The sequence below is a fragment of the Stenotrophomonas sp. YJH_SMC_82 genome (assembly GCF_059368875.1).
Genome location: NZ_JCAFSE010000005.1, coordinates 279053 through 392756, shown reverse-complemented (window position 1 = coordinate 392756; position 113704 = coordinate 279053). Strand labels below are relative to the sequence as shown.

The 113704-nt window shown below is 67.5% G+C and carries 98 protein-coding genes (2 of these 98 cut by a window edge); 60 read left to right on the top strand and 38 right to left on the bottom strand.

The annotated features are described in order from the left end of the window. Positions 1-200 carry the start of a GTP cyclohydrolase I FolE gene (folE, locus tag AC5P53_RS19290; RefSeq protein WP_004141296.1) on the bottom strand. 412 nt of this gene lie to the left of the window's left edge, so 200 of the gene's 612 nt are visible here — the first part of the coding sequence; its start codon is at positions 198-200; its stop codon lies off the left edge, out of view. Positions 201-799: 599 nt separating this feature from the next. Between folE and AC5P53_RS19285 the strand changes: the two genes are divergently transcribed. The 6 genes from AC5P53_RS19285 to AC5P53_RS19260 all read left to right on the top strand — a co-directional run bounded on the left by AC5P53_RS19285 (position 800) and on the right by AC5P53_RS19260 (position 6480). After that, positions 800-1255 carry a MarR family winged helix-turn-helix transcriptional regulator gene (locus tag AC5P53_RS19285; protein WP_012481667.1) on the top strand — a complete coding sequence of 152 codons (456 nt, stop codon included), beginning with the start codon at positions 800-802 and terminating at the stop codon, positions 1253-1255. A gap of 108 nt (positions 1256-1363) precedes the next feature. Further along, a complete protein-coding gene (locus AC5P53_RS19280) occupies positions 1364-1573 on the top strand; it encodes a DUF1656 domain-containing protein (protein WP_010487502.1) in 210 nt (69 codons plus the stop codon). Next, on the top strand, positions 1570-2487 hold the full coding sequence (locus AC5P53_RS19275) for an efflux RND transporter periplasmic adaptor subunit (protein ID WP_495227491.1): 918 nt from the start codon (positions 1570-1572) through the stop codon (positions 2485-2487). The genes AC5P53_RS19280 and AC5P53_RS19275 overlap by 4 nt, the downstream gene beginning before the upstream one ends. Then, positions 2484-3944 (top strand): efflux transporter outer membrane subunit, encoded by a 1461-nt coding sequence (locus AC5P53_RS19270; RefSeq protein WP_495227490.1) that lies wholly within the window; start codon positions 2484-2486, stop codon positions 3942-3944. Before AC5P53_RS19275 ends, AC5P53_RS19270 begins: the two co-directional genes overlap by 4 nt. A 3-nt stretch (positions 3945-3947) precedes the next feature. Beyond that, positions 3948-5987 carry an FUSC family protein gene (locus AC5P53_RS19265; protein ID WP_495227489.1) on the top strand — a complete coding sequence of 680 codons (2040 nt, stop codon included), beginning with the start codon at positions 3948-3950 and terminating at the stop codon, positions 5985-5987. A gap of 94 nt (positions 5988-6081) precedes the next feature. Continuing rightward, on the top strand, positions 6082-6480 hold the full coding sequence (locus AC5P53_RS19260; protein ID WP_049405551.1) for a hypothetical protein: 399 nt from the start codon (positions 6082-6084) through the stop codon (positions 6478-6480). Between the two features lie 220 nt (positions 6481-6700). On the opposite strand, the gene recD is transcribed toward AC5P53_RS19260, so the two are convergent. From recD to recC, 3 genes are read right to left on the bottom strand one after another with little or no spacing between them, the layout of a single operon-like run. Next, entirely contained in the window at positions 6701-8581 is a 1881-nt protein-coding gene (gene recD / locus AC5P53_RS19255) for an exodeoxyribonuclease V subunit alpha (protein ID WP_495227488.1), read from the bottom strand. After that, the gene (recB, locus tag AC5P53_RS19250) at positions 8578-12255 is read right to left on the bottom strand and encodes an exodeoxyribonuclease V subunit beta (RefSeq protein ID WP_495227487.1); all 3678 of its coding nucleotides are present in this window, start codon (positions 12253-12255) and stop codon (positions 8578-8580) included. Before recB ends, recD begins: the two co-directional genes overlap by 4 nt. Then, positions 12252-15596 carry an exodeoxyribonuclease V subunit gamma gene (recC, locus tag AC5P53_RS19245; protein ID WP_495227486.1) on the bottom strand — a complete coding sequence of 1115 codons (3345 nt, stop codon included), beginning with the start codon at positions 15594-15596 and terminating at the stop codon, positions 12252-12254. The genes recB and recC overlap by 4 nt, the downstream gene beginning before the upstream one ends. 189 nt (positions 15597-15785) lie before the next feature. Between recC and AC5P53_RS19240 the strand changes: the two genes are divergently transcribed. The 6 genes from AC5P53_RS19240 to AC5P53_RS19215 are packed head-to-tail and all read left to right on the top strand — an operon-like array spanning position 15786 to position 19885. After that, positions 15786-16574, top strand: a complete 789-nt coding sequence (locus AC5P53_RS19240) for an ABC transporter ATP-binding protein (protein WP_014648934.1) — start codon at positions 15786-15788, stop codon at positions 16572-16574. Further along, positions 16574-17323: an MlaE family lipid ABC transporter permease subunit gene (locus AC5P53_RS19235; RefSeq protein ID WP_005414955.1), complete on the top strand. Its 750-nt coding sequence runs from the start codon at positions 16574-16576 to the stop codon at positions 17321-17323. Before AC5P53_RS19240 ends, AC5P53_RS19235 begins: the two co-directional genes overlap by 1 nt. A gap of 59 nt (positions 17324-17382) precedes the next feature. After that, on the top strand, positions 17383-17907 hold the full coding sequence (mlaD, locus tag AC5P53_RS19230) for an outer membrane lipid asymmetry maintenance protein MlaD (RefSeq protein ID WP_014039020.1): 525 nt from the start codon (positions 17383-17385) through the stop codon (positions 17905-17907). Then, on the top strand, positions 17904-18572 hold the full coding sequence (locus tag AC5P53_RS19225) for an MlaC/ttg2D family ABC transporter substrate-binding protein (RefSeq protein ID WP_014648935.1): 669 nt from the start codon (positions 17904-17906) through the stop codon (positions 18570-18572). Before mlaD ends, AC5P53_RS19225 begins: the two co-directional genes overlap by 4 nt. Continuing rightward, positions 18562-18873 carry an STAS domain-containing protein gene (locus AC5P53_RS19220; RefSeq protein WP_049442550.1) on the top strand — a complete coding sequence of 104 codons (312 nt, stop codon included), beginning with the start codon at positions 18562-18564 and terminating at the stop codon, positions 18871-18873. Before AC5P53_RS19225 ends, AC5P53_RS19220 begins: the two co-directional genes overlap by 11 nt. A gap of 1 nt (position 18874) precedes the next feature. Continuing rightward, positions 18875-19885, top strand: a complete 1011-nt coding sequence (locus AC5P53_RS19215) for an MlaA family lipoprotein (RefSeq protein ID WP_049442549.1) — start codon at positions 18875-18877, stop codon at positions 19883-19885. Between the two features lie 84 nt (positions 19886-19969). Here AC5P53_RS19215 and AC5P53_RS19210 read toward each other — a convergent pair whose 3' ends face one another. The 3 genes from AC5P53_RS19210 to AC5P53_RS19200 all read right to left on the bottom strand — a co-directional run bounded on the left by AC5P53_RS19210 (position 19970) and on the right by AC5P53_RS19200 (position 22661). Next, positions 19970-20515, bottom strand: a complete 546-nt coding sequence (locus AC5P53_RS19210) for a glutathione peroxidase (RefSeq protein ID WP_014648938.1) — start codon at positions 20513-20515, stop codon at positions 19970-19972. A 126-nt stretch (positions 20516-20641) separates the two neighbouring features. Next, complete coding sequence (locus tag AC5P53_RS19205) at positions 20642-21031, bottom strand: hypothetical protein (RefSeq protein ID WP_423179725.1); 390 nt, start codon at positions 21029-21031, stop codon at positions 20642-20644. Positions 21032-21092: 61 nt separating this feature from the next. After that, on the bottom strand, positions 21093-22661 hold the full coding sequence (locus AC5P53_RS19200) for a DNA recombination protein RmuC (RefSeq protein WP_069118218.1): 1569 nt from the start codon (positions 22659-22661) through the stop codon (positions 21093-21095). Between the two features lie 55 nt (positions 22662-22716). On the opposite strand from AC5P53_RS19200, the gene AC5P53_RS19195 reads away from it, so the two are divergent. Continuing rightward, positions 22717-23322 (top strand): glutathione S-transferase family protein, encoded by a 606-nt coding sequence (locus tag AC5P53_RS19195; protein ID WP_111205872.1) that lies wholly within the window; start codon positions 22717-22719, stop codon positions 23320-23322. A 67-nt stretch (positions 23323-23389) separates the two neighbouring features. Here the strand turns inward: AC5P53_RS19195 and AC5P53_RS19190 are convergent, their stop codons facing one another. Next, positions 23390-24397: a zinc-binding alcohol dehydrogenase family protein gene (locus tag AC5P53_RS19190; protein WP_014648942.1), complete on the bottom strand. Its 1008-nt coding sequence runs from the start codon at positions 24395-24397 to the stop codon at positions 23390-23392. Positions 24398-24488: 91 nt separating this feature from the next. Here AC5P53_RS19190 and AC5P53_RS19185 point away from each other — a divergent pair, with 91 nt between their 5' ends. The 3 genes from AC5P53_RS19185 to AC5P53_RS19175 are packed head-to-tail and all read left to right on the top strand — an operon-like array spanning position 24489 to position 26539. After that, a complete protein-coding gene (locus AC5P53_RS19185) occupies positions 24489-25460 on the top strand; it encodes a LysR family transcriptional regulator (RefSeq protein WP_288496427.1) in 972 nt (323 codons plus the stop codon). Between the two features lie 15 nt (positions 25461-25475). Continuing rightward, on the top strand, positions 25476-26105 hold the full coding sequence (gene leuE, locus AC5P53_RS19180) for a leucine efflux protein LeuE (protein WP_005411716.1): 630 nt from the start codon (positions 25476-25478) through the stop codon (positions 26103-26105). After that, positions 26102-26539, top strand: coding sequence for a hypothetical protein (locus AC5P53_RS19175; RefSeq protein WP_288496428.1), 438 nt, complete (start codon positions 26102-26104; stop codon positions 26537-26539). The genes leuE and AC5P53_RS19175 overlap by 4 nt, the downstream gene beginning before the upstream one ends. Before the next feature lie 23 nt (positions 26540-26562). Here the strand turns inward: AC5P53_RS19175 and AC5P53_RS19170 are convergent, their stop codons facing one another. Then, positions 26563-27465: a LysR family transcriptional regulator gene (locus AC5P53_RS19170; protein ID WP_032958441.1), complete on the bottom strand. Its 903-nt coding sequence runs from the start codon at positions 27463-27465 to the stop codon at positions 26563-26565. 121 nt (positions 27466-27586) lie between these two features. Between AC5P53_RS19170 and AC5P53_RS19165 the strand changes: the two genes are divergently transcribed. Together AC5P53_RS19165 and AC5P53_RS19160 are read left to right on the top strand one after the other, a co-directional pair. After that, positions 27587-28582, top strand: a complete 996-nt coding sequence (locus tag AC5P53_RS19165; RefSeq protein ID WP_126411549.1) for an aldo/keto reductase — start codon at positions 27587-27589, stop codon at positions 28580-28582. A 175-nt stretch (positions 28583-28757) separates the two neighbouring features. Continuing rightward, entirely contained in the window at positions 28758-30185 is a 1428-nt protein-coding gene (locus AC5P53_RS19160) for an amino acid permease (protein WP_495227485.1), read from the top strand. Between the two features lie 82 nt (positions 30186-30267). Here the strand turns inward: AC5P53_RS19160 and AC5P53_RS19155 are convergent, their stop codons facing one another. Further along, the gene (locus tag AC5P53_RS19155; protein ID WP_197556953.1) at positions 30268-31509 is read right to left on the bottom strand and encodes a dipeptidase; all 1242 of its coding nucleotides are present in this window, start codon (positions 31507-31509) and stop codon (positions 30268-30270) included. A gap of 135 nt (positions 31510-31644) precedes the next feature. Then, entirely contained in the window at positions 31645-32814 is a 1170-nt protein-coding gene (locus AC5P53_RS19150) for a class I SAM-dependent rRNA methyltransferase (RefSeq protein WP_014648949.1), read from the bottom strand. 386 nt (positions 32815-33200) lie between these two features. Between AC5P53_RS19150 and AC5P53_RS19145 the strand changes: the two genes are divergently transcribed. Both AC5P53_RS19145 and AC5P53_RS19140 read left to right on the top strand, forming a co-directional pair. After that, a complete protein-coding gene (locus AC5P53_RS19145; RefSeq protein ID WP_014648950.1) occupies positions 33201-34163 on the top strand; it encodes a TerC family protein in 963 nt (320 codons plus the stop codon). A 106-nt stretch (positions 34164-34269) separates the two neighbouring features. Next, positions 34270-35040 (top strand): rhomboid family intramembrane serine protease, encoded by a 771-nt coding sequence (locus AC5P53_RS19140; protein ID WP_032958447.1) that lies wholly within the window; start codon positions 34270-34272, stop codon positions 35038-35040. 153 nt (positions 35041-35193) lie between these two features. Here AC5P53_RS19140 and AC5P53_RS19135 read toward each other — a convergent pair whose 3' ends face one another. From AC5P53_RS19135 to rpmH, 6 genes are all read right to left on the bottom strand, one after another. Continuing rightward, entirely contained in the window at positions 35194-36300 is a 1107-nt protein-coding gene (locus AC5P53_RS19135; RefSeq protein ID WP_197605461.1) for a glycerophosphodiester phosphodiesterase, read from the bottom strand. Between the two features lie 137 nt (positions 36301-36437). Then, positions 36438-37787 carry a tRNA uridine-5-carboxymethylaminomethyl(34) synthesis GTPase MnmE gene (gene mnmE, locus AC5P53_RS19130; protein ID WP_169411746.1) on the bottom strand — a complete coding sequence of 450 codons (1350 nt, stop codon included), beginning with the start codon at positions 37785-37787 and terminating at the stop codon, positions 36438-36440. A 3-nt stretch (positions 37788-37790) separates the two neighbouring features. Next, the gene (locus AC5P53_RS19125) at positions 37791-40463 is read right to left on the bottom strand and encodes a polysaccharide deacetylase family protein (RefSeq protein ID WP_495227484.1); all 2673 of its coding nucleotides are present in this window, start codon (positions 40461-40463) and stop codon (positions 37791-37793) included. Positions 40464-40578: 115 nt separating this feature from the next. After that, positions 40579-42294, bottom strand: coding sequence for a membrane protein insertase YidC (gene yidC, locus AC5P53_RS19120; RefSeq protein ID WP_014648955.1), 1716 nt, complete (start codon positions 42292-42294; stop codon positions 40579-40581). Continuing rightward, positions 42294-42788, bottom strand: coding sequence for a ribonuclease P protein component (gene rnpA / locus AC5P53_RS19115; protein WP_080053031.1), 495 nt, complete (start codon positions 42786-42788; stop codon positions 42294-42296). Before rnpA ends, yidC begins: the two co-directional genes overlap by 1 nt. Positions 42789-42793: 5 nt before the next feature. Further along, a complete protein-coding gene (rpmH, locus tag AC5P53_RS19110) occupies positions 42794-42934 on the bottom strand; it encodes a 50S ribosomal protein L34 (RefSeq protein ID WP_005411729.1) in 141 nt (46 codons plus the stop codon). 255 nt (positions 42935-43189) lie between these two features. On the opposite strand from rpmH, the gene dnaA reads away from it, so the two are divergent. From dnaA to AC5P53_RS19035, 15 genes are all read left to right on the top strand, one after another. Further along, positions 43190-44521, top strand: a complete 1332-nt coding sequence (dnaA, locus tag AC5P53_RS19105) for a chromosomal replication initiator protein DnaA (RefSeq protein ID WP_014645405.1) — start codon at positions 43190-43192, stop codon at positions 44519-44521. Between the two features lie 275 nt (positions 44522-44796). Further along, complete coding sequence (gene dnaN, locus AC5P53_RS19100) at positions 44797-45897, top strand: DNA polymerase III subunit beta (protein WP_005411731.1); 1101 nt, start codon at positions 44797-44799, stop codon at positions 45895-45897. A gap of 991 nt (positions 45898-46888) precedes the next feature. Continuing rightward, positions 46889-47983 carry a DNA replication/repair protein RecF gene (gene recF / locus AC5P53_RS19095; protein WP_014645406.1) on the top strand — a complete coding sequence of 365 codons (1095 nt, stop codon included), beginning with the start codon at positions 46889-46891 and terminating at the stop codon, positions 47981-47983. Positions 47984-48095: 112 nt separating this feature from the next. Further along, positions 48096-50555: a DNA topoisomerase (ATP-hydrolyzing) subunit B gene (gene gyrB / locus AC5P53_RS19090; protein WP_014645407.1), complete on the top strand. Its 2460-nt coding sequence runs from the start codon at positions 48096-48098 to the stop codon at positions 50553-50555. Positions 50556-50622: 67 nt separating this feature from the next. Beyond that, on the top strand, positions 50623-51471 hold the full coding sequence (locus AC5P53_RS19085; RefSeq protein ID WP_049442536.1) for a CPBP family intramembrane glutamic endopeptidase: 849 nt from the start codon (positions 50623-50625) through the stop codon (positions 51469-51471). Between the two features lie 71 nt (positions 51472-51542). Next, positions 51543-52349: a M48 family metallopeptidase gene (locus AC5P53_RS19080; RefSeq protein ID WP_241887644.1), complete on the top strand. Its 807-nt coding sequence runs from the start codon at positions 51543-51545 to the stop codon at positions 52347-52349. A gap of 132 nt (positions 52350-52481) precedes the next feature. Next, a complete protein-coding gene (locus AC5P53_RS19075; RefSeq protein ID WP_014035419.1) occupies positions 52482-53675 on the top strand; it encodes a tetratricopeptide repeat protein in 1194 nt (397 codons plus the stop codon). Between the two features lie 143 nt (positions 53676-53818). Further along, positions 53819-54493: an energy transducer TonB gene (locus AC5P53_RS19070; protein ID WP_197605463.1), complete on the top strand. Its 675-nt coding sequence runs from the start codon at positions 53819-53821 to the stop codon at positions 54491-54493. A 94-nt stretch (positions 54494-54587) separates the two neighbouring features. Continuing rightward, positions 54588-55349 carry a TonB-system energizer ExbB gene (gene exbB / locus AC5P53_RS19065; protein WP_005411738.1) on the top strand — a complete coding sequence of 254 codons (762 nt, stop codon included), beginning with the start codon at positions 54588-54590 and terminating at the stop codon, positions 55347-55349. A 61-nt stretch (positions 55350-55410) separates the two neighbouring features. Beyond that, positions 55411-55836, top strand: a complete 426-nt coding sequence (locus AC5P53_RS19060; RefSeq protein WP_005421196.1) for an ExbD/TolR family protein — start codon at positions 55411-55413, stop codon at positions 55834-55836. Positions 55837-55839: 3 nt separating this feature from the next. Beyond that, the gene (locus AC5P53_RS19055; RefSeq protein ID WP_005411740.1) at positions 55840-56253 is read left to right on the top strand and encodes an ExbD/TolR family protein; all 414 of its coding nucleotides are present in this window, start codon (positions 55840-55842) and stop codon (positions 56251-56253) included. Between the two features lie 173 nt (positions 56254-56426). Then, positions 56427-57887, top strand: a complete 1461-nt coding sequence (cls, locus tag AC5P53_RS19050) for a cardiolipin synthase (protein ID WP_032957944.1) — start codon at positions 56427-56429, stop codon at positions 57885-57887. Positions 57888-57927: 40 nt separating this feature from the next. Beyond that, positions 57928-58197: a hypothetical protein gene (locus AC5P53_RS19045; RefSeq protein WP_014645412.1), complete on the top strand. Its 270-nt coding sequence runs from the start codon at positions 57928-57930 to the stop codon at positions 58195-58197. 9 nt (positions 58198-58206) lie between these two features. Continuing rightward, positions 58207-58950, top strand: coding sequence for a pyridoxine 5'-phosphate synthase (locus AC5P53_RS19040; RefSeq protein WP_014645413.1), 744 nt, complete (start codon positions 58207-58209; stop codon positions 58948-58950). A 142-nt stretch (positions 58951-59092) separates the two neighbouring features. Continuing rightward, a complete protein-coding gene (locus AC5P53_RS19035; RefSeq protein ID WP_241887643.1) occupies positions 59093-60184 on the top strand; it encodes a PA0069 family radical SAM protein in 1092 nt (363 codons plus the stop codon). A gap of 56 nt (positions 60185-60240) precedes the next feature. Here AC5P53_RS19035 and AC5P53_RS19030 read toward each other — a convergent pair whose 3' ends face one another. The 3 genes from AC5P53_RS19030 to AC5P53_RS19020 all read right to left on the bottom strand — a co-directional run bounded on the left by AC5P53_RS19030 (position 60241) and on the right by AC5P53_RS19020 (position 63535). Further along, positions 60241-60948 carry a 2OG-Fe(II) oxygenase gene (locus AC5P53_RS19030; RefSeq protein ID WP_032957940.1) on the bottom strand — a complete coding sequence of 236 codons (708 nt, stop codon included), beginning with the start codon at positions 60946-60948 and terminating at the stop codon, positions 60241-60243. A gap of 108 nt (positions 60949-61056) precedes the next feature. Further along, positions 61057-62073, bottom strand: coding sequence for a class 1 fructose-bisphosphatase (locus AC5P53_RS19025; protein ID WP_197621040.1), 1017 nt, complete (start codon positions 62071-62073; stop codon positions 61057-61059). Between the two features lie 259 nt (positions 62074-62332). Beyond that, positions 62333-63535 carry an amino acid aminotransferase gene (locus tag AC5P53_RS19020; protein ID WP_014645417.1) on the bottom strand — a complete coding sequence of 401 codons (1203 nt, stop codon included), beginning with the start codon at positions 63533-63535 and terminating at the stop codon, positions 62333-62335. Positions 63536-63706: 171 nt separating this feature from the next. On the opposite strand from AC5P53_RS19020, the gene AC5P53_RS19015 reads away from it, so the two are divergent. Continuing rightward, on the top strand, positions 63707-65800 hold the full coding sequence (locus tag AC5P53_RS19015) for a TonB-dependent receptor domain-containing protein (RefSeq protein ID WP_241887642.1): 2094 nt from the start codon (positions 63707-63709) through the stop codon (positions 65798-65800). A 79-nt stretch (positions 65801-65879) separates the two neighbouring features. Here the strand turns inward: AC5P53_RS19015 and AC5P53_RS19010 are convergent, their stop codons facing one another. After that, positions 65880-66224: a hypothetical protein gene (locus AC5P53_RS19010; RefSeq protein WP_014645419.1), complete on the bottom strand. Its 345-nt coding sequence runs from the start codon at positions 66222-66224 to the stop codon at positions 65880-65882. Between the two features lie 146 nt (positions 66225-66370). Here AC5P53_RS19010 and AC5P53_RS19005 point away from each other — a divergent pair, with 146 nt between their 5' ends. The 3 genes from AC5P53_RS19005 (at position 66371) to ligD (ending at position 70350) form a co-directional block, all read left to right on the top strand. After that, the gene (locus AC5P53_RS19005) at positions 66371-66769 is read left to right on the top strand and encodes a hypothetical protein (protein WP_014035432.1); all 399 of its coding nucleotides are present in this window, start codon (positions 66371-66373) and stop codon (positions 66767-66769) included. 164 nt (positions 66770-66933) lie between these two features. Beyond that, positions 66934-67854, top strand: coding sequence for a non-homologous end joining protein Ku (gene ku / locus AC5P53_RS19000; RefSeq protein WP_049408879.1), 921 nt, complete (start codon positions 66934-66936; stop codon positions 67852-67854). Positions 67855-67857: 3 nt separating this feature from the next. Continuing rightward, the gene (ligD, locus tag AC5P53_RS18995) at positions 67858-70350 is read left to right on the top strand and encodes a DNA ligase D (RefSeq protein ID WP_241887641.1); all 2493 of its coding nucleotides are present in this window, start codon (positions 67858-67860) and stop codon (positions 70348-70350) included. Positions 70351-70425: 75 nt separating this feature from the next. Here the strand turns inward: ligD and AC5P53_RS18990 are convergent, their stop codons facing one another. The 4 genes from AC5P53_RS18990 to AC5P53_RS18975 all read right to left on the bottom strand — a co-directional run bounded on the left by AC5P53_RS18990 (position 70426) and on the right by AC5P53_RS18975 (position 73456). Then, complete coding sequence (locus AC5P53_RS18990; RefSeq protein ID WP_075075938.1) at positions 70426-70818, bottom strand: hypothetical protein; 393 nt, start codon at positions 70816-70818, stop codon at positions 70426-70428. A gap of 166 nt (positions 70819-70984) precedes the next feature. Further along, positions 70985-72013: an alcohol dehydrogenase AdhP gene (gene adhP / locus AC5P53_RS18985; protein WP_241887640.1), complete on the bottom strand. Its 1029-nt coding sequence runs from the start codon at positions 72011-72013 to the stop codon at positions 70985-70987. Between the two features lie 96 nt (positions 72014-72109). Further along, positions 72110-72748, bottom strand: a complete 639-nt coding sequence (gene eda / locus AC5P53_RS18980) for a bifunctional 4-hydroxy-2-oxoglutarate aldolase/2-dehydro-3-deoxy-phosphogluconate aldolase (protein ID WP_014645424.1) — start codon at positions 72746-72748, stop codon at positions 72110-72112. 117 nt (positions 72749-72865) lie between these two features. Further along, on the bottom strand, positions 72866-73456 hold the full coding sequence (locus AC5P53_RS18975; protein ID WP_014645425.1) for a cysteine dioxygenase family protein: 591 nt from the start codon (positions 73454-73456) through the stop codon (positions 72866-72868). A gap of 240 nt (positions 73457-73696) precedes the next feature. Here AC5P53_RS18975 and AC5P53_RS18970 point away from each other — a divergent pair, with 240 nt between their 5' ends. Continuing rightward, positions 73697-74752 carry a LacI family DNA-binding transcriptional regulator gene (locus tag AC5P53_RS18970; RefSeq protein WP_041862907.1) on the top strand — a complete coding sequence of 352 codons (1056 nt, stop codon included), beginning with the start codon at positions 73697-73699 and terminating at the stop codon, positions 74750-74752. 106 nt (positions 74753-74858) lie between these two features. On the opposite strand, the gene phhA is transcribed toward AC5P53_RS18970, so the two are convergent. Then, a complete protein-coding gene (phhA, locus tag AC5P53_RS18965) occupies positions 74859-75752 on the bottom strand; it encodes a phenylalanine 4-monooxygenase (protein WP_014645427.1) in 894 nt (297 codons plus the stop codon). Between the two features lie 124 nt (positions 75753-75876). Between phhA and AC5P53_RS18960 the strand changes: the two genes are divergently transcribed. Next, entirely contained in the window at positions 75877-76362 is a 486-nt protein-coding gene (locus AC5P53_RS18960; protein ID WP_014645428.1) for an Lrp/AsnC family transcriptional regulator, read from the top strand. Between the two features lie 39 nt (positions 76363-76401). On the opposite strand, the gene AC5P53_RS18955 is transcribed toward AC5P53_RS18960, so the two are convergent. Both AC5P53_RS18955 and AC5P53_RS18950 read right to left on the bottom strand, forming a co-directional pair. Continuing rightward, the gene (locus tag AC5P53_RS18955) at positions 76402-77394 is read right to left on the bottom strand and encodes a patatin-like phospholipase family protein (protein WP_032958418.1); all 993 of its coding nucleotides are present in this window, start codon (positions 77392-77394) and stop codon (positions 76402-76404) included. Positions 77395-77598: 204 nt separating this feature from the next. Then, positions 77599-78618 (bottom strand): TIGR00266 family protein, encoded by a 1020-nt coding sequence (locus AC5P53_RS18950; protein WP_069118202.1) that lies wholly within the window; start codon positions 78616-78618, stop codon positions 77599-77601. A gap of 157 nt (positions 78619-78775) precedes the next feature. On the opposite strand from AC5P53_RS18950, the gene AC5P53_RS18945 reads away from it, so the two are divergent. Further along, positions 78776-81046 carry a TonB-dependent receptor gene (locus AC5P53_RS18945; RefSeq protein WP_075075932.1) on the top strand — a complete coding sequence of 757 codons (2271 nt, stop codon included), beginning with the start codon at positions 78776-78778 and terminating at the stop codon, positions 81044-81046. Between the two features lie 171 nt (positions 81047-81217). Here the strand turns inward: AC5P53_RS18945 and AC5P53_RS18940 are convergent, their stop codons facing one another. Then, positions 81218-82057: an acid phosphatase gene (locus AC5P53_RS18940; RefSeq protein WP_495227483.1), complete on the bottom strand. Its 840-nt coding sequence runs from the start codon at positions 82055-82057 to the stop codon at positions 81218-81220. A 258-nt stretch (positions 82058-82315) separates the two neighbouring features. Between AC5P53_RS18940 and AC5P53_RS18935 the strand changes: the two genes are divergently transcribed. Next, on the top strand, positions 82316-83194 hold the full coding sequence (locus tag AC5P53_RS18935; RefSeq protein ID WP_241887639.1) for a lipase family protein: 879 nt from the start codon (positions 82316-82318) through the stop codon (positions 83192-83194). 11 nt (positions 83195-83205) lie between these two features. Continuing rightward, entirely contained in the window at positions 83206-84408 is a 1203-nt protein-coding gene (locus tag AC5P53_RS18930) for a DUF4785 family protein (protein ID WP_241887638.1), read from the top strand. Between the two features lie 130 nt (positions 84409-84538). On the opposite strand, the gene AC5P53_RS18925 is transcribed toward AC5P53_RS18930, so the two are convergent. Continuing rightward, a complete protein-coding gene (locus tag AC5P53_RS18925; RefSeq protein ID WP_032962356.1) occupies positions 84539-85360 on the bottom strand; it encodes an ABC transporter ATP-binding protein in 822 nt (273 codons plus the stop codon). Positions 85361-85511: 151 nt separating this feature from the next. Here AC5P53_RS18925 and AC5P53_RS18920 point away from each other — a divergent pair, with 151 nt between their 5' ends. The 5 genes from AC5P53_RS18920 (at position 85512) to AC5P53_RS18900 (ending at position 90659) form a co-directional block, all read left to right on the top strand. Beyond that, positions 85512-86714, top strand: coding sequence for a DesA family fatty acid desaturase (locus tag AC5P53_RS18920; RefSeq protein ID WP_014645436.1), 1203 nt, complete (start codon positions 85512-85514; stop codon positions 86712-86714). Next, positions 86711-87043 carry an EF-hand domain-containing protein gene (locus AC5P53_RS18915; RefSeq protein WP_014645437.1) on the top strand — a complete coding sequence of 111 codons (333 nt, stop codon included), beginning with the start codon at positions 86711-86713 and terminating at the stop codon, positions 87041-87043. Before AC5P53_RS18920 ends, AC5P53_RS18915 begins: the two co-directional genes overlap by 4 nt. 198 nt (positions 87044-87241) lie before the next feature. Continuing rightward, positions 87242-88060, top strand: a complete 819-nt coding sequence (locus AC5P53_RS18910; protein ID WP_197605488.1) for a hypothetical protein — start codon at positions 87242-87244, stop codon at positions 88058-88060. 76 nt (positions 88061-88136) lie between these two features. After that, complete coding sequence (gene mutM, locus AC5P53_RS18905) at positions 88137-88949, top strand: bifunctional DNA-formamidopyrimidine glycosylase/DNA-(apurinic or apyrimidinic site) lyase (RefSeq protein ID WP_014645439.1); 813 nt, start codon at positions 88137-88139, stop codon at positions 88947-88949. A 105-nt stretch (positions 88950-89054) separates the two neighbouring features. After that, positions 89055-90659, top strand: a complete 1605-nt coding sequence (locus AC5P53_RS18900; RefSeq protein WP_014645440.1) for an OpgD/OpgG family glucan biosynthesis protein — start codon at positions 89055-89057, stop codon at positions 90657-90659. Between the two features lie 537 nt (positions 90660-91196). Here AC5P53_RS18900 and AC5P53_RS18895 read toward each other — a convergent pair. Genes AC5P53_RS18895 through AC5P53_RS18885 form a run of 3 tightly spaced genes read right to left on the bottom strand, consistent with a single transcriptional unit; the run spans position 91197 to position 93264 of the window. Continuing rightward, positions 91197-91817, bottom strand: a complete 621-nt coding sequence (locus AC5P53_RS18895; RefSeq protein WP_008264720.1) for a thymidine kinase — start codon at positions 91815-91817, stop codon at positions 91197-91199. Between the two features lie 9 nt (positions 91818-91826). After that, positions 91827-92555: an SEL1-like repeat protein gene (locus AC5P53_RS18890; protein ID WP_032962363.1), complete on the bottom strand. Its 729-nt coding sequence runs from the start codon at positions 92553-92555 to the stop codon at positions 91827-91829. 37 nt (positions 92556-92592) lie between these two features. After that, positions 92593-93264 (bottom strand): SEL1-like repeat protein, encoded by a 672-nt coding sequence (locus tag AC5P53_RS18885; RefSeq protein ID WP_014645443.1) that lies wholly within the window; start codon positions 93262-93264, stop codon positions 92593-92595. 99 nt (positions 93265-93363) lie between these two features. Between AC5P53_RS18885 and AC5P53_RS18880 the strand changes: the two genes are divergently transcribed. Both AC5P53_RS18880 and AC5P53_RS18875 read left to right on the top strand, forming a co-directional pair. After that, positions 93364-95340, top strand: coding sequence for a UvrD-helicase domain-containing protein (locus tag AC5P53_RS18880; protein ID WP_241887671.1), 1977 nt, complete (start codon positions 93364-93366; stop codon positions 95338-95340). Between the two features lie 84 nt (positions 95341-95424). Next, positions 95425-95949 carry a GNAT family N-acetyltransferase gene (locus AC5P53_RS18875; RefSeq protein WP_032962369.1) on the top strand — a complete coding sequence of 175 codons (525 nt, stop codon included), beginning with the start codon at positions 95425-95427 and terminating at the stop codon, positions 95947-95949. Positions 95950-96080: 131 nt separating this feature from the next. Here AC5P53_RS18875 and AC5P53_RS18870 read toward each other — a convergent pair whose 3' ends face one another. Continuing rightward, entirely contained in the window at positions 96081-96731 is a 651-nt protein-coding gene (locus AC5P53_RS18870; RefSeq protein ID WP_014645449.1) for a YceH family protein, read from the bottom strand. Positions 96732-96832: 101 nt separating this feature from the next. On the opposite strand from AC5P53_RS18870, the gene AC5P53_RS18865 reads away from it, so the two are divergent. The 5 genes from AC5P53_RS18865 to plsB all read left to right on the top strand — a co-directional run bounded on the left by AC5P53_RS18865 (position 96833) and on the right by plsB (position 103424). Further along, positions 96833-97756: a 5'-nucleotidase, lipoprotein e(P4) family gene (locus tag AC5P53_RS18865; protein WP_495227482.1), complete on the top strand. Its 924-nt coding sequence runs from the start codon at positions 96833-96835 to the stop codon at positions 97754-97756. Continuing rightward, positions 97753-98478 (top strand): orotidine-5'-phosphate decarboxylase, encoded by a 726-nt coding sequence (gene pyrF, locus AC5P53_RS18860; RefSeq protein ID WP_495227481.1) that lies wholly within the window; start codon positions 97753-97755, stop codon positions 98476-98478. Before AC5P53_RS18865 ends, pyrF begins: the two co-directional genes overlap by 4 nt. Before the next feature lie 218 nt (positions 98479-98696). Continuing rightward, positions 98697-99518 carry a S1 family peptidase gene (locus AC5P53_RS18855; RefSeq protein WP_032962376.1) on the top strand — a complete coding sequence of 274 codons (822 nt, stop codon included), beginning with the start codon at positions 98697-98699 and terminating at the stop codon, positions 99516-99518. 316 nt (positions 99519-99834) lie between these two features. Beyond that, a complete protein-coding gene (locus AC5P53_RS18850; RefSeq protein ID WP_014645453.1) occupies positions 99835-100788 on the top strand; it encodes a hypothetical protein in 954 nt (317 codons plus the stop codon). Then, on the top strand, positions 100788-103424 hold the full coding sequence (gene plsB, locus AC5P53_RS18845; protein WP_032962379.1) for a glycerol-3-phosphate 1-O-acyltransferase PlsB: 2637 nt from the start codon (positions 100788-100790) through the stop codon (positions 103422-103424). The genes AC5P53_RS18850 and plsB overlap by 1 nt, the downstream gene beginning before the upstream one ends. A gap of 100 nt (positions 103425-103524) precedes the next feature. Here the strand turns inward: plsB and AC5P53_RS18840 are convergent, their stop codons facing one another. Continuing rightward, positions 103525-103728: a YdcH family protein gene (locus AC5P53_RS18840; RefSeq protein ID WP_032962381.1), complete on the bottom strand. Its 204-nt coding sequence runs from the start codon at positions 103726-103728 to the stop codon at positions 103525-103527. Positions 103729-103819: 91 nt separating this feature from the next. Here AC5P53_RS18840 and ttcA point away from each other — a divergent pair, with 91 nt between their 5' ends. The 3 genes from ttcA to AC5P53_RS18825 are packed head-to-tail and all read left to right on the top strand — an operon-like array spanning position 103820 to position 106521. Next, complete coding sequence (gene ttcA / locus AC5P53_RS18835) at positions 103820-104740, top strand: tRNA 2-thiocytidine(32) synthetase TtcA (RefSeq protein WP_032962383.1); 921 nt, start codon at positions 103820-103822, stop codon at positions 104738-104740. A gap of 36 nt (positions 104741-104776) precedes the next feature. Beyond that, positions 104777-105682 carry a recombination-associated protein RdgC gene (locus AC5P53_RS18830; protein WP_005411825.1) on the top strand — a complete coding sequence of 302 codons (906 nt, stop codon included), beginning with the start codon at positions 104777-104779 and terminating at the stop codon, positions 105680-105682. A 59-nt stretch (positions 105683-105741) separates the two neighbouring features. After that, positions 105742-106521, top strand: a complete 780-nt coding sequence (locus AC5P53_RS18825; RefSeq protein ID WP_241887669.1) for a YgjP family zinc-dependent metalloprotease — start codon at positions 105742-105744, stop codon at positions 106519-106521. Between the two features lie 325 nt (positions 106522-106846). Here the strand turns inward: AC5P53_RS18825 and AC5P53_RS18820 are convergent, their stop codons facing one another. Further along, positions 106847-107713: a methylglyoxal synthase gene (locus AC5P53_RS18820; RefSeq protein WP_014035467.1), complete on the bottom strand. Its 867-nt coding sequence runs from the start codon at positions 107711-107713 to the stop codon at positions 106847-106849. 166 nt (positions 107714-107879) lie between these two features. Between AC5P53_RS18820 and AC5P53_RS18815 the strand changes: the two genes are divergently transcribed. After that, positions 107880-110288, top strand: coding sequence for an ATP-binding protein (locus AC5P53_RS18815; RefSeq protein ID WP_049442527.1), 2409 nt, complete (start codon positions 107880-107882; stop codon positions 110286-110288). Here AC5P53_RS18815 and AC5P53_RS18810 read toward each other — a convergent pair. After that, a complete protein-coding gene (locus tag AC5P53_RS18810; RefSeq protein ID WP_041862916.1) occupies positions 110274-111719 on the bottom strand; it encodes an FAD-dependent oxidoreductase in 1446 nt (481 codons plus the stop codon). The two genes, AC5P53_RS18815 and AC5P53_RS18810, sit on opposite strands and share 15 nt — an antisense overlap. Positions 111720-111780: 61 nt before the next feature. Next, a protein-coding gene (gltB, locus tag AC5P53_RS18805; RefSeq protein WP_049442525.1) for a glutamate synthase large subunit crosses the window boundary here: on the bottom strand, positions 111781-113704 show its 3' end. Its footprint extends 2531 nt past the window's final position; the window shows 1924 of its 4455 coding nt (coding positions 2532-4455); its start codon lies off the right edge, out of view; the stop codon is at positions 111781-111783.

Here is a 113704-nt window from a genome sequence, read left to right as displayed (position 1 = left end):
CGCTCCATGTAGGCGCGCGGGTCGTCGCGGTAACCGCTGAACCAGTCGCCATAGGCTTCGGCGACACGGCGGGGGGTATCCAGCAGGCCTTCGCGGGACGGGTCCTCACCGGCCCAGCGCAGCAGGGTGCGCACGGCATCCTCGGCCTGGTCCTGGGTCACGTCGCCCTGCGGGGCGGCCTTTTCGTTGTTCTTGCTCATTGCGTACAGCGTCCCGAACGGGGGGCGAGCATCGTACCCGACCGGGGGGTGGGTCGTCCTGTTGGGACGGTTCATCGGGGGGTTCTTCCGGCGCCTCGTTGCTGCTGAGCGAGAGGGGGAAGGGGCAGGCCGGGCAGGACACGCCGCAAGTACGTCCCTGTAGGCTCGGCCACGGCATCCATGCCGTGGACGGTCCTGCCCGGCCTGCCCCTCCCCCTCTCCGACGGTTTCCTGCGGGCGCGGCCGGACCGCCCGAAAGCGGGGGCAAAAGCGGGGGTTCATGGCTTCGGAAGCACCGCGGGCCGCTGCTGCGGTGGGTGCGGGCCGTTGGTCCGCACTGCTCCTACCTTTAAAGAGCCAACCCACCGCGCTCGCGGGGTGATGGGAGGGCAGCGGGGGCGGGGCGGGGCAGGACCGTCCGCGGCATGGATGCCGCGGCCGAGCCTACAGGGACGTACTTGCGGCGTGTCCTGCACCGTCCGGCCCCCGCTGCCCCACCCGACACCAAGCGGGCGCAACGCTTTCCTCAGTATTCCTACCCACCCATTCAGCAATACCTATTGATAGGAATGAAATTAGTAGTATCCTATCTATCTCTTATGGACCGACCCCTCGACGAGCGCACCGTGCTGCAGATGCAGCTCAGCTCCGGCCTGCTGTACGCAGGGCGGCAGTGGCAGCGCCTGGCCGACAGCCGGCTCGGCAGCTACGGCATCTCCACCGCCTGCACCATGCCCCTGCTGATGATCGGCCGCTCCGGCGGTGGCATCCGCCAGGTGGCGCTGGCCCAGCAGCTGGGCATGGAAGGTCCTTCCCTGGTGCGCCTGCTGGACAAGCTGTGCGCCAGCGACCTGGTCCGCCGCGAGAGCGACGCCAGCGACCGCCGCGCCAACCTGCTGTGGCTGACCGACGCGGGCCATGCGCTGGTCAGCGAGCTGGAAGACCAGTTGATCGGCCTGCGCCAGGACGTGTTCGGCGAGCTTTCCATGGATGAACTGCACGCCGTGCTGAAGGCATGGCGCCTGCTGGCCGAGGCCGCCGACCGCATCACGTAAGACCGCTGCCCCCGAATACCGCCGCTGCCGTGCACACGCCAGCGGCTTTTACCCGTTGCTGTTGTTTCGTTGTTCCTCCCCTCCCCCACCTCGCCCCCGCCCCTACCGATGCCCGGTGAATTCAGTCTCCACGGAGTGTTCGTCCCGACCCTGCTCGGGCTGATGTTGTTGGCCTACCTGGTCAACAGCGGCCTGCACGCGCTGCTGCAGCGTGCCGGCGCCTATCGCCACGTATGGCACCCGGCGCTGTTCAACCTGGCCCTGTACGGGATCGTGCTTGGCCTGCTGTTCCACCTCCTGCGTTGGATGCAATCGTGAACAAGATCGTGAAGAAGACCCTGCCGGTGCTGCTCACCACCGCAGCCGTGATCATCGCCCTGCTGGTGCTGCGCCAGCTGTGGGTCTATTACATGGATGAGCCGTGGACCCGCGATGCCCATGTCGGCGCCGACGTGGTGCAGGTGGCGCCGGACGTGTCCGGGCTGGTGGAAACGGTGCAGGTGGCCGACAACCAGGCGGTGAAGAAGGGTGACCTGCTGTTCGTGGTCGACCGCGCCCGCTACCGCATCGCGCTGGAGCAGGCCCGCGCCAACCTGGCCGAGCGCCAGGCATCGGTGGCGCAGCTGCGCCGCGAGATCGGCCGTGACCGCAGCCTGCAGGACCTGGTCGCCGCCGAGGACGCCGAAGTGCGCCGCGCCAAGCTGCAGGCCGCACAGGCTGCGCTGGCCACCGCACAGGCGGCGGTCGACCTGGCCGAGCTCAACCTGGGCCGCACCGAAGTGCGCGCACCGGCCGATGGCCGGGTCAACGACCGCACCCTGCGCGTGGGCGACTACGTGGTAGCCGGCAAGCCGGTGCTGGCGCTGCTGGATACCGGCTCGTTCCGCATCGATGGCTACTTCGAGGAAACCCGCCTGCGCGGCGTGGCCCCGGGGCAGCGCGTGGACATCCGCCTGATGGGCGAGTCGGCCCCGCTGCGTGGCCATGTGGAGAGCATCGCCGCCGGCATCGAAGACCGCTACCGCAGCAACGGCAGCACCCTGCTGCCGAACGTGACCCCGGCCTTCGACTGGGTGCGGCTGGCACAACGCATTCCGGTGCGCATCGCCATCGACGAAGTACCCAAGGGCGTGGAACTGATCGCCGGCCGTACCGCCACGGCGACCGTGGACACCGGCCGCCATCCGCACAACGACAAGGCCGGCACTGCGCCGACACAGGCGGGCCTGTGAACGCCGCCCTGCCCCGTCTCGGCCTGATCGTTGCGCTGGCCAGCCTGGCGGCCTGCAAGACCGTCGGCCCGGATTACGCCCTGCCGGAAGGCTCGGCCTTCAAGCGCCCGCAGGCCAATGCGGCCTTCATCGATACGCAGAACCCGCAGGTGGCCGCCAACCAGGCGCTGCCCGACCGCTGGTGGTCGCTGTACAACGACCCGGTGCTGGACGGCCTGATCACGCAGGCGCTGCGTGACAACGTCGAGCTGAAGGCCGCCGATGCACATCTGCGCCGTGCCGCGGCGGTGTACGAGCAGGCGCTGGACGCCGGTGGCTTCGAGTACGAGGCCGAGGCCGGGGTCAGCCGCGCGCAGCTGTCGGCCGAATCGTTCCTGCAGGAGCACGAGCTGCCGGTGATCAACCTGGCCGATGGCAAGTTCGCGGTCAGCTACCAGTTCGACCTGTTCGGCAAGCTCAAGCGCGGCGCCGAGGCAGCGCGTGCCGACGAGCAGTCCGTTGCTGCCGCGCGCGACCTGGCCCAGGTCAGCGTGGTCGCGCAGGTGGCCGACAGCTATCTGGAAATCTGCCACGCCAACCACGAGCTGCACGTGGCCGAACATTCGCTGCAGCTGCAGCAACGCAGCCGTAAGGTCACCGAGCGCCTGATCGCGGCTGGCCGTGGCACGCCGCCGGAACTGGCCCGCGCCAATGCCCAGGTCGCGCTGCTGGAAGCCGCGCTGCCGCCGCTGCGCGCGCAGCGTTCGGCGGCCGCCTATTCGCTGGCCGCCCTGCTCGGGCAGACCCCGGGCCAGCTGCCGGCCGGCGTGATCGACTGCGCGCACGCGCCCAGCCTGGCGCAGCCGCTGCCGGTCGGTGATGGGCGTGCGCTGCTGCAGCGCCGTCCGGACGTGCGCCAGGCCGAACGCAAGCTGGCCTCGGCCACCGCGCGGATCGGCGTGGCCACCGCCGAGCTGTACCCGGACATCCGCCTGGGTGCCTCGGTGGGTGCCGCCGGCCTGCTGGAAGACTTCGGCACGCCGATGACCCAGCAGTGGTCGATCGGCCCGCTGATCTCGTGGACGCTGCCGTCCTCCGGCACGCACGCACGCATCCACGCCGCCGAGGCGGGCGCCGATGCCGCGCTGGCCGAGTTCGACCACACCGTGCTGCAGGCGCTGCGCGAGACCCAGACCGCGCTGGACCGCTATGCGCAGGACCTGCGCCGGCTGCAGTCGCTGCGCACTGCGCAGGAACAGGCCGCATTGGCCGCCGAGCAGAACCGCCGGCTGTACCAGGGCGGCCGCACGCCGTACCTGTCCAGCCTGGATGCCGACCGCAGCCTGGCCACCAGCGATGCCACCCTGGCGGCCGCCGAAGCGCAGGTCTCGCGCGACCAGATCCACCTGTTCCTGGTGCTGGGCGGTGGCTGGCAGGCAAGCGCCACCGCGCCCAACGCCTCGACCGCAGCGAAGTAAACCATGAACGCGCTGACCGACCGCCAGGCCTGGCTGTTCTCGATCAAGACCTACCTGGCCGCAGTGGCCGCGCTGTACATCGCCATGGCCGGCAACCTGTCGCGCCCGTACTGGGCGATGGGCACGGTGTACATCGTCAGCCAGCCGCTGCTGGGCCCGACCCGGGCCAAGGGCGTGTACCGCATCGTCGGCACCTTGGTGGCCGGCCTGGCCACCCTGCTGGTGCTGCCGGCGCTGGTGGAGACGCCGCTGGTGCTGAGCGCGGCCATGTCGATCTGGCTGGCCGGCTGCCTGTTCATGGCCCTGCTCAACCGCGGCCCGCGCGGCTACGCGTTCCTGCTGGCCGGCTACACCACCGCCTTCATCGGTTTCCCTGCGGTGACTTCGCCGGAGACCATCTTCGACACGGTGGTGGCACGCAGCGAGGAGATCATCCTCGGCACGGTCGTGGCGGTGCTGGCCGCTTCGCTGCTGTTCCCGGCCTCGGTACGCCCAATGCTGCGCGCGCGCATCGGCAACTGGATGGAGGACGCCGCGCAGTGGTGCCGGCAGATCCTTGAACGTGGACGCGCGCACGCGCCGCGCAACCGGCTGGCCGCCGACCTGGTGCAGTTCGAGGCACTGATCGAATTCCTGCGCCGCGATGATCCGCGCCATGCCGGGTCTGCGGTGTCGATGGAGCGCCTGCGTGAGCGCATGCTGCTGCTGTTGCCAGTGCTGTCCTCGATTGCCGATCGCCTGAGTGCGCTGCGCAGCGACGGCCAAGCCCTGCCCGAAGGGCTGCCGGCGCTGGTCGATGACATCCACGATTGGCTGGATGGCCCGACCAACGCCAGTGAATACGCCCGCCTGCGCGCGCGCATCAGCGCGCTGAAGCCGCAGGTGGACCGCGACCTGCAGCATCTGCAGCTGACCAGCCTGCTGCTGCGCCTGGAGGAACTGGTGGACCTGTGGCAGGACTGCCGCACCCTGCAGCACGCCATCGACCACGGCACCGCGCCGCTGGACCGCGCGCATTACCGCATCCGTACCGAACGCGTGGCCGCCGACAAGCACGTCGACTACGGCATGGCGCTGTTCTCCGCGCTCAGTGCCGGCGTGGCACTGATGAGCTACTGCGTGCTGTGGATCGCGCTGGGTTGGGAGGGCGGTGGCAACGGCGCGATGATGGCCGCGGTGACCGCGGCGTTCTTCGCCGCGCAGGACGACCCGGCACCGAGCATGGTGTCGTTCCTGGTGTGGGCCATGGTCGCCTCGGTGGTGGCAGGCGTGTACCTGTTCGGCGTGTTCCCGGCCGTGCACGACTTCGGCTTGCTGGCGCTGGTGCTGGCGGTAGCGTTCCTGCCGCTGGGGCTGATGCTGCACCACCCCAAGAGCGCGCTGTTCGCACTGCCGCTGACGGTGAACCTGGCCGCGCTGCTGAGCCTGCAGAACACCTACAGCGCCAACATCCAGACCTTCCTCAACTCGTCGATCGCGATGTTCATCGGCATTGGCTTTGCGGTGGTGATGACCCGCCTGTTCCGTTCGGTGGGTGCCGAGTGGACCGCGCGCCGGCTGGTGCGGCAGGGCTGGACTACGCTGGCCGAGGCCGCCGAAGGGCGCGGCCAGCAGGACCGCCAGCGCTTCGCCGCGCGCATGCTGGACCTGCTGGGCCTGCTCGCGCCGCGCCTGGCGGCAACCCCGGAGGGCAGCGACATCGCCTCGGTGGACATGCTCAACGAAGCGCGCATCGGCCTGAACATCCTGCAGCTGCGCCGCGCGCGGCTGGAACTGCCCGAGCGCAGCCGCGAAGCGGTCGAGCACATTCTTGAGGAGATCGCCGCGCACTACCGGCGGCAGATTGCCGCACGCAAGCCGATGGTGGCGGCCGACGCATTGCGCGAGCGGCTGGATACCTCGCTGGGACGGGTCGGCAGCGTAGCCGCCTGCAAGGCACGCGACGAGGCGCTGATGGGCCTGATCGGCCTGCGCTTCGCGCTGTTCCCGGAGGCGAAGGCGCTGGCGCCGGGCCTGGCCATGAGTGCAGCCGAACAGCCGTAGCGCGATACCCTGTGCAGCCACAGACCTCGTTGCCGGGGTCGGATCCTTCGCCGCGAGCGAAGGCTCTGACCCCTGCTCTGCACAGGAAGCTCCAATGAGTTACGACATGATGGTGTTCGAGGCCAGCGCCGCGCCACGCGAGGCGGCAGCCTTCATCGCCTGGTTCGAAAAGCAGACGCAGTGGAACGAGCGCCACGAGTACGACGACCCGGCAGTCAGCAGCGCGGCGCTGCAGGCGTGGTTCGCGGAGATGGCGCAGGACTTCCCGCCGTTGAACGGCCCATTGAGCAACGACGATGACGACCGCGCCGAGGTGACCGAGTACAGCATCGGCCAGCAGGTGATCTACGGTGCGTTTGCCTATTCGGTGGCCGAGCGTGCGCATGGCCGCGTGCAGGACTTGGCCGAAAAGCACGGCGTGGGCTTCTTCGACGTGAGTGCCGATGAAGCGGCGATCGTGTTCCCGGATGGGCTGGTGTTGATCGCGGAATAGGTGCGGCGGCAGGGCTGCGCCCTGCACCTGCCGAATCAACGGCAACGTCAAATGCGCGCTATCCGTGGGTTGGCGGGGCGGGTCCACGCCATGCGTGGATGAACGTCGGAATGATCGAAGTACGCTTTTGTAGAGTCGAGCCATGCTCGACTGCTTTTGCCTGGCGATCAGGTGAAGGGGTCAGAGCCCGTTCCCGGTGGGAACGGGATCCGACCCCGATTCAGAACAAGGTGCCCTGTACTGTGGGCTGTTCGATGCGCGCGGGTTGTTCGGCCACCGCTTCCGCACCCAGCCGCCAGGCCAGGCCACCCAACCGGCTGGCGTGGCGTTTCAATGCGGCCTGCAGCACCTCTGCGCTGCCCGCCACATGCAGCACCTGGCGGGCGCGGGTCAGGCCGGTGTAGACCAGTTCGCGCGACAGCACACGGCTGTCCTGGCGTGGCAGCTGCAACCACACTTCATCGAACTCCGAGCCCTGTGCCTTGTGCACGGTCATCGCAAAGGCGCTTTCGTGCGCGGGCAGTGCGGCCGGGTGGAAGGCGCGCGGCTGCTCGACGGTGTCGCCGGGGAACCAGGCCACCATCGCGCCACTGCCATCGCGCAGGCAGATGCCGATATCGCCGTTGAACAGGCGGTGCCGGTAGCTGTTCTCGGTGACCAGCAGCAGGCGGCCCTGGAAGTAGCCCGGGGTGTTGCCGGCCAGCAGCTGTTCGATGCGGCTGTTGAGCCCGCGCACACCCTGCGGGCCTTCGCGCAGCGCGGTCAGCACGCGCAGGCGCCCGGCCTGCTGCAGGGCAAGCGCTGGATCGGCCGCGTCGGCCAGTGCACGCCAGTGGCCCAGCAGGTGCTCGCGCTGGCCGCGCAGCGGGTCTGCCTCGCCTTCATGGAAATGCACGCCTGCCAGTTCACCGCCGCGCAGCAGCTGCAAAGCGGCGACGGCGTCACCCTCGCGCACGGCATCTGCCAACGGGGCCAGCACCAGTGCATCGCTCTGCCGGTACCCTCGTTGCAGCTGCACGCGGCGGCCGGCGAAGGCGCGCGGCGTGGCCTGCGGCTGCAACGTGGCCGGTGCCAACAGACCCTGCAGTGCCTGCGCATCATCGGCGCGGGTGCCGATGCCATCACCGCTGGCGCGCAGGATCGCGCTGAGCACATCACCTGCTTCGACCGAGGGCAACTGATCGGGGTCGCCAAGCAGGATCAGGCGGGTGCCGCTGGCGATCGCGTCGACCAGCTTGGCCATCATCGGCAGATCGATCATCGAGGCTTCGTCGACCACCACCACGTCCACCGGCAGCGGATTGTCGGCGTGGTGGCGGAAGCGCGGCGAATCCGGGATCACGCCGAGCAGGCGATGCAGGGTGGTGCCGGAACTGGGCAGTGCCGCGCACAGCGCCGGGTCCACGCCGTGCTCCTGCAGGCGCTGCACGGCCAGCCGCAGGCTCTCGGCCATGCGTTCGGCGGCGCGCCCGGTGGGCGCGGCCAGCGCCACCTCGGGCAGCGGCTGGCCAGCGTGCCGGGCCTGTGCGGCCAGCAGCAGCAACAGCCGCGCGATGGTGGTGGTCTTGCCGGTGCCGGGACCGCCGGTGACCAGCGCCAGCGGATGGCGCAGGGTCACGCCGGCGGCGCGTGCCTGGTGATCCTCGCTGCCCAGTGCCTGCGGGAACAGCTGCGCGAACAACGGTGCCAGCGCGGCCATGTCCGGTGCCGGCAGCGGATGCCGGCCGATGCGCTGCAGCCCGGCCGCCAACTGCCGCTCGTACTCGCGATAGCGGCGCAGGTAGAGCAGGCCGTTCTCCAGCACCAGCGGCGCATCCTCGGCGATGGCATCGGCCTGCTCCGGCGTCGCTACCCAGGGCGATGCGCGCAGCTGCGCCAGCCAGTCCTGCGCGGCAGGCCACTCGGGCACGCCGTCCAGCAACCGCTGCGGCTGTGCCGGATCAAACCCGGCGTGGCCCTGCGACACCGCCAGCGAGGCGAGCGCGGCCGCCAGCGCCACACTGTCCGGCGTGTCGTCGCGCAACCGCTGCAGGCTGGTCGCCAACGCGTGATCGAGGGTGCGCAGCAGGCCCTTCTGGTGCAGTTCCTTCAGCAGGCTCATGCGCTGGCCCCACGGGCACGTGCGGCCAGTTCGGCCTGGGCCTGTTCGCCACCTGCGAACAGCGCGTCGAGTGCATCCACCAGCGCGAACGGGAAGCGGTCCACATGCACGCCGTTGCCGGCTGCATCCAGGCCGCGGCAGAACAGGTAGCGGATGCCCCCCATGTCGCGCTCGTAATCGTAGGCCGCGCCCAGACGGAAGCGCAGCCAGCGATGCAGGGCCACGGTATAGATCAGCGCCTGCAGGTCGTACTCGCTGTGGCGCATGGCAATGGCCAGCAGGTCCGGACTGTAGCCGGGCAGCCGGTTGGATTTGTAGTCGAGCACGTACCAGCGCCCGTCGCGCACGTAGGTCAGGTCGATCATGCCGGTCATCAGCCCTTCCAGGCGGCGGCGCTGGCCGAAGCCGCGACGCGCACTGGAAACCCCATGTGCATGCAGCAGCTGCAACAGCGCCGGTACCGTGGTCGGTTCGATGGCGAAATGGAAGTCGATTTCCGCGCGCCGCTCGCCTTCGCCCAGGCTGTGCAGCGCACCGCCCTCGGGCAGTGGCACGGTGAGCGTGTGGCCGACCAACGGCACCAGCACCGCCACGCCATCGTCCAGGTCGACGTCGGCATAGCCTTCATCGTGCAGCGCCTTGCGCAGCACCTCGGCCTGGCCCTCGGGCGCTTCCAGGCCCGGCTGCCAGCCCCCCCACGCAGCGAAGTCGACGTTCTCCATCGCCTCGTGCAGCACGTTGCCGAAGCGGCTGCCCATGAAGCGCGGGTCGACCGGCGGGCTGTCTTCGACGGCGGCGGGTTCCGGCAGCGCGGGCTCCAGCGGCAGTTCCGGGCCCGCGGGTTCGTCGGCGGCGGGCGCCGGCAGCTCGGTGGCGGCGGCTTCAATATCACTGCCAGCGCCCGCGTCGGCATGCGCCAGCTGGGTGAAGCTGTATACCCACCAGTCGTGCGGCACGCGCCGGGTCAGTGCACGCACTGCCGGAAGATCCCCTTCCACTTCGGCCGCCAGCTGCGGCAGCGCGGCCACTGTCTCACTGTCATCGATGTGCACGTCGGCGTGCGCGCGCAGCGCCTGCAGGTCGCCCAGCAGCGGCGCCAGGCGCGTCTTGCCAAGCCCGGCCAGATCACCCACGGCGATCCACAGCGCATGCTCGGCGCGGGTCAGTCCCACATACAGCAGGCGCGCATCCTCGGCCCGCTGCTCACGCTCGCGCTGTGTGCTGGCCGCTTCCCAGGCCTCGTCCCTGTCCAGCTTCCAGTGCAGCTGGCGCTGGCCATCGACGTGCACGGTGCAGTGCGAGGCGGTGTTCGGTGCGCCGCCGTCGATGCCGACGAAGGGCAGGAACACCAGCGGATACTCCAGGCCCTTGCTCTTGTGCAGGGTGATGATCTGCACGCGGCGCGCATCCGATTCCAGGCGCAGCAACTGCTGCTCGTCATCCTGGTCGGCGCTGGCCATCTGCCCCTGCAGCCAGTCCAGCAGGCCATGCATGCCCAGCGCCTGCGCCGAGGCTTCCTGCAGCAGTTCGCCCAGCTGCAGGTAGTTGGTCAGACGGCGCTCGCCGTCGATCAGCGCCAGCAGGCGTTCGCCGTGCGCGGCACAGACATCGGCGATCACCGCGAACGGACCACCGCGCTGCCAGCGCTCGCGCCAGTGCAGCAGCTGCGCCTGGAACCCGCGCTGCAGGTCGCCCTCGCGCTCCATCGCCGCGATCGCACTGGCCCGCTGGCCCAGCAACACCGTGGCCAGCGCTGCACGCAGGCGGCCTTCGTCTGCCGGTTGCAGCAGCGCCAGCAGCAGCGCGCGCAGATCACGAGCCTCACTGGTGGCGAACAGGCTCTGCTTGCCCGCCGCCACTGCGGGTATGCCAACCGCAGCCAGCGCGCGCTGCACCAGCGTGGCCTCGCGATGCGAGCGCACCAGCACCGCGATATCACCAGGCTGCACCGGGCGCCCACGCAACACCGCTTTGCCCGCACGCGCCTCGACCAGGGCCTGGTGGATCGCAGCCACGCAGGCCTGGGTCGCTGCCTCACGCGAGGCATCGGCACTCATCGCCTTGTCACCCCCGCTGCGCAGCACGCGCAGGGTGAGTGCCTTGGCGGCGTGGCCGTCGTGCAGATAGTCCTCATCGGTGCGCACGCCACCGGGACGCACCGGCTCGAACTGGATGTCACGCTCGAGGAAGGCGTCCTCACCCCCGTTGTCGTACAGCGCCTGCAACGCGCGCAGCACTGACGGTCGCGAGCGGAAGTTCTGGTCCAGCACCGGCGCCTGCTGCGCCACCTGCTTGGCTTTCAGGTAGGTGTGGATGTCGCCGCCGCGGAACCCGTAGATCGCCTGCTTGGGATCGCCGATCAGGAACAGCGCCGGTGCCAGGCCGAGTTCGCGCACCTCCGGCGAATTGCCGAACACGGTGTGGAAGATGTTCCACTGGCGATCATCGGTGTCCTGGAACTCATCGACCAGCGCGATGCGGTACTGCGCGCGCAGCTGCCTTACCAGCGGCAGCCGCTGCGGGCCTTCCAGGGCCAGTGCCACGCCATCGATCAGATCGTCATAGGTCTGCACCCGGCGCGTGCGCTTCAGCGCCTGCAGGCGCTGCATGGCTTCGGCGCGAAGCGCGTGCAGGAAATTCAACGCGGTACCACGCAGCCAGGCATCGCGTTCGGCCAGCAGCGCGACATAGCGCGCCAATGGCACCTGCACTGGCGACGACGGCGTGCGGTCGGGGAACTTCTTGTTGGTCTTGTCGGCCAGCACCTCCGGCAGCAGTGCCGGCAGGCGCTCGCTGGCCAGCAGCTCGCGCGGGTCGCCGCGCTCGGCCCAGGCCAGCAGCTGCCGGCCCAGCGAGTGCAGCCAACCCAGCTTGTAGGACACCCCGTTGATCCACTTGTTGTCGACGGCATCGCAGAGGTCGATGAAGAACTGCTCGCCATGCCCGCGCAGCGCCTGCTGCAGTTCGGTGGCGGCGGCCTGCAAAGCCGGCTGTGGATCGGCCAGCGCCACCGGCCGCGGCAACGGGTGCAGAGGCGGCGCAGCCAGCAACGCGCGCAGATCGGTGGCCAGCGCGTCCGGGTTGGACCACAGCCAGGTCAGCGGCTCCAGCGTGGCCGCGTCGTTGGCATGCACCCGCCACAGATCGGCCGCCAGTTCCTCCAACAGCTCACGGTCGCTGGCCAGTAGTTCCGGCGGATCGAAGGTATGGCCGCTCTCCAGCGCATGCTCGCGCAGCACGCGGGTGCAGAAGCCGTGGATGGTGAAGATCGACGCCAGGTCGATCTCATCGGCGGCCACCTGCAGGCGGCGCTTCAGTGCGGCGGCGCTCTCGGTGCCCCCCTGCAGATGGCGCTGCAGCACCTGGCGGGTCAGCCTCGTGTCCGGTGCTTCGCCCTCGGCCGGTTCCAGATCGACCAGGCGCGCGGCCAGCGACAGGCGCTCGCGGATGCGCTTGCGCAGTTCCTGGGTGGCGGCATCGGTGAAGGTCACCGCCAGGATCTGGCCGATGCGCAGGCCCTGCTCCACCACCAGGCGGGTGAACAGCGTGGCCAGGGTGAAGGTCTTGCCGGTACCGGCGCTGGCCTCGATCAGGCGGATACCATCCAGCGGCAGGGCCAGATAGGGATCGCCCGCCATGCGCTGGGAGTCCTCATCGACGATGGCGGTGCTCATGTGCTGCCCTCCTGGCGTGCATCGGCGCCAAGGGTGCGGCCTTCGCGCACCGCGCTGAAGACCACCTGGCTGTTGCGCAGCAGATCGGCATAGTCGGCGTCGGTGGCAAATGGATCGGCACCGCGCAGCAGCAGCTGCCAGGCGTCGCTGCTGGATTCACCCCAACTGCGGTCGCTGCCGTGCCACTGCTTCCAGCCTTCGCTGCGCTGCTTTTCGGCCGGCGCGTTGTACAGCACCCAGCCGGTGTAGGGGGCAAAGCGCAGCGGTTCACGCAGTCCGCGTTGGCGCAACTGCAGCAATGCGCGCAATGCCGCGCGTGCAGCAGGAGCGCTCAGTGCCGGCAGTACATGCGGGCCGGGACCGGCGTCGCCGCCATCATGGAACTGCACCAGCGGCAGGGCATCGCCGGCAGCGTTGGCCAGCAGCCAATCCAGGCCCTGGCGGATCACCGCAGTGCCATTGAGGGTGCCAGCGCGCAGGCGCACCAGCCCGTCGGGGTGTCGATCGGCCACACGGCCATGCAGGCGCACGCCATCGATCTCCACTTCATAGCGGCGGCTTTCCAGCGGCTCGCCCCGCATCCAGCCCAGCAATGCACTGGCATACGGGCGGGTCTTCAACTGCTCCACCTCGAACTGGCGCTCACCCAGGGGGCCCGACGGCAGCAGGCCACGCGCGCGCAGCCGCGGATACAACGGCTCGGTATCGCCACTGAGCGTGGCGCGTACCACCGCCGCCTGCACGCTGCGCTTTTCCGGCCCGCGCGAGGACAGCACCAGCGGTTCCAGGTCATCGACCTCCTCGACATCGTCGGCCAGGCGCAGGCCCAGCGACTGCGCCAGGAACTGCCCGGCCGGATCGCACAGGAAGCGGCGCAGGGTATCGAGTGCAACGTCGTCTTCCACCGCATCGTCGAGCGGCGGCAACGCGGCATCGAACCACGGCTGCAGGCCTCCGCGCGCGCCGGTGAGGCGACCGGCGGCCGGATGCCATTGGCGGCGATAGCTGAAGCGGCGTGGATCACCGTCACCGAACGCCGCCGGAGAGAACGGCTGCAGTGCGTGGCGCACGGTGAAGTCGCGGACCGCCGCAGGCGGATCGAGGTGATACGCAGCGGCGGCATCGATGAGTTCACTGACCAGCACCGACGGCTCACGCGCGCTGCCATCGCGCGGATCAGCACCGAGGTAGCTCAGGTAGAACACCTCCTGCGCGGCGGCGAACAGCTGCAGGAACAGGAAGCGGTCGTCTTCGCGGGTGGAGCGGTCGCCGGGCCGGCGGCGCGGCGTGTCCAGCTCGGCAGTGAGCTGGTTGAGACCGGCAGCCGGGTCACGGCGCGGGAAATCGCCATCATTGAGACCGAGCACGCAGATCACCCGGAACGGCAGCAGGCGCATCGGCACCATGCGGCCAAAGCTGATGCCACCGGTCAGCAGCGGCGCGCGCGTATCGGCCTCGCCCAGTGCTCCGGCGAAGTGCGCGCGCACGACCTCCGGCGGCACCCCGTCCGTGAAGCCGGCCTTGGCGGCATCATCGGCGAACTGGTTGAGCAGCTTGCGCAGGCGCTCCAGGGCACGCTGGCTGTTGGGCGAACTGGGCGCAGTCGGCAGCAGCGCGTCCAGCAGCGACAGCAGGCGTTGCCGCCACTGCGCCGGCGTCAGCAGTTCGCCGAGGCGGCGCTGGTAGACCGCCAACACGCGCAACAGGCGCAGCAGCCGGTCCAGGGCGTCCAATGCGCCGCCCTCCAGCTCGATCCACGGGGCAACACCGGCCAGGTCGGCCTCGCTGCCGGTGGCATGACCGAGCACCAGGCGATCCAGCGCGAACTGCCAGGTGTAGGCGTCGTCGGCCGGGGCCTGGTGCTGGTTGCGGTGCTTCGCATCCAGGCCCCAGCGTGCGCCAGCCTGCTGCAGCCAGCCATGCAGGCGATCAAAGTCCACCGCCTCCAGGCCGGCCGCTTCGGCCAGCGGCGCGCTGGCCAGCAGGTCCAGCACTTCGTTCAGGCCGAAACGCGAGACCGGCAGGCCCAGCAGGTGCACGAACACGTCGGCCAGTGGCTCGCCGGCGAGCGGACTGCTGTCGGCCAGCGCATAGGGAATGTGCTCGTCCTCGCCCCCACGGCCGCCGAACACGGCTTCCAGATACGGCACATAGGGGTCGATGTCCGGTGCAAGCACGGCGATCTCCCGCGCCTGCAGCGGCGGGTCGAAGCGCGGGTCCTGCAGCAGGCTGCGCAGCTGGTCGTGCAGCACCTGCAGTTCGCGCAGGCGGGTATGGCAGGCATGCACCTGCAGGCTGGGATCGTCGCTGCGCAGCCCGTCGCGCAGCTCGCCCGAGGGCAGCGCACGGCGGTGGAACAGATCGCGCTGCAGGCGATGCAGCAGGCTGTCGGACAGTCCACCTTCGGCCAGCGTCGGCCGGGTGTCGTCCTCCGGATCCGAATACGCGGCAATCTCGCCGGCCGGGTGCACCACCTCGTAACTGCCCAGCACCGCCATGAAATCGCGCCCGGCCGCGCCCCAGGCTTCCAGCAGGCGGTTCTCACCGGCCGCTTCACCGAAGGGATCGGGCGCGCCGCTGCGCAGGCGCTCGGCCAGCGTCTGCAGGTCACCCCAGTACGACTGCACCGGCGTGGGCATATAGAAGTGCAGCTCGCCCACCCGCGCCTGGGTGGCCATCACCCGCAGCACATCGGGCGAGATGTTGAGCGTCGCGAACGCGGACATGCGTGGTGGCAGGCCCTGCGGCAACGGCTGGCCGGCGCCCTCGAAGCGGTCCAGGTAAGCCTGGATGCGGCGCGCGCGGTAGTCGTGGCCAGCGGCGATGCTGCGCCAGAGGATGGCCTGCGGGTCGGCCGGGTCGGCGCCGGCCTCCCAGCGCAGCAGCCAGTCGCGGCGCCAGGCTTGGTACTTCTCGAACACCGACGCCAGTTCACCGGCCAACGCCCACGGCTTCAATGCATCGCTACCGGCAAGATAGGACTGCAGCGCGCGCATCGGTGGCTGCGCCAGCAACGCCGGGTCGCGCAGTGCCTGGTACACCTTCCAGTGCAGGGCGGCCGCGTCCAGGTCGTCGCGTTCGCCGGGCACATTGGCGTTGAGTGCACGGGCAACGAACTCGCCCGGGGTCAGGAACTCAAGATTGGCGGCCACGCCATATTCGGCAGCGAGTGTTGCTTGCAGCCAACGCCGCATCGCCACCTGCGGAATCAGCACCACCTCCGGCGCCAGCAGCGGCTGACCCGCAACCGGCGCACGCACGTTGCGCGCCAGCAGCGCGGCCAGCACGTCCAGGGAGTTGGAATGGTAGAGGCGGAAATCGCTGCCCGGGTCACTCATCATGCACAGTGTGCAGCACGGCAGGCAGTATTCAATGGCCGGCCCATCGCCGGTACGGATTGTTCCGGGCTGCCGGCCGATTATCCCGGCCTGGCAGGGATCTTGCCGTGCCACAATACTGGACCGTCCAGTCTGCTTATGTTCAGCCGACGGGCCCGATCCTTCGATGTCTAAAAAACGTTAATGGTGCCCATGTCGGCTTCCACCTCCAGTCTGGTGCAGTTATCCAACGTCCGCATCGACCGGAGCGGGCGCACGATCCTGCGCGACGTGTCGCTGCAGGTGCCCAAGGGCAGCATCACGGCCGTGCTGGGTCCGTCCGGCAGCGGCAAGTCGACCCTGCTGGCGGCACTGACCGGCGAACTGCGCCCGGTGGCTGGCGAGGTCACCCTGTTCGGCAAGCCGATTCCGCAGGACAGCGGCGCGCTGCTGGAAATGCGCAAGAGTGTGGGGGTACTGCTGCAGGGCAACGGCTTGCTGACCGACCTCACTGTGGCCGAAAACGTCGCGCTGCCGCTGCGCACGCATACCCGCCTGCCGACCGCCGTGCTGCGCCGCCTTGTGGAAATGAAGCTGCATGCGGTGGGCCTGCTGGCCGCTGCCGATGCCTGGCCGCGCGAGCTGTCCGGTGGCATGGCGCGCCGCGTCGCGCTGGCCCGCGCGCTGGCGCTGGACCCGCCGCTGATGATCTACGACGAGCCACTGACCGGGCTGGACCCGATCGCCTCTGGCGTGATCATGAGCCTGATCCAGCGCCTCAACCACAGCCTGGGCCTGACCAGCATCATCGTCAGCCACCACGTGCACGAGACCCTGCCGATCTGCGACCAGGTGATCGCCATCGCCAATGGCGGCATCGTGTTCCAGGGCACGCCCGAGGCGCTGCAGTCCAGCCAGGACCCGTTGCTGCGGCAGTTCCTGCACGGCCAGCCTGACGGCCCCATCCCGTTCGATGCCGCACCGCGCGCGAGGGTCGCCTGATGCCGTTCGTCCAAGCCACCCGCTCGCTCGGCCGCGCCGGCCTGTTCTCGCTGACCGTGCTGCGTGGTTCGCTGCCGACCCGTGATTTCCTGGCCGAACTGACCCGCGAGATCTACAAGATCGGCGCGCGCTCGCTGCCGATCATCGCCGTCGGTGGCGCCTTCGTCGGCCTGGTGCTGACGCTGCAGGGCTACCGCACGCTGACCACCTTCGGTGCGGCCGACGCGCTGTCGACCTTGCTCGGCCTGTCGCTGTACCGCGAACTGGCGCCGGTGCTGACCGCGCTGCTGTTCATCGGCCGCGCCGGCAGCTCGATCGCCGCCGAACTGGGCCTGATGCGCGCCACCGACCAGATCAAGGCACTGGAGCTGATGGCGATCGACCCGGTGGCCAAGGCCGTGGCGCCGCGCTTCTGGGCGGCGGTGCTGACCGTGCCCCTGCTGACCGGCATCTTCTGTTCGCTGGCGATCAGTGCCAGCTACTTCGAAGCGGTACACGTGCTGGGCCTGGACAATGGCGTGTTCTGGTCGGCGCTGCGCAACAGCGTCGATTTCTGGGATGACTTCGGCGTGGCGATGCTGAAGTCGGCGATCTTCGGCGGCACCGCCGCGCTGGTCGCCGCCTACGTTGGTTTCCACGCCGAGCCGACCATCGAGGGCACCTCGGTGGCGACCACCCGTGCGGTGGTCAACGCCTCGCTGCTGGTACTGATGTTCAACTTCGTGCTGTCGGCAATGTTGTTCACCTAACCCCTCCACCGGCGGTGCGCAGGCGCGCGCGGCCACCACGACTCGATCAGGTAATCCACATGGCCATCCGCGGTCCCAGACTCGAATTCTCCGTCGGCGCCTTCCTGCTGCTGGCCCTGGCCTCGCTGATGGTGCTGGCCGTGGCCTCGACCAACCAGCGCTGGAGCTGGGGCAGCCAGGGCTACGAGCTGAAGGCGCGCTTCTCCCAGGTCGGCCAGCTGCGCAAGCAGGCGCCGGTGAAGATCGGCGGCGTCACCGTCGGCCAGGTCGCCTCGATCGACCTGGATCCGGTGAAGTTCGAATCCATCGTCACCCTGCGCATGGACAGCAAGGTCAAGGACCTGCCGGCGGACACCTCGGCCGGCATCTTCACCAGTGGTTTGCTCGGCGAGAGCTATATCGGTCTGCAGCCGGGCGGTGACCCGGACGTGCTCAAGGCCGGTGACGAGATCGTCTTCACCCAGCCGGCGGTGGACCTGATCCAGCTGGTCGGCAAGTACATGTTCAGTGGCGGCGCCGGTGGTGGCGCAGGCCAGAAGCCCAACGATGGCGCGCAGGCGCCTGCAACGGAACCGCAACCATGAAGATGAAACTGATCCCGGCCCTGCTCGCCTCGGCGCTGCTGGCGGCTACTCCATTCCTCGCCCAGGCCCAGGCCACCGCTCCCGCCCCCGCCGCTGCCGCGGCGCAGGGCCAGGCCGGCAAGGTGGTGATCGATGCCAGCACGCGCATCCTCACCACCCTGCAGCAGCGCCGCAGCGAGTTCAGCAGCAACCCGGCCAGCCTGCGCAGCTACATCGACAGCGAACTGAACCGCACCTTCGATCGCGACTATGCCGCGCGCCTGGTGCTGGGCCCGCACGCCCGCGGCGCCTCGGATGCCGACATCAAGCTGTTCGCCGATGCCATGGCCGACAGCCTGATGCAGCGCTACGGTTCGACCCTGCTCAACATCCAGGGCAAGCCGAGCTTCCGCCTGAAGGGTGAAAGCCCGCTGCCGGGCAACCGTGGCGTGCGCGTGAGCACCGAACTGGTGCGCGCCGGCAACGAACCGACCCCGGTCGAATACTGGATGCGCAACGTGAACGGCCAGTGGAAGATCTTCGACGTCAACATCGAAGGCATCTCCTACGTGCAGACCTTCCGCAACCAGTTCGATACCCCGCTGCGCCAGAAGGGCATCAAGCAGGTGGCCAGCGAGCTGCACAGCGGCAGCATGCAGGCCGGGCCCGCGGGCAATGGCAAGTAACGCACTTGCGCTGCTGGAAGGCGACACCCTGCGCCTGCGCGGGGTGCTTGACCGTGCCGCGGTGATCGCACTGTGGCCGCAGCTGCAGGCCCTGCCGGCCAAGCTGGCGCGGCTGGAGCTGGGTGAGGTCGAGCGCGTGGACAGCGCCGGCCTGGCGCTGCTGGCCGAGCTGGCGGCCCGTGCACGCAAGGCGGGCCATGCGCTGGCCATTTCCGGCGCGCCCGCCGGCTTCAACGAGCTGAGCGCAGCCTACCGGCTGTCGCCCAACCTGGATTTCAACGCTACTTCTGCTGCGAGCTGACATGAACGTCGTACGCACTTTCCCCCTGATCCTCCTGGCCACCGCCCTGACCGCCTGTGCCGGCAAGCCCGCGCGCAGCGATGCACCGGTCGCCAGCACCGTGGTTGCGCCCGGCCCTGCTGCTCCGGCCGCAACGGCCGATACCGGCGGGGTCGACGCTGCTCCGGTCGCCTCCGTGGCCAACTCTGCCGCGCCCACCGCTTCAGCGCCGACGGCTGCGCCGCAGGGCGCAGAGGCCAGGCCACCGAAGGCCGCAGCGTCCACCGCCGCCGCCGGCGACGATGATTTCGACGCCCTCTATGGTGGTACCGGCAACACCGGCAACGCGGCGGCCTACGATCCGTGGGAACCGTTCAACCGCAAGGTGCACACCTTCAACAATGCGGTCGACCGCGGCGTGGCGCGCCCGCTGGCCACCGCCTATACCCATGTGGTGCCGCGCTTCGCGCGCACCGGCGTCAGCAACTTCTTCAGCAACCTGCGTGCGCCGGTGACCATCACCAACCAGTTGCTGCAGGGCCGTGGTGCCGATGCGTGGGACAGCCTCGGCCGCTTCCTGATGAACAGCACGCTGGGCATCGGTGGCCTGTTCGATCCAGCCAGCAAGGCGATGGTGCCGCGTCGCAATGAAGACTTCGGCCAGACCCTGGGTGCCTGGGGCTGGCGTCGTTCGCGCTACGTGGAACTGCCGTTCTTCGGCCCGCGTACCGTACGCGACGTGTTCGGCCTGGCCGGTGACATCCCGTTGTCGCCGATCCGGCGCGTCGAGGAAGACAAGATCCGCATCGGCCTGCAGGGCCTGCAGCTGGTCGACACCCGCGCACAGCTGCTGGCGATCGACGATCTGCGCGACACCGCAGTGGACGAATACGCCCTGGTCCGCGATGCCTGGATGCAGCGCCGCAACTACCAGATCGAGAACGATCTGCGCAGCAAGCGCGACCGCGGCCATGACGATGCCAATTCGCCGATCCCCGTCGATGCGATGCCGATGCCGCAGTGGACCCACTGAGGCCGCGCGACGGTGCATGAAAAACCCCGCCTCGGCGGGGTTTTTCTTTTCCGGTGGGTGCCAACCCTGGTTGGCACGCCGTGCTCAGGCCGCCAGCGCGGCCTCGATGGCCTCGCGCAGGCGCGCGTCATCGGCGGCCACGTCCGGGGCAAAGCGTGCGACGACCTTGCCATCACGGCCGACCAGGAACTTCTCGAAGTTCCACAGCACCGCCGGTGCCGGATGGATCGGGATCTCCTTGCTGGCCAGGCGCTCACGCAGCGGGCCTTCGCCGATCGACTGCGGCTGCGCGGCGGTCAGCTGCTGGTACAGCGGGTGGGTGTCCTCGCCAGCCACGCTGATCTTGGAGAACATCGGGAAACTGACATCGTAGGTGAGCTGGCAGAACTGCTGGATCTCGGCCTCGCTGCCCGGCTCCTGGCCAAGGAAGTTGTTGGCGGGGAAGCCCAGCACTTCCAGGCCCTGCGCGTGCTTTTCCGCATACAGCGCCTGCAGGCCTTCGTACTGCGGGGTCAGGCCGCACTTGGAGGCGACGTTGACCAGCAGCAGCACCTTGCCCTGGTAGTCGGCAAGCGAGGACGGCTGGCCGTCGATGGTGGTGAGGGGAATGTCCTGGATCGGGGTGCTCACGCGGGGGCTCCGGCTACGGCGGGGAATGGCCCACCAGCATAGCGCCGCGCGCGCTGTTGTAGAGCCGAGCCCATGCTCGGCTGATGGTATGGCAGCCGAGCGTGGGCTCGGCTCTACAGGCAGGATTCAGTCCACGCAGATCGTGCCCTGCGCCTTGCCATCATCGATGCGCTGGCGGCACCCGAAGTTCTGGCGCACATCACGCTGGCAGGTACCGGTGGCGGCACTGCCGGCGGCCACCTCGGCTCCGGCCAGGCACTGGCCCGTGCAGTCGCTCTTGCGGCTGCAGGCCTTGCCGGCGTCCGCATAGGGAATCACGCACTGCTCGCGCTGCAGGCGGCCGAGCCGCTGCAGCGTGCCGCCAGCGGCCTGGCAGTCGACGTCACGTGCTTCGCGGTAGGCCTCGCTGGCTTCCGGCGCAGGAGCGGCCGTAGCCGTGTCGGCGACCGGGGGCGTGCTGCTGCACGCAGCCAGCAACGCAGCCAGGACAAGAACGGCACAGGAGCGCAAGCACATGTCGATACCCGCCACGGACTCAGGGTGCCCAGCATAGCCAGGCGCAGGTGCACGGGACGTGTCAACCCGCATTGCCGTCCTCGTCGTCCTCCGGCGCGCCCAGCTGCTGCATCGGGTCCGGGGTCAGCTCCGGGGGCAGCGCGCGCTTGGCCTTGCTGCCCAGTTCGGCAAGCCGACGGGCGCGGCTGATGGCCGACTGCGGCGAATCGATCAGGCGATTGCGCGCATCGGCGTAGGCCTTGCCGGCATCGTCCAGCTTCTTGCCCATGGCGGTGAAGTCCTGCAGGAACCCGGTCAGGGCGTCCAGCACCAGACCGCCGGCCTCACTGATCTTCAGCGCCTGCTTCTGCACCTTGTCGCGCGTCCACAGGCGCTCGGCCACGCGCAGCAGCGCCATCAGGGTGTTGGGCGAGGCGAACACCACGCGGTTGTCGAAGGCGAACGCCTGCAGGCTGCCATCGGCGCCCAGTGCGGCTGACAAGGCACCCTCGATGGGAACGAAGGCGATGGTGATGTCCAGCGTCTCGCTGCCCAACGCCTTCGGATAATTCTTCTCGCCCAGGTCCTTAACGTGCTGGCGCAGCGCAACCGCGTGCCTGCGCAACGCGTCTTCCGACTGCTCCGGGGTAGTGGCATTCATGGCTTCCTGCCAGGCGATCAGGTTCACCTTGCTGTCGATCACCACGCTGCGTTCGTCGGGGAACTGCACCACCACGTCCGGTCGCAGGCGCGCACCTTCGTCATCCACGGCATGCTTCTGACGCTGGTAGTGCACGCCCTCTTCCAGCCCCGATCCGCGCAGTACGTTGTCGAGCATCAGCTCGCCCCAGTCGCCGCGGACCTTGGCATTGCCCTTCAGCGCATTCGTCAGCGCCGATGCCTGCGCCGCCATGTCCTGGTTGAGCGTCTTCAGTTCGCCCACCGCACCCAGCAGGCTGGCGCGTTGCCGCGCTTCCTCGCCATACAGCGTATCGACGCGGGTGCGGAAATCGCCCAGCTTGTCGGCGAACGGCTTGAGCAGCCCCTCGATGTCCGCGCGTGACTGCACTGTCGCCTGCCGCACGTTCTTCTCGAACTGCTGTCCGCGTTCGTCGAACACCTTGCCCGCCAGTTCGGCGAAGGCGCCCGACAGCTTTTCCTTGGCGGTATCAAGATAGCTGCGCAGTTCGGCACTGGCCCGTTCGGAGTGCTGCAGATTGGCCACCGCGCGGGCATGTTCACCGTGCAACTGCTGGTAGCGCTGCTGCACCTGCTGCAGCTCGCTGCTGGTCTCCGCAACGGCAGCGCGCGCCTGCGCCAGGGCCGCTTCACGTTCGGCCAGCTGTGCTTCGCGACTGGCCGACAGCGCTGCTTCGCGCTCCACCCGGGCGGTCAGCGTAGTTACGGCCTGTGCGTGCTGCTGGCTGCGGCTCCGTTCGTTCTCCAGTTCAGCGCTCAGCGCATCGAGGCGGCCGCGCAGCTGGCCGGCATCGACCAGGGCGAGGCGATGCTGTTCGCGTTCGCTGTCCAGCAGCCGCTGCAGTTCGTCGGAGGGTGCACCGCCAGCACTGCGACGCCACAGCAGCACCAGCGCGACCAGGGTCGCCAGCAGCAGGACCACTGCCAGGATCATGAGGACTTCGATATTCATGCGACCAGTTTAGCCCCGCTGCGCTAGGCTGGGTCGGTCTGCCCCGGAAGCCCCCATGCTCGCTCTGTACGGAAAACCCACCTCCATCAACGTGCGCAAGGTGCTCTGGCTGTGCGCCGGCCTCGACCTGCCACTTCACCACGAGCCAGCGCCGCCGGCGGACCTGCTGGCCACACTGAACCCGAACCGGCAGGTGCCGGTGCTGCGCGATGGCGGCTTCGTGCTGTGGGAATCCAACAGCATCTGCCGCTACCTGGCCGTACGCGCTGGCCGTGATGACCTGCTGCCCCGCGCGGCACAGGATCGTGCGCGGGTCGAACAATGGATGGACTGGCAGGCCAGCGACCTCAACAGTGCCTGGCGCCACGTGTTCATGGCGCGCGTGCGCCAGCATCCGGATTACCCGGATGACGCCCGCGCCGCAGCCAGCCTGGCGCAGTGGAACCGGCTGATGGCTGTCCTTGATGCACAGCTGGCCACTACCGACGGCTACGTGGCGGGCAACACCTTCACTCTGGCCGACATCGTGCTTGGGCTGTCGACCCAACGCTGGCGCAGCACGCCCGGCAACAAGCCCGTGCTGCCACACCTCGCGGCGTGGTTCGAGCGCCTGCGACAGCAGCCGGGTTTCACCACCCACGTCGACAACGGCGTGGCCTGAGGCAGGGGTCGGATCCCTTTCCCGGGGCAAAGGGATCTGACCCCAAGGGTGCGGGAACGATCCGGCCTTACCAGCCTTCCAGCACGATCTTGCCCTTGGCGCGGTGGCTCTCCAGCAGCGCGTGGGCGCGCCGCAGGTTGGCCGCGTCGATGCGCCCGAAGTGCTCGCCCAGCGTGGTCTGCAGCACGCCCGTGTCGATCAGCTCGGCCACACGGTTCAGCAGGTCGTGCTGGCGCTGCATGTCGGCGGTGCGGTACAGCGGCCGGGTGAACATCGACTCCCAGTGCAGTGACAACGCCTTGCGCTTGAGCGCCATCACGTCCACCTGGCCAGGATCATCGATCAGCCCCAGCTGGCCCTGCGGCGCCAGCAGTTCCACGATCTGCGCGTAGTACTGGTCGGAGTGGGTCAGGCTGGCCACATGCTGCACTTCGCTGATGCCGAGCCGCGCCAGTCCCTCGGCCAGCGGCAGGCGGTGGTCGATCACGTGGTGCGCGCCCATTGCGTATGCCCAGTCCTGGGTATCCGGACGCGAGGCGGTGCCGATCACGGTCAGCCTGGTCAGCTTCCGCGCCAGCTGCACCAGGATCGAACCGACACCACCGGCAGCACCGATCACCAGCAGGGTCTGGCCCTCGCCACCACCCTCGGGGATGCGCAGGCGGTCGAACAGCAGCTCCCAGGCGGTGATGGCAGTCAATGGCAGCGCCGCGGCGGCGGCATCATCGAGGCTGGCCGGCTTGCGCCCGACGCTGCGCTCGTCCACCAGCTGGTACTCGGCATTGCTGCCCGGGCGGTCGATGACGCCGGCGTAGTAGACCGCGTCGCCGGGCTGGAACAGGGTCACCTCGCTGCCCACCGCGTCGACGATGCCGACCGCGTCCCAGCCCAGTACGCGCGGGCCATCGGTGGCCACGCCGCGGCGGACCTTGGTGTCGACCGGGTTCACCGCCACCGCGCGTACCGCCACGCGCAGGTCGCGGGGGCCGGGCTGCGGCAGCTCCAGTTCGATGTCGATCAGGGCCCGGGCATCATCGATCGGCAGGCCGGCGTGGGTATAGGCAATGGCGCGCATGGCAGCGGTCCAGTGGGGAAGGAGGCGACAGGTTGCGCCGCGCGCGCTCCCTCGGAAAGGCGCAGAATCGGGCAGCACTTTCACTCTGGCGATGAAGATGATCCGCATCGACGATCTGCAGCTGTTCGTCCGCACTGCCGCGCTGGGCAGCTTCTCGCAGGCCGCCCGCGAGGCCGACCTGCTGCCCGGGCAGGTCGCTGCGGCGGTGGCACGGCTGGAGCGCGAGCTGGACCTGCGCCTGTTCGTGCGCACGACCCGCAGCCTGCGCCTGACCGGCGAGGGCGCGCTCTACCTGCCGTATGCGCAGGAGGTGCTGGCCACCCTGCGCGAAGGCCAGGCCCGCGTGCAGGGCGAGGACACCGAGCTGCACGGCATCCTGCAGCTGTCGGCGCCGTCGGACTTCGGCCGCAACCTGCTGTTGCCCTGGCTGAGCGCGTTCCGCGCCGCGCACCCGCGGCTGCGCCTGCACCTGCGCCTGTCCGACGAGGTCGCCGACGTGTTCCGCGAACCGGTCGACGTGGCCATCCGCATCGGCCACTTCGATGACGCCAACTACGTAGCCCTGCCCCTGCTGGAAGGCAACCGGCGCGTGCTGGCCGCCTCACCCGGCTACCTGCAGCGGCGTGGCCCGCCCACGCGCCTGGAGGATCTGCGCGAGCACGACTGCCTGCTCTATCAACTCAATGGCCGCGCCTACGATCGCTGGTCGTTCGAGGTGGACGGGCGCCGCAGCGTGGTTCCGGTACGCGGCCCGCTGGTCTGCGACGACGCCGACGTGGTGCGGCGCTGGGCCGTGGCCGGCGAAGGCATCACCTACAAGTCCTGGCTGGACCTGCGCGAGGATGTGCTGGCCGGGCGCCTGCAGGTGCTGCTGGACGGCGTTGGCAGCAGCATCCCGCTGCAGCTGGTGTGCCCGCATCGCAAGCAGTTCTCACCCGCCGTGCGGCAGCTGCACGCGCAGCTGCGCCAGCACCTGCAACCGCTGCTGTCCGGGATGCCGGTTGGCCCCACCGGCCCCCTGTCGCCCGCCGCAGCGCTGGCCGACAATGGCGGCCCCCCGTAACAGAAGAGCACCGCCATGCCGTGGATGGGCATCCAGGACCTGTGGACGTTTCTGGTCGCCGTGCTGGTGTTTCTCGCCCTGCCCGGTCCCGGTACCTTCACGCTGCTGACTGCCACCGGCCGTGGCGGCGTGCGCGGCGGCTACACCGCACTGGCCGGCCTGCTGGTCGGCGACCAGATCCTGATGTGGCTGGCGCTGGCCGGCGTGGCGGCGCTACTCAAGGCCAATCCTCTGGTATTCCACGCCGTGCAGTACCTCGGTGCGGCCTACCTGGTGTGGGTCGGCATCAGCCTGCTGCGCACGCCCAAGCACGAGGGCGGCGACGCCGGCCCGATCCGCATGCAACCCGGCCGCTACTTCCAGCAGGCGATCCTGGTCAGCCTGCTCAACCCGAAGGCGATCCTGTTCTACATGGCCTTCCTGCCGTTGTTCATCGATCCGAAGGCGCACCAGGGCATCGCCACCTTCGCCGCGCTGGCCGGCATCATCCTGGTGGTCAGCATCGCCTACTGCTCGATGCTGATCGGCGTGGGCAACCTGGCCCGCCGCCGGTTGATCCAGCACCCGCGGATCAGCGATGCGCTGCGCCGCGTGGCCGGCCTGTTCCTGGTGGGGTTCGGCATCCGCCTGGGGCTGAACGGATGAACGGGCGGCTGCCACTGCTCGGCATGACCCTGCTGCTGGCCGGTGCCGCCTCTGCCGGCACCGTGCAGGACCATCGCTGCCTGACGGGCGGTCGCAACGACAACATCCACCTGGAATGGCGCTGGCTGGAAGACGGCCGGGCCGACGTGCGTTACGCCGGCCAGCGCGAGCGCCTGCCCCTGCACCGGATCTCGATGGAGACCACGGTGCTGGCCGAGGATCGCCCGTACCAGTTCGACAGCGTGTGGGAAGAGCGCATCGACGGGCGCCTCAACGGCCGCTACCTGCTGAGCACGCAGGGCGCGCTGGTACTGGATCTGAGCTACGAACGCGCCCGTGATGGCCGTCGCACCACCTTCCACGATGACGGCGAGGCGTGGCAGGAGGATGGCTGCCATTGGCCGGGAGGCGTAGCGGCGCGCGTGGTCGATTGAAGCATGCCAACCAAGGTTGGCATCTACCGGTCGTGCATCTCCGCGCGCAGGTGGTCGATGAACACCCGCAGCTTGGGCGCCATCTGCTCACGCGCGGGGTAGTACAGGTGGAAGCCGGGGAATGGCGGCTGCCAGTCCTGCAGCACGCTCTGCAGTCGCCCAGCGTTGATGTCGTCGGCCATCAACGAGGCGAAGCCCTGGGCCATTCCCAGACCCGCCAGCACGGCACCATGGGCGACGCCGGCATCGTTGAACACCAGCCGCCCGCTCACTTGCACGTCCAGGTCGTGGCCGTCGCGGCTGAACTCCCAGGGCATCAGCCGGCCGTTGGCCAGCCGGTGCACGATGCAGGCGTGGCCCTGCAGGTCATGCGGGGTCTGCGGCACGCCATGGCGTTCGAAATAGGCCGGCGTGGCTACCACCACCTGCCGCTCGGGTGGCCCGACCGGCACCGCGATCATGCCCTGTGCGAGTGATTCGCCCAGGCGGATGCCGGCGTCGAAGCCCTCGGCCACCAGATCGGTCAGCGCGGGGTCGACGCACAGTTCCACCTGCACCTGCGGGTAACGCGCAAGGAAGTCGGGCAGCCGCGGCAGCACCATGCGATCGGCGACGATGCGCGGCAGGGTCACGCGCAGCCGCCCGGCAGGCACCGAGCGCGCGCTGTCCAGTTCGGCAAATGCCTGGTCGATCTGGTCCAGGCCGCCGCGCACGCGCTGCAGGAAACGCGCGCCGTGCTCGGTCAGGTTGACCCGCCGCGTGGTCCGCTGCAGCAGCCGCACGCCCATCCGCGCTTCCAGCGCGCGCACGCTCTGCGACAGCGCCGAGGTCGACACACCCAGGGCATCGGCGGCGCGGGTAAAGCTGGCGTGCTCGGCCACGTGGACGAAAGCGACCACAGCAGTGAGCGGGACGGAGGCATCCATTGTGAAGGCAGCCTTCAAGGTAAGTCCGGTGACACGCAGTTTATCCACATGATGGCGTGGAGGATGCTGTGCCCCTCGCCACTGCCCATCCAGACGTGGCGCCTTCCCCAAGGAGATCCACATGAAGACCCGTACTCTCGGCCCCGCCGGCCCCACCGTGTCCGCCCTCGGCCTGGGGTGCATGGGCATGAGCGCGTATTACGGCGGCCGCGGCAGTGACGATGACGGCATTGCCGTCATCCGGCACGCGCTGGACCGTGGCGTGACCCTGCTCGACACCGCCGATGTGTATGGCCCGCACACCAACGAGGTGCTGGTCGGTCGCGCGATTGCCGGCCGCCGCAACCAGGTGTTCCTGGCCAGCAAGTTCGGCATCGGCCTGGACCCGGCTGACCCGAAGGCGCGGCAGATCAACGGCCACCCGGACTATGTGCAGGCCGCCTGCGAGGCCAGCCTGCGTCGCCTGGGCGTGGACCACATCGACCTGTACTACCAGCACCGCGTCGACCCGACCGTGCCGATCGAGGACACCGTGGGTGCCATGGCACGCCTGGTGGAACAGGGCAAGGTGCGCTGGCTGGGCCTGTCCGAGGCCTCGGCGGCCACCCTCCGCCGCGCCCATGCGGTGCACCCGATCACGGCGGTGCAGAGCGAGTACTCGCTGTGGTCGCGCGAGCCGGAGCAGAACGGAGTGCTGGCCACCACGGCGGAGCTGGGCATCGGCTTCGTGCCGTATTCGCCGCTGGGCCGTGGCTTCCTGACCGGCGCCATCCGCAGCCCGGACGACTTCGACGCCGACGATTACCGGCGCACCTCGCCCCGCTTCGAAGGCGAAAACTTCCAGCGCAACCTGGCATTGGTGGACACCGTGCAGGCGCTGGCCGCCGAGCGCGGCATCGCTGCCTCGCAGCTGGCGCTGGCCTGGGTGCTGTCGCGCGGCGGGCACATCGTGCCGATCCCGGGCACGACGCGGCGGGCACGGCTGGACGAGAACCTCGCTGCACTGCAGGTGGAACTGGATGCGGCCACGCTGGACGCATTGGATGCGGCCTTCCCGCTGCATGCCGCGGCCGGCGAACGCTATTCGGACAGCGGCATGGCCAACATCGAGTCCTAGCGGGGGCCGGGACGAACGTACACCGGTGGCTGCCGCCGGATTATGCCGATTCCGGCAGCCTGGCCGGGGCGCAGCGCGTGCCCCGCCATGCATGACCCCCGTCAGTGGTAATGCTGCGCTGCGTTCGGTCACACTCGGGAACTTGTCGTTCTTAGTCACCCCTTCCGAGGCCTGCATGTCCCTGTTCCGGCGCAAGTCCCTAGATTCCGTCACCGTCCACGAAGCCGGCAGGCGCCTGATCCCGACGCTCAGCTGGCCGCACCTGATCGCACTGGGCATCGGTGCCATCGTCGGCACCGGCATCTACACGCTGATCGGCGTCGGTGCCAACCTGGCCGGCCCGGCCGTGCTGATCTCCTTCGCCATCGCCGGTGCGGTCTGCGCCTGTGCGGCGCTGTCCTATGCCGAGCTGTCGACGATGATGCCGCCCGCCGGCAGCGCCTACACCTACAGTTACAGTGCGCTGGGCGAGGTGTTCGCCTGGGTGGTGGGCTGGAGCCTGATCCTGGAGTACTCGCTGGTGGTGAGTACGGTGGCGGTGGGCTGGTCCGGCTACTTCGTCGGCTTCCTCGAATGGGTCCACACCCAGTTCGGCTGGAACGTGCACCTGCCGGCCTGGCTGGCAGCCGGCCCGCACGTGGAAGGCGGCATGATCAACCTGCCGGCGATCATCATCACCTGGCTGGTGGCCGGCATGCTGATGGCCGGGACCAAGGAAAGCGCCACGCTCAATGCCATCCTGGTGGTGTTCAAGCTGATCGCGCTGGCGATCTTCGTGGCCGTGGCCCTGCCTGCGTTCGACAGCGCCAACCTGCAGCCGTTCATGCCGTATGGCTTTGCCAAGTCGATGGGCCCCGATGGCGTCGAGCACGGCGTGATGGCGGCAGCGGCGATCATCTTCTTCGCCTTCTACGGCTTCGATGCGATCTCCACTGCTGCGGAGGAGACCAAGAACCCGGGCCGTGACCTGTCGATCGGCATCATCGGTTCGATGATCGGCTGCACCATTGTCTACGTGCTGGTGGCGCTGGCCGCAGTGGGTGCGATGAGCTACGCCGTGTTCGGGCACAGCGCCGAGCCGCTGGCGCTGATCATGCGCCAGCTGGGCCATCCGACAGCGGCGATGGTGATCGGCGTGATTGCGATCATCGCGCTGCCGACCGTGCTGCTGGCCTTCCTGTACGGCCAGAGCCGCATCTTCTTCGTGATGAGCCGCGACGGCCTGCTGCCGCGTGGCCTGTCCAAGGTCAACGCGCGTACCGGCACGCCGGTGGCGACCACGCTGTTCACTGCGGTGGTGGTGTCGGCGCTGGCCGGCGTGGCCCGCCTGGACGAGATCGCCGCGCTGGCCAATGCCGGTACCCTGGCCGCGTTCACTGCAGTGGGCGTCTGCCTGGTGGTGCTGCGCCTGCGCGAACCGAACCGCGAGCGCAGCTTCCGTACGCCGGCTGCTTTCGTGGTCGGCCCGCTGGCCGCGCTGGGCTGCATCTACCTGTTCCTCAGCCTGCCGCACAGCACCCAGCTGTACTTCCTGCTGTGGAACGTGGCCGGCCTGGTGCTGTACTTCCTGTACAGCCGCCGCCACGCACTGATCGCGAAATAACCGGCTCGCCGGTGGTGCCGGCCGCTGGCCGGCAACTCGTATCCTGTTGTGCCGGCCAGCGGCCGGCACCACCGCAGGGCGGTCAACCGCCCTGCTTTGCGGCGTAATCCTGCGCCTGGCGCATCACCCGCAGCAGGTTGCCGCCCCAGATGCCGGCAATCTGCTGCTCGGTATAGCCCTTGCGCAGCAGCCAGGCGGTGATCTTCGGCAGCTGGCTGACATCGGGCAGGTCACTCAGGCCGCCGCCGCCATCCCAGTCCAGGCCGATACCCACGTGCTCGGGGCCGACCACCTTGAGGATGTGCTCGAAGTGGGCGAAGAAGTCGTCCAGGCTGGCATGCCGCACGGGGTGTTCATGGTCCAGTGCCTGTTCGGCTTTCAGCAGGGCCACGCCCTGCTCGATGCCCATGCCTTCCCAGCCGCCCAGCTGCCTGCTCAGCGCTTCTTCGGCCTGCTTGCGCTCGGGTGTCTTCGCCGTGTCGATCAGGTAGCCGCCATAGGCGTTCACCTGGATCACGCCGCCGGCCTTGGCCAGCTTGCGCAGCCGCGCGTCATCAAGATTGCGCGGGTGGTCGTACACCGCCTTGGCCGAGCTGTGCGACAGCACGAAGGGCACCGGCATCATCGCCAGCAGGTCGTCGAACACCGCGTCCGAGGCATGCGACTGGTCGATCACGATGCCCAGCTTCACTGCCTGCCGCACCAGCTCCTTGCCGGCCGGGCTCAGGCCCTTCCACTCCGCGCCCTTGGGGTCGGTGGCCGAATCGGCGAACTCGTTGTTGGCGAAGTGCACGGTGCTGAGCAGGCGCAGGCCGGCGCGATGGTAGAACGAGAGCAGGCTCGGGTCTTCCACCAGCGGGCTGGCGTTTTCCATGCTGATGTAGACCACGCGCTTGCCGGCGGCCTTGATCCGCGCAGCATCATCGGCGGTCAGTGCCAGCGCGAAGCGCGCGGGATTGGCCGCCAGCATCTCGCGGATTTCCAGCAGTCGCTGCAGGCCGTGGTCACGCTCGGCCAGGTGGGCCGCTGCGCTGCGATCGCCCTGGTCGGTGTAGATCGCCCAGAAACCACCATCGAGCGCACCTTCGACCATGCGCGGGTAGTCCACCTGCGAAAGCGCGTTGCGGTCGTGGCGCTGCTCGATGTCGAAGCCGGTCCGGCCGAAATTTGCCGGCGTATCCAGGTGGCTGTCGAGCGTGACCAGGCGCTGCTGCAGCGCCTTGGCACGGGCCAGTTCCTCGGCGCTGAACTCGATGGCGTGAGCCGAAAGCGGCGCGCACAGCGCCACGGCGAGCACGACGGACAGGTGGCGCAACGATGGCATGGGCTCTCACCGGCAATGGGAAGAGCCCGACCATAGCGCTGCACCCGGCCTTTTTGTAGAGCCGAGCCCATGCTCGGCTGCCAGACAGATCATCCGAGCGTGGGCTCGGCTCTACAGAGATCGGCAGTGACGCGGTCAGTCCACCACGCGGCAGAACACGGCCTTCAGGTAACGCGATTCCTGCACGTGGGCCATGAACGGGTGGTCCGGACCGGCGCCGGCCACCTTCAGGATCTGGATCGTGCGGCCGGAGAAATACGCCGCGCGGCGCAGCATGTCGAGGAACTGGTCCTCGGCCACCAGGCCGGTGCAGGAGAACGTGGCGAACAGGCCGCCCGGCTTGACCACGCCCAGCGCCAGCTTGTTCATGTCCAGGTACTTCTTCAGCGCAGTGATGACCTGGTCGCGGTCGCGGGTCATCTTCGCCGGGTCCAGGATCACCACGTCGTACTGCTCGCCACGATTGGCCGCATCACGCAGCCACGGGAAGATGTCGGACTGGACGAACTTCGGGCGCACGTTGTTCAGGCGCGAATTGCCCTTGGCGATCTGGATGACGTCTTCATCGATGTCGATGCCGACCACTTCCGAGGCGCCTCGCGCCGCCGCGTACACCGCAAAACCGCCGGTGTTGCAGCACAGATCCAGCACGCGCTTGCCTTCCACCTGCTGGCTCAGCCACTCGCGGTTCTCGCGCTGGTCGGCGAAGAAGCCGGTCTTGTGCGCACCTGCCGGGTCGGCGCGGAACTTGATGCCGTACTCGGTGATCACCGACGCTTCGGTGGTGGTATTGCCGTGGAAATCGAAGCTTTCCTGTTTCTGCACGTGCTCATCGGCGAAGCTGTGGAAGCGGCAACCCGGGAACTGCTCGCGCAGGGCGTCGTAGATCCACTCGCGGTGGCGGAACATGCCGGCGGCGAAGAATTCGACCACCACCAGGTCGCCGTAGCGATCCACCACCAGGCCGGACAGGCCGTCGCCTTCGCTGTGCACCACGCGCCAGGCGTCGGAGACCGCGTCGAGCTTGAGCACCTCACGGCGCAGCGACACCGCCTGGGCAATCTTGCGCGAGAACCAGCCGGCATCCACCGGCACGTTCTGGTCGGTCTCAAGGATGCGCACGGCAATACGCGAATGCCCGTTGTAGAACCCGCGGCCAACGAACTCGCCATCAATGCCGACCACGTCGACGATGGAACCGGGCTTGGGCCGGACGGTCGGCTTCTCGACCAGTTTCTGGAAGATCCACGGGTGGCTGGAGCGCCACGCATTCTTGAGGCGGACAATCGGAAGGGGGGTATTCATCCACCCATTGTAAACCGGGCGCGGGGGTCAGATCCCCGAAGGGGCTCTGACCCCCGCCGGCGTGCCAACCAAGGTTGGCACCCACCAGGCCGGAACGGGCTCGGGAATGGGGTCAGAGCCCCTACGGGGATCCGACCCCTCGTCCCCCATTTGACGTCGGCCCAGCCAGACGGCAGAATCGGCGCCAGAAGGGGAGTAGCTCCCAGACGTTGTCGCCGTCATTTCGAGCCCGCAGGCTCCGGTGCAACGGCAGTTCCAGCCGACTGGAACTGCGAGCGAGACCTTCGCCGTACTGGCGAAGCTCTGTCCCTGGATCCCCCTCCCGATCCTCCGTTGCAGATCCTCGCCGTCCGGCCTGGCATTCATCTTTCCAACGGACATTCCCAATGCAGACGATCGGTAACGTGTGGTTGTGGGGCGGCTTCGCAGCGGTGGTGGTCATCGCCCTGCTGGTCGACCTCGTGTTGATGCGCCATGGTGGACCGCACAAGGTCACCTTCAAGGAAGCCCTGTGGTGGTCGATCGGCTGGGTCGCGCTGGCCCTGCTGTTCAACGCTGGCCTCTGGTACTACCTGAATGAGACCGCCGGCCAGGTGGTGGCCAACAAGGTCGGCCTCGAATTCCTGACCGGCTACCTGGTCGAGAAGGCGCTGGCGGTCGACAACATCTTTGTGTTCCTGATGATCATGAGCTACTTCGCAGTACCGGAGGAGCAGCGCCAGAAGGTGCTGATCATCGGCATCCTGGGTGCGATCGTGCTGCGTACGATCATGATCTTCGCCGGCAGCGTGCTGATCAGCCAGTTCCATTGGCTGCTCTACGTGTTCGGTGCCTTCCTGCTGTTCACCGGCTGGAAGATGTGGTTCGCCGCCGGCCAGGAACCGGATCTGGAAACCAACCCCGCCCTGCGCTGGATGCGCAAGCACCTGCGCCTGCTGCCGGACTACGCCGGCAATGCGCTGAGCGTGAAGCGCGATGGCGTGCGCTGGTTCACCCCGCTGTTCGCGGTGCTGATCCTGATCGCGGTCACCGACGTGATCTTCGCCGTGGACAGCATCCCGGCGATCTTCGCGATCACCACCGACCCGTTCATCGTGCTCACCTCCAACGTGTTCGCGGTGCTGGGCCTGCGTGCGATGTTCTTCCTGCTGGCCGGCATGGCCGACCGCTTCCACCTGCTGCCGTACGGCCTGGCGCTGGTGTTGGCCTTCATCGGCATCAAGATGATGATCATCGACCTGTTCAAGATCCCGACCCCGGTGTCGCTGGGCGTGGTCGCGGTGATCATCGCCGCCACCGTGGTGCTGAGCCTGAAGTACCCGCCGAAGGAAGGCTCGGGCCACGCCTGAGCCTGAGCGGTCGGAAGGCGCGGCCGGCGGGATTGTCCCGCCGGCCGCACCCACTCTCCCGCAACAGTGGCCTTGGTTTCGCGCCAGCCACCGCCATTGCTGAGGTATGGACAACAACACGCCCCTGCCCGCCGGCGACGTGCCGGCCCCCCGCAATGACCGCTCGCGCATCCTGCGGGCGTTCAATGTCAGCCTGGCGGCCGTGCTGGTGCTGGTGGCCGTGTTCGCCCTGCAGGGCACGTTCGACTGGCGACCGTGGGCGGTTGCGCCACTGGAAGCCAAGGGCCTGCTCGGCCTGATCGGCGGCCCGATGCTGCATGCCTCGGTCGAGCACATCGCCGCCAACAGCATCGCCATCCTGATCCTCGGCACCCTGGCCGGCAGTGTGTATCCCAAAGCCACCGTGCGCGCCCTGCCCCTGCTGTGGCTGGGTTCAGGCCTCGGCGCGTGGATGCTGGGCAATCCGGGCAGCGTGCACCTGGGTGCCAGTGGCGTGACCCATGGCCTGATGTTCCTGCTGGCCAGCCTCGGCCTGCTGCGCCGCGACCGTGCGGCAATCGCCACCGGCCTGATCGGCATGCTGTTCTATGGCGGCATGCTGATGACCATCCTGCCGCATGCCGATGGCGTGTCCTGGCAGTCGCACATGGGCGGCGCCTTCGCCGGCATCATCGCCGCGCTGCTGTTCCGCAACGCCGATCCGCTGCCGCCGCGCCAGCGCTACAGCTGGGAAGACGAAGAAGACGAGGCCGAGCCGCTGGCCGACGACGAGCTGGAGCCGCCGTCACCGCAGCGCGTGCCGGTGCTGTGGCAGCCGCGCGAGGGCCAGGACTACGTGGTGATCCCGTTCCGCCGGCCGGACGAGCCGCGCGGTTGAGGGGACGGTCGTGCCGGCCGCTGGCCGGCAACCTCATGAACCGGTAGTGGCCGACCTTGGTCGGCGCGGTTGTTGCGTGCCAACCAAGGTTGGCACCTACCAGAGCACACCGGCCCCCGGGTAGCGCCGGGCCATGCCCGGCGCGTTGATCGCTCAGTTCCCCGCTGTGCCCATCCCATCCACCGCCTGCCGGCCCAGCGCCGGATCATCGGTGAAGAAGGCATCGATGCCGGTCGCCAGGTAGGCGCGCATCTCGGCGATCGAGCCTTCGACGTTGCGCGCGTTGTCGGCGCCCTTGCGCAGGTTGCTGGGCTGGAAATGGTTCTCCGGGCGGAAGGTGTACGGAATCACCATCAGGCCGGCCGCGTGCGCATCATGTACCAGCGAGGTCGGCGTACCCAGCGCGCCCTTGGCATCCAGCGGAATGATCGAGCGCAGCTCGGGGCCGATGCCATCGGCGTAGGCGGCGATGTCCTTCAGCCCGGCCGGGGTCATCATCTGTGCGTAGGTCAGCGTGCCGCCGGCCTTGGCGATGTCGGCCGGCTGGGTATCGCCCTTCCACAGCAGCTGCAGCAGGCGGATGTTGCTGCCCCGGCCGATCTTGCCATGCAGGTAGCGCAGGTTGGCAGTCTCGAATGACTGGATCGTGACCGGGCCGACATTGGTGTACGCGTTGCCACGCAGTGCGGCCAGCAGCTTGTCTTCCATCGGCAGGCCGATGGACTGGAAATAGGTCGGGTGCTTGATCTCCGGCACGAGGCCGATGCCACGGTTGGCGCGCCCGGCCTGCTGCACCAGGAAGGCCAGGATCTCGTCCAGGCTGGCGATGCGGAACTGGCCGTCGTAGGCGGTGCTGCGCAGTTCCGGCAGGCGCTCACGGGCGTACAGGGTCTTCAGCTCGGCCAGGGTGAAGTCCTCGGTGAACCAGCCCTCGACCTGCTGCCCATCGATCACCTTGCGGGTGCGGCGGCTGGCGAACTCCGGATGCGAGGCGACGTCGGTGGTGCCGCCGATCTCGTTCTCGTGGCGGGCCACCATCACCCCGTCCCGGGTCATCACCAGGTCCGGTTCGATGTAGTCGGCGCCATCGGCGATGGCCTGCGCATACGAGGCCAGGGTGTGCTCGGGCAGCAGTGCGCTTGCCCCGCGATGGCCGTAGACCGACACCTTGGGCACGGCCGGGGTGGAGGATTCAGCACTCATGGCCACCGATGGTGCCACGGCCAGCGACAACAGCAACGCACAACCCCACGACTTCACTGCGACTTCCCCAAGCGGTATGTGATGGGCGTCAGTATGCGGCGGCAATGTGACAGGTGGGGGAAGCCAGTCCCTGTAGAGCCGAGCCCATGCTCGGCTGACGGGCAGAACAGCCGAGCATGGGCTCGGCTCTACAGTTACTTGCCGATGCAGAAACTGGAGAAGATCCTCCCCAGCAGATCATCGGCACTCATCTGCCCGGTGATCTCACCCAGCGCATCGTGGGCCAGCCGCAGTTCCTCGGCGGCCAGCTCCAGGTGCTCGTGCGCCAGCTCGCCATCGGCGCGCTGCGCATGTTCCTGCGCGCGTTCAATCGCATCCACGTGGCGCGTGCGCGCGGAGAACTCGCCGTCCACCTGCTCACCGGCACCGGCCGAAGCAATCGAACGCAGGCGCGCATGCAGATCGTCGAGCCCGGCGCCGGTGGCGGCCGAAACGAACACCCGATCCGGATCAGCCAGCGACGGCAGCGCCGCCAGCAGATCCGACTTGTTGTGGATGTAGAGCTTGTGCGGTACCGCCGCCACGGCCTCGCCCAGCGCCGCTTCACCGGCCGCCGGATCGCGCGCATCCAGCACGATCAGCGCCAGGTCGGTGCGCTCGATTTCCACGTGGGCGCGGCGCATGCCTTCGCGTTCGATGGCGTCGCCGCCGTCGCGCAGGCCGGCGGTGTCGACCAGGGTCAGCTCCAGCCCGTCCAGGCGGATGGTTTCGCGCAGGGTGTCGCGGGTGGTGCCGGCGATGTCGGTGACGATGGCGCGTTCGCTGCCGGCCAGCGCGTTGAGCAGTGAACTCTTGCCCGCATTCGGCGGACCGATCAGCACCGCGTGCAGGCCATCGCGCAGGCGACGGCCGCGTTCGGCATCGCGGCGCAGAATGGCCAGATCGCTGCGCGCCTGTTCCAGCCCACGCCGCACCTGCGCGCCGCCGAGGGTATCCAGCGGTTCGTCGGCGAAGTCGATGGCCGCTTCCACGTGGATGCGCAGCATCACCAGCTGCTCGACCACCGCATCGATGCGGCGCGAGAACACGCCATCCAGTGAACGACGCGCCGCGCGTGCGGCACGGTTGTCGCCCGCGGCGATCAGGTCGGCGATGGCCTCGGCCTGGGCCAGGTCCAGCTTGCCGTTGAGGAACGCCCGTTCGCTGAACTCACCCGGCCGCGCCTGGCGCGCACCGAGCGCGATGCAGCGCGCGACCAGCTGCTGCAGCAGCACCGGGCTGCCATGGCCCTGCAGTTCCACCACCTCTTCGCCGGTGAAACTGTTCGGTGCCGGGAACCACAGCACGATGCCATCGTCGATGACCTCGCCGTCGGCATCACGCAGGCGCGCGTAGTGCGCGTGGCGCGGGCGCAGTGCAGGCGCCCCCAGTGCATTGGCAATCGCCGCAGCGCGCGGACCGGACAGGCGCAACAGGCCGACACCGCCGGCGCCGGTGGCGCTGGCGATGGCCACGATGGTGTCGGTGCGGATCGCGTCGTTCATGGCTCAGAGCTTCTCCAGCTGCGCGCGCGCCTGGGCCGCGCCGCTGCCCTGCGGCTGCAGCGCCAGGTAGGTGGTGTAGGCCTGCTTCGCCTTGGCCTTGTCGCCGGCGTTGAAGTAGGCATCGCCCAGGTTCAGATGGGCCACCGCGCGCGACGGGTCGATCTTCAGCGTGTTCTCCAGCCAGCGCGCGGCTTCTGCATAGCGCTGCTGGCGGTAGTAGACGAAGCCGAGGTTGTTGGCGGCCTGGGCGAAATCAGGACGCAGCTTCAGCGCTTCGGCGAACTGCGCGGCTGCCTCGTCGTACTGCTTCTCGCGGTACAGCTGCAGGCCGCGGTCGTTGGCCTGCTGCGCGCGCTGGCGGTCGGACGCCGGGCCAGCGGTGGGCACCACCAGCTTGGCCTTGCCACCCTGCAGGTCGGCCACCGTCACCGGCGCCTGGCTGCCCTTCGCCTCGCTGGCCGCATCCACCTTGTTGTTCAGCGCGATCGCATCGGCGGTCAGCTGGCGCGTATCGGCGTTGAGGAATTCCTGGCTGTCCGGCACCTGGAACACGAACTCGCCGCCCTGCGAACCGGGCAGGCTGCCGAAGGCCGGGGTCTGGTGCGAGACCGCCGATACGGCCGGCGCCACGTAGGCGGCCAGCTCGGTACCGGTGATCAGGCCGTCGCCGTTGAGGTCGCCCTTGCCGGCCAGCGCCTGCAACAGCACCCAGGTGAACACCGAGTGGCCGTTGGGGCCAGCATCGGCCACCTGCTGGTCGGCACCACCGGCGGTCAGCATCTGCCGCGCGCTGCGACGCGCGTTCTCGCGCAGGAACGACGACGACGACGGGCCACCGCGGGTCAGGCCCAGGCCGCTGTAGCAGGCATCCATCACGAACATCACATGCTTGGCCTGCATGCTCTCGGCAATGTTCTGGATGTCGGTCATCGCGATGGCGTCGGTGGCGAATTCCTTCGGGTCCGAATCGACCGGAATGATGTAGCCCAGGTCGCGCCCGGAAGCGAGCTGGCGGGTCGCGCCATGGCCGGCGAAGAACACGAACACGCGGTCGTTCTTGCCGGTGCGGTCATCGGCCAGGCGATCGTGGAAGGCCGCGAGGATGTTGTTGCGGGTCGCCTGCTCGTTCTTCAGCACGATCACCTGCGAGGACGGGAAGCCGAACTGCCCGGTCAGGGTATCGGCCACCGCCTGCGCGTCGTGGCTGGCGTACTCCAGCTTCGGCCACTTGGCATAGTTGTCGATGCCGACCACGATCGCCCAGGACTTCTCGTAGCCGATGGTGACCGTGGCGGCACCGGCTTCACCCTTGCGCGCACGGGCGACAGTGAAGTCACGGCCGTTCCAGCCGGCGAACTGGTAACCATCGGCGATCAGCCGGTCGAGGATCTGCGGCAGCGCCTTCACCGCACGATCGTGGATGTCGTGGAACAGGATGATGCCGCGCTGTTCCTTGTTCACCTGGTCTAGCACGCGCTGCACGATCGATTCCGGTACCGGGTCGGCCCAGTCCATCGAGTCGATGTTCCACATGATCGACTTCAGCCCGGCCTCGTTGAGCAGCTGCAGGCCTTCGGCATTGCGCGCGCCATACGGGAAACGGAACAGCGGCGCGCGCTTGCTGTCGACATCCTTCAGCAGCGTGTCGGTGTCGAGCACCTGCTGGCGCAGCGCGTCACCGGTGGTGCGCGACAGCTGGGCGTGGGTCAGGCTGTGGTTGCCGACCGCATAGCCCTCTTCCATCAGGTTGCGGCTGATCTTCGCCATCGGGCCGAGGCTGACCTTGCCATCGGCCTCGACCTTGCCAAGGTTGCGGCCCACTTCAAAGAACACGCCCGGCACGTCGTAGCGCTTGAGGATGGCCACCACTTCATCGGTATAGGCCTTGTGCGGGCCATCGTCGAAGGTCAGCACCACGGTCTTGGCCGGCAGGTCGCGGCCGAAGATCTCGCGGTCGCTGTCCTTCATCGACATCGGGTAGGGCTCGATCACGCCGTAGTCGCGCAGGATCGCTTCGCGGCTGTAGTCCTTGTGCAGGTGGGCGATGTAGTCGTCCCACTTCTCACGCTTCAGCTCGATGGCACGGGTGCGCTCGAAGCGGCTGAAGATGCGGGTCAGTTCCTGGTTGTAGTTTCGCTCGATCTCGTCAAGTGCCTCCAGGTCCTCGCCGATGCGCTGGTGCAGCTTCACCGCCGGCAGCGACGAATCAGTGCCGACCCGCTCATGCAGATCACGCAGCACTTCGCGGAAGGCCAGGCGGTCGGCGTCGAACAGTTCCGGCGCCGACTCGATGTAGTCCAGCACGGTGCCGAGGGTGGCGAAGCGCTGCGGGCTGGAGCCGCGCAGCAGGGTGTCGAACTGCGCGGCGATCGCCGTGCGCTGTTCCAGGCCATCGTGGAACAGCTGCTGGCCCACACGCGTGGAGGTGCCGCGGTCGGCGGCCGATTGCTGTTCCTCGTCTGCCAGCAGCACGATGATCCGGCGGTAGCCGTCGAGCTGCTTCTGCAGCGCCGCCAGCAACGGCGCGGCGGCCGGATCGGCGGCGGCCGCGGCCTGCGCGCTTGGCTGGGTGACGGTGGTCGCCGGCGCCTTCGCGTCCTTGTCGCCGCAGCCGGCAACAACCAGGGTCAACAACAGCGAGGGCAGGAACAGGCGGAACGACGACGCACGCGGCATGGCGGACTCGAAGGTGGGAGGAACGGTGTGCCGGCGATTCTACCGCCGCATGCGAAAAGCCCGCCTTGCGGCGGGCTTTTGCTGGGGTCAGCCGGCCAGCGGCCGGCTCTACCGATTACTTCTTCTTGACCGGGGCCGGAGCGGTGGTGGCCGCAACCGGCTCGCCGCCATGGCGCTTGGTCATCCACCACTGCTGCAGCAGGCCCAGGCCACCGTTGACCACCCAGTACAGGACCAGGCCGGACGGCATGAAGGCCATCATGACGCCGAACACCAGCGGCATGAACTGCATCATCTTCTGCTGCATCGGGTCCATGCCCGGTGCCGGGGTCAGCTTCTGGGTGAACCACATCACTGCCACGTTGATGACCGGCAGGATGAAGTACGGGTCGCGTGCGGTCAGGTCCTGGATCCAGCCGAACCAGGGCGCCTGGCGCAGTTCGACCGATTCCACCAGCACCCAGTACAGGGCGAAGAAGATCGGCATCTGGATGAGGATCGGCAGGCAGCCGCCCATCGGATTGATCTTTTCCTTCTTGTACAGCTCCATCATCGCGGTCTGGAACTTCTGGCGGTCATCGCCATAGCGTTCCTTCAGCTGCGCGATGCGCGGCTGGAAGCGGCGCATCTTGGCACCGCTCTTGTACTGGGTCGCCGACAGCGGGTACAGCACCAGCTTCAGCAGCACCACCAGGCCGACGATCGCCCAGCCCCAGTTGCCGACCAGCTTGTGCACCTGGTTCAGCACCCAGAACAGGCCCTGGCCGATCACCGCCATCATCGAGAAGCGGCTGTAGTCGACCACGCGGTCCAGGCCCGGCACGTCTTCCTTGGCGATCAGGTTGACCAGCTTCGGGCCGACCCACAGGCGGGCCTCGGTGCTGGTGGACTGGCCCGGGGCCACGGTGAAGGCCGGGCCACGCGCTTCAATCAGGTCACGACCGGCCACCTGCGACAGCACGTAGTGCGCGGTCTGGTCCTTCTGCGGGATCCAGGCGGTGAAGAAGTGATGCTGCAGCATCGCCAGCCAGCCGCCGGTGATGTTCTGGTTCAGTGCGCCGTCGTCCAGGTAATCCTTGAACGCACGACGCTGGTACTTCTTGTCGTTGTCGTACCAGGTGGCGCCGTTGAAGCTGAACGAATCCGGGTTGGTCATGCTCCGCGACAGGATGGTCGGGGTGCGGTCCAGAGTGCGGTAGACGTAGCCGTTCCACGGTGCGGCGCCGGCATTGCTGACTTCGTCCTTGAAGCGCACGGCGTACTCGTTGCGCGAGACGGTCAGGGTGCGCTTGATGGTCACGCCGTTGTCGGCGGTCCACACGAACGGGATCTGCAGTTCGTTCTGGCCCTTGGCCAGCACGAAGTCCTTGGTATCACCGACCAGCTTGAAGCCGTCAGCGCCGGGGACCGGGGTGTTCTTGTCTTCGCTGGCCCAGCCGCTGATCGCGCTGTACGGATGCGCGGGGTCTTCGGTCAGCAGGCGAACCGGCGGGCTGCCTTCGTCCTTGGTCTGCGGGAACTGCAGCAGCTCGGCATCCAGCACACGGCCGCCGTCCAGTACCAGGCGCAGCACGTCGGTGGTGACGGTCACGCGCTGGCTGGCCGGGGTGGCGCTGGCCTGGGCCTGCACAGCGGCCTGGCCCGGCGCACCCGGGACCTGCGCGCTGGGGATGCTGCCCGGGGTCGCGCCCGGAACACTCTGTGCAGCAGCCGGGGCCGACGTGGTCGTCGGTGCCGGGGTCGGAGCAGCCTTTTCACGGCTCCACTCCATCCACAGCAGCACGGCCACCATCAGCCAGGCAAAAATGAGGAATACGCGGGTCTGGTTCATCAGCGGACAGGCTCGGCGGGGCCGGGACGCGATGCCGGCTCGGTCAAAGAAGGAGTTGCGATGCCATCAGGCGGCGGCATTGTGCCGTCCACGCCCGGCGCGGGCAATGCACGCAGGCGACGCAGCAGGCGCAGGAAGGCCTGGCGGATCTCGTCGTTGCTGGCGGAACGCGCAGCACTACGCGCCACGACGACGAAGTCGCCTGGCTGGATTTCGGTACGTGTCTGACGCAGGATGTCGCGCAGGACGCGCTTGATCCGGTTACGCCCCACGGCGTTCGGATCAACCTTGCGGGAAACCGCCAGACCCAGCCTGGCCGGCCGGTCAGCCGGCAGCCAGTGCAGGGTCATCAGCGGATCGGACACACGGCGGGCGCCGTTGAAGACCGTTGAATATTCGGCACGCGTGCGAACCCGCGCAGAGCGAGGGAATCGCTTGCGCGGGTCTGCAGTATTCACTGTCGAAGGGATTGCGTCTGCCGCAGGGTGCGGCATGGCAATCAGGCGCTCAGGACTTTGCGGCCCTTGGCGCGGCGACGCGACAGGATCTTGCGGCCATCAGCGGTCTTCATACGGGCACGGAAGCCGTGGTCGCGCTTACGCTTGAGGTTGCTGGGCTGGTAGGTGCGCTTCGTGGCCATTGGGGGCCTCTCGTATGAATGGGACGGAAAGAACCGGAAATTCTAGAGAGGTACCCTACCCCGCGTCAACCCCTGGCAGCTACGCGAATTCACCGGGCTGTGCAATAGCTGTGGATGTTTTTGTGAATAAGTAGGGGACAAGCATTCCGAAGGCGGGCGCTCGGTGGTAGTCTGAGCCATCCATTTCCCCCCTTTCCGGCCTGTGTTTGGGCGCCTTGTCGCGTCCATGCCCCGGCCACCGGACGATTATTGCTGATGGATGCCTGGTCCCGTAGTCTCGAGCGCCTCGAAGCGGAGTTCCCGCCGGAAGACGTTCATACCTGGTTGAAGCCGCTGCAGGCCGATCTGCGCGTGGACAGCCTGGTGCTGTATGCACCGAATGCCTTCATCGTCGACCAGGTTCGCGAGCTGTACCTGGCCCGGATCCGCGAGCTGCTGGCGCATTTCGCTGGTTTCAGCGACGTTTTTCTTGAAATCGGCTCGCGCCCGCGCCCTGTGGAGGCGCAGAACGCGCCGGTTTCCACGCCGTCGGCGCATGTGTCCAGCGAACCGCAGGTGCCCTTCGCCGGCAATCTGGACAGCCACTACACGTTCGCCAACTTCGTCGAAGGCCGCAGCAACCAGCTGGGCCTGGCCGCCGCCTTCCAGGCAGCGCAGAAGCCGGGCGACCGGGCGCACAACCCGCTGCTGCTGTACGGAGGCACGGGCCTGGGCAAGACCCACCTGATGTTCGCCGCCGGCAACGCCATGCGCCAGGCCAATCCAGGTGCAAAGGTGTTGTACCTGCGTTCGGAACAGTTCTTCAGCGCGATGATCCGGGCCCTGCAGGAAAAGACCATGGATCAGTTCAAGCGCCAGTTCCAGCAGGTGGATGCGCTGCTGATCGATGACATCCAGTTCTTCGCCGGCAAGGACCGCACCCAGGAAGAGTTCTTCCACACCTTCAACGCGTTGTTCGATGGCAAGCAGCAGATCATCCTGACCTGCGACCGCTATCCGCGCGAAGTCGAGGGCCTGGAAGCGCGCCTGAAGTCACGGCTTGCCTGGGGCCTGTCGGTCGCGATCGAACCGCCGGACTTCGAGACCCGCGCCGCGATCGTGCTGGCCAAGGCGCGCGAACGCGGTGCCGAGATTCCCGATGATGTTGCGTTCCTGATCGCCAAGAAGATGCGCTCCAACGTGCGCGACCTCGAGGGCGCGCTGAATACCCTGACCGCCCGCGCCAACTTCACCGGCCGCGCGATCACCACCGAATTCGCCCAGGAAACCCTGCGTGACCTGCTGCGCGCCCAGCAGCAGGCGATCAGCATTCCCAACATCCAGAAAACCGTTGCCGACTACTACGGCCTGCAGATCAAGGATCTGCTGTCGAAGCGTCGGACCCGCTCGCTGGCCCGTCCCCGCCAGGTCGCCATGGCCCTGACCAAGGAACTGACCGAGCACAGCCTGCCCGAGATCGGCGACGCCTTTGCCGGTCGCGATCACACCACGGTGCTGCATGCCTGCCGCCAGATCCGGACCCTGATGGAGACCGACGGCAAGCTCCGTGAGGACTGGGACAAGCTGATCCGGAAGCTGAGCGAATGATGCACGGATGCCGATGAGGCGTCATCGCACAAAACGGTGCAGAATCCGGTAGCAAGCGCGGGACACGTTGTGGATAAAAATGCCGTTTGAAATCGCGCCAGATTTATCCACAGCTTTCCCCACCCCTTGGGGGTCGGTAATGCAGAGGGTTTCGAGGTCTGAAATACCTTTAATTACAAAGACTTAGCATTGTTTTCCAGCGATTCTGTCTCTACCAGCACCACCAAGCTTTTGATTTATTCCACATTTTTTAAAGCATAGGGGCACGGAACCACATGCGTTTCACACTGCAGCGCGAAGCCTTTCTCAAGCCGTTGGCACAGGTCGTCAACGTGGTCGAACGCCGCCAGACCCTTCCGGTTCTGGCCAATTTCCTGGTCCAGGTGCAGAACGGCCAGCTGTCGCTGACCGGTACCGACCTGGAAGTGGAGATGGTGTCGCGGATCGCGGTTGAAGATGCCCAGGACGGCGAAACCACCATTCCCGCCCGCAAGCTGTTCGAGATCATCCGCGCCCTGCCCGACGGCAGCCGGATCACCGTCTCGCAGACCGGAGACAAGATCACCGTGCAGGCCGGTCGCAGCCGTTTCACCCTGGCCACGCTGCCTTCGAACGACTTCCCGTCGGTGGATGAAGTGGAAGCCACCGAGCGCGTGGCCATCGGTGAGGCGACCCTGAAGGAGCTGATCGAGCGCACCGCGTTCGCGATGGCCCAGCAGGACGTGCGCTACTACCTCAACGGCCTGCTGTTCGACCTGCGCGGCGATGCCCTGCGTACCGTAGCCACCGACGGCCACCGCCTGGCGCTGTGTGAAACCGATCTGGCCAAGCCCAGCGGGTCCAAGCGCCAGATCATCGTGCCGCGCAAGGGTGTGACCGAACTGCAGCGACTGCTGGAAAGCGGCGATCGCGAGATCGAGCTGGAAGTCGGCCGCAGCCACGTGCGCGTCAAGCGCGACGATGTCACCTTTACCTCGAAGCTGATCGACGGCCGCTTCCCGGACTACGAAGCGGTGATTCCGATCGGTGCCGACCGTGAAGTGAAGGTTGATCGCGAAGCGCTGCGCGCCTCGCTGCAGCGCGCCGCGATCCTGTCCAACGAGAAGTACCGCGGCATCCGCGTGGAAGTCTCGCCGGGCAACCTGAAGATCAGCGCGCACAACCCGGAACAGGAAGAAGCCCAGGAAGAGATCGAAGCCGATACCACGGTCAGCGATCTGGCCATCGGCTTCAACGTGAACTACCTGCTGGACGCTCTCTCCGCATTGCGCGATGAGGAAGTCATTATCCAGCTGCGCGATTCCAACTCCTCGGCGCTGGTACGTGAGTCCAGCAGCGAGAAGTCGCGCCACGTGGTGATGCCGCTGCGTCTCTGACAGCTGCTGTTCCACGTGGAACCGAACGACGCCCGGGATCTTCCCGGGCGTTTTTTTTGCAGGTTCCACGTGGAGCATAGAGAAGACGCAGTTCTGGGGACGACGTCACTTCCGTCGATGGGCTCGGTTGAAATCCGTTGCCTTTCCGGGATGTTCGTCTCGATCGTTGAAAACAGGATCGCTGGATCGGAGCAATGACGAGTCGCGATTGATCGAAAGTCCAGGTGCAGGATCCGATACTCGTCGCCTGTCCCCAGATCTGGCCAGACAGGGACCGATGATCCTGCATCGCGGCGCGATGGACTTCCCTCTGCAAACGCCGCTGTCCACAGGGAAGATTCGATGCAGATTGGGGCAAGCCTAGCTTCTAAATCTGGGTATAAATCTAAAGCATGGTGGTGATGGTAGAGCCAGATCTCGTGGAAAAACACCTTATCTGACTGATTTAAAAGAAATTTATGCACCTGAAACCCCCTGTATATCGGCCTCCCAGCCTGGGGGGGAACCTGTGGATAGTTTCGAAGGCATGGCAAAAGGGCTTTTTTATCCACAGATTGCCCATACCTTGTGTATAAGTCATACAGGGCAGCTGTGGACAGCGTGGAACGATCGGTCTGAATTCTTTGAAATCTGTGGAACCGCCCAGGGCATGAGACCGTAGATTTCAAGGAATCTGCAGGTTCATCCGCTGGTACTCGTCGGCGACGAGGCAAGCGCTGTCCACGGCATCGCCTGAAATCGGCGAAATCCAAGGCTCACACCCCCGCTACCCTTCGCAGAATCGAAGGATTTCCGGGCTTGCCGAGACCCGCATCTGCTGGGATGAGGAAACAGCGCCACGTGGAACCAGCGGTCAGGGCGCAGGCAGACCTGCGGTAACTGCTCCATAGCTGGCCGGATAGCTGGCCGGGCACGTCCGGCTTGACCGATGCAGTAAGCTGATGAATTCCCTGCCCCTCTGCCGCCCCGTGCGGATGGTCTTTCGCGCCCCATGCTTATCCGCCGCCTCGCCCTGCACCAACTGCGTCGCTTCAATGCGGTGGAGCTGTCGCCCCAGCCGGGATTGAACCTGCTGACCGGCGACAACGGTGCCGGCAAGACCAGCGTGCTCGAGGCCCTGCACCTGATGGCCTATGGGCGCAGCTTCCGTGGTCGTGTCCGCGATGGATTGGTGCGCCAGGGCCAGGAAGCGCTGGAAATCTTCGTGGAATGGGACGAACAACGTGCCAATCACCCGCCGCACCGCCGAAAGGCCGGCCTGCGGCACAGTGGTCAGGATTGGAAGGGGCGCCTGGACGGCGAAGACGTGGCCCAGCTCGGCAATCTGTGCGCCGCGCTTGCGGTAGTCACATTCGAGCCAGGCAGCCATGCGTTGGTCAGCGGTGGTGGTGAACCCCGCCGCCGATTCCTCGATTGGGGCTTGTTCCACGTGGAACCTGATTTCCTGTCCCTGTGGCGCCGGTATTCGCGGGCACTGAAACAGCGCAATGCCCTGCTCAAGCAAGGTGGCCCGTCGCGGATGCTGGATACCTGGGATCACGAACTGGCTGAAGCCGGCGAACCGTTGACCAGCCGTCGGCAGCACTACCTGGAGCGTCTGCAGCAGCGCACCGTGGCGCTGGCTTCCAGCCTGGCCCCGCAGCTCGGCATCCAGGCACTGGAACTCAGCCCGGGCTGGCGTCGGCACGAGCTCCCTCTGGCCGATGCGCTGCTTCTGGCCCGGGAACGTGACCGCCAGGCCGGATACACCTCGGTCGGTCCGCACCGGGCAGACTGGAGCGTGGATTTCCACAGCATTCCGGGTCGCGATGCGCTGTCCCGCGGCCAGGCCAAGCTGACGGCATTGGCCTGCCTGCTGGCGCAGGCCGAGGACTACGCGGAACAGCGCGGCGAATGGCCGGTGATCGCATTGGACGATCTGGGCTCGGAGCTGGATCGCACCCACCAGGCGCGGGTTCTGCAGCGCCTGCTCGGTGGGCCGGCGCAGATCTTCATCACCGCCACCGAAACGCCGGCGGCGCTGCAGGAACTGACCCACATCGCCCGGTTCCACGTGGAACATGCACAGATCGTGGCTGTGCCATAGTGGGCACACCAGGGCCGCTCGACCCCGGCTGGTATAATTCGGGTTGAAATCCTTTCATTCTCGGCGCATCGCTCCAAGCGGTGGCCGACCTGCGGAGCCTACGGCAAGCGCAATGAGCGACGAACAGAACACCCCGGCAAACAACGGCAATTACGACGCCAACAGCATCACCGCCCTGGAAGGCCTGGAGGCTGTCCGCAAGCGACCCGGCATGTACATCGGCGACGTGCATGACGGCACCGGTCTGCACCACATGGTGTTCGAGGTTGTCGACAACTCGATCGACGAAGCGCTGGCCGGCCACGCCGATCATGTCGCGGTGACGATCCACGCCGACGGCTCGGTCTCGGTGTCCGACAACGGTCGCGGCATTCCGACCGGCAAGCACGAGCAGATGAGCGCCAAGCTCGGTCGCGAAGTGTCGGCCGCCGAAGTGGTGATGACCGTCCTGCACGCAGGCGGCAAGTTCGACGACAACAGCTACAAGGTGTCCGGCGGCCTGCACGGCGTCGGCGTCAGCGTGGTCAACGCGCTGTCGCAGAAGCTGCTGGTGGACGTGTTCCAGAACGGCTTCCACTACCAGCAGGAATTCAGCAACGGCGCCGCCGTGACCGCGCTGGCCAAGCTGGAAACCACCACCAAGCGCGGCACCACCGTGCGCTTCTGGCCGTCGACGGTCGCCTTCCACGACAACGTGGAATTCCACTACGACATCCTGGCTCGCCGCCTGCGCGAGCTGTCGTTCCTGAACTCCGGCGTCAAGATCGTCCTTGCCGACGAACGTGGCGATGGCCGCCGTGATGACTTCCACTACGAAGGCGGCATCCGCAGCTTCGTGGAGCATCTGGCCCAGCTGAAGACCCCGCTGCACCCGAACGTCATCTCGGTCACCGGCGAGCACAACGGCATCGTCGTGGATGTGGCGTTGCAGTGGACCGACTCCTACCAGGAGACGATGTACTGCTTCACCAACAACATTCCGCAGAAGGACGGCGGCACCCACCTTGCCGGCTTCCGCGGTGCGCTGACCCGTGTGCTCAACAACTACATCGAGCAGAACGGCATCGCCAAGCAGGCCAAGATCAACCTGACCGGCGATGACATGCGCGAAGGCATGATCGCGGTGCTGTCGGTGAAGGTGCCGGACCCGAGCTTCTCCAGCCAGACCAAGGAAAAGCTGGTCAGCTCCGACGTGCGCCCGGCGGTGGAAAACGCCTTCGGCGCGCGCCTGGAAGAGTTCCTGCAGGAAAACCCGAACGAAGCCAAGGCGATCGCTGGCAAGATCGTCGACGCTGCGCGTGCACGCGAAGCGGCGCGCAAGGCCCGCGACCTGACGCGCCGCAAGGGCGCGCTGGATATCGCCGGCCTGCCGGGCAAGCTGGCCGACTGCCAGGAAAAGGACCCGGCGCTGTCCGAACTGTTCATCGTCGAGGGTGACTCGGCAGGTGGCTCGGCCAAGCAGGGCCGCAACCGCAAGAACCAGGCGGTGCTGCCGCTGCGCGGCAAGATCCTCAACGTGGAACGCGCACGCTTCGACCGCATGCTGTCCTCCGACCAGGTGGGTACGCTGATCACGGCCTTGGGCACCGGCATCGGCCGTGACGAGTACAACCCGGACAAGCTGCGGTACCACAAGATCATCATCATGACCGACGCCGACGTCGACGGCGCCCACATCCGCACCCTGCTGCTGACCTTCTTCTACCGTCAGATGCCGGAGCTGATCGAGCGCGGTTACGTCTACATCGGCCTGCCGCCGCTGTACAAGATCAAGCAGGGCAAGCAGGAGCTGTACCTGAAGGACGACCCGGCGCTGGACAGTTACCTGGCCAGCAGTGCGGTGGAAAACGCCGCGCTGGTGCCGGCCACCGGCGAACCGGGCATCGAAGGCCTGGCGCTGGAAAAGCTGCTGCTGGCCTATGCCGCCGCGCTCGATTCCATCGAACGCAATGCCCACCGCTATGACCGCAATCTGCTCGAAGCGCTGGTCGATTTCGTGCCGATGGACATGGACAGCCTGCGCAATGCGGGCGAAGGCGAAGGCCTGGATGCGCTGGCCAAGCGCCTCAACCAGGGCAGCCTGGGCAGCCCGCGTTTCAGCCTGGAACTGCAGGAGGCCAACGAGGAGCGCCCCGCCGCCGTGCTGGTGACCCGTCGCCACATGGGCGAGGAGCACATCCAGGTGCTGCCGCTGTCGGCGTTCGAAAGTGGCGAACTGCGTGCGATCCACCAGGCCTCCAAGCTGCTGCACGGGCTGGTGCGCGAAGGTGCAACGATTTCCCGCGGCGCCAAGTCGATCGAAGTCGACAGCTTCGCGAAAGCGCAGAACTGGCTGCTCGAGGAGGCCAAGCGCGGCCGCCAGATCCAGCGATTCAAGGGTCTGGGTGAAATGAATCCGGAGCAGTTGTGGGATACCACGGTGAACCCGGAGACCCGTCGCCTGCTGCAGGTGCGCATCGAGGATGCGGTCGCTGCCGACCAGATCTTCAGCACCCTGATGGGCGATGTGGTCGAACCGCGTCGTGACTTCATCGAAGACAATGCGCTGAAGGTCGCCAACCTGGATATCTGACACAATCGGGACCTGGCCGGTGCGCGGGGAGCTGCACCGGCCTTCGTCCCTTGAACGCAGGTACCTGATGTCCGCATCCGCCCCGGTCTCCGCCGCTCCGCCTCCGGTTCCGCCGCCGTCTACCTCGCCGCGCGCCGTGGCACCGTTGGCAGGTTTCTTCATCGACCTGGGCATCGCCGCCGTCACCCTGGTCGGCCTGAGCATGGTCACCGGACTGTTCTGGGGCTTCTACCGTGCGATCGTGGTCAGCCGCGCCAACGCCGCGGCCAATGGCGGTGCACTCACACCTGACAGCGCCGGCGCGGCAGTGGGCCAGCCCGGGGCCCTGGCCCAGATCCTGATGGCCCTGATCGCCACCGGTGGTGCCGCGCTGCTGCTGTACTTCTGGCGGCGCCCGGCGAACGCCGGCGAACGCCTGGCCTCGCGACAGGCGCTGCAGCGTCCTTCCACCTGGGGCTGGACCCTGCTGGTGGCCACGCTGATCGTGGTTGGCAGCAACGGCGTCGCCTTCCTTTCCAAGCAGTTCGGCATCGAGCCGGTGCCGACCAACGTGGAACTGATGCAGAGCGCGATCGCGCGCTTCCCGTTGTTCCTGGTGCTGTTTGCGGTCGTCCTCGCCCCCGCCTACGAAGAGCTGCTGTTCCGTCGTGTCCTGTTCGGGCGCCTGTGGCAGGCCGGCCGCCCCTGGCTGGGCCTCATCCTCAGCAGCCTGGCGTTCGCCCTGGTCCATGAAGTGCCCGGTGTCAGCAAGAACTCGCTGCTGGGCATGGCGCAGCTGTGGCTGGTCTACGGCGGCATGGGTGCCGCCTTCTGCTGGCTGTACCGCCGCACCGGCACCCTGTGGGCGGCGATCACGGCGCATGCGCTGAACAACGCGGTGGCGCTCGCCGCAATGGTGTTCCTGGGGTCAACGTAACGCCGTGCCCGCTTGACGAAAGATTAAGCAGGTACGCTACACACTGCGCACATGAACACGGGGGCGGACCCATGAAACAACTGCTGCTGGCTCTAGTCATCACCACCGTGGTCAGTGCCTGTGCGACCACCACCTCGCCAACCGGAAGACGGCAGATGGTGGGCGGCGTATCGCAGGCACAGCTTGACCAGCTCGGCGCGCAGGCGTTTGCCGAGACCAAGCAGAAAGAGAAGATCAGCACCGATGGCCGCCAGAACGGCTACGTGCAGTGCGTGGTCAACGCGTTGGTCGCGCAGTTGCCGCCTCAGTACCGCGGCGTACGGTGGGAGACCGCCGTGTTCGTCGACAAGGAAGCGAACGCCTTTGCCCTGCCCGGCGGAAAAGTGGGCGTGAACACCGGCATTTTCACCGTCGCCAAGAACCAGGACCAGTTGGCTGCCGTGATCGGCCATGAGATCGGCCATGTCATCGCGCGTCACCACGAAGAACGCATCACCCGGCAGATGGGCGCGCAGACCGGCCTGGCCGTGCTGGGCGCGCTGGCCGGTGCCGCCTATGGCGATGGCGCCGCCAGCACGGTCAACCAGCTGGGTGGGATGGGCGCGCAGGCGGCCTTCCTGCTGCCGGGTTCGCGCACGCAGGAAAGCGAGGCAGACGTGATTGGCCAGCGGCTGATGGCGCAGGCTGGATTCAACCCGGCCCAGGCTGTGGACCTGTGGCAGAACATGATGGCCGCCAGCGGCGGTCGCAGCCCGCAATGGCTGTCCACCCACCCCGATCCGGCCAACCGGATCCAGGAGCTGCGACGTGATGCACCGGGCCTGACGCCGGTCTACCAGCAGGCGCAGGCGGCCGGGCTGCGGCCAAAGTGCGGATGAGTGCGCAGTTCTATGCTGTATTGCAGCACATAAAACGATTTCTCACGCCATCTGTTTCTGATACGTTTGGCGGCTCAGATTTTTCTGACAGTCCGACTTTGCCGCTATCTGGCGGTTCGATCGAGGTGAACGATGATTTTCCGTAACCACAAAGCTGTGCTTTCCGTCCTCGTCGCGACCGCCCTGACCGGCGCCGTGGTCACCGATGCCTTTGCGCAGTCCTCGCGTTCCTCCGACCGTGGCAGCCGCGGCGGTAGCAGCAAGCAGGCCAAGGCCGAACCGCTGTACCCGAATGCGACCCGCCAGGAGCCGACCGCCAAGGCCTCGGCCAAGATGGGCAGCAAGCTGCAGAAAATGATCGACAGCTACAACAAGGAAAAGTTCCCGGAGACGCGCGAACAGGCTGACGCGATCCTGGCCGACAGCGCTTCCAACGAGTACGACAAGTCGCTGGCCGCGCAGCTGGCCTCGCAGGCCGCCTACCAGACCGACGACGTGCCGGGCGCCATCGCGTACCTGAAGCAGGTGATCCAGTTCAACGGCCTGGACAACAACGGCCACTTCCAGTCGATGCTGATGCTGGGCCAGCTGCAGCTGCAGGAAGACAAGACCGCCGAAGGCCTGGCCACCCTGGACAAGTACTTCGCAGAGAGCAAGTCGACCAAGCCGGAAGAGCTGATCGCCAAGGGCCAGGCGCTGTACCAGCTGGAGCGCTACCAGGAAGCGATCCCGGTGCTGAAGCAGGCCATCGCCGGCGCCGCCGAGCCGAAGGACAACTGGAACCAGCTGCTGATGGCGGCCCTGTCCGAAGCCGGCCAGACCGGTGAGGCCGTGCAGGCCGCAGAAGCGCTGGCGGCCAAGAACCCGACGGACAAGAAGGCCCAGCTGAATCTGGCCAACATGTACATGCAGGCTGACCAGATGCCGAAGGCCGCCGCGGTGATGGACAAGCTGCGCAGCAGCGGCCAGCTCACCGAAGAGCGCGAGTACAAGCAGCTGTACTCGATCTATGCCAACACCGAGAACAAGGAAAAGGACGTCATCGCGGTCATCAACGAAGGGTTGCAGAAGGGCATCCTGAAGCCGGATTACCAGGTCTACCTGGCGCTGGCCCAGTCCTACTACTACTCCGACCAGGTGCCGCAGGCGATCGATGCGTGGCAGAAGGCTGCCCCGCTCTCCAAGGACGGTGAGACCTACCTGAACCTGGCACGCGTCCTGCATGCCGAAGGTCGCGTCCCCGAGGCCAAGCAGGCCGCCCAGCAGGCGCTGGCGAAGGGCGTGAAGAACCAGGCGGATGCCAAAAAAATCATCAACCTGAAGTAAGTAGGAATAACGCCTGAATGCCTGCTCAGTTGATGCGCAGGCGCTCAGGATTGGTATAAGCTTGGAGGTTCCTGCGGTGTCATGCACCGCTGATCAGGGATCCCGCCCCCGGGATTCCGGCCCCACTATTGAGCTCTTGGCGCATGACGGAACAACTAGTCGTTCACCGGTACGAACAACCCGATGACAAGGGGCTGAGCTGGCCTCGCATCGTCGGCATCGCGTTTGTAATTGCCCTGCATCTGGCCGCCTTCATGATGCTCCTCATTCCCGCCGTGGCTCCCAAGGCCGTCGCGGAGAAGGAGCGCAACGTCATGGTGACCATCGTCGACGCGCCGCCGCCGCCCCCACCGCCGCCGCCGCCGCCGCCGCCGCCGCCGCAGGATACTCCGCCACCGCCGGTGAAGAATCTGTCGCCGCCGAAGCCGTCGCCCGTACCGCCGCCGCCGCAGGCGCCGGTCGTGGACGTGCCGGAGCCGCGCCCGAACGATATCGTCACCCCGCCGTCGCCCCCGTCGCCGCCGGCTCCGCCGACCTCGATCGAGGCCAGCGTTGACATCTCGTCGAAGGCCATGAATCCGCCGCGCTATCCGCCGGCCGCCTTCCGCGCGGGTATCCAGGGCGAAGTGATCCTGATCATTGATGTCGATGCCAACGGCAACGTCACCAATGTCACGGTGGAAAAGTCCAGCCGTAACCGCGACCTGGACCGTGCTGCGATGGAAGCAGCTCGCAAGTGGCGCTTCAACGCCGCTGAATCTGGCGGTAAGAAGGCGGCAGGTCGCGTTCGCGTCCCGGTCAACTTTGCGCTGAACTGATGCGTCCGGGTGGCCCTCCGGCCACCCCCGCTCCCGGTTCGATTGTTTAGCTTAGCTACACCCTTTATCACCACACACAACAAAGGTAAGCGTCATGCTGCAGGAAATTTTCATCGCCGCTGCTGCCGGGGGCAATCCGTCCAACGCCCTGTCGCAGATGGGCTTCGAGCACCTGATCCACGAAATGACCACCAAGCCGGGTGATTTCGCGGTTTCCTGGGTCGTGCTGCTGACCCTGATCGCCATGTCGGCCATGTCCTGGTACTGGACCGTCATCAACATCTTCCGTGCCACCCGCCTGAAGAGCGCCGCTGACCGCGTCGTCAGCCTGTTCTGGGACACCCCGAACGCGCAGGACGCCATCCGTGCGATGGAAGAGCAGCCGGCTTCGGAGCCGTTCTCGAAGATCGCCCTGGACGCTGCCCAGGCCGCTGCCCACCACCAGCGCGCTGAAGGCGGTGCTACCGGCGGCGTCGGTGAGAACCTGAGCCGTTCGGAGTTCGTCGACCGCGCTCTGCGCCAGGCCGTCACCCGCGAAAGCAACAAGCTGCAGTCGGGCATGACCCTGCTGGCCACCGTCGGCGCGACCGCTCCGTTCGTCGGTCTGCTGGGTACCGTGTGGGGCATCTACGGCGCGCTGATCAAGATCGGTGCCACCGGCTCCGCTTCGATCGACGCCGTTGCCGGCCCGGTGGGTGAAGCGCTGATCATGACCGCGATCGGTCTGTTCGTCGCAATCCCGGCCGTGTTCGCCTTCAACTTCTTCAGCAAGATCAACAGCGCGACCATCAGCAAGTTCGATACCTTCGCGCACGACCTGCACGACTTCTTCGCCACCGGTTCGCGCGTCCGCTAATTGCGGCGCGCGTCACCCAGCGACGAAGTAAGTAGTCACCAAGATCTAGACGGAGCCCGTTATGGCTTTCAGTAGTGGTAACAGCGGCGGCCCCATGGCCGACATCAACGTTACGCCCCTCGTGGACGTGATGCTGGTGCTGCTGATCATCTTCATCATCACGGCGCCCCTGATGTCCCACAAGGTCAAGGTGGATCTGCCGGAAGCCAACCTGATCCAGAAGCCGGAAGATGCTGAAAAGCGTCCGAACCCGATCACGCTGGCAGTCAAGGAAGACGGCTCGATCTACTGGAACGACGAAGAAATCAACAAGCAGACTCTCGAGTCCCGCTTGGCGACCGCCGCACAGCAGACCCCGCAGCCGCCGCTGAACCTGCGTGGTGACCGCACCACCAAGATGCGCGTCATCAACGACCTGACCAAGGTCGCGCAGGAACAGGGCATGCTGGACGTCGGCTTCGTTGCGACCAAAGAAAAGGGGCAATAAGCCATGGCATTCAGTAGTGGTGGTGGCAAGGGCCCCATGGCAGACATCAACGTCACGCCCCTCGTGGACGTGATGCTGGTTCTGCTGATCATCTTCATCGTGACCGCGCCGATCATGACGTACCCGATCGCCGTGGACCTGCCGCAGCGCGTGCTCAACCCACCGCCGCAGCTGGTCGAACCGCCGCCGCCGATCGAGCTGAAGATCGACGCCAGCAACCAGGTCTCGTGGAACAACAGCCCGATCAATACCAGCGAGCTGCAGCAGCGGATGGAGCAGGAGGTCCAGCGTGACCCGACCAACCAGCCGGAACTGCGCATCGACGCCAGCCCGGATTCCGAGTACGACGTGATGGCCAAGGTTCTGGCCGCCGCGAAGAATGCTCAGATGAAGAAGATCGGATTTGTGCAGCAGTAAACGCTACACCGCAATACAACAGTCATGACGCGACTGCAGACGCCCCTGGAAACAGGGGCGTTTTTTTGTGTTCTCGTCGTGGCGCACGGGTTGGGGTCAGATCCCTTTTCCTGAGGAAAGGGATCTGACCCCATCCGACCCCATCCGGCAGCAGGCGCCGCTATGATCGGCGGATGCTCGCCCTCTTCGACTCCCTGCGCCATTGGCTCGACGGCATCGCCCACCTCGGCACGATCCTGGCGGTGGCCTACCTGCTCTACCTGTTCGCGCTGGCGGGCTGGATCATGCTGCAGAAGCGCGAGCCGGTGGCCACGCTGAGCTGGATCCTTTCGCTGGCACTGTTGCCCTACCTCGGGCTCTTCATCTACTACCTGCTGGGGCCGCAGAAGGTGAAGCGGCAACGGCTGCGTCGTGGCCGTGCACGCTCGGGCATGGAGCACTACAGCGATGTCTGCCCGCCCGATTCGGACTGCACCGAGCTGGCCAAGGTTGCCCAGGCCACCACCGGACTGGCGCCCAGCAGTGCCACCGAGGTGACCTGGCTGGTCGACGGCGCAGCCACCTATGCCGCGCTGCTCGACGCGATCGCGCAGGCGCGCGACCACGTGCACCTGGAGTACTACATCTTCAACCCCGACCATGCCGGCACCGCACTGCGCGATGCCCTGGTCGAACGTGCGCAGGCCGGTGTGCAGGTGCGCCTGCTGCTGGATGCGGTGGGCTCTTCCGCCCTGCCCCGGCGCTTCCTGCAGCCACTGCTGGACGCTGGCGGCGAAGCGATCTGGTTCCATCCGCGACAGCTGCTGAAGCCGTTCAAGCGCCCGTGGCTGAACCTGCGCACCCACCGCAAGCTGGTGATCGTCGACGGTCGCCTCGCCTTCACCGGCGGCATCAACATCACTGACGAGGAAGACGAGAGCCGCAGGCCCGACGCTTACCGCGACCTGCACATGCGTATCCGCGGCCACGTGGTGCGCAGCCTGCAGCTGGTGTTCGCCGAGGACTGGCTCTATGCCAGTGGCCAGGACCACTCGCGTTTCGACATCGCCCGCCTGTGGCCGGCCGACATGCCGCTGCGTGCGGATGGACCGATCAGCGCCCAGGTGCTGGTGTCCGGGCCCGACTCGGGCTGGGAGACCATCCACCGCCTGCACGTGGCGGCGATCCAGGAAGCACACGAGCGCGTGTGGCTGGTGACGCCCTACTTCGTGCCCGGTGAAGCAGCGAGGATGGCGCTGACCTCGGCCGCGCTGGGCGGCCTGGACGTGCGCCTGCTGGTGCCGAAGATGAGCGACTCCTGGTTCGTCACCCAGGCCGCACGGTCCTACTTCGACGAACTGCTGCACGCGGGCGTGAAGATCTACGAGTACGGCCCGCGCATGCTGCATACCAAGGCGTTCATCGCCGACGACGATGTCTGCATCGTCGGCAGCGCCAACTTCGACCACCGCAGCTTCCGGCTGAACTTCGAACTGTCGATGATGATCAGCGACCGTGACCGCGTCGCTGCACTGGCCGAACTGCTGCAGGGCGAATTCGACCGTTCCACGCGGGTGCACGACCAGGCCGGCCGCTCGCTGTGGCTGCACCGCCTGCCCGAGGCCTTCGCCCGGCTGGCCTCGCCGCTGCTCTGACGCAGCGCTACACTGCGGCGATCATCCGGGGAGCCCGACTATGTACTGGTTGTACCTGCTGCTGGCGCTGGGCTGCTTTGCCTTCGCGCTGAAGACCCCGAGCGCGGGGTTGATGACCCTGTGCCTGCTGGCGGCGCTCGGCTTCCTGCTGGCCTGGGTGCGCGGCCGCTACGTGGCCCGTTTCGGCGACCTGCAGCGCGACCCGGCCACGCTGATCGATGCCGAGGAGCTGCGCCGCCTGCGCGAACAGGCCCAGGCCCGCCGCACTGACGACCACAACGACCACGACCCGTCCCCTCTTTCCAAGTAGTCCCGTTCCATGACCCAGCTCAGCGTCAACGTCAACAAGATCGCCGTCCTGCGCAATTCGCGCGGCGGCGCCGAACCGGACGTGGTGCGTGCCGCCCAGGCCTGCCTGGATGCCGGCGCGCATGGCATCACCGTGCATCCACGGCCGGACCGCCGGCATATCACCGCCGAGGACGTGCTGGCCCTGTCCACGCTGACCCGCGCGCGTGGCGTTGAATTCAACATCGAAGGCAATCCGTTCGCGCCGCCGCGCGAGGGCTACCCGGGGCTGCTGCCGCTGTGCGAACAGACCCGTCCGGCGCAGGCCACCCTGGTCCCCGATGATGACGGCCAGATCACCTCCGACCACGGTTTCGACTTCGAACGAGATGCCGAGCGCCTGCGCCCGCTGGTGGCTGCGCTGAAGGCCATGGGGTGTCGGGTCAGCCTGTTTGTTGACGCGGGCAACCCATTGCTGGAGCAGGCAGCTGAGGTGGGGGCGGACCGCATCGAGCTGTATACCGGGCCCTATGCAGAGGCGCATGCGGCGGGCGATGCCGATGCGATGCTGGCGCTGTTCGCCACTGCTGCCCGACGAGCGCAGGCCGTCGGCCTGGGTGTCAATGCTGGCCACGACCTGTCGCAGGACAACCTGCGCGACTTCCTGGCCCACGTGCCGGAGGTGCTGGAGGTGTCGATCGGTCACGCGCTGATCGGCGAGGCACTGTATGACGGGCTGGATGCCACCGTGCGCGGGTACCTGGCGCTGCTCTGATGCATTGCAGCCGAGCGTAGGCTCGGCTCCACAAGGTCTCTGCATCAACTGTAGAGCCGAGTCCATGCTCGGCTCAGCCTCGCCCTGAACCCTTCAGGCGGCCGTCGCAGCCATTGAGACGGCCACGACGTACCCTGCCGCAATGGGTATTGCGATCAAGGGCCGAGGTTCCACGTCCCACCTTGCCGGGCGCTTTGAAAGCACCGTCAGCGAGGCGGTGGACGACGGCTGGGCGGTCGACGAAAGCGATGAGTTCCTCGCCCCGCGCCTGCGCACCGAAGTACGCGCCGAAACCGCGCGCAGCATCATCACCCGCAACAACTCGCCCGACGTCGGCTTCAGTCAATCGGTGAATCCCTACCGCGGTTGCGAGCACGGCTGCTCGTACTGCTTCGCCCGCCCTTCGCATGCCTATCTGAACCTGTCGCCGGGGCTGGACTTCGAGACCAAGCTGTTCGCCAAGACCAATGCGCCGCAGCTGCTGCGCAAGGAACTGTCGAAACCGGGCTATGTGCCGCAGCCGATCGCACTGGGCATCAACACCGATGCGTACCAGCCGATCGAACGCAAGTTCAAGCTGACCCGCCAGCTGATTGAAGTGATGCTGGAGACCCGGCATCCGTTCTCGCTGATCACCAAGAACGCGCTGGTCGAGCGCGACATCGATCTGCTCGCGCCGCTGGCCGCGGAGAACCTGGTCAGCGTGCACTTCTCGGTGACCTCGCTGGACCCGCATCTTTCCGCGAAGCTGGAACCGCGTGCATCAGCGCCACATGCACGGCTGCGCGCGATGAAGCGCCTGCATGACGCCGGCATTCCGGTCGGTGTGATGGTGGCACCGGTGATTCCCTGGATCAACGACAGCGAGCTGGAAGCCGTGCTGGAGGCTGCGCACGGCGCAGGTGCGAGCACCGCCGGTTACGTGCTGCTGCGCCTGCCGCTGGAAGTGGCACCGCTGTTCCGCGACTGGCTGGATACGCACCATCCCGATCGCGCTGCGCACGTGATGAGCACCATCCAGCAGCTGCGCGGTGGCAAGGACTACGACAGCCAGTTCGGCACGCGTATGCGTGGCCAGGGCGTGTATGCCGATCTGTTGAACAACCGCTTCAAGCTGGCACGCAAGCGTCTGGGCTTCAATGCACAGAACAGCCATTGGCCGAAGCTGGATTGCAGCCGTTTCCAGAAGCCGCTGCCGCCGAAGAAGGAGTCGCCGCAGGGCTCGTTGTTCTGAGTCCATCAGTCGAGCATGGCTCGACTCTACATACGCGGCTGACGAGCAGCTCGGCATTACCCTCCAAACAACTTCTGCGCGCTCTGGAACAGGATCCAACTCGTCGCGATGAACTTGTCGCCACCCTGCGGCCGGTTGCCACGATGGGTGTGGGTGAACGCCGTCGGGGCGATCAGCAGGCTGCCGGTACGCGGCGCGATCTTGCGGCCCTGGAACAGGAACTCGGTTTCACCCTCGTCAAAGTCGTCGTTGAGGTACAGCGTCCACAGCACATGCCGGTGCAGGGTCTCGGCCTGCGCATCCTTCGGGTACAGCTCGCAGTGCCAGTACGGGTAGCCGCCCTCGCCCGCCGCATACCACTGCAGGTTGATCGCACCCGGGCGCAGGCAGGTGCGGGCCAGGTCGGCCAGCTGCTGCTGCGGCATGTCGGGGAAGTCCTCGGCAGACAGGCGTCGCGGTTGGCCGTTGCTGTCCTGGATCTGCAACATCAGTGGGGCGATCAACGCCTGTGGATAACGGCGTAGATAAGTCAGCAGGCCGTTGAACACCGCAATCTGCAGCTGCTGATCAACATCCTGCCAGCCGTCCAGGCCACTGATGCGCAGATCCTTGCTGTGCTTGAGTTCCGGGAACACGCCACTGCCCACCGCACCGGGCAGCAGGCCACGCGTCGCACGCATGCGCTCGACGATCGCCGCGCAGACCTCGCTGGGGACGGCGTTGTGGATGACTTCGATGAAATCGACCGGGCCCTGCTCGTGCATGCGTGCGTTCCTTCGGCGGCAACGGCTTGATGGTGCCGTTTGCCGCCCTCGGTGTCACCCCACGGTCATGTCATCGATCTGCCATGACCGCTGTCAGGCGATCGGTTGTCAGCCCTGTGCGTCGTCGTGTGCGTGGTGGTAGCGCACGGCCTCGGCCACTTCCTCGCGCGAACCGAGGAACACCGGCACGCGCTGGTGCAGCTGGTCGGGCTGGATGTCGAGGATGCGCTCGCGGCCGGTCCAGGCGGCGCCGCCGGCCTGCTCGACCAGCAGGCCCATCGGGTTGGCTTCGTACATCAGGCGCAGCTTGCCGGCCTTGGACGGGTCCTTCTTGTCCCACGGGTAGATGAAGATGCCGCCGCGGGTAAGGATGCGATGCACGTCGGCCACCATGCTGGCGATCCAGCGCATGTTGAAGTTCTTGCCGCGTACGCCTTCCTTGCCCGCCAGCAGGTCGCCGACGTAGGCCTGCATCGGCGCTTCCCAGTGGCGCTGGTTGGACATGTTGATCGCGAATTCCTGGGTGGTCGCCGGGATCTGCATGTTCTCGGTGGTCAGCACGAACTCGCCCTTCTCGCGGTCCAGGGTGAAGGCGTGGGTGCCATGGCCGACGGTCAGCACCAGCTGGGTGCTGGGCCCGTAGATGCAGTAGCCGGCGGCGATCTGCTTGCTGCCCGGCTGCAGGAAGGCGTCGTCGCCCGGCAGCTCGACATTGGTCGGGCAGCGCAGCACGGAGAAGATGGTGCCGACGGAGACGTTGACGTCGATGTTGGAGCTGCCATCGAGGGGATCGAACAGCAGCAGGAAATCACCCCGGGGATAGATGTCCGGCACCGGCTGGCTGTGGTCCATTTCCTCCGAGGCGCAGGCGGCGAGGTGGCCACCCCAGGCGTTGGCTTCGAGCAGGATCTCGTTGCTGATGACGTCGAGCTTCTTCTGCGCTTCACCCTGCACGTTGCCGGTACCGGCGTCGCCGAGCACGCCACCGAGGGCGCCCTTGCTGACGGCAATGGAGATGCTGGTGCAGGCGCGGGCGACGACCGCGATCAGCTGGCGCAGGTCGGCATTGATGCGGCCGGCGTGCTGTTCCTGGATCAGGAAGCGGGTCAACGAAGTACGGGACATGAGCGGGCAGGTCTCGGCAGCGGGAAAACGCCTATTGTCGCCCGTCTGGCGGGGGCGTGCGTGAGCGCGGGAAGGCGTAATCGTTTCCAGATGCGTTGCGCTCGTGGCGCCTTCCTTCCGTGGAGCCGAGCCCGCGCTCGGCTGCTCTTCGTCCTTCATGCCGCACAAGCCGAGCGTAGGCTCGGCTCTACAGAGACCAGGGCGCAAAAAACAAAGGCGCCTTTCGGCGCCTTTGTCCTCAAGCTACTGGAGCGTTGCTTCAGCCCTTGGCGACGGTGGCCACGGCCTTGGCGACGTATTCCAGGTTGTTCTGGTTCAGCGCGGCCACGCAGATACGGCCGGTGCCGACGGCGTAGATGCCGAACTCGTCGCGCAGGCGCTCGACCTGCTCACGGCTCAGGCCGGAGTAGGAGAACATGCCGGCCTGCTCGTTGATGAAACCGAACTGCGGTGCACCGGCAGCGGCCAGCTTCTCGACCAGGCCGTGGCGCAGGGCGTGGATGCGCTCGCGCATCTCGGTCAGCTCCTGCTCCCACATCGCACGCAGTTCCGGGTTGGTCAGCACGCCGGCCACCAGTGCAGCGCCGTGGGTGGATGGGCTGGAGTAGATGGTGCGGATCACGCGCTTGACCTGCGATTGCACGGCCTTGGCGTCAGCGGCGGTCGGCGCCACCATCGACAGCGCACCCACGCGCTCGCCATACAGCGAGAACGACTTGGAGTACGAGTTGGCGACGATGAAGCTGTCGATGCCGGCTTCGGCGATGATGCGCACCGCTGCGCCGTCCTGCTCGATGCCCTTGTCGAAGCCCTGGTAGGCCATGTCGATGAAGGGGAACAGCTGCTTGTCCTTCAGCAGTTGCGCGACCTGCTTCCACTGGGTGACCGTGAGGTCAGCGCCGGTGGGGTTGTGGCAGCAGGCGTGCAGCAGCACCACGGTGCCGGCTTCCAGCTTGCCCAGGTCGGCCAGCATGCCGTCGAAATCGACGCCATGGGTGCCCGGGTCGAAGTAGGTGTAATCCAGCACCTCGAAACCAGCGGCGCTGAACACCGCACGGTGGTTTTCCCAGCTCGGGTTGCTCAGCGCAACGGTGGCGTGCGGCAGCAGCTTCTTCAGCACGTCGGCGCCGACGCGCAGCGCACCGCTGCCACCAACGGTCTGCGCGGTGGTCACGCGGCCGGCGGCCAGCAGCGGCGAATCCTTGCCGAACACCAGCTCACGCGTCGCTTGCGTGTACGCCGGCAGGCCATCGATCGGCAGGTAGCCGCGCGGTTTGGCTTCAGCGGCGAGCTGCTGCTCGATCTGCTTGACGGCGCGCAGCAGCGGAATGCGGCCGCTCTCGTCGTAGTAGATGCCCACACCCAGGTTGACCTTGGTCGGGCGGCTGTCGGCGTTGTACGCCTCGGTCAGGCCCAGGATCGGGTCGCCTGGGACCAGTTCCACGTTTGCAAAGAAGGACACGGCGGTACTCGTTCGGTAGACGGAAAGGGGGAGGAAGTGCGCTACGCGGTCCGCGGCTTTTCGGCCGGAAACAGCCCATCGTAACAAAGCCTGCCGGGGCTGGCCGCCGCCATCGTCATCCGCGGCCCCGTACCATGGCGTGCGTTGCCGCCCGATCCATCAACCTGAATCATGAATCCCGCCGCACGACGCCGTTGCCTGCCGCTGTCCGCCCTGCTGCTGTCGCCTTGGACGGCGGTGGCCGAGCCTGCGCCCACCGCCCTGCCTGCGGTGCAGGTACAGGCCGCCCGGGTGCCGGGCATCGATCCGTTCGCGCTGCCGGCCAGCCAGGACACGGTCTGGATGGACGCCAGCCGCGCGGGCACCGGTGCGCAGCTGTCTGAGGCCTTGGCCGGGGTCCCCGGACTGCTGGCACGTGACCGGCAGAACTTCGCCCAGGACACGCAGCTGTCGATTCGTGGCTTCGGCGCACGCTCGACCTTCGGCGTGCGCGGGGTGCGGGTGCTGATCGACGGCGTGCCGGCCACCATGCCTGACGGCCAGGGCCAGCTGTCGCATGCCAGCCTGTTGGGCGCCGAGCGCATCGAGGTGCTGCGCGGGCCGTTCTCGGCGCTGTACGGCAATTCCTCCGGTGGCGTGCTGCAGGTCTGGAGCGCGCAGGGCCAGGCCGGTGACCCGTGGCGGTTGCGCGTGAATGCCGGCGCCGACAACACGCTCAGTGTCGGCGCACAGCTCAAGGGTGCCGGCCCAGCGCTGGACTACAACATCGCGGCCAACCACTTCCGCACCGATGGCTGGCGGGACCACAGCCGTGCGCGCCGCGAATCGCTCAACGCACGCGTTGGTGGTGATCTGGGCGGTGGGCGGCTGGAGTTGCTGCTCAATGCGCTGGATGCCCCCGATGCGCAGGATCCGCTGGGCCTGAGCCGTGCCCAGGTGGCGGCTGATCCGCGCCAGGCCACGGCAGTCGCGCACCAGTACGACACCCGCAAATCGGTGCGCCAGCAGCAGGCTGGCCTGCGCTGGACCTGGGAGACCGGGGCACAGCGCTGGCAATTGATGGGCTATGCCGGCCAACGCACGGTGACCCAATACCTGCCGATTCCGCCGGCACCCCAGACCAACAGCCCGCTGCATGCCGGCGGCGTGATCGATCTGCAGGGCGGGTATGGCGGGCTGGACGCGCGCTGGGGCTGGCACGGCGACCTCGCCGGCCGGCCGCTGGACCTGGTGGCCGGGCTCAGCGCCGACCGCCAGCGCCAGCACCGCACCGGCTACGAGAACTTCGTGGGCAGCGCCCTCGGGGTGCGCGGGCGCCTGCGCCGTGACCAGATCGATACCGTGCAGAACGTGGACCAGTTCGCCCAGGCCTGGTGGCAATGGAGTCCGCGCTGGTCGCTGCTGGCCGGGGTGCGCCACAGCGCGGTGCGTTTCGACTCGGACGATCGCTACATCACCACCCGCAACCCGGATGACAGTGGCCACCGGCGCTACCAGGCGACCACGCCGGTGGCAGGCGTCAGCTTCGAGGCCAGCCCGCAGTGGCGCCTGCATGCCGCCGTGGGGCGTGGATTCGAGACCCCCACCTTCAACGAGCTGGGGTATCGCGCCGATGGTCAGGCGGGTCTGGCGCTGGATCTGGCGGCCGCCCGCAGCCGCAGCCTGGAGCTAGGCAGCAAGTGGCACGCACAGGATGGAACCCAGCTCGATGTCAGCCTGTTCCGTGCAGATACCGACGATGAGCTGGCAGTTGCCAGCAACATCGGCGGTCGCAGCACCTATCGCAACATCGGCCGCACCCGCCGCCAGGGTGTGGAACTGCAGTATCGCCAGCCGCTGGCCGAGCAGCTGGAGCTGCAGCTGGCGTGGACCTGGCTGCAGGCGCAGGCGCGTTCGCCGTACCTCACCTCCAACACCCTGGTTGCCGCCGGCAGCCGCCTGCCCGGGGTACCGCGCCAGCAGGCCTCTGCCCGGCTGCAATGGTCGCCCGGCCAGTGGCAGTGGGCGCTGGAGGCCTCCGCCAGCAGTGATACCGTAGTCAACGACGTGGCGACCGAACGCGCGCCCGGCTTCGCCCTGCTGCATCTGGAAGGCGGCCGTCGCTGGGCCCTGCCGGGTGGCGAGCTGCGCGCCTTCGCCCGGATGGAGAACGTGCTGGACCAGGCCTACATAGGCTCGGTGATCGTCAACGATGGCAACGGGCGCTTCTACGAACCGGGACCGGGACGGCGGGCCAACGTCGGCCTGCAATGGTCGTGGCGTTGAAGGGGTAGTGCCGGCCGCTGGCCGGCATCGCGCCGTGCAGGACGTCAGGAGGTTGCCGGCCAGCGGCCGGCACTACCCGTCAGTCGGGGGCCTTGGCTGGCACGAACGGCGATGTCGGGTCGCTGGCCGGGAAGGTCTCCTCCAGCGCTTCGTCCTGGTTGTCGCTGGCGCGCTGCTTGCGTTCGCGGCGCTTGAGCGGGCTTTCCTGGCCACCGCGATGGCGGTCACCGCCATCCTTGCGGTCCTGCGCCGCCTGTTCAGCCTCGTGCTTCACCGGCAGATGGTCGCTCCCGTGCTCGGCATCGAAGAATGGTGCGCCGGTGCCACGGTAGTCGGCGTTGTCGGCATCGCGTTTGCCGCGCTGCTCGCCCGGAATGGGCGGGTGGTTTGCGCGCAGCGGGTCGCGGGAGGTCTCTCGGCTCATGGTCTGGCTACCTGCGCTCGGGGTTCCCACTACACCGCGACGCAGGTAAAGCCGCCGCGAACCTGGCGTCATGAACATCTCGCTCACCCGCTGGTAACGGCACCGCGCGTATTCCTGCCCACCCGCCCCCGCTGCAGGAGCCGGCCATGCCCCGTCTTGAACGACCCGCACCGTCCGTGTTCAACGCCCTGCTCGATCCGCTCGGCCAACGTACCGCGCAGCGCCGCACGCGCCGCCATGAGGATCCGCAGGCGGTGGCCCAGGACTATCTGCAGTACATGCTCAGTGACTACGAGGAACGTCGCGGGCAAAGTCATCGCAACTGGCGTGACCTGTGCCCGGTCTATGCCTTCGCGTTGACAACCCATGCTGCCGACTGGCCGCGCGGCGACGCTGCCGATACCTGCGAGGAATTGGCCGAGCACTGGGAACAGATGCGCGGGCAGTCGCGGCTGGGCTGGTCGCAGGCGCGGCCGGTGGTGGAGGACGCCTGGCGCGCGCTGGACCATATTCCGGCGGCGGCGGTGAGGCCGTTGCTGCAGTAGTGCCGGCCGCTGGCCGGCAACCCCAGGACACTTGAGGCCGCGAGCTCTGCCGGCCGGCGGCCGGCACTACCGCACCTGCGTGGAACCCACGTGCACGGTATCGACACGGGTGGTTTACACCGCCCATCCGAAGCTGGGTGCCCTGCCCCATCAAAGGTGCGTCCATGGCCCGCCCGATCTGGACCGGTACGCTGTCCTTCGGACTGCTCAATGTGCCGGTGTCGCTGATGTCCGGCGAACGCAAGGTTGACCTGCAGTTCCGCATGCTCGACTCGCGCGATCGCAAGCCGATCCGTTTCGAAAGGGTCAACGCCGACACCGGCGAGGAAGTGCCCTGGAAGGACATCGTCAAAGCCTATGAGTACGACAAGGGCAGTTATGTCGTGCTGGAGGAAGGCGACATCCGCTCGGCGGCGCCGGAAAGCCACGAAGCGGTGGAGGTGGAATCCTTCGTGGACGCAGCGCAGATCGACCCGCGCTACTACGAGAAGCCGTACCTGCTGGTGCCCGGCAAGAAGGCCGAAAAGGGCTACGTGCTCCTGCGCGAAACGCTGCGCAGTACCGGCAAGGTAGGCATTGCCCGGGTGGTGGTGCGCACGCGCGAGTACCTGTGTGCGGTGATGCCGCATGCGGACGCGCTGGTGCTGATGATCCTGCGCTATCCGCAGGAACTGGTGGATCCCGAGGACTACAAGCTGCCTGCCGGCAAGCTGTCCGACTACCGCATCACCAGCAAGGAAACGGCGATGGCCGAGCAGTTGATCGAGTCGATGTCCGGCGATTGGGACCCATCGCACTACCACGATGAATTCCGCGAGCGCCTGCAGCAGGTGCTGAACAAGCGCATCAAGTCCAAGGGCGGCACCACGCGGGTGGAAGATGAGCCCGCACCACACGAGGATGCGACAACGAACGTTGTCGACTTCATGGCATTGCTGCAGAAGAGCCTGGATGCGAACAAGCGCACGCCGGCGAAGAAGACCGCAACGCGCAAGGCAGCCGCAAAGTCGACGGTGAAGAAGGCCGCAAAGAAGACAACGAAGAAGGCTGCGAAGAAGGCCGCACCACGGCGCAAGGCAGGTTGAACCATGTCGCTGCACCAGTACCGGCGCAAGCGCCGGCTTGGCGGAGGCACAGGGCAGACGCCGGAGCCTGACGACACACCCGCACGCGGTGATCCGCAGCGGCGGCCAACCTTCGTCATCCAGCTGCATCATGCCAGTTCGCGCCACTATGACTTCCGCCTTGAGATGGACGGCGTGCTGAAGAGCTGGGCGGTGCCGAAAGGTCCTTCGCTTCGCGTCGGCGAGAAGCGGCTGGCCGTGGAAGTGGAAGATCACCCGTTGTCCTACGCTGGCTTCGAGGGCGACATTCCCGAAGGCCACTACGGCGCGGGGCACGTGGAGGTGTTCGATCAGGGCACCTGGGCCTGCGAAGGCGATCCACTGCAGGCGCTGGCAGCTGGAAAGATCGACTTCGTACTGCATGGACAACGCCTGGCCGGTGGCTGGAAGCTGGTGCGCACGGCAATGAAGGGACGCCAGGTGCAGTGGCTGCTGATCAAGCGCGACGACGAGCAGGCGCGCGATGCCGAAGCAGACGATCTGCTGGACGCGCACGTGCCCAAGCGCGCATCCACCGTGATGAAGCGCACTGGGGGGAAGGCAGGGCGTGCTGTGCCCGCCGCACGCACGGCTACCCGCAAGGCCGATGCACGCTGGCATGCGCGCGCGCTGAAACTGGACGGCGCACGTGACACGCCCTACCCGCATGGGTTCAAACCGCAATTGACCGATCATCGCGACAGCGCGCCGGACGGCGCGCGTTGGCTGCACGAGATCAAGTGGGACGGCTATCGCTTGCTGGCCGATCTGCACGACGGCGAGGTGAAGCTCCGCTCCCGCAATGGCCTGGATTGGACCGATGACTTCCCCGAGGTCGTGCAGGCCGTGCAGGCGCTGCCGGTGCGCGATGCGCGCCTGGACGGTGAGCTGGTGGTGCTGGACAAGGAAGGGCGCAGCGATTTCGCAGCGTTGCAGCGCGTGATCGATGGAAGCTCGAAGCAACCGCTGCGCTACATCGTGTTCGATCTTCCGGGTGTGGCCAACGCGGACATCAGTCGTGCGCCATTGCTGGAACGCAAAGCGCTGCTGAAGGATCTCATCGGACCCGTGCCCGGCATCCTGGCCTTCAGCGAACATGTGATCGACCAGGGCCCGCAGGTGTTCGATGCCAGTGGCCAGGCCGGATTCGAAGGCATCGTCAGCAAGCAGGTGGATGCCCCGTACGTGAATACCCGCGCGCGCAGCTGGGTGAAGGTGAAGCACGAAGACACCGACGAGTTCGTGATTGTCGGCTACACGGCCCCCAGGGGCTCGCGGGTGGGTTTCGGATCATTGTTGCTGGCAACGCCGGACAAGGAGGGTCTGCGCTATGTGGGCCGCGTCGGTACCGGCTTCGACGACGAGAACCTGCGCGCGCTGCTCAAGGCATTGCAGCCACTGGCAGTAAAGACGCCCGTGCTGCAGCTTCCGGCGCATGTGCCGTTCCGCGCCGCCAGCGTGCGCTGGGTGAAGCCGGTGACGGTGGCGGAAGTGGCGTTCCGTGGCTGGGGCAAGGAAGGCCTGCTGCGCCAGGCCAGTTTCAAGCGGCTGCGCAGCGACAAGCAGAAGGAGGACCTGGGAATGAGCAACGCAACAGCAGTTGCTGAAGCCGGCGGCGAGGTCCAGATCACGCATCCGGAGCGGGTGGTGTTTCCCAGTCAGGGACTGGGCAAAGGCGACGTGGCCGACTATTACCGGCGCATGGCGCGCTGGATCCTGCCCGAAATTGCGGGACGGCCGCTGTCATTGCTGCGCTGCCCCGATGGGGTGGGCAAGGCCTGTTTCTTCCAGAAGCATCATGGCCCCGGCCTGGGCGACGCGGTGCACGCGGTGCCCCTGCAGCAGAAGAGCGGCCGCGAGGACTATGTCTATATCGACGACGCACGGGGCCTGCTGCAGCTGGTGCAGATGAACACGCTGGAGCTGCATCCGTGGGGTGCGACCGTAGCAGACACCGAGCATCCGGATCGACTGGTATTCGATCTCGATCCTGGCAACGGCGTCAGCTGGGCACAGGTGAAATCGGGTGCACGCGATGTGCGTGACCGCCTGCAGCAGGTGGGCCTGGAGAGCTTCGTGCGGCTGTCTGGCGGCAAGGGGCTGCATGTGGTGGTACCGCTGCAGCCCAAGGCCGGCTGGGACGAGGCGAAGGCGTTCTGCGAGGCCTTTGCGCAGGCAATGGCAAAGGAGCAACCTGATCGCTATGTGGCGACGATGAGCAAGGCCAAGCGCAGTGGCGTCATCTTCATCGACTGGTTGCGCAACACCCGAGGGGCCACCAGCGTGTGCTCGTGGTCGCTGCGCGCGCGCGATTCCGCCGGTGTGGCAGTGCCGCTGCGCTGGGAGGAACTGGCGCGTATCAGTGCTGCCGACGCCTTTCCCATGGGCAAGGCGCTGGCGAGGGCGCAACGCCTGAAGAGTGACCCATGGCAGGGCATCGCGCAGTTGAAGCAGACGCTGCCGCGCATGGACCTGTAGAGCCGAGCCCATGCTCGGCTGCATGTGTCGATGTGCATGAAAGCCGAGCATGGGCTCGGCTCTACAAAGGCGGCGTTACCCTGCGTCGCGCGAGGCGCGGCGGCCGAACCACCAACCGGCCAGCAGTTGCAGCGGCAGCGATGCCAGCAGCGCAATGACGAACCAGAACGGGAAATCCGCACCGGCCGTCCACATCGCGTAGCCACAGCCCAGCGCGATCAGCGACCAGATCGAGAAGCCATGCGAACGCGGCCAGCAGGGGGCGTAATAGGTGGCAAAGGAAACGCCCGCGATGCCACCAAGAACGCTGAAGGTGAGGTCCCAGCCCAGCTGCACGCTGTTGTTGTCCGGCGACAGGCCCAGCAACGGGGGCAGCCAGCTGGCGACGCTGCTGACCAGCGCAAGCGACAGGACGCCGCCGATCAGGGCGACGATGGACAGGAACAGGGTCTTGAGCAGGCCGGGCATGCGCGCATTGTACGGCGGCCACAGAGTGCCCGCGTTGCCGGCCAGCGGCCGGCACTACCGAACCGCCTGGGGTTTGCCGGCCAGCGGCCGGCACTACCGATGAATCGGCATGGCCGCCGCGTCCGTGGGAGAGGGGGACGGAGCGACGGCGGCCATGCACAGGCGGTCAGGCAGCGAAGTCGAGTACCACGCGGCCCTCAATGGTGCCCGCGTGCATGCGCGCGAACACGTCGTTGATGTTCTCCAGGCGGTCGGTGCTGACCGTGGCCGCGACCTTGCCTTCGGCGGCGAACTGCAGCGACTCCTGCAGGTCCAGCCGGGTGCCGACGATCGAGCCGCGCACGGTGATGCCGTTGAGCACCATGCCGAAGATGTCCAGCGGGAAAGTACCGGGCGGCAGTCCGTTGAGCGAGACGGTGCCGCCACGGCGGACCATGCCCAGCGCCTGCTCGAACGCCTTCGGTGAGACCGCCGTGACCAGGGCGCCGTGCGCGCCGCCGATCTCCTTCCTGAGGAAGGCGGCCGGATCGGTGGTGCGCGCATTCACGGTGACCTGCGCACCCAGCTGCCGGGCCAATGCCAGCTTGTTGTCGTCCACATCCACCGCAGCCACGTTCAGGCCCATCGCACGGGCGTACTGCACCGCCATGTGGCCCAGGCCACCGATGCCGGAAATCGCCACCCAGTCACCGGGCTTGGTGTCGGTGACCTTCAGGCCCTTGTAGACGGTCACGCCGGCGCACAGCACCGGTGCGATCTCGACGAAGCCCACGTCCTTCGGAAGCAGGCCGACATAGTTGGCATCGGCCAGTGCGTACTCGGCGAAGCCGCCGTTGACCGAGTAACCGGTATTGCGCTGTGTCTCGCACAGCGTTTCCCAGCCACCCAGGCAGTGTTCGCAATGGCCACACGCCGAGTACAACCAGGGGATGCCGACCCTGTCGCCTTCCTTGACGTGCCCTACCCCGCCTCCCACGGCCACGACGTGCCCCACGCCCTCGTGGCCGGGGATGAACGGCGGGTTCGGTTTCACCGGCCAGTCGCCCTCGGCGGCGTGCAGGTCGGTGTGGCAGACGCCACAGGCCTCGATCCTGACCAGTACCTCGCCCGCCCCCGGGCGTGGTACCGAGACTTCCTCGATCACCAGTGGCTTGCCGAACTCACGCACGACAGCGGCCTTCATGGTCGAATTCATGTTCGGATCTCCGTAGTGCGCTTGCCCACAGAATGACGCCGGCACGAGGCCGGCGCTTTGATCACGATCAAACCTTTGAAGATTCGCGGAGCAGGTTCAGCTGGCCAGCACGGACGCCTCGCGGGCCAGGCGTTCGATCGCCTCCCAGTCGCGGGTCTGCAGCAGTGCCGGGGTGGTCAGCCACGAACCGCCGACGCACAGCACGTTGGGCAGATGCAGGAACTGCGGCGCGGTCTGCGCACTGATGCCGCCGGTCGGGCAGAAGCGCACATCGGCGAACGGACCGTGCCAGGCGGCCAGTAGCGCGGCGCCGCCGGCCTGTACCGCCGGGAAGAACTTGAAGGTGTCCTGGCCATGCTCCAGGCCCAGGATCAGGTCCGAGGCGGTGGCGGCACCGGGCAGGTACGGCAGGTCGGCATCACGCGCGGCCGCATACAACGCCGGCGTGGCACCCGGGGACACCGCGAAGCGCGCGCCGGCCTGCTTCGCTGCCTGCATCTGCGCGGCGTCGAGTACGGTGCCGGCACCGATCACCGCGTCCGGCACGGCCTCGACCATCGCCTTGATCGCATCCAGCGCCTGCGGCGTGCGCAGCGTCACCTCGATTACCGGCAGGCCGCCGCGGAACAGTGCCTGGGCGACGTCGACCGCTTCATTCACATCTTCGGGGGTGTACACCGGGATCACCGGTGCCAGCTTCAACAGCGCGCGCAGGCGCGGATCAGCGCTGGACATGGTCTTGCTCCTTGCCCGACGGGGCATCGCGGATCGCCGCCGGGTACGGCAGCGCAGCGGCGCATGATGCCACGTGGCTCACGAAGGTGCTGGGAGCGTCGCCCCGCCCTGCCCCGGTCAGGCCGGGTCGGCCTGCAGCGCCTGGATGCGGCGCTGGTACCAGTCGCCACCGAGCGGGTCGAACACCGCCGAGCGCTCCATCTGCGACTCGTACACGTGCACAGAAATCGCCAATGCGTCGTCGCTGGCGTTGCGCAGGGTGTGGTACTCGTGCGGCGGGATCAGGCTGCCAGCACTGCCGCAGCCTCCGCGCAGCGTGGCGTGGCGGTGGAAACGCCAGCGCTCGCCGGCGCGCTCCAGCAGCTCGTAACGGGTGATCTCCAGTTCGCCCAACCACACTCCCTCCACACACCACATGGCATCGTGGTCGTGCAGCGGCGTGCCCTGCCCTGGGCCCCAGCTCATGGCGATCACGCTGTAGCCGTGTTCGCGGCTGTGGTACAGCGGACGTCGCGCGTAATGATCACTGACCGGCCGATGCACGCACTCGGGCAATTCGATGCGGCTGTCGGTTATGGCTTCCTGCAGCGCCAGCTGCAGGTCGGCGGTGATGCGCCCGGCATCACCGGCGGTCACCGCCGCGTCGACCGCAGCGATCAACCGGTCGCGGCCACGGAACGGCGGAAACGGAGAGGTCTGCAGGTCCATGCACCTGACTGTAGCGGAGCATGGTTAAGGGAATGTTGGCGTTCGCGCGCGTCGCGTCCGCATTCAGGGTGAACACGCGCAGAAGAACGGTTCAGATGCAGAGGCACTAGAGCAATCACAAGGGAACCTCGCGCAGCAAAACGTGTCGAACACGACGCGATTCAGATCCGCTGCGACGTTCCGCAACTTCGCATCCGACGGGTGCAAGGCTAGAATTCTCCGACTTACCTGGTTCTATACATGTCAGTGCGAAATATGAGCGATGCCGCGTTGCCGGCATCGAAAGGCAAGGCTGCCACGATCAACGACATCGCACGACTGTCGGGAGTTTCCAAGAAAACGGTTTCAAGAATCATCAACAACTCGCCGCTGGTGCGCAAAGACACCCGCGACAAGGTCGAGGCGTTGATGCGGGAGGTCGGTTACGTGCCCGACCCGCTGGCGCGCGGACTCGCGTTCCGCCGCTCCTTCCTGATCGGCCTGGTGTATGACGACCCCGGCGCCCAATGCATTGTCGACCTGCAGCACGGCGCGCTGGAAGCGCTGCGCGGCACCGGCTATGAGCTGGTGGTGCACCCGTGCAACAGCCAGGATCCGGACTGTGCGGACGGCGTGCGCCGTTTCGTGCAGCAGCAGAAACTGCATGGCGTGATCCTCGGCCCGCGCGCCTCCGAATCGATGGCGCTGGCGCAGATGCTCGACGCGATCGACTGCCGCCACATCCGCATCAACGCGCATGCGTCGGAAGAAGACGTGCAGGCGGTGGTCACCCACGATCGCGATGGTGCGGCGGCTGCTGCGGGCTACCTGCTCTCGCTCGGCCACCGCGACATCGCGGTGATTGCCGGTCCCGGTGACCGGCGCGCTGCCCGCGAGCGGACCCACGGCTTCCTTGATCGGCTGGCCCAGGTCGGCGTGACCCTGCCGGGCGAGCGCGTGCTGGAAGCGGGCGACACCTTCGAGTCCGGCGTGCATGCCGCCGAACGCCTGCTGATGGGCGGACAACGCCCCAGTGCGATCTTCACCGGCAACGACGAAATCGCCGCGGGCGTCTACCAGGTGGCATTGCGTGCGGGCATCGCGGTGCCGCAGCAGTTGTCGATCGTCAGCTACGACGACAGCCCGCTGGCGTCGCGCCTGTGGCCGCCGCTGACGTCGGTACGCCGCCACGTCTCCGACATCGGCCGCATGGCTGCCGCGATGCTGGTGCAGACCGACGTACCGGAGGCGCCGGCTGCGGCCAGCGTGCATCCGCAACTGATGGTGCGCGGTTCCTGCCGGGCCGTGGACGGCTGAGTGTCCTGCCCTCGCCTGCGCCGTCGCGACAGAACGGTGCAGGCAACAACGAAAACGGCGCACCAGGGTGCGCCGTTTCCACTGCGGAGCGGTGTGCGTTACGCGCTTACACGTCGCCGCCGTCGGCCCAGCCTTCACCCGTGCCCTTCTGGAACACGCGGTCGTCGTCCTGCACATCACCGGCCGGCAGATGCGCCTGGTCGGCCAGTGCCGCGTAGATCGGGGTGAAGTCCGGCGACGTCGCCTGCATCAGCTGTTCGAAGCTGTCGATGACGAAGTAGGTCTTCTGGAAGGTGTCGATGCGGTACTTGGTGCGCATGATCCGCTGCAGGTCGAAACCGATGCGGTTGGGCGCGGGCGATTCCAGCGAGTACAGTGACTCGCCCTTCGACGACACGATGCCGGCGCCGTAGATGCGCAGGCCGTCGGGCGTATCGATCAGGCCGAACTCCACCGTGTACCAGTACAGGCGGGTCAGGTTCTGCAGTGCATCCGGGCCGATCGCGTGGGCCTTGACGCCGCCACGGCCGTACGCCTCCATGTAGTCGGCGAACACCGGGTTCATCAGCAGCGGCACGTGGCCAAACAGATCGTGGAACAGGTCCGGTTCGGCGATGTAGTCGATCTGGTCCGGGCGACGGATCCACCAGGTCACCGGGAAACGGCGGTTGGCCAGGTGGTCGAAGAAATCCAGTTCCGGCAGCAGGCCTTCAACGCCGACCAGGGTCCAGCCGGTGGCGGCGCCCAGTACTTCGTTGAGCTGGTCGAAGCGCGGAATCATGTGTGCGCTCATGCCCATCTCGTCCTGCGCGTCCAGGAACTCCTGGCAGGCGCGGCCGACCAGCAGTTCGCGCTGGCGCTGGTACAGCGTGCTCCAGGTGGCGTGGTCGTCGGCGCTGTAGGTGTCCCACGGCTGCTCGACGAGCGCGGTGGTATACACCGGCACGTAGCCCTTGTCGGTCTGCTGGTGTTCGACGCGGCGGGGCTGGGCGAGGTCCATGGGCACTCCTTGACGGGATACCCACGATGCTAGGGCAGGGCGCACGCAACAGGGTTGCAAAAGTTGCGTCGATTGGCCTTGTTGGCGCAATATCCTTGCGTACTCACCATGTTGCGGGGCAACAATGGCCGGAGAAGTCCAGTTCGATCGCACGGATATACGTCTACTGGCTGAAATCCAGCGGGATGGGCGCGCCACCAACGCCGAGCTGGCGACACGGGTGAACCTCTCGCCCTCGGCCTGCCTGCGCCGCCTGCAGCGGCTGGAAAGCGAGGGCGTGATCGTCGGCTATGGCGCGCGGCTGGAACCGCGCCAGCTGCGCCTGGGCCTGCAGGCCTTCGTGCGCGTGCAGCTGGAAAAGCATGACCAGGCCGCCATCGGCCACTTCGTGGACAGCGTGCAAGCGTGGGACGAGGTGGTGGCCTGCCATGCGCTGACCGGCGACATGGACTACCTGCTGCACGTCTACGTGCGCGACCTGGAGCACTTCTCGCACTTCCTGCTGGACCGGCTGCTCAACGCCGGCGGCGTGGCCGATGCCAATTCCAGCTTCGTGCTGCGCACGGTGAAGGGTTTCCAGGCGTTGCCGTTGTCGCAGCTGGAGCCCTGAGCAGCCACCAGGCGTGCCCGGTGGCCTGGCATCAATGGATCAGCACTTGTCCTTGCGGCCCATCAGCTTGCCCAGGCGCGAGGCTTCCTCGCACTTTGGTGCGGCCACCGGCGCGGGTGCCGCCGCGGCGGCGCGCGCGCGCTGCAACTGCTGGATCTTCGCGCGGATCTGCGGCATGGCCGCCATTGCGGCCTTCTCGCCTTCCAGGATCGCGGTGCCGCGCTGGCTGAAATCGGCGGCGCCGATGTCCAGTACCTTCGGACGGATGACGATGTCGGCGCGCGCCAGCTCCTGCTCGCCCAGGCGCTGGCCCATGATCGAGATGGACTGGTTGACGATGCCCAGCATGTCCGTCGGTGCCTTGCCGCTGGCCTTGCTGGAGATGTCCACGGCGATCACGAAGTCGGCGCCGAGCTGGCGCGCGGCATCCACCGGCACCGGGCTGACCACGCCGCCGTCGATGTAATTGCGGCCGCCGATCTTCACCGGCTCGAACACACCGGGGATGCTGCTCGACGCGCGCACCGCCTGGCCGACGTTGCCGCGCACGAAGATCGCGCGCTCGCCCGTTTCCAGCTGGGTGGCAACGGCGGCGAACGGTTTCTTCAGGCGCTCGGCGGGACGGTTGGCGACCTGCTCGTTGACGTAGTCCTGCAGCTTCTGGCCCTGCACCAGGCCACCGGAGAACAGGCGTACGTCGCGGATGCTGGCTTCGTCCAGCGCGACTGCCTTGCTCTGCATCTGGAAGGCGTCCATGCCGCTGGCATACAGCGCACCGACCACGCTGCCGGCGCTGGTGCCGGAGACCACGGCCGGCTCGAAGCCGTTGGCTTCCAGCATCTTGATCACGCCGATGTGCGCGAAGCCCTTGGCCGCGCCGCCACCGAGGGCGATGCCGATCCTGATCGGCTTGGCCTGCGGCACCACGGTCGGCGCCGGCGGCGGCGTGGGGCGGACCGGGTCGCCACCGCAGCCGGCCAGCAGGCCGATCAGGGCGACGGACAGCAGCATGCGGGGGCGGAACAGGCTCATCGGCAGTGCGCTCGCGGCGCTGGATTCAGGAAAGGGCGCCAGCATACCGAAGCCGTGGCGGGGCGGGCAGGGTGGGGGGAACTCCCTATTCAGCAAAAAAAACGTGAATCGCTTCTGGTGGGTGCGGACCTTGGTCCGCACAAATGCCTGGTCGCGCGCTGAAGGACTGTGCCAACCAAGGTTGGCACCTACCAAATGAGTGGGTCAGAACCGGTTGTCACCATCCAGCATCCGGCCCAGGCCGCCCAGCACCGAGCCTTCGCCGCGGCTCTGGCCGCCGCCCTGCGGTGCGGCCATCCACATGCGGCCGGCCAGGCGCGAGAACGGCAGCGACTGCAGCCAGACCTTGCCGGGGCCGGTCAGCGTGGCCAGGAACACGCCTTCGCCGCCGAACAGCATGCTCTTGATGCCGGCCACCCGGCGCACGTCCATGTCCACGCTGGAGTGGTAGGCCACCACGCAGCCGGTATCCACGTCCAGGCGCTCGCCGGCGGCCAGCTCGCGCTCGATCACGCAGCCACCGGCGTGGATGAACACCCAGCCGTCGCCTTCCAGCTTCTGCATGATGAAGCCCTCGCCGCCGAACAGGCCGGTCATGATCCTGCGCTGGAACTGCACGCCGATCTGCACGCCGCGCGCGCCGGCCAGGAAGCTGTCCTTCTGGCAGATCAGGCGGCCGCCGTGCTGGTCCAGTTTCATCGCCAGCACCGTGCCGGGGTAGGGCGCGGCGAAGGCGACCTTGCCCTTGCCATGCCCGCTCTGGGTGTAGACGGTGGCGAACAGGCTCTCGCCGGTCAGCACACGGCGGCCGGCGGCCATCACCTTGCCCATGAAGCCGCCCTGGTCACCGTTGGCAGCGCCAAACACCGTGTCCATCTGCACCGTGGCGTCCTTGAACATCAAGGCGCCGGCCTCGGCAATGGCGCTCTCGCCGGGGTCGAGCTCGATCTCCACGAACTGCATTTCATGGCCGACGATGCGGAACTCGATGTCGTCGGCGCGGCCGCCGGCGCCGGCGGCGACCGGGACCGGCGGCGGCGTGTTGGGCATGCCCGGGGCTGGAGCCTGCAGCTCGGCCACCTCGGCGATCGGCGTCCACCCGCTCATGCCCTGGCACCATGCCAGGGCGCGTGGATTGGCCTGCGCGTACCGGCGTGCGGCCCCGTCATCAAGCGGGCCGATGCGCTCGGCCTGGGCGGAGGCATGGAAGTACCACTGGGTCATGGCGGCGGGTCCGTCGCGTCGAAACCCCGAGTCTAGCGAGCGCCCGGGGGTGCCGGCGACGGGGCCATGAACGGCGGGCATTTGCGGCATAGGTGCTGTATTGCAACAATTATCTGGTAGCGCCGTTTTACCACCCCTCCAAACACAGCCTACCGCCATGTCCCCGACCCGCACTTCCCGTGGCCGATTTCCGGTCGCGCGCCCCCTCGTTGCCGCTCTTTCCGCCCTGCTGCCGCTGGTAGCAGCCGCCCAGGAAACCCCCGCTGCCAAGGATCCGGTTGCCCTCGACGCCCTGCAGGTGACCGCGCAGCGCCGTGTCGAGAACGCCAAGGACGTGCCGGTCGCGCTCTCCGCGATCCAGGGCGAGAAGCTGGATGTGCTCGGTTCGGCCGGCGATGACATCCGTTTCCTGGCCGCACGCGTGCCCAGCCTCAACATCGAGTCGTCCTACGGCCGTGCCTTCCCGCGCTTCTACATCCGCGGCCTGGGCAACACCGACTTCGACCTCAATGCGTCGCAGCCGGTGTCGCTGGTGTATGACGACGTGGTGCAGGAAAGCCCTCTGCTGAAGGGCTTCCCGCTGTTCGACCTGGCCAACGTGGAAGTGCTGCGTGGCCCGCAGGGCACGCTGTTCGGCCGCAACACCCCGGCCGGCGTGGTCAAGTTCGATTCGGCGCGACCGTCGCAGGATGCCGACGGCTACGTGCGCGTGGGCTACGGCAGCTACAACAGCTGGAACGTGCAGGGCGCCTACGGCGGCCCGCTGACCGATCGCTGGTCGGCACGCGTCTCGGCGATCTACCAGCGCCGCGATGACTGGGTCGACAACACCCGCGTCGGCGCTCCCAACAGTGGCTTCGAAGGCTATGACGAAGCCGCCGGCCGCGTGCAGTTCCTGTACGAAGGCGATGACTTCGAAGCGCTGTTCAACCTGCACAAGCGCAAGCTCAATGGCACCGCCCGCCTGTTCCGCGCCAACATCATCGAGAAGGGTGGCAACTCGCTGGTCGAGAACTTCGACCGCGACAAGGTGGCCAACGACGGCGTCAACTTCTCCGACCTGAAGACCTGGGGTGGCAGCGCGCGCCTGCAGTGGAACCTCGGCTCGGTGACGCTGCACTCGATCACCGGCTACGAAACCGCCGAATCGCTCAACCGCGGTGACATCGACGGTGGCTACGGCGCGGCGTTCCTTGGCGCCGGCAACTACGGCCCCGGCCTGATTCCATTCTCGTCGGAGTCGGCTGACGGCCTGCCGCATCACCGCCAGTGGACGCAGGAAGTCCGCATCGAGTCCAACGAGTGGGGCCGCTTCGACTGGCAGGCCGGCGTCTTCTACTTCGATGAAGACGTGACCATCAACAACTTCAACTACGACTCGCTGGCCCCGGGCAATCCGCAGACCGGCCACGTGGTGCAGAACCAGCGCAACAAGGCCTGGGCGGTGTTCGCCTCGGGTGACTTCGATGTCACCGACCGCTTCAAGCTGCGTGCCGGCGTGCGCTACACCCAGGACAAGAAGGACTTCAGCGCCAGCGTGCTGCAGGCCGTTCCGTTCGGCACCCCGGTCAGTGGCCCGTACCTGGCCAACACCGACGTCAACGACGTCAGCTGGGACCTCAGCGGCGTCTACAAGCTGACCGACGACATCAACGCCTATGCCCGTGTGGCCAAGGGCTTCCGCGCGCCGTCGATCCAGGGCCGCCTGGCCTTCGCGCCAGGCCTGTCGCAGGCCGATTCGGAGAAGGTGATCTCGTACGAGGCCGGCATCAAGGCCGACCTGTTCGAGCGCCGCGCGCGCCTGGGCCTGAGCGTGTTCCGCTACAACGTCGATGGCCAGCAGCTGATCGCGGTGGGCGGCAGCAACAACACCGCCACCCTGCTCAACGCCGACAAGACCATCGGCCAGGGCGTCGAGCTGGACCTGGAGGCCTACCTGGCCGACAACGTCCTGCTGACCTTCGGCAGCAGCTACAACGACACCGAGATCAAGGACAAGAACCTGGCGGTGGCGATCTGCGGCGGTGGCTGCACCATCACCGACCCGACCACGGTGATCAACGGCCAGACCTATGCGCTGGTGAACGGCAACCCGCTGCCGCAGGCGCCGAAGTGGATCCACAACGCGACCCTGCGCGTGGGCTTCCCGCTCAGCGATGGCAGCGAGCTGTACGCCTACACCGACTGGGCCTACCGCAGTGCGGTGAACTTCTTCATCTACGAGTCGCCGGAATTCCGCGGCCGCAGTTCGCTGGAAGGCGGCCTGCGCCTGGGCTACAACTGGGATTACGGCCAGTACGACGTGGCGGTGTTCGGTCGCAACCTGACCAACCAGACCCGCGTGGTCGGCGCGATCGACTTCAACAACCTGACCGGCTTCCTCAACGAGCCGCGTACCTGGGGCGTGGAGTTCACCGCGAAGTTCTGATGCGGTGGTTGCGTTGATGCAATGCAGAAGGGCCGGCGCAATGCCGGCCCTTCTGCTGTGCGGGGTCAGAGCCCTTCCCTGCGGAAAGGGATCTGACCCCGATGGGGTCGGCATTCCGCGCCGGGGTCAGATCCCTTTCCGCAGGGAAGGGCTCTGACCCCGGACCATCACTTACAGCGCGCTCTGCGGGCGCACCTTCAGCACCGCATTCTCGGTGGCGCAGTCGCGGCTGGAGTGCCGACCGGCCTTGCGCGCCGCCTCGATCTCCTTGCGTGCGGCCAGCAGGTCCTTGTTGAAGGCAGCGTTGTCATCCAGGCGGGCCACGGCGGCCGCGCCCATGAAGCGGCCTTCGAGGATGTCGCTCTGCCAGTGCACGTTGCACACCAGGCGGCTCTCGCCGTAGTTGCGGCCGCGGGCCTGGATGGCATCGGCGCGGTCCGGCGCGATCTCCGACAGGATCAGGGCCCAGGCCCAGCCGATCGAGGTGTGGCCGGACGGATAGGAACCGTTCTTGCGCAGGCCGTCCTCGTCCTTCGGCGAGCAGGTCGGCTCACCGTTGACCATGAACGGGCGCGGGCGCTGGTAGTGGTTCTTGGCCGCCTTGGTGGCGGCGCTGGCGTCGATCCGGCTGCGCTCCAGCAGTCGGTACAGCGCCGGGGTCTTCACTGCATCGACGTCGATGTCGGCGGCGCAGGAGAAGTGGTTGGCGCCTTCGGGGAAGCCGAGTTCCGCATCGACGCCGGCCTGGGCGAAGCGCGGGCTGCCACGCAGCGCGCGGGCTTCACGGCTGACCTGTTCGTCCAGGGCGAGGGCGGCCGAACCGGCCGCCGGTGGTGCCGGCACCAGGTCCAGGCTGGCCGGAACCGCGCTCGTGTCCAGATAGCCCACCGCCTTGGTGGTGATGTTGGCTTCGACGGCGGTCGGCTTGCTGGCGGTGGCTGCGCAGCCAGCCAGGACCGCGACAACGGTGAGACCGAGCAGTGGGCGGGCGGTGTGGGAAATCAGCGACATGGACGGCTCCAGAGGAAAAACATCGCGTCATGATCGCAGCCCGTATGCGACACCGCAGTGGCCATCGGTCATACGGCCAGACCCGGCATGGTCATCGGGGCAGTATGAAAAACGTCATCGAGTGTCGTCAGTCTCCTGAATCCGGGCGCAGCGCACGGACTTTCACGCGCCTGCGCCGCGAGCATCGACACAACGGGGTCGAGAGGCCGTCCAGTTCCAGCCGGGTCGGGGGGATCCACTGACAGAGGGAGAGAAGCGATGCGCAGCACCGCAACAGGAAGTACCGTCCTGGCCCTGCTCCTCGGGCTGGCAACCGCCCCGGCGCAGGCCGCCGACGTGCTCGGCGTGGCCTTCGTGCATGGCACCGGCGCGCAGACCAATGCCACCCAGGACTACTGGCAGCCGGCAATCATCGACACCGTGCGCCAGGGCCTGCCGAACAGCAGCAACTACGTCGTCATCAACTGTGACTTCACCCAGTACATGTGGAAACCGGAAGCGGCCGGTTGCCTGGCCAACCAGCTGACCGGCTTCATCGACAGCCGTGGCATCACCCAGCTGGTGGTGATCACCCACTCCAACGGCGGCAATGTGATGCGCTGGATCCTGTCCAACCCGACCTACGACAGCCGCTATCCGAAGATCATCCGTACGGTGCGCAAGGTCAATGCACTGGCTCCGTCCTCGGCGGGCACGCCGCTGGCCGATGCGGTGCTCAACGGCAATACCTTCGAAACGTCGCTGGGCTGGCTGCTGGGCTACAAGAACGACGCGGTACGCCAGCAGCAGGTGGCGAGCATGGCCACCTACAACGCGCAGAACCTGTACGGCACGGCCGGTCGCCCGGCGCTGCCCAAACCGTTCCGTGCGGTGGTCGGCAGCGATGTGGAATCGGCGGTGTGGGACAGCAACAGTTACTGCGGTGGCTACGCCGCCAATGTCGGCCTGGAGTTCACCCAGAACTGGCTGTCGTCCTGCTCCGATGGCTTCCTGGAGTGCAGCAGCCAGAAGGCTGCCGGCACCACCTGGTTCACCGACAAGGCACGCACCCAGGGCGCCGAACCACTCAGCCACAACCAGAGCCGGCGCGAGTGCTTCGGCCTCGGCACCCTGCTGCGCAACGACCTGAACCAGTGAGGGAGATGACCATGACGAACCATTCCACCCTGCTGGCCAGTGCTTTGCTGGCCGTGCTGTCCCTTTCCGCAGCGCAGGCCGCGCAGCCGCTGCAGGCCGCCCGCGCGGGCGATCAGGTGCCTGCCGCACTGGTGGCCGCGCCGCTGCCCGCCGATGAAAGCGAGCACGCGCCGCTGTCCTTTGCCTGGGCGCTGGACCCGGCACAACCGCTGCAGGCGGCCATGCCGTATGCCTCGGTCAGCCGCAGCTACTGGCAGCAGGTCGATGGCACGCAGCTGCAACGCGGCCTGGACCTGCCGCTGACGGCGCCCGATGCGGTGATCCAGCTGAGCCCGGCCGCAGGTGCCCGCGCGCTGCCTGCCAACACCCTGCAGGTGCGCGACCCGGCCGGCCGCAGCAGCGTGGCCCGCAGTGTCGATGCGCGCGCGCTGCAGGATGCCGGCATGCCGGTGAGTGATGGCAGCAGCATGCTGCGCACCGGCGCGACCAGTTCGGCCGGTGCGTACACGCTGCAGAGCACGCAGGCGCAGGGCCGCTATGTGGTGCAGGTGCTTGAGCCGAACAGCCCGCTGCGGCTGGAAGTGCAGGCCAACCAGGCGCAGGTGCTGGCTGGTGGCAACGTGCAGCTGCAGGCACGCCTGCTGGAAGACGGCGCCACCACCGCGCAGCTGGCATCGCGCCGTGGCGGCCTGGGCGGTGAAGCCCTGCTGGTCGCACCGGATGGCCGCAGCTGGCCGCAGCGCCTGCTGCGCACCACCGACGGCAGCCTGCGCGCGCAGGTGCGCATCCCCGCCGATCTCGGCAGCGTGCAGGGGCTGTGGGAACTGCAGGTGTTCGCCCAGGCCGATGGCGTGCTGCGCGACGGCAAGGTGGCTTTCGCGGTGGCACGGCCGACCGCGCGCTTCAGTGGCCAGGCGGCACCGGACCCGTCCAGCCGCCAGGTGGCACTGCCGCTGCAGGTGGCCGCCGCTGGCCGCTACGAAGCACGCGGCACGCTGTACGCCACGGCCCGCGATGGCCAGTTGAAGCCGGTCGCGCAGGCACATGCGGCGGCGTGGTTCGATGGCCCCGGTGCAGGCCAGCTGGTGCTGCCGTTCGACCAGGCCGCATTGCCGGCCGGTTTCGGTGCGCCGTACGAACTGCGCGACCTGCAGCTGCAGGACCAGAGCCGGATGGCACCGATCGAGTCGCGCGCGCTGGCGTTGCGATTCTGAGCACGGCGGTGGCGGGCCGGGATATCCGGCCCGCTGCATTGCATCCTGTAGAGCCGAGCCGATGCCCGGCTGCTGTTTGTCGTGATCAGGAGCAGCCGAGCATCGGCTCGGCTCTACAGTGGCATGTCGATCACCCCGCGTACGCGGTCAGCCGGCCTTCCTGCTCGCATACGGTGATCGCGCCGCCGAACACCGCCGACAGCGGTTCGTTGCGCAGCAGCTCGGCGCGGGTGCCGTCGGCCAGTACGCGACCATCGCGCAGCAGCACCACGCGCTCGATCTCGGGAATGATCTCTTCGATGTGGTGGGTCACCAGCACCAGGGTGATGCCCTGCTGCGCCAGCACCCGCATGGTCGCCACCAGCTGCTCGCGGGCGACCAGGTCCAGCCCGGTGGAGGGTTCGTCCAGCAGCAGTGCCTGCGGTCGATTGACCAGCGCGCGGGCGATCAGCACGCGGCGGGTCTCGCCGGCCGACAGCTCGGCATAGGCGCGCTCGCGCAGCGTCAGGGCGCCGGTCATCGCCAGCGTTTCGCCGACGCGTGCACGCATGTCGGCGGTCACCTCGCGGAAGGCCGGCACCACGTAGCTGGCGAAGAAGCCGGACAGCACCGCCTGTTCCACGGTCAGGCCGGGCATGTCGGCCAGGTTGCTGCTGAGGTCGCCGGTGACGATGCCCAGCTGCGAGCGCAGCCGGTCCACCTGCCAGCGATTCTGGCCCAGCACCTTCACCGCCACCGTGCCGTCGCCCTGCGCCAGTGGATACAGTTCGCGGGTGATCAGCTTGATGAAGGTGGATTTGCCGCAGCCGTTGGGGCCGAGCAGGGCGGTGTGCTGGCCCTGCGCGATGCGCAGGCTGAGCCCGTGCAGCACCTTCACCTGGCCGCGCACCACGGTGGCGCGGTCCAGTTCGATCAAGGGGGGCAGCTCCGCGACGGGCGGGGCGGCGGTCATGGCGCTGGCGCGTGGATCAAGGCTCGACAACTCAGGTCCCCAACTGTGAACGGTGCCACGGATGGCGATGCGATACATCGCCGCAGGGATGCAGTTTGCAACGCAAGCGGCCATCATGTCTGCCATCCCCGCGTCGATCCGGAGAGCCGTCATGCCTGATGCCCTGATGTCCCTGTTGACCGGTGGTGTGCTCGGCCTGGGGTGGTGGGCCATGCTGGCAGTGCTCCTGGTCTTCACCCAGATCACCATCTTCTCGGTGACCCTGTACCTGCACCGCAGCCAGGCCCATCGCGGGGTCGATTTCCACCCGGCGCTGGCCCACGTGTTCCGTTTCTGGCTGTGGCTGACCACCTCGATGATCACCCGCGAGTGGGTGGCCATCCATCGCAAGCACCACGCCAAGGTGGAGACCGAGGACGACCCGCACAGCCCGGTCACCCGCGGCATCGGCAGGGTGTTCTGGCACGGCGTGGAGCTGTACCGGGAGGCACGCGGCATGCGCGCGGACATCGAACAGTACGGGCGCGGCACCCCGGACGATGCGATCGAGCGCCACCTGTATACCCCGCACGCCACGCTGGGCCCAGTGCTGCTGCTGGTGATCAACAGCGTGCTGTTCGGCCTGCCCGGCGTGGCCCTGTGGGCGATCCAGATGGCATGGATCCCGTTCTGGGCGGCCGGCGTGGTCAACGGCCTGGGCCACTGGTGGGGCTACCGCAACTACGAGTCTGCCGATACCTCCACCAATCTCACGCCGTGGGGGTTCTGGATCGGCGGCGAGGAGCTGCACAACAACCACCATGCCTTCCCCAGCTCGGCGCGCTTCGCGATGCGGCGCTGGGAATTCGACATCGGCTGGAGTGCGATCCGCCTGCTGCAGGCGCTGCGCCTGGCCAAGGTGCTGCGGGTGGCACCGGCCATGGACGTGCGTCCGAACATCGCCGTGCCCGATGCCGAGACCCTTAAGGCGCTGCTGTCGCATCGCTTCCAGGCGATGACCGACTACCAGCGCAATGTGTTCATGCCGGCCCTGCGCGAGGAAGCCGCCCAGGCCGGAGCCAAGCTGCGCCGCCTGCTGCCGCGCCGGCTGCGCCGTGGACTGGTCAACGATGGTCGCTGGCTGAAGCCGGACAGCCGTGCCCAGCTCAGCGCATGGGTGGCACAGCGCCCGCGCATCCGCACCCTGGTCGAGTACCGCGCGCGGCTGGCGGCGTTGCTGGAAGCCCGAGGCCACGACGCCGCCGAGCGCCTGCACCAGTTGCAGGCGTGGTGCCGCGAGGCCGAGGAAAGCGGTATCGCGGCGTTGCAGGCCTACGCCGCACGCTTGAAGGGCTACAGCCTGGTGGGCGCGTGAGGGCAGGGTACGGGCTTCTGCTGGCGGCACTGCTGCCGGGCGCGGCGCTGGCCCAGGTCACCGACACCGCCAGCTATCTGCAGCGGATGGACAGCGATGGCGACGGCAGGGTCAGCGAGGCCGAGTACGTGCAGTGGATGCTGTATGCCTTCGACCGCATGGACCGCAACGGTGATGGTGTGCTGACGGCCGAGGAGCTGCCCGGTGGCAAGGGCAGGGCGATCAGCCGCGAGCAGCAGCGGCAGGTGATCGTGCAGCGCTTCCACAAGCAGGATGCCAACGGTGATGGTTTCCTGGATGCGCGCGAACTGGCGGCGCCTCCGCGCTAAAGATTCCCGGCGTGCTGCCGATGGTGGGTTCGACGCGATCCCGGGTACCGGTCGATCCGCACGGGTAAGGCGATCTGGCATGTCGACCGCGATGGATCGCGGTAGGGGGAAGGACATGGAAGGGAGTGCGGTGCCATTGCGATGATCGATGCCGAACGGAATCGCCTGCACTGGCCCGACACGACCCAAGGATCCCCCATGAAATCGAACCCACCGCTGCTGGCGGCCGCGCTGCTCGGCAGCCTCGTCATCGCCTCGCCTGTGCTGGCCCATGAGCCACCCCCGACCGCCCCGTCCGACACGGCGACGGCTGCAGACGTTCCCGCCGCTGATGCCGGCGTTGTCGCCGCCGTGGCGGAGCTGCCTGCCTGGGAAAGCCGGGTGCCGGTGAGCGTAAAGCTGCAGATGGGCGCGGATGGCCAGCCAGTCGGCGACAAGACGCTGCGCCTGGTGCAGCGTTCCACCACCGGCAAGCTGGTGGCCGCGCAGGTTGCCGTGTCATTGTTTTCCGGCACGCTCGGCGGCAGCTCGTTCAAGAAGGACCAGCTGAAGGGAACCCGGGTGGAGACCGTTCCGAACCCGGCCTTCGGTTACCTGCAGGACCAGGTGCGCATGCGCCTGGCCGAGTACTTCACCGCGCATCCGGGCGCTGTGCCGGCAGAGGTACGGCCGGTGCAGATCACCGCCGATGGCTTCACCCTGATCTACAAGGAACTGGGCGATGCCGATACCCAGTACGAGCTGCGCCAGACCCAGCACGTCGGCTTCCCGTATACCCGCAAGCTGTTGCGCCTGGTCGGTGGCGAAGGCGTGCAGTGCCAGGTCGACGCACCGGTGGCCGCACCCCTGGAAGCCTGGCAGGCCGACGACTATGCGTTGGTCAAGCAGACGGCCGAGCGCTACAGCGACCAGTGCCTGGCCCGGTTCGTGGAAACGCTGCCGTCGCTGTTCCCGGACCGCTCCGCCGCTGCGGCACCGGTTCCGGCGGAGCCTGTGCGCGCCGGCCAGGGCGCCTGACACCGGTCGATGCCGGGGATCATTCCCCGGCATCGACGGCCAGGTGCCGGCCGCAGAGCGGGGATAGAATCCCTGCATGCCTGAACTGCCCGAAGTCGAAACCACCCGCCGCGGCCTGGCGCCGCACCTGCAGGGCCGCCGCGTGCATGGCGTGATCCTGCGCCGCGCCGACCTGCGCTGGCCGATTCCACCGGAAGTGGCCGAGCTGCTGCCGGGGCAGCGCATCGAGGACATCCGCCGGCGCGCCAAGTACCTGCTGCTGGATACCGCCATCGGCAGCGCGGTGCTGCACCTGGGCATGTCCGGCAGCCTGCGCGTGCTGCCCGGTGACACACCGCTGCGCGCCCACGACCATGTGGATATCAGTCTGGACAACGGCCGCCTGCTGCGCTTCAACGACCCGCGCCGATTCGGCAGCCTGCTCTGGCAGCCCGCCGGTGAGATCCACCCGCTGCTGCAGGGGCTGGGCCCGGAGCCACTGGACGAGGGATTCGACGGCGACTACCTGTTTGCGCGCAGCCGTGGCCGCAGTGCGCCGGTGAAGACCTTCCTGATGGACCAGGCGGTGGTGGTGGGCGTGGGCAACATCTACGCCGCCGAGAGCCTGTTCAAGGCCGGCATCAGTCCGCTGCGCGAGGCTGGGAAGATCTCGCGCGAACGCTACCAGCGGCTGGCCGACGCGGTGAAGGAGATCCTGGGCTATGCCATCACCCGTGGCGGCACCACCCTGCGCGATTTCATCAGCCCCGATGGCGCGCCGGGCTACTTCGAACAGGAACTGCTGGTGTACGGCCGTGACGGGCTGCCCTGCCCGAACTGTGGCCGCGCGCTGAAGCACGCCACCATCGGCCAGCGCGCCAGCGTCTGGTGCAGCCACTGCCAGCGCTGAGCCGGCAGCCAGCGGCAGCTGAACGGGCAGGGCGCGTCTCCGCTGCCCGTTAACGTTTGTCTGCCTATGATGGCCGACCTTCCTCCCTGTGCCTGACGCGCCTGCATGCAACGACGCGACTTCATCCGCAATGCCTCCCTCGCCCTGGCTGCATTCGGCCTGCCGTCCCTGCCCGCGTGCGCGGCCAGCAGGAGCGGCCAGATGGGCCTGCGCCGCCTCGGCCAGCCGCAACCGTTCGACTTCGCCACCCTGAAGGGCCAGGCGCGCGCGCTGGCGCAGGCGCCCTACAAGAGCCACAAGCGGGTGCTGCCGGGCCGTCTGGAAGGACTGGACTGGGACCAGTACCAGTCGATCGGCTACCGCCAGGACCATGCGCTGTGGGCCGACCAGCCCGGCAAGTTCCAGGCCAAGTTCTTCCACCTGGGCCTGTACTTCCATTCGCCGGTGCGCATGTTCGACGTGGTCGACGGCAAGGCGCAGGAGCTGGCCTATGACGGCGCGGCGTTCAACTACGGCAAGAGCGGCATCAAGGATGGCGAGCTGCCGGCCGACCTCGGCTTCGCCGGCTTCCGCCTGAACACCCGCAAGGACACTGACCGCGACTTCGCCGCCTTCCTCGGCGCCAGCTACTTCCGCGCGGTCGGCAAGGAAGGCCAGTACGGCCAGTCCGCGCGCGGCCTGGCGATCGACACCGGGATGGGCAAGCCGGAGGAATTCCCGGATTTCATCGCCTACTACCTGGAACAGCCATCGGCTGATTCGGACACGATCGTGGTCTACGGCCTGCTGGATTCACCCAGCGTGGCTGGCGCCTATCGCTTCGCGATCACCAATGGCGACGTGCTGCTGATGGACATCGACAGCGCGCTGTACCCGCGCAAGCCGATCGAGCGGCTCGGCATCGCACCGTGCACCAGCATGTACCAGGTGGGCGAGAACGACCGCCGCATGGCATGGGACTGGCGCCCGGAGATCCACGATACCGATGGCCTGTCGCTGTGGACCGGCGCTGGCGAATGGATCTGGCGGCCGCTGCTGAACCCGCGCAACCTGCGCTTCAACATGTTCGTGGACCGCAACCCGCGCGGCTTCGGCCTGCTGCAGCGCGACCGCAATTTCGACCATTACCAGGACGACGGCGTGTTCTACGAGAAGCGCCCGTGCCTGTGGGTGGAGCCGAAGGGCGAATGGGGCGAGGGCTCGGTGCAGCTGGTGGAGATTCCCACCGTGGACGAGACGTTCGACAACATCGTGGCGTTCTGGAACCCGAAGGAAAAGCCGCAGCCGGGCCAGGAGCTGCTGGTCGGCTACCGCCTGTACTGGGGCGCCGAACCGCCGGCGCGCCCGCCGCTGGCGCACTGCGTGGCCAGCCGCACCGGCCTGGGCGGTGTGGTCGGCAAGAAGCGCGAGTACTTCAGCTGGCGCTTCGCGGTGGACTTCGAAGGGGGCGAGCTGGCCAGCCTGATCGACAAGGGTGAGGTCGAGGCGGTGGTGGAAGCCAGCCGTGGCCGGGTCGAGATCGTGTCGGCGCGCCCGCTGCGCGAGATCAACGGCTATCGCGCGATGTTCGACCTGGTGCCGCCGGAAGGCAGTACCGAGCAGATCGACATCCGCCTGTTCCTGCGCAGTGGTGGCAAGACGCTTACGGAAACCTGGCTGTACCAGTACACCCCGCCGCCGGCGGGTGCGCCGGAGCGCACGCTGTACTAAGAGAGGGTTGGGTTTGCAGGGCTTGCAGCCCTGCACCTGCAGAGGCCAGAGCAACAGCAACAGCAACAGCAACAGCCGAAGCAGAAGCTGGTTTCCTGAGGGTAGGCGGGGTGGGTCCGGCGTCGGGAGACGCCGTAAACCCTTCCCTGGGGGCTTGGTCGCGGCATCCATGCCGCGAACACTCCCGCCACCGGACCCACCCCGCCTTCGACAGATCGCCGCGATCTGTCGGAATTGCTCATGGGGTCAGATCCGTTTTACGAAGGAAAACGGATCTGACCCCGGAATTTCATTCGATATCTGACAGATGTGTCGACCAAGGTCGACACCTACCAACAGCCGCGGCCAACTGTCAGAGGTGGGGCGGTGTCGGAGTGCGGGGTGTCAGCCGCATGGATGCGGCTGCCAAGCTTACAGGGACGTACTTGCAGCGTCCCCGCACTCCGACACCGCCCCGCCATCCCACGGAATGCCCGCTGTTGCCGTTGCTGTTGTCTCTGCAGGTGCAGGGCTGCAAGCCCTGCAAAAGAACACCCCTTACAGCGGCAGGGGTGCCTGCGCCGGATCGATCCGTCCTTCGCCGCGGGTGATCTTCTTGAACTCCGCACGGCTGACCGACACGTAGCGGTCGTTGCCACCGATCTCCACCTGCGGGCCATCCTGCACGGCGTGGCCATGCTCGTCCACGCGCACGGTCATGGTCGCCTTCTTGCCGCTGTGGCAGATGGTCTTGATCTCCTGCATCTCGTCGGCCCAGGCCAGCAGGTACTGGCTGCCCTCGAACAGCTCGCCGCGGAAGTCGGTACGCAGGCCGTAGCACAGCACCGGAATTCGCAGCTGGTCGACTACCTCGCTGAGCTGCCAGACCTGGGCCCGGGTCAGGAACTGCGCCTCGTCCACCAGCACGCAGCCCATCGGGCCGTTGGCCGCCAGATCCTGCTCCACCCAGCGCTGCAGGTCGGTATCGCGGTCGAAGGCCATGCCATCGGCGCGCAGGCCGATCCGCGAGGCGACCACGCCGGCGCCGGCGCGATCGTCCAGGCGCGGGGTCAGGATCGCCACCCGCATGCCGCGCTCGCGGTAGTTGTGTGCGCTCTGCAGCAGAGTGGTGGTCTTGCCGGCGTTCATCGCCGAATAGTAGAAGTAGAGCTTGGCCATCGGCCAATTCTAGTCGCCACCCGGCCCGCCGTCGCGGATCTGCTGCGGTGCACCGATCTCGATGCTGGGCGCAAGCGCTGGCCGCCAGTAGTTGTCCTGCAGGCACCAGTAGTCGGCGGCCTTCCAGTAGTCGTTGTCGTAGACGATGTTGCCTGGTGTTGCGATGCCCTGCTCGTCGCCGCGGCGCTGCACGACGACCAGGGCCGAGCTCACGTAGCCGACGCGGCTGCCGGTGATCTGCCGGCGCCCGTCGCTGAGCGCCCGTTCCATGCGGGGCTTGGCTACGCGGTCGCCATAGTCGGCGTATACCTGTTGGCCGCGCTCGATCGCCTGTGCCTGCTGCAGCGGATCAAGGCGTGCCCAGTAGTGTTCCCGCAGGACCAGGAAGTCGTGGTACATACGCTCGGCGGCCAGGTCCATCCAGATGTAGGCCATCACCGGGTCCGGCGCAGTGCCGATACCCTCCTGGTACAGCCTTGCCACCATTGCCTGTGAGAACTTGTCGGCGTAGCGTGCCGAGCGTTTGTAGTAGACCAGGGCCCTGGCGGGCTGTTTATCCTGTTCGGCCCGTTGGGCCATGCTTCGCCAGAAGAGGTCCGGGTGCGAATCGAAAAACCCTCCGGTCAGGACGGTGGGCGGAATCCGTCGCGGGGCCTCAACCGGACATTCCTTTGCGGCGACGGCAGCGGCCGTCGACAGAAGCAGCAACAGGCAGAGTGGAGCGTGTTTCGCCTTCATGATGGCCCTCCTGGCCATGGCCATGGAAAAACCAACGTCATCGCCCCGACTTCGCCAACGCCTCGTCCTGCCATTGCCGGTAGGCCACCGGATCCCAGTAACGAGCCAGTTGGTGCTTCTCCGGTTGCAGCACGCGCGGCCCGGCATCGCCGCGGCCCTGGCTGCGCATGGCGCCGCTCCAGCCGGCGCGGCTGCCGGTCTGCTGCATGCTGCCGGCGCGCAGTTCGCGTTCCAGCCGCGGTGTGGCGGCGGGGTCACCGAACTCGGCGTACAGCGCGCGGCCCTCGCGCACCGCACGCTCGCGTTCGTCGGCGGACAGCGCCTCCCAGAAGCGTTCACGCTGCACCACCAGCCACTCGGTGCCGCGCTCGGCCGCCAGGTCCATCCACGCGTAGCCCAGGGCGCGGTCAGCCGGGCCGCCTTGCCCGTTCCAGAGCATGTCGGCCAGCGCTGCCTGTGACAGCTTGTCGCCGTAGCGCGCGGCATTGCGGAAGTCGATGCGGGCTTCTTCGTGGCGGCCCCGTTCGCGGGCCTGCATGCCGAGCCCACGGAAGCGCAGGTCCGGATGGTAGACGAGGAACTCGTGCGACTGCAGCACGATCGCTTCATAGGCATCCGTGCGCGGCGGCGGGCCGGACCCGGCCGCAGGCAGGGCCAGCAGGCCGAGCAGGGCGGCCGCAAGCGGACGGGCGATGACAGTCGGGGACATGGACCACGCTCCTGTGTTCCGGTGCCGATTCAATACCTTACGGGCGGGCGCCATGCAAGTCAGGTGGGCCTGCCGGCACCCCGCTACAATCCTGTCCCCATGCACGGTCTGAATCCTCCCCAAGCTGCCGCGGTCCTGCACATCGAAGGCCCGTTGCTGGTGCTCGCCGGCGCCGGCAGCGGCAAGACGCGCGTGATCGTGGAGAAGATTGCCCACCTGATCGGCTGTGGCCGCTACCCGGCCCGCCGCATCGCTGCGATCACCTTCACCAACAAGTCGGCCAAGGAAATGCGCGAGCGCGTGGCCAAGCGCCTGCGCGAGCAGGACGCCGACGAGGTGACCATCTGTACCTTCCATGCGCTGGGCCTGAAGTTCCTGCAGATCGAACATGCCGCCGTGGGCCTGAAGCGCGGTTTCTCGATCTTCGATGCCGATGATGCCGCCGCGCAGATCAAGGACCTGATGTACGGCGCCAAGCCCGATGACATCGAGGACATGAAGAACCTGGTGTCGCGCGCGAAGAACGCTGGCCTGTCGCCCGAACAGGCGATGGCCGCCGCGCGCAGCAACCGCGAGAAGGAAGCGGCCAGCGTCTACGAGCGCTACCAGCTGCGGCTGACCGCGTTCAATGCGGTCGACTTCGACGACCTGATCCGCCTGCCGGTGCAGATCCTGGAAGAGAACCCGGAGATCGCGCTGGCCTGGCGCGAGCGCATCGGCTACCTGCTGGTGGACGAATGCCAGGACACCAACGACGCGCAGTACCGCCTGCTCAAGCAGCTGGCCGGTGAGAAGGGCAACTTCACCTGCGTCGGCGACGATGACCAGTCGATCTACGCCTGGCGCGGCGCCAACCCGGAAAACCTGCAGCAGATGGGGCGCGATTACCCCACGCTGGAAATCATCAAGCTGGAGCAGAACTACCGCTGCTCCAACCGCGTGCTGCGCGCCGCCAACGCGCTGATCGCCAACAATCCGCATGAGCACCTGAAGAAGCTGTGGAGCGACCAGGCCGACGGCGAACGCATCCGTGTTTGGGAATGCCGCAACAGCGAACATGAAGCGGAGAAGGTCGCCGCCGAGATCGCCTTCGTGGCGCAATCGCGCAACGTGCCGTGGAGTGACTTCTGCATCCTGTTCCGTGGCAACTTCCAGTCGCGCCCGCTGGAAAAGGCGATGCAGCTGCTGCGCATTCCCTATCACCTGACCGGCGGCACCATGTTCCTGGAACGCCAGGAAGTGAAGGACACGCTGGCCTGGCTGCGCCTGCTGGTGAACCCGGATGACGACACCGCGTTCATGCGTGCGGTGCAGTCGCCCAAGCGCGATGTCGGTGCCGGCACGCTGGCCAGGCTGGCCGAGCTGGCCCAGGAAAAGGACATGCCGATGGCGCATGTGGCAGAAACCATCGGTGCCCTGCAGCAGCTCCCACCGCGCGCGGCCAACAGCCTGGCGCGCTTCACCGACATCCTGCGCGACCTGCGTGCACAGATGCGCCAGGTGACGTCCGGCGACATGATCCGCAAGGTGGCCAAGGAATCCGGGTTGCTGAGCGAGCTGCGCCAGCAGGCCAAGGAAGAGGCCAGCTACCAGCGCCGTGCCAACAACATCGAGGAACTGGCGCAGTGGTTCGAGGGCGGCCCGCGCGGTGCCACTGCGGCCGACCTGGCCGGACAGCTGGCGCTGCTGTCGCGCAGCGACAAGGACGAGGGCGGCAACCAGGTGCGCATGATGACCATGCATGCCTCCAAGGGCCTGGAGTTCCCGTACGTGTTCATCGTCGGCTGCGAGGACGGCGTGCTGCCGCACCAGGTCAGCCTGGACGAGGGCAACCTGCAGGAAGAACGTCGCCTGCTGTACGTGGGCATCACCCGCGCCAAGATCCAGCTGTGGATGAGTTACAGCAAGCTCACGCGCAAGTTTGGCGAGCACGTGCGGCTGAAGCCGAGCCGGTTCTTCGATGAGATCCCGGCCGAGGAGATCCAGCGCGATGGTGCGGACCCGGTGGCCGATGCGGCGCGGAAGAAGGAGCGGGCAAGTGCCGGGTTGGCGGCGATCGAGGCGTTGTTCGATTGACCGGGGCCGGACCGCTTCCCGATGGGAAGGGATCCGATCCCAGCTCACGGCTCTACAATCGGTTTTTCCATTGGAGGTCTGCGCGTGCATCCGATTGAAAGTGAACGCCTGCGCCTGCGTGCGATCGAACCTGATCGCGATGCGGTGCCGATGCTGGCGCTGTTGAACGATCCGGGTTTCCTGCGCTTCATCGGCGACCGTGATGTGCGCAGTGAGGCGCAGGCGCGGGAGTACATCGCGCTGCGGGTGCTGCACAGCTATGCGTTGAACGGGTTCGGCATGTATGCCATCGAGCGCTTGTCCGATGGTGCCTGGCTGGGCAACGCCGGGCTGGTGCGGCGTGATGGCCTGCCGGGGCCGGATATCGGCTATGCGGTGCTTTCGGAATTTGCCGGGCAGGGCTATGCCGGCGAGGCGGCGCGGGCAGTGTTCGCGCATGCACGCGGAGCGCTGGGCCTGCACGATCTGTATGGCATCACCGACCTGGACAACGTGGTGTCCGGAAAGATCCTGCTGGGCCTGGGCATGCAGGAACGTGGGGTGATCCAGCTACCGGGCGTGGACAGCCCGAGCCGGCTGTATGCCACGCCGGGCGCGGCCGAGGTTTGATCATGGTGGGTGCCGACAGTTGGTCTGCACTGCATCGGCAGGACATCCGGTAGTGCCGGCCGCTGGCCGGCAACCCGGGATAGCACTGGGGTCAGAGCCCGCCTTGCGGGATCCGACCCCAGTAGATTGCCTCAACCGCGCAGTTCGGCCAGCTGTGCCTGCAGCTCGGCCACGGCCGCTTCCAGCTGGGCCACGCGCTCGGCCAGGCCCGGGTCGGCCGCATCGCTGCTGCCGCTGCTGCTGGCGTACTTCGCCGCCAGCGCCGCGCCATCCACTTCACCGCACAGCAGGTGCATGTAGCGGTCTTCGCGCTGGCCACTGGCACGCGGCAGCACCACCAGCAGCGCACGCTGCTGCAGGCGCTCGATGGCATGGCGAGCTTCGTCGGTGTCGGCGAAGCGGTGCAGGCGCTCGCTGCGCGTGACCAGCTCGCCCAGCGTCTGTGGACCGCGCAGCAGCAGCAGCGCCAGCAGCACGGTCTGCTGCCGGGTCAGGTCCAGCGCGGCCTGCAGGCGGTGTTCGTAGCGATCGGCGCGCGAGGAGAAGTGCTGGCGGGCCAGGCCCAACGCCTCCAGCTGGCGCAGCGCGTGCTGCACGCTGCCAGCGTCCACGTTCATCACCGGCTCGCGCGCGGTCTTCTGGTTGGCCGCCGATTGGGCCGCGTTGACCGTCAGCGGGTAGGTGTCCGGGGTGGTCGCCTCCTTCTCCACCAGGCAGCCCAGCAGGCGGGCCTGCACGGCGTCGAGCAGGGGGACGTCAGGGGTCTGGGCGGAATCGGTCATGGCGGCCTCCGGAAGGGCAACGGGTCAACCGCCAAGCATAGCCGTCCCGGGGCCGGCTTTGCCGGTAAAATGCGCCGGTATATCTGATTGCCGGTGAATCCATGCGTCGTCCCGTTTCCCTGTCCCTGACCCTGCTCGCCACTGCGGCGCTGGGCCTGTCCGCCTGCAAGCGCGTGGAGGCGCCCGCCGCCGAAGCCACGGCCCCGCAGGCGCCCGCTGCCGCCGCCAAGGCCGACGGCGCGCTCGATGCCACCGCCAACGACAACCTCAACGCAGTGCTGTGGATGCAGCGCGCGCAGGAGTACAGGGCGATCACCGAGCAGACCTACCGCGCCGCCGCCGACCACCTGGATGCGGCGTTGAAGGAAGCCCACTGGGATGCGCTGGTGCCGGAAGAGCGCGGCAACGACGCCAAGGGCCTGAAGCCGGCCGTGGTGCTGGACGTGGACGAGACCGTGCTGGACAACTCGCCCTACCAGGCGCGCCTGGTGCGCGATGGCAAGGAATACGACGAACTGACCTGGGACCAGTGGGTAGCCGAAAAGAAGGCCAAGGCGATCCCGGGCGTGGTCGACTTCGCCAAGGCCGCCAATGCCAAGGGCGTGACCCTGCTCTACATCTCCAACCGCGCCGTGCACCTGAAGGACGCGACCCTGGCCAACCTGCGCGAGCAGGGCCTGCCGGTGGCCGACGACAGCGTGTTCCTTGGCCTGGGCACGGTGGTGCCGGGCTGCGAGCAGGCCGGCAGCGAGAAGAACTGCCGCCGCCGCCTGGCAGGGCAGAAGTACCGCGTGCTGATGCAGTTCGGCGACCAGCTGGGTGACTTCGTCGAAGTGACCGCCAACACCAACGACGGCCGTGACGCGCTGCTGCAGCAGTACCACGAGTGGTTCGGCGAGCGCTGGTGGATGCTGCCGAACCCGACCTACGGCGGCTTCGAGCCGGCGCAGTTCAACAACGACTACAGCCAGTCGCGCCAGGCCCGCCACGACGCCAAGCGCGCCGCCCTGGACTACGCCCCGTGAGCCGCGCACCGCTGCCGTTGCGCGCCGATGAGCGCCTGATCTTCGCGCTGGACGTGCCTGATCGCGTGCAGGCACTGGACTGGGTCGATCGCCTTGGTGACAGCGTGGCGTTCTACAAGATCGGCATGGAACTGCTCGCCTCCGGCGAGTACTTCCAGGTGCTGGATGAGCTGGCCCGCCGCGACAAGCGCGTGTTCGTCGACCTGAAGTTCTTCGACATCCCGGCGACCGCTGCGGCGGTGATCAAGCGCCTGTCGCAGTGGCCGGTCAGCTACGCCACCATCCATGGCTGGCACCCGGCGATGATGGAGGCCTGCGCGGCCGCCAACAGCAGCGACATGCGGCTGCTGGCGGTGACCGTGCTGACCTCGATGGGGCGCGCCGATCTGGCGCAGATGGGCGTCGACTGCGAGCCGGTGGACGTGGTGGTCGAACGCGCGTTGGCCGCCCAGGCAGCGGGCGTCGATGGCGTGATCGCCTCGGGCCAGGAGGCTGCACCGATCCGTGCCGCGACCGGTAGCGGGTTCTCGATCGTCTGTCCGGGCATCCGTCCCGGTGGTCCGGTCGGCGATGACCAGAAGCGCACCGTTGGCGTGGCCCAGGCCTTCGCCGATGGCGCCGACGCCATCGTGGTCGGACGCCCGATCCGCCTGGCGGCTGATCCGCAGGCCGCTGCGCAGGCAATCCAGCAGGAAATCGCGTCGGCTCTGGCTGCACGCTGAGCCCACCGCTGACGCCGGTCACGCCGGCACCACGAACGCCATTCCGATCCATGCGGGATGGCGTTCGCAATTGTTGGCCTGCGACTGTCGCAGGCAGCGCATTGCACCGAAACTGTGCGCGCGTTCGCGCTGCAGGCTTCATCCCTGCTTCCCAATCGATGCACCGGCACGGACCGCGGCCGCGCCGGTTCCAACCATTGATAGAGGAGTACAGGGATATGTATCGCAGCACCTCTTTGTTCATCGGCCTGTTGTTGGCCGCGTCCGCCGTACCCGCCTTCGCTGCGCCACAGGTGCGCGAAGCACCGCGCATCATCGGCGGTGAAGCAGCGCCGGCTGGCGAGTACCCGTTCATGGTCAGCATCCAGGGCATCTTCGACGGCGATTCGGATCATGACCGCCACTTCTGCGGGGGCACCCTCATCTCGCCTTCGTGGGTGCTGACCGCCGCGCACTGCATGCAGGGGGAAGCGCCGGGCGGCATCGCCGTCGTCGGCAACGCCGCGGCCCTGTCCACCGAAGCCTCGCCCCGCGCCTCCAACGTCAAGGCGATCCACGTCCATCCGGCATTCAACAGCGGCAACTCGTTGGAGCACGACGTGGCCCTGATCCAGCTCAACGCCCCCCTGGACGGTGCACAGCCGGTGGCGCTGCGGCTGCGGCCCGACGCCAGTTATCTCAAGCCGGGCCGCGAATTCACCGTGATCGGCTGGGGCGACACCGACATCGGCGATGGCCGGGTCTACCCGACCCAGCTGCAGACCGTGCAGGTGCCGTTCGTGGCATTCGATGAATGCCAGCAGGCCTACGGCGGGGAACTGTCGCGCGGCAAGGTGATCTGCGCCGGCCGCGAGGGCATCGACAGCTGCCAGGGGGACTCCGGCGGGCCGCTGCTGCTGCGCCTGCGTGAGGGCTGGACCCAGTTCGGCATCGTCAGCTGGGGCGAGGGCTGCGCGCTGGCCGGCTATCCGGGGATTTATGCCCGAATCGCCGAAAAACACGCCGTAGATTTCATTGAATCCGTCTGGCAGCACGATTGATTCAATAAAATCAAATACATACATGGTATTACGTGAAGTGTTGCCTTAACTTGAAGGGCAGCGTAGGATCGCCGCCATCCGGTCCTCGGACCGGACATGTGCCACAACACTGTCCTCCGGCCCCGTGCCGGTTTGAAGAGCCTGTGATCCCCGTGATCCGGGCTCTTTTTTTATCCCGCTGGTGGTTCTGGGGTCAGATCCCTTCTGCCTGCCGGCAGAAGGGATCTGACCCCCTTGGTTGGAAACGTGACCGCACGGCTTGCCGCTGTCACGTCGCAGGCCGCAAGATGCGGGCCGGTCCGGGGAGTCCGAGTGCATGAGCGTGGCGGTGCGAGGAAGGTCTGCGCGTGGATGGGGGCTGGCGGCCATGCTGCTGCTGGCCGTTGCGGCATGCCGCGAGTCTGTGAACGATCCGGCCAGGCCGGCGGCCGAGCCGGTGGCTGCGGTGCAGGCGATGGCGTTGCGCCTGGCCGAAGATGATCTGGTCGGCTACGCAAAGCTGTCGGTACCGCCAGGCCAGTATCAGCGGCTGCAGCAGGCCTGGGCGGAGGGACACAGCCAGTGGCCGCTGACCGAGCTGCCGCTGGGGGACCAGCTGCTGCCGATGCTGGCCGCGCTGCGCAAGCCCGATGCCAGCACCGAACTGCAGCGCAGCTTCGACCGCCAGCTGGCCGGCCAGGCCAGCGCCGTGCGCCAGGCCGCGCAGTCGATGGGCAATTTCGGGGTGCAGTACCTGCGCCATCAGAAGGGCTACACGCCCGGCCAGCAGGCCCATTACATCGCCCTGGTCGAAACCCTTGCCGTTTGGGCGCAGGGCGCGCCGATCAGTGACCGCGCCCGTGCACGCAGCACCATCGCCGCGCTGGTCGGCGCGGCCGGCAAGGTCGGCTTCGATGACGAGGCTGGCCTGCAGGCGGCTGGCATGGAGGGCAGCCTGCAGCAGCTGGCGCCGTTCATCCACACCCTCAAGGCGGTGCTTGGCAGCTACGGGCTGGGCGTGGATGACGCGCTTCGCAGCGTACGGGGCGAGCTGCTCTCGGTGGAAGGCGACAATGCGCTGGTACGCCTGCACTACGACCTGGCCGGCCGCGAGATGAGCCTGCAGCTGCCACTGAGCCGGCGCGAGGGCCACTGGTACCTGACCCGTACCCTGGCCGACACCGACGCGCTGCTGCGCAAGGCCGACGCGGCCCGCGCGGCCGCGTCGCCGGCAGCCGCTGAAGCCCCCGCCGAAGGTGGGGAAGCGGCAACGCCGCCGCCTAAGCCATAATGGCGCCGATGTCGAAACAGAACCCGCTGCCGTTCCCCGGCGAAGAATCCCAGTCGACGCCCGCCGATACGGTGCCGGCGTCCCCCTCGACCGGTACCGGCCCGAACCCGGTACCGCCGCCCGCGCACGCGCGTCCGGCCGGCCGTCGCCCGCTGTGGGCTCGCCTGCTCGGCCGCCTGGTCGAGCCGTGGCTGTCGCTGAAGATCGAACCGGAAGACCCGGGCCAGTACAACGATGGCCGCCCGGTCATGTACGTGCTGGAAGACTACGGCCTGTCCAACGCGCTGATCCTGGACAAGGCCTGCCGCCAGGCCGGCCTGCCGTCGCCTCTGGTGCCGCTGGCCGGTGACCCGACCGGCCGCAAGCGCGCCTACCTGGCGCTGTCGCGGCGCAGCTCCAGCAACTCGCTGATTCCCGAGCAGCGCGGCGCCAAGACCCACTCCGACTCGCTGGCCAAGGTCCTGCAGGCGCACCGCGTGCGCGATGACCTGGACGTGCACCTGGTGCCGGTGTCGATCTTCGTCGGCCGCGCCCCGGACAAGCAGAGCGGTTGGTTCGCGGTGCTGTTCTCGGAAAACTGGGCACTGGTCGGCCGCTTCCGTCGCCTGCTGGCGGTGCTGCTCAACGGCCGCAGCACCATCGTCCGCTTCGCCCCGCCGATCTCCCTGCGCAACACCGTGGATGAAGGCCTGGAGCCGGAGCGCACGGTGCGCAAGCTGCAGCGCGTGCTGCGTACGCACTTCCGACGCATCCGTGAATCGGTGATCGGCCCCGACCTGTCGACCCGGCGCCTGCTGGTGGACCAGGTGCTGGCCGCCGAGCCGGTACGCGAAGCGATCGCCGCACAGGCCAAGCGCGACAACTCAAAGCCGGCCGATGCCTGGAAGAAGGCACACGCCTACGCCTGGGAAATCGCTGCGGACTATTCCAGCCCGGTAGTGCGCTCGGCCAGCTTCATGCTCAGCCACGTGTGGAACCGCATCTATGCGGGCGTGCTGGTGCACCACCTGGACAAGTTCAAGGCCGCCGCGCCGGGGCACGAAGTGGTCTACGTGCCCAGCCACCGCAGCCACATGGACTACCTGCTGCTGTCCTACCTGCTGTACGACCGTGGCATCGTGCCGCCGCACATCGTGGCCGGCATCAACCTGAACCTGCCGGTGGTCGGCACCCTGCTGCGCAAGGGCGGTGCATTCTTCATCCGCCGCTCGATCCGTGGCAACGCGTTGTACTCGGCGGTGCTCAGCGAATACGTCGCGCAGCTGGTGGCCGGTGGCTACTCGCTGGAGTACTTCGTCGAAGGCGGCCGCTCGCGTACCGGGCGGCTGCTGCAGCCCAAGGGCGGCATGATCTCGATGACGCTGCGCGCGTTCCTGCGCCAGCCGCGCAAGCCGGTGCTGTTCCAGCCCATCTACATCGGCTACGAGAAGCTGATGGAAGGCGGCAGCTACCTGGACGAACTGTCCGGCCGGCCGAAGGAAAAGGAATCGATCTGGTCGCTGCTGTGGGGCATCCCCAAGGTGCTCAAGCAGAACTACGGCCAGGTGGTGGTGAACTTCGGCGAGCCGATCGCGCTGAACGACGTGCTGGCCGAGAAGGCGCCGGAGTGGAAGGGCGAGGCGGTGTCCGAGGACGAAAAGCCGGCCTGGCTGTCGACCACGGTGGACACGCTGGCCGAACGCATCCAGGTGCGCATCAATGGCGCCGCCGACGTCAACCCGATCAACCTGCTGGCGCTGGCCCTGCTGTCCACGCCGAAGCACGCGATGGGCGAGGCCGACCTGATCGCGCAGATCGAACTGTGCAAGACCCTGCTGGTCGAGATGCCGTACTCGGACCGGGTGACGGTGACGCCGCACTCGCCGGAGCGGATCATCGCCCACGCCGAGGAAATCAACGTCCTCACCCGCATCAAGCACCCGCTGGGCGATGTGCTCAGCGTCAGTGGCGACACCGCAGTGCTGCTGAGCTACTTCCGCAACAACGTGGTGCACCTGTTCACCGCCTCGTCGTGGGTGGCCTGCTGCTTCCAGAACAACCGCCGCATGAGCCGCACCGGCCTGGTCCAGCTGGGCCGTACGGTGTACCCGTTCCTCCAGGCCGAGCTGTTCCTGCCGTGGAGCGAGGACGAGTTCGCCCAGCGCATCGACCGGACCATCGATGTGTTCGTGCGCGAGGGCCTGCTGCAGAACGTCAACGATGACGACGGCGGCATCCTGGCGCGCAACACCGGGCAGACCGACGAGGTGTTCCGCCTGCGCGCGATCGGCCATTCGCTGCAGCAGGCGTTCGAGCGCTATTACATTGCCATCTCGGTGCTGGTGAAGAACGGCCCCGGCGTGCTCGGCGCTGCCGAGCTGGAAAGCCTGTGCCAGCAGGCCGCGCAGCGGCTGAGCCTGCTCTATGCGCCGGCCGCGCCGGAGTTCTTCGACAAGTCCCTGTTCCGTGGCTTCATCCAGAAGCTGCGCGAACTGCGCCTGGTGTGGCCGGACGAGAACAGCAAGCTGCTGTTCGACGAGCGCCTGGATGCCTGGGCCAAGGATGCCAAGTTCATCCTGGGCCGTGAGCTGCGCCACACCATCGAACGGGTCAGCCCGGAAGCGGCCCGCCCGGACGAGCCTGCGCCGCAGGATTGAAGGCAGCGCCGGGTCCTGCCCGGCGAACGACATGCCAACCAAGGTTGGCATCTACCGGGGCGAAGCAGTAGGTCTACGCCATGCGTGGATGGGCCACCGCTCAGGCCGGCTCGTCGGGAATCTGCAGGCTTTCCAGCCTGGCGATGCAGTCCTTCAGCTGCAGCTTGCGCCGCTTCAGGCGCTTGGACTCCAGCTCGTCCTCGCCGTTGGCGGCCATGCGGGTGATCTGTTCATCCAGCAGGCGGTGCTCGGCGCGCAGGGCGACGAGGCGCTCGACGATCTCGGCGGGGCTGTAGGTGTCCACAGCCTCCGAGCATACACAGCGATGATGACCGCCGGGAGAGGGGAATCCCGATCCCCGGCCGGGGCGGCTCCGAGCCGTTAGAATGGAACCCATGAGTGCCGTGATTTCCCTTCCCGATCCCCCACCGCGCGCCGCCCGCGATCCGCGCGTGGCCGAGCGCGAGCAGCACAAGCTGGCCAAGCGCCTGCGCCGCCAGGTCGGCGAGGCGATTGCCGACTTCGGCATGATCGAGGCCGGCGACAAGGTCATGGTGTGCCTGTCCGGCGGCAAGGACAGCTACACCCTGCTGGACGTGCTGCTGCAGCTGCAGAAGAAGGCGCCAGTGCCGTTCGAGCTGGTGGCGGTGAACCTGGACCAGAAGCAGCCGGACTTCCCCGAGCACGTGCTGCCGGAATACCTGGCAGGCCTGGGCGTGCCGTACCACATCATCGAGCAGGACACCTATTCGGTGGTCAGCCGGGTCATCCCGGAAGGCAAGACCATGTGTTCGCTGTGCTCGCGCCTGCGTCGTGGCGCGCTGTACAACTACGCCGAGACCCATGGCTTCACCAAGATCGCGCTGGGCCACCACCGCGACGACATGGTGGCCACGTTCTTCATGAACCTGTTCCACCACGCCAAGCTGTCGGGCATGCCGCCGAAGCTGCGCAGCGACGACGGCAGGCACGTGGTGATCCGGCCGCTGGCCTACGTGCGCGAGAGTGACATCGTCGAGTACGCGCAGGCACGCCGGTTCCCGATCATTCCCTGCAACCTGTGCGGCAGCCAGGAGAACCTGCAGCGCCGCCAGGTCGGCCTGATGCTGAAGCAATGGGAAAAGGACCACCCGGGCCGCATCGAGCAGATCGCGCGCGCCATGGGTGAAGTCCGGCCCTCGCAGCTGGCCGACACCACCCTGTTCGACTTCATGGCGCTGGGCCGTCGCGACGACGCGCCGCTGCCCGACGCCCATGCCTGGCTGGCCGGCTCCCCGGCCGACGCCGACGCAGATCCCGAGACGCCCACCGTTTAAGGTCGGGCGCCCTTCCTCTTCGCCATCCGGAATTCCATGTTCTTTCGCAACCTGACGTTCTTCCGTTTCCCGACCACCACCGATTTTTCCGAAGTCGACACCCTGCTGCCGCACGCCCTGCTGAAGCCGGTCGGCGCGCTGGAAATGAATTCGCGCGGCTTCATCTCGCCGTTCGGCCGCGAGGAGAAGGAACTGCTCTCCCACCGCATCGCCGAACACCTGTGGCTGACCGTGGGCGGCGAGGACAAGATCCTGCCGGCGGCGGTGGTCAACGACCTGCTCGAGCGCAAGCTGGAGGAGATCGAGGAGAAGGAAGGCCGCCGCCCGGGTGGCCGCGAGCGCAAGCGGATGAAGGACGACCTGCTGCATGAACTGCTGCCGCGCGCCTTCGTGAAGTCCTCGCGCAATGATGCCTTCATCGACCTGCAGCACGGCTACGTGGCGGTGGATACCTCCAGCCGCAAGACCGGCGAGTACTTCATGTCCGACATCCGCGGCCTGCTCGGCAGCTTCCCGGCGATGCCGCTGAACGCCGAAGTCGCACCGCGTTCGATCCTGACCGGCTGGATCGCCGGCGAGCCGCTGCCGACCGGGCTGAGCCTGGGCGAAGAGTGCGAGATGAAGGATCCGGTGGAAGGCGGCGCCGTGGTCAAGTGCCAGCACCAGGAACTGCGCTGCGACGAGATCGACAAGCATCTGGACGCCGGCAAGCAGGTGACCAAGCTGGCGCTGATCTTCGAGGACAACCTGTCCTTCGTGATCGGCGACGACCTGATCGTGCGCAAGCTGAAGTTCCTCGACGGCGCACTGGACCAGCTGGAGCATGCCGACGAAGACGGCCGCCGCGCCGAGTTCGACGCCCGCTTCGCCCTGCAGAGCGCCGAGATCCGCCGCCTGTTCCTGTTGCTGGAAGAAGCGTTCAAGCTCAGCAAGGCTGACTGAACAGGCACCCTGTGGGCCGCCGGTCATCCGGCGGCCCGAAGCAGCGCTATGCTGGGCGCATGAGCCGTCTGCTGCGCCGCCTGATCAGCCCGACCCCGCCCGCTACCGTGCAGCGCGACACCGTTCGCCTGCGCCTGGAGGATGCCGAGATCGAGGTGCTGCGCGTGCGCGATCCGCGCGCGCGCCGGATCAAGCTGAGCGTGGACGAGCGCGGCGCACGGTTGACGCTGCCGCCGCGGGCCAGCCTGGTGATGGGCGAGCGATTCCTGGAACAGCACCGCGACTGGTTGGCGCTGCAGCTGCGCCAGTACCAGAGCCAGGGCCTGCCCGCCCCGTTGCGGCCGGGCGAGGACGGCGTGCTGCCACTGCGCGGCGACCTGTTGCCGCTGCGCTGGCAGGAAGGCCGCTATGCGCGGCTGGAGATCGATGAACACGGCGCCTGCGTGCAGTGGCCGACCCGTGCCGGCGATGCCACCCTGCGCCGCCTGCTGCGCGAGTTCTACGAAGCACAGACCCGCGCCGATGTCGGCCGCTGGCTGCCGAAGTACCTGCCCACCCTGCCACGTGCACCCAGCCGCCTGCGGCTGAAGGTGATGTCTTCGCAGTGGGGCTCGCTGGCGCCGGACGGCAGCATGGCACTGGACCTGGCACTGGTGCTGGGGCGCCCTGAAGCATTCGAGTATGTGCTGGTGCACGAACTCTGCCACCTGATCCAGCCGAATCATTCGCCCGCGTTCTGGCACGAAGTGGAACAACGTTTCCCCGCGTGGCGCGAGCAGCGCGACTACTTCCAGCTGGAAGGGCGCAGGCTGAAGGCGATGCTTCGCCAGCTGCTGTAGAGCCGAGCCGATGCTCGGCTGACGCGCGTGGCGCGGATATCCAGCCCTCGCGATCGACAGCAGCCGAGCATGGCTCGGCTCTACAAAAGCGCGCGCAGCGCGCGACCCGCTCCTGCTCTTCCTTCTTTCTTCCGTGATGGGCACACAGGAAACTGTCCGTGGCCGGGCGGGGTGGGTTGCGCAGGGGCGTGAGCCGCATGGATGCGGCGACCGAGTTTGCAAGGACGTACTTGCAGCGACCCCTGCGCAATCCACCCCGCCCGGCAGAGCACGGCTTCTGATTTGAATGACCCACCACGAGGGGCTCAGCCGTTGGCCGAAACCCTCACCCTGCCCGCAACGCCGCCGCTGCCGCCCAGCGTGCCGCCACCCGCGGCGCCGTGATGCACACCGCCTGGTCGGTCACCGTCGTCACCGCGCGCTCCAGCAGCTGGATATCGGCCTCGTGCTGGCGTGCCACATGCGGGTCCTCGAAGAAGATCGCGCGCTGGCAGCGCCCCTCCAGCACCCGGTCGGCAATCTGTGCATCGCCGCCCATCGGGCCGCTCTGGTAACGCGTCACCCACGGCGTATCGCTGGGCCAACCCCGGCTCCAGGCCAGCTCGTTCAAGCGCTGCCCGGTGGTGCCCGTCGCAACGCGTTGGCCAAACCGGGCCAGCACATCGAAGTGTTCATCGGCGAAGGCCAGCATCGCCGGCTTCATCGCATCATGCGCGATCAGCGCCAGCGTCTGCCCCTGGAAAGCATGCAGGTCGTCGGCACCGGTGTCGGCAGCCAGCCCGGCGTGGATGCGCTCCACCTCGATCCAGTCGCGTGCAGTGGCCACGGTTGAAATGAACGGCTTGCCGTGGATCACGCACTGCCGCTTGAGCGCGGTTGCTTCCGGAAACACCGAGGACGGATCGACCGGGTCGATCAGGTAGATCGCACCGTCCAGTGTCCGCTCCGGCCCCATGCCGACCACTTCGGCCACCAGCTTCATCAGGCCTCCCTCGCGCCCGTAGGGATACCGGTGCAGGCCGCCGTAGCCGGCCAGGAATCCCTGCCGTTCGATCGCATCGTGGGTGCGCCCGACCGCATGCAGTGACACCCCCAGTTCGCGCAGGCCTGCCTCGCTGGCACGCAGCCAGCGGAACAGCGCCGCGCGCGCATCGTGGTGATGGAGACGGTTGGCAGCCAGGCCGATACGCATCGAGCGCTCCGTAGGACGGGTAGAAGCGGCAGTGTATGTCGGCATTCGCCGATGCGGATGCTTTTCCAATTTTTCTCATTGTCGCGGAAGCCTGCCTCGCTAGCGTGGCTGGCAGCGGTACCGCTGCGCGGCCGTGGTTCCTGCCCGCGAAATGAGGACGTCTACCGTGAATGTCGCCGGCCGCCGCGCCGTCGCCGCCGTCATGGCATCGCTGTTGCTGCCCGGCATCGCCGCTGCATCCGGTTGTACGGGCCCCCTGCAGGTGGCATGGCGCTCCGACCGGCCGCCCCTGTCATACAGCCAGCAGGGCGAGGTTGCGGGACTGGCCGCGGATTACCTGCCGCTGCTGGGCATGCAGGCGGCGCAGCATGCGAAGCCGTTGCCTGCGACGGTACTTACCGAGGGAGCACTGCCGGCCGGCACCCAGGTGCTGCTGGGCTGGCCGCGCGCACAGCTGCCGACAGGCTGGGTGGCCAGCAGGGCCTACCTGGAGGTGCCGCAGGTGATCGTGCGGCGCGAGGGCGCCGCTGCGGTGCTGGGGCTGGAGGGCCTGCGTGGCCGCAGCGTGGCCAGCCCGGACCGGCTGCCGCTGGAGCCATTGCTGGCCGAGCAGGCCCCGGGGGCGCAGCTGCTGGCCCCTGCGCCGCTGGACCACGCGCTGTCACTGCTGCGTGCCGGGCTGGTCGACGCCGTGGTCGCCAATCTCGCTGAACTGGAGGCCGCGCTCCGCGCGGAGCCAGGTGATGCTGTGGTGATCGCGGCACCCGCAGGCTTCGGCGATGCACTGGTACTCGCGGCCGTGCCGGCCTGTGCCGAGGTGGTCGCTGCTTTCGACCAGCGGCTCCTGCAGGAGAGCGATGCACATCGCGCGTCGAGCCGCAGCGCCTGGCTGCCGGACCGGCCACGCGCGCGGCTCACCGGTTCGGCGCTGCGCTGGCTGGTGCCGGCGTCGCTGATCCTGCTCGCGCTCGTGCTGCTGCATGCCTTCGGCTACTGGCGCGTGCATCGCGAGAGCGTGCGTCGCCGCGTGCTGGAGCAGCGGTTGCACGACGTCACCGCGAACCTGCCGGCGGTGGTCTACCAGGCCCGCCGTTCGGCAACCGGCCACTACAGCCTGGCGCAGATCGCCGGTGACGTGCAGGCGTTGTTCGGCGTAAGCGTGGAGACTGCGCGGATCGACCATCTGCAACTGCTGGCCGCGGTGCATGCCGACGACCGCAGCCGGGTGATGGCGTGCATCGAAGCGGCCGCGCTGGTGCGCGGTCCCATCGACGTTACGTTCCGCACCCGGTCGGCGCAGGGCTGGCGCTGGGTCCGATCACAGGGACGACCGCTGCAGTGCGATGACAGCAGCGTGGAGTGGAGCGGCTACTGGTTGGATGTCAGTGAAGCACAGGCGCGTGCAGTAGCGCTGGCCGAGGCGCGCCGCGCGGCCGAGCAGGCGGCGCTGGCCAAGAGCCATTTCCTGGCGACCATGAGCCACCAGATCCGCACGCCGATGAGTACCCTGCTGGGCATGCTGGAGCGATTGGCTGCCAGTGACCTGGATGCGGGCCAGCGGCAGGTGCTGACCACCGTGGGTGATGCCGCGCAGATGCTGCGGCAGATCCTGGACGATGTGCTGCACAGCCAGCGCCTGCAGCCAGCGCCACTGCAGCTGCGGCCGACCGATCTTGCGGCGCTGGTGCGCGCGGTGCAGCAGCTGTTGATGCCCGTCGCGGCCAGCCGCGGCCTGCACCTGCACAGCGAGATCGACCCCATGCTGCAGCAGTGGTCGCTGGCCGATGGGCTGCGCCTGCGCCAGGTCCTGTTCAACCTGGCCGGTAATGCACTCAAGTTCACTCTGCAGGGAAGCGTGGTGCTGCAGGCCCATGTGCTGCAGCAGCGCGATGGCGGGCAGCGGTTGCGCCTGCAGGTGACCGATACGGGCGTGGGCATCAGCATGGAGCGGCAACAGGCGGTATTCGCTGCCTACGAGCAGGCCGAGACCTCGACCACGCGCCGCTTTGGTGGCAGTGGGCTGGGCCTGTCGATCTGCCGCGAGCTGGCGGCATCGATGGGGGGCCAGCTGCACCTGCGCAGCGCGCCGGGCAAGGGAACCACCGTATGGCTGGAACTGGTGCTGGCGGCCTGTGCGGCACCGACGGTGGTACCGGTGCTCACGACGGCCGTGCAACGGCCGCTGCCGCCGGCGCGGGCACTGGTTGTTGAAGACCATCCGACCAACCTGCAGTTGCTGGTACAGCGCCTGCGCGAGCTGGGGCTGCAGGTACACGCCTGCGACGACGGCCAGCAGGCATGGGAGGCCTGGCAGGCGCAGCCCTTTGATCTGGTCATCACCGACTGCCATATGCCGCACATGGACGGCTTCGCGCTGGCACGGGCGATCCGTGGCGATACCTGTGCCATCCGTGCGCAGGTGCCGATCGTCGCGCTGACTGCCAGTGTGCTGGAACGCACACGCGAGGCCTGCCGTGATGCGGGCATCGACCATTTCCTGGCCAAGCCGGTGGCGCCGTGCGAACTGCGCGCGCTGCTGGAGGAGCTGCTGTTGCCGGACTCAGTGCGCCAGTAGGCGGACGATGCTGGCAGCGGCATCGCGGCCTTCGGCCACGGCGGTCACCACCAGGTCTGCACCGCGTACCGCGTCGCCACCGGCGAACAGGCGTGGATGCGCGGTCTGGAACGGCAGGCGGTCCTTGCCCCCGGCGACGATGCGGCCGTTGGGCTGGCCTTCCACCCCCAGGTCCGCCAGCCACGCCGGCACGCTCGGCGAGAAGCCGAAGGCGATGATCACCACGTCCGCTTCCAGCAGGGATTCACTGCCTTCGATCGGCACGGCGTTCTGGCGGCCATTGGCATCGGGCTCGCCCAGCCGGGTTTCGACCACGGTCACGCCGATCACTTCATCGTCGGCGCCGGCTTCGATCGACAGCGGCTGGCGGTTGAACAGGAAGCGCACGCCCTCTTCGCGCGCATTGGCCACTTCGCGAGCGCTGCCGGGCATGTTGGCTTCGTCGCGCCGGTAGGCGCAGGTGACCTTGGCCGCGCCGAGGCGCACCGCGCTGCGCACGCAGTCCATGCCGGTATCGCCACCACCGAGCACCACCACCCGCTTGCCGTTGAGGTCGGGCAGGGCGATGGTGTCTTCCCAGCCGGCAATCGGCCGGCCCTTCGGGTCATCGCCGCCGACGATGCGGCTGTTCTGCACCAGGAACGGCAGCGCCGGCAGCACGCCCTTCAGGTCCTGGCCGTCGAGGCCACCATCGGTGTAGCGGTAGGCGCCGGTACCGATGAACACCGCATCGTGGGTGTCCAGCAGCTGCTGCACGCTGAGGTCGCGGCCGATCTCCACGCCGAGGCGGAACTGCACGCCCATGCCCTCCAGCACGCCGCGGCGCCGGTGGATCACGTCCTTGTCCAGCTTGAAGCTGGGAATGCCGAACTGCAGCAGGCCGCCGATCTGCTCGTAGCGGTCATAGACCACCGCGGCAATGCCGGCGCGGGCCAGGCGGTCGGCGCAGGCCAGGCCCGCGGGACCGGCCCCGATCACCGCAACGCTGCGGCCGGTCGGCTGCACCGCGCCCAGGTCAGGGCGCCAGCCGCTGGCCAGCGCGGTATCGACGATGTATTTCTCCACCGCACCGATGGTGACCGCACCGAACTCCTCCAGCGTGCAGCTGCCCTCGCACAGGCGATCCTGCGGGCAGACCCTGCCGCACACCTCCGGCAGCGGGTTGGTGCTGTGGCACAGCGTGGCGGCTTCGTGGATGCGGTTCTCCTGCACCAGCTGCAGCCACTGCGGAATGGCGTTGTGCACCGGGCACTTCCAGCTGCAGTACGGGTTGCCGCAGTCCAGGCAGCGGCCCGCCTGGTACTGGGCGTCCTCCTTGCCGAATTTTCCGTACAGCTCGCCCCAGTCGCCGGACGTGCGCAGTTCCACCGGGATGCGCTGCGGCATGGTGCGGGGCAGGTCGAGGAACTGGAAGGCGTGCTTGCGGCTCATGGCGGGCTCTGGAATGCGAGGGGGAACGTTGCCGGCCAGCGGCCGGCACTACCGGAAAACATCACGCGGCGCGTCGCAGGGTTTCGGTCAGCGACTCGATGCTGGCGGCCTTCGGTTTGACCAGCCAGAACTTGCCGATGTAATCGCGGAACTCGTCCAGGATCTGCTGTGCCCAGATGCTGCCGGTCAGTTCGCGATGGCGGCCGATCAGGCGGTGCAGGTGCTGGCGGTAGTTCTCGAAGCCTTCGGCGGACACGCGATGGATGTCGATCAGCTCGTGGTTGTAGCGGTCGACGAAATCACGGTCCACGTCCAGTACGTAGGCCAGGCCGCCGGTGAAGCCGGCGCCGAAGTTCAGCCCGACCTTGCCCAGCACCAGCACCACGCCATCGGTCATGTACTCGCAGCAGTGGTCACCGGCACCTTCGACCACGGCCAGTGCGCCGGAATTGCGCACCGCGAAGCGCTCGCCGGCGCGGCCGGCAGCGAACAGCTCACCGCCGGTGGCGCCGTACAGGCAGGTGTTGCCGATGATGGCGGTGCTGCGCGCCTCGAAGCGCGCGCCACGCGGCGGCCGCACCACCAGCCGGCCGCCAGCCATGCCCTTGCCGACGTAATCGTTGGCTTCGCCTTCCACTTCCAGGTGCAGGCCACCGACATTGAAGGCGCCGAAGCTCTGCCCGGCGCTGCCACGGAAGCGCAGTTCCAGCGGTGCCTCGGCCATGCCCTGGTTGCCGTGCGCGCGTGCCACCGCACCCGCCAGGCGGGTACCGATGCTGCGGTCGGTGTTGTGGATCAGGAAGCGATGCTCGCCGCCGCGCTTGTGCTCGATGGCCGGGGCCAGCAGGCCATCCATCTGCGTGGCCAGGCTGTCCGGCGATTCGTACAGGCGCTGCGCGGCGCAGTGGCTGCCCTCGTAGCGGCTGTCGGCCAGCAGGCGCGACAGGTCCACGCGCACGCCGTCGCGCGGCGCGGATTCGATCTGGCGCAGCAGGTCGGTACGGCCGACGATCTCTTCCAGCGAACGCGCGCCCAGGTAGGACAGCCAGCCACGCACTTCCTCGGCCAGCAGCCGGAAGAAGTTCTCCACGCGCTCGGGCTGCCCGGTGAAGTGGTTCTCGCGCAGGCGCTCGTCCTGGGTGGCCACGCCGGTGGCACAGTTGTTGAGGTGGCAGATGCGCAGGTACTTGCAGCCCAGCACGATCATCGGCGCGGTGCCGAAGCCGAAACTGTCGGCGCCCAGCAATGCGGCCTTGACCACGTCCAGCCCGGTCTTCAGGCCGCCATCGGTCTGCAGCAGGGTACGGCCGCGCAGGTCGTTGGCGAGCAGCGCCTGGTGCGCCTCGGCCACGCCCAGCTCCCACGGCACGCCGGCATAGCGGATCGAACTGACCGGCGAGGCACCGGTGCCGCCATCATGGCCGGAGATGGTGATCAGATCCGCACCGGCCTTGACCACGCCCGCCGCAATCGTTCCGACGCCGGCATGGCTGACCAGCTTCACCGACACCAGCGCGGTCGGGTTGACCTGCTTGAGGTCGTAGATCAGCTGCGCCAGGTCCTCGATCGAATAGATGTCGTGATGCGGCGGCGGCGAAATCAGGCCGATGCCCGGGCGCGCATAGCGCAGCCGCGCGATCAGTTCGTTGACCTTGTGCCCGGGCAGCTGGCCACCCTCGCCGGGCTTGGCACCCTGCGCGACCTTGATCTGCAGCACCTCGGCATTGACCAGGTACTCGGCGGTCACGCCGAAGCGCCCGGAGGCCACCTGCTTGATCTTGCTGCGCCTGGCGGTGCCATAGCGTGCGGGGTCTTCACCGCCTTCGCCGGAATTGCTGCGGCCACCCAGGCGATTCATCGCAATCGCCAGCGCTTCATGCGCTTCCGGTGACAGGGCGCCGAGGCTGATCGCCGCGGTATCGAAGCGCGGGAACAGTTCGCTGGCCGGGGCCACTTCATCGAGCGGTGCGGGCGTGGCGGCAGGG

Excerpts from the sequence above, each read along its gene's own strand:
- AC5P53_RS19285 (WP_012481667.1), top strand. The coding sequence starts at position 800 with ATGGACCGACCCCTCGACGAGCGCACCGTGCTGCAGATGCAGCTCAGC.
- AC5P53_RS19280 (WP_010487502.1), top strand. The coding sequence starts at position 1,364 with ATGCCCGGTGAATTCAGTCTCCACGGAGTGTTCGTCCCGACCCTGCTC.
- AC5P53_RS19265 (WP_495227489.1), top strand. The coding sequence starts at position 3,948 with ATGAACGCGCTGACCGACCGCCAGGCCTGGCTGTTCTCGATCAAGACC.
- AC5P53_RS19260 (WP_049405551.1), top strand. The coding sequence starts at position 6,082 with ATGAGTTACGACATGATGGTGTTCGAGGCCAGCGCCGCGCCACGCGAG.
- recD (WP_495227488.1), bottom strand. The coding sequence starts at position 8,581 with ATGAGCCTGCTGAAGGAACTGCACCAGAAGGGCCTGCTGCGCACCCTC.
- recB (WP_495227487.1), bottom strand. The coding sequence starts at position 12,255 with ATGAGCACCGCCATCGTCGATGAGGACTCCCAGCGCATGGCGGGCGAT.
- recC (WP_495227486.1), bottom strand. The coding sequence starts at position 15,596 with ATGATGAGTGACCCGGGCAGCGATTTCCGCCTCTACCATTCCAACTCC.
- AC5P53_RS19240 (WP_014648934.1), top strand. The coding sequence starts at position 15,786 with ATGTCGGCTTCCACCTCCAGTCTGGTGCAGTTATCCAACGTCCGCATC.
- AC5P53_RS19235 (WP_005414955.1), top strand. The coding sequence starts at position 16,574 with ATGCCGTTCGTCCAAGCCACCCGCTCGCTCGGCCGCGCCGGCCTGTTC.
- mlaD (WP_014039020.1), top strand. The coding sequence starts at position 17,383 with ATGGCCATCCGCGGTCCCAGACTCGAATTCTCCGTCGGCGCCTTCCTG.
- AC5P53_RS19225 (WP_014648935.1), top strand. The coding sequence starts at position 17,904 with ATGAAGATGAAACTGATCCCGGCCCTGCTCGCCTCGGCGCTGCTGGCG.
- AC5P53_RS19220 (WP_049442550.1), top strand. The coding sequence starts at position 18,562 with ATGGCAAGTAACGCACTTGCGCTGCTGGAAGGCGACACCCTGCGCCTG.
- AC5P53_RS19215 (WP_049442549.1), top strand. The coding sequence starts at position 18,875 with ATGAACGTCGTACGCACTTTCCCCCTGATCCTCCTGGCCACCGCCCTG.
- AC5P53_RS19205 (WP_423179725.1), bottom strand. The coding sequence starts at position 21,031 with ATGTGCTTGCGCTCCTGTGCCGTTCTTGTCCTGGCTGCGTTGCTGGCT.
- AC5P53_RS19200 (WP_069118218.1), bottom strand. The coding sequence starts at position 22,661 with ATGAATATCGAAGTCCTCATGATCCTGGCAGTGGTCCTGCTGCTGGCG.
- AC5P53_RS19195 (WP_111205872.1), top strand. The coding sequence starts at position 22,717 with ATGCTCGCTCTGTACGGAAAACCCACCTCCATCAACGTGCGCAAGGTG.
- AC5P53_RS19190 (WP_014648942.1), bottom strand. The coding sequence starts at position 24,397 with ATGCGCGCCATTGCCTATACCCACGCCGGCCTGCCGATCGATGATGCC.
- AC5P53_RS19185 (WP_288496427.1), top strand. The coding sequence starts at position 24,489 with ATGAAGATGATCCGCATCGACGATCTGCAGCTGTTCGTCCGCACTGCC.
- leuE (WP_005411716.1), top strand. The coding sequence starts at position 25,476 with ATGCCGTGGATGGGCATCCAGGACCTGTGGACGTTTCTGGTCGCCGTG.
- AC5P53_RS19175 (WP_288496428.1), top strand. The coding sequence starts at position 26,102 with ATGAACGGGCGGCTGCCACTGCTCGGCATGACCCTGCTGCTGGCCGGT.
- AC5P53_RS19170 (WP_032958441.1), bottom strand. The coding sequence starts at position 27,465 with ATGGATGCCTCCGTCCCGCTCACTGCTGTGGTCGCTTTCGTCCACGTG.
- AC5P53_RS19165 (WP_126411549.1), top strand. The coding sequence starts at position 27,587 with ATGAAGACCCGTACTCTCGGCCCCGCCGGCCCCACCGTGTCCGCCCTC.
- AC5P53_RS19160 (WP_495227485.1), top strand. The coding sequence starts at position 28,758 with ATGTCCCTGTTCCGGCGCAAGTCCCTAGATTCCGTCACCGTCCACGAA.
- AC5P53_RS19155 (WP_197556953.1), bottom strand. The coding sequence starts at position 31,509 with ATGCCATCGTTGCGCCACCTGTCCGTCGTGCTCGCCGTGGCGCTGTGC.
- AC5P53_RS19150 (WP_014648949.1), bottom strand. The coding sequence starts at position 32,814 with ATGAATACCCCCCTTCCGATTGTCCGCCTCAAGAATGCGTGGCGCTCC.
- AC5P53_RS19145 (WP_014648950.1), top strand. The coding sequence starts at position 33,201 with ATGCAGACGATCGGTAACGTGTGGTTGTGGGGCGGCTTCGCAGCGGTG.
- AC5P53_RS19140 (WP_032958447.1), top strand. The coding sequence starts at position 34,270 with ATGGACAACAACACGCCCCTGCCCGCCGGCGACGTGCCGGCCCCCCGC.
- mnmE (WP_169411746.1), bottom strand. The coding sequence starts at position 37,787 with ATGAACGACGCGATCCGCACCGACACCATCGTGGCCATCGCCAGCGCC.
- AC5P53_RS19125 (WP_495227484.1), bottom strand. The coding sequence starts at position 40,463 with ATGCCGCGTGCGTCGTCGTTCCGCCTGTTCCTGCCCTCGCTGTTGTTG.
- yidC (WP_014648955.1), bottom strand. The coding sequence starts at position 42,294 with ATGAACCAGACCCGCGTATTCCTCATTTTTGCCTGGCTGATGGTGGCC.
- rnpA (WP_080053031.1), bottom strand. The coding sequence starts at position 42,788 with ATGCCGCACCCTGCGGCAGACGCAATCCCTTCGACAGTGAATACTGCA.
- rpmH (WP_005411729.1), bottom strand. The coding sequence starts at position 42,934 with ATGGCCACGAAGCGCACCTACCAGCCCAGCAACCTCAAGCGTAAGCGC.
- dnaA (WP_014645405.1), top strand. The coding sequence starts at position 43,190 with ATGGATGCCTGGTCCCGTAGTCTCGAGCGCCTCGAAGCGGAGTTCCCG.
- dnaN (WP_005411731.1), top strand. The coding sequence starts at position 44,797 with ATGCGTTTCACACTGCAGCGCGAAGCCTTTCTCAAGCCGTTGGCACAG.
- recF (WP_014645406.1), top strand. The coding sequence starts at position 46,889 with ATGCTTATCCGCCGCCTCGCCCTGCACCAACTGCGTCGCTTCAATGCG.
- gyrB (WP_014645407.1), top strand. The coding sequence starts at position 48,096 with ATGAGCGACGAACAGAACACCCCGGCAAACAACGGCAATTACGACGCC.
- AC5P53_RS19085 (WP_049442536.1), top strand. The coding sequence starts at position 50,623 with ATGTCCGCATCCGCCCCGGTCTCCGCCGCTCCGCCTCCGGTTCCGCCG.
- AC5P53_RS19080 (WP_241887644.1), top strand. The coding sequence starts at position 51,543 with ATGAAACAACTGCTGCTGGCTCTAGTCATCACCACCGTGGTCAGTGCC.
- AC5P53_RS19075 (WP_014035419.1), top strand. The coding sequence starts at position 52,482 with ATGATTTTCCGTAACCACAAAGCTGTGCTTTCCGTCCTCGTCGCGACC.
- AC5P53_RS19070 (WP_197605463.1), top strand. The coding sequence starts at position 53,819 with ATGACGGAACAACTAGTCGTTCACCGGTACGAACAACCCGATGACAAG.
- exbB (WP_005411738.1), top strand. The coding sequence starts at position 54,588 with ATGCTGCAGGAAATTTTCATCGCCGCTGCTGCCGGGGGCAATCCGTCC.
- AC5P53_RS19060 (WP_005421196.1), top strand. The coding sequence starts at position 55,411 with ATGGCTTTCAGTAGTGGTAACAGCGGCGGCCCCATGGCCGACATCAAC.
- AC5P53_RS19055 (WP_005411740.1), top strand. The coding sequence starts at position 55,840 with ATGGCATTCAGTAGTGGTGGTGGCAAGGGCCCCATGGCAGACATCAAC.
- cls (WP_032957944.1), top strand. The coding sequence starts at position 56,427 with ATGCTCGCCCTCTTCGACTCCCTGCGCCATTGGCTCGACGGCATCGCC.
- AC5P53_RS19045 (WP_014645412.1), top strand. The coding sequence starts at position 57,928 with ATGTACTGGTTGTACCTGCTGCTGGCGCTGGGCTGCTTTGCCTTCGCG.
- AC5P53_RS19040 (WP_014645413.1), top strand. The coding sequence starts at position 58,207 with ATGACCCAGCTCAGCGTCAACGTCAACAAGATCGCCGTCCTGCGCAAT.
- AC5P53_RS19035 (WP_241887643.1), top strand. The coding sequence starts at position 59,093 with ATGGGTATTGCGATCAAGGGCCGAGGTTCCACGTCCCACCTTGCCGGG.
- AC5P53_RS19030 (WP_032957940.1), bottom strand. The coding sequence starts at position 60,948 with ATGCACGAGCAGGGCCCGGTCGATTTCATCGAAGTCATCCACAACGCC.
- AC5P53_RS19025 (WP_197621040.1), bottom strand. The coding sequence starts at position 62,073 with ATGTCCCGTACTTCGTTGACCCGCTTCCTGATCCAGGAACAGCACGCC.
- AC5P53_RS19015 (WP_241887642.1), top strand. The coding sequence starts at position 63,707 with ATGAATCCCGCCGCACGACGCCGTTGCCTGCCGCTGTCCGCCCTGCTG.
- AC5P53_RS19010 (WP_014645419.1), bottom strand. The coding sequence starts at position 66,224 with ATGAGCCGAGAGACCTCCCGCGACCCGCTGCGCGCAAACCACCCGCCC.
- AC5P53_RS19005 (WP_014035432.1), top strand. The coding sequence starts at position 66,371 with ATGCCCCGTCTTGAACGACCCGCACCGTCCGTGTTCAACGCCCTGCTC.
- ku (WP_049408879.1), top strand. The coding sequence starts at position 66,934 with ATGGCCCGCCCGATCTGGACCGGTACGCTGTCCTTCGGACTGCTCAAT.
- ligD (WP_241887641.1), top strand. The coding sequence starts at position 67,858 with ATGTCGCTGCACCAGTACCGGCGCAAGCGCCGGCTTGGCGGAGGCACA.
- AC5P53_RS18990 (WP_075075938.1), bottom strand. The coding sequence starts at position 70,818 with ATGCCCGGCCTGCTCAAGACCCTGTTCCTGTCCATCGTCGCCCTGATC.
- adhP (WP_241887640.1), bottom strand. The coding sequence starts at position 72,013 with ATGAATTCGACCATGAAGGCCGCTGTCGTGCGTGAGTTCGGCAAGCCA.
- eda (WP_014645424.1), bottom strand. The coding sequence starts at position 72,748 with ATGTCCAGCGCTGATCCGCGCCTGCGCGCGCTGTTGAAGCTGGCACCG.
- AC5P53_RS18975 (WP_014645425.1), bottom strand. The coding sequence starts at position 73,456 with ATGGACCTGCAGACCTCTCCGTTTCCGCCGTTCCGTGGCCGCGACCGG.
- AC5P53_RS18970 (WP_041862907.1), top strand. The coding sequence starts at position 73,697 with ATGTCAGTGCGAAATATGAGCGATGCCGCGTTGCCGGCATCGAAAGGC.
- phhA (WP_014645427.1), bottom strand. The coding sequence starts at position 75,752 with ATGGACCTCGCCCAGCCCCGCCGCGTCGAACACCAGCAGACCGACAAG.
- AC5P53_RS18960 (WP_014645428.1), top strand. The coding sequence starts at position 75,877 with ATGGCCGGAGAAGTCCAGTTCGATCGCACGGATATACGTCTACTGGCT.
- AC5P53_RS18955 (WP_032958418.1), bottom strand. The coding sequence starts at position 77,394 with ATGAGCCTGTTCCGCCCCCGCATGCTGCTGTCCGTCGCCCTGATCGGC.
- AC5P53_RS18950 (WP_069118202.1), bottom strand. The coding sequence starts at position 78,618 with ATGACCCAGTGGTACTTCCATGCCTCCGCCCAGGCCGAGCGCATCGGC.
- AC5P53_RS18945 (WP_075075932.1), top strand. The coding sequence starts at position 78,776 with ATGTCCCCGACCCGCACTTCCCGTGGCCGATTTCCGGTCGCGCGCCCC.
- AC5P53_RS18940 (WP_495227483.1), bottom strand. The coding sequence starts at position 82,057 with ATGTCGCTGATTTCCCACACCGCCCGCCCACTGCTCGGTCTCACCGTT.
- AC5P53_RS18935 (WP_241887639.1), top strand. The coding sequence starts at position 82,316 with ATGCGCAGCACCGCAACAGGAAGTACCGTCCTGGCCCTGCTCCTCGGG.
- AC5P53_RS18930 (WP_241887638.1), top strand. The coding sequence starts at position 83,206 with ATGACGAACCATTCCACCCTGCTGGCCAGTGCTTTGCTGGCCGTGCTG.
- AC5P53_RS18925 (WP_032962356.1), bottom strand. The coding sequence starts at position 85,360 with ATGACCGCCGCCCCGCCCGTCGCGGAGCTGCCCCCCTTGATCGAACTG.
- AC5P53_RS18920 (WP_014645436.1), top strand. The coding sequence starts at position 85,512 with ATGCCTGATGCCCTGATGTCCCTGTTGACCGGTGGTGTGCTCGGCCTG.
- AC5P53_RS18910 (WP_197605488.1), top strand. The coding sequence starts at position 87,242 with ATGAAATCGAACCCACCGCTGCTGGCGGCCGCGCTGCTCGGCAGCCTC.
- mutM (WP_014645439.1), top strand. The coding sequence starts at position 88,137 with ATGCCTGAACTGCCCGAAGTCGAAACCACCCGCCGCGGCCTGGCGCCG.
- AC5P53_RS18900 (WP_014645440.1), top strand. The coding sequence starts at position 89,055 with ATGCAACGACGCGACTTCATCCGCAATGCCTCCCTCGCCCTGGCTGCA.
- AC5P53_RS18895 (WP_008264720.1), bottom strand. The coding sequence starts at position 91,817 with ATGGCCAAGCTCTACTTCTACTATTCGGCGATGAACGCCGGCAAGACC.
- AC5P53_RS18890 (WP_032962363.1), bottom strand. The coding sequence starts at position 92,555 with ATGAAGGCGAAACACGCTCCACTCTGCCTGTTGCTGCTTCTGTCGACG.
- AC5P53_RS18885 (WP_014645443.1), bottom strand. The coding sequence starts at position 93,264 with ATGTCCCCGACTGTCATCGCCCGTCCGCTTGCGGCCGCCCTGCTCGGC.
- AC5P53_RS18880 (WP_241887671.1), top strand. The coding sequence starts at position 93,364 with ATGCACGGTCTGAATCCTCCCCAAGCTGCCGCGGTCCTGCACATCGAA.
- AC5P53_RS18870 (WP_014645449.1), bottom strand. The coding sequence starts at position 96,731 with ATGACCGATTCCGCCCAGACCCCTGACGTCCCCCTGCTCGACGCCGTG.
- AC5P53_RS18865 (WP_495227482.1), top strand. The coding sequence starts at position 96,833 with ATGCGTCGTCCCGTTTCCCTGTCCCTGACCCTGCTCGCCACTGCGGCG.
- AC5P53_RS18855 (WP_032962376.1), top strand. The coding sequence starts at position 98,697 with ATGTATCGCAGCACCTCTTTGTTCATCGGCCTGTTGTTGGCCGCGTCC.
- AC5P53_RS18850 (WP_014645453.1), top strand. The coding sequence starts at position 99,835 with ATGAGCGTGGCGGTGCGAGGAAGGTCTGCGCGTGGATGGGGGCTGGCG.
- plsB (WP_032962379.1), top strand. The coding sequence starts at position 100,788 with ATGGCGCCGATGTCGAAACAGAACCCGCTGCCGTTCCCCGGCGAAGAA.
- ttcA (WP_032962383.1), top strand. The coding sequence starts at position 103,820 with ATGAGTGCCGTGATTTCCCTTCCCGATCCCCCACCGCGCGCCGCCCGC.
- AC5P53_RS18830 (WP_005411825.1), top strand. The coding sequence starts at position 104,777 with ATGTTCTTTCGCAACCTGACGTTCTTCCGTTTCCCGACCACCACCGAT.
- AC5P53_RS18825 (WP_241887669.1), top strand. The coding sequence starts at position 105,742 with ATGAGCCGTCTGCTGCGCCGCCTGATCAGCCCGACCCCGCCCGCTACC.
- AC5P53_RS18820 (WP_014035467.1), bottom strand. The coding sequence starts at position 107,713 with ATGCGTATCGGCCTGGCTGCCAACCGTCTCCATCACCACGATGCGCGC.
- AC5P53_RS18810 (WP_041862916.1), bottom strand. The coding sequence starts at position 111,719 with ATGAGCCGCAAGCACGCCTTCCAGTTCCTCGACCTGCCCCGCACCATG.